Annotated in this window: 95 protein-coding genes and 5 pseudogenes (2 of these 100 running past the window's edge); 38 read left to right on the forward strand and 62 right to left on the reverse strand. The window is 48.8% G+C overall.

The annotated features are described in order from the left end of the window. On the forward strand, positions 1–689 hold the 3' portion of the coding sequence (locus tag AC566Q_RS23190; RefSeq protein WP_499611686.1) for a GGDEF domain-containing protein. It extends 289 nt beyond the left edge of the window; the window shows 689 of its 978 coding nt (coding positions 290–978); its start codon lies beyond the left edge, outside the window; the stop codon is at positions 687–689. Positions 690–767: 78 nt separating this feature from the next. Here AC566Q_RS23190 and AC566Q_RS23195 read toward each other — a convergent pair whose 3' ends face one another. From AC566Q_RS23195 to AC566Q_RS23220, 6 genes are all read right to left on the reverse strand, one after another. Continuing rightward, on the reverse strand, positions 768–2,078 hold the full coding sequence (locus AC566Q_RS23195; RefSeq protein WP_499611688.1) for a sugar MFS transporter: 1,311 nt from the start codon (positions 2,076–2,078) through the stop codon (positions 768–770). Next, entirely contained in the window at positions 2,075–3,205 is a 1,131-nt protein-coding gene (gene nagA, locus AC566Q_RS23200) for an N-acetylglucosamine-6-phosphate deacetylase (protein WP_499611691.1), read from the reverse strand. Before nagA ends, AC566Q_RS23195 begins: the two co-directional genes overlap by 4 nt. Beyond that, positions 3,206–4,204 carry a glucosamine-6-phosphate deaminase NagB-II gene (gene nagB-II, locus AC566Q_RS23205; RefSeq protein WP_499611694.1) on the reverse strand — a complete coding sequence of 333 codons (999 nt, stop codon included), beginning with the start codon at positions 4,202–4,204 and terminating at the stop codon, positions 3,206–3,208. Next, positions 4,201–5,088 carry a glucosamine kinase nucleotide-binding domain-containing protein gene (locus tag AC566Q_RS23210; protein ID WP_499611696.1) on the reverse strand — a complete coding sequence of 296 codons (888 nt, stop codon included), beginning with the start codon at positions 5,086–5,088 and terminating at the stop codon, positions 4,201–4,203. The genes nagB-II and AC566Q_RS23210 overlap by 4 nt, the downstream gene beginning before the upstream one ends. Positions 5,089–5,193: 105 nt before the next feature. After that, a complete protein-coding gene (locus AC566Q_RS23215) occupies positions 5,194–7,683 on the reverse strand; it encodes a family 20 glycosylhydrolase (protein WP_499611698.1) in 2,490 nt (829 codons plus the stop codon). A 93-nt stretch (positions 7,684–7,776) separates the two neighbouring features. Continuing rightward, a complete protein-coding gene (locus AC566Q_RS23220) occupies positions 7,777–10,506 on the reverse strand; it encodes a TonB-dependent receptor (protein ID WP_499611703.1) in 2,730 nt (909 codons plus the stop codon). Between the two features lie 233 nt (positions 10,507–10,739). Between AC566Q_RS23220 and AC566Q_RS23225 the strand changes: the two genes are divergently transcribed. Both AC566Q_RS23225 and AC566Q_RS23230 read left to right on the forward strand, forming a co-directional pair. Continuing rightward, on the forward strand, positions 10,740–11,762 hold the full coding sequence (locus tag AC566Q_RS23225) for a LacI family DNA-binding transcriptional regulator (RefSeq protein WP_499611709.1): 1,023 nt from the start codon (positions 10,740–10,742) through the stop codon (positions 11,760–11,762). 5 nt (positions 11,763–11,767) lie between these two features. Then, on the forward strand, positions 11,768–13,255 hold the full coding sequence (locus AC566Q_RS23230) for a tryptophan halogenase family protein (protein ID WP_499611716.1): 1,488 nt from the start codon (positions 11,768–11,770) through the stop codon (positions 13,253–13,255). A 244-nt stretch (positions 13,256–13,499) separates the two neighbouring features. On the opposite strand, the gene AC566Q_RS23235 is transcribed toward AC566Q_RS23230, so the two are convergent. Then, positions 13,500–14,528, reverse strand: a complete 1,029-nt coding sequence (locus AC566Q_RS23235; protein WP_499611723.1) for an Abi family protein — start codon at positions 14,526–14,528, stop codon at positions 13,500–13,502. Positions 14,529–15,199: 671 nt separating this feature from the next. On the opposite strand from AC566Q_RS23235, the gene AC566Q_RS23240 reads away from it, so the two are divergent. Genes AC566Q_RS23240 through AC566Q_RS23250 form a run of 3 tightly spaced genes read left to right on the forward strand, consistent with a single transcriptional unit; the run spans position 15,200 to position 16,032 of the window. Then, entirely contained in the window at positions 15,200–15,523 is a 324-nt protein-coding gene (locus tag AC566Q_RS23240) for a hypothetical protein (protein ID WP_499611728.1), read from the forward strand. Between the two features lie 10 nt (positions 15,524–15,533). Beyond that, positions 15,534–15,821, forward strand: a complete 288-nt coding sequence (locus AC566Q_RS23245; protein WP_499611731.1) for a hypothetical protein — start codon at positions 15,534–15,536, stop codon at positions 15,819–15,821. 10 nt (positions 15,822–15,831) lie between these two features. After that, positions 15,832–16,032, forward strand: a complete 201-nt coding sequence (locus tag AC566Q_RS23250) for a hypothetical protein (protein ID WP_499611734.1) — start codon at positions 15,832–15,834, stop codon at positions 16,030–16,032. Positions 16,033–16,134: 102 nt separating this feature from the next. Here AC566Q_RS23250 and AC566Q_RS23255 read toward each other — a convergent pair whose 3' ends face one another. The 4 genes from AC566Q_RS23255 to AC566Q_RS23270 form a co-directional block, all read right to left on the reverse strand. Next, positions 16,135–18,513, reverse strand: a complete 2,379-nt coding sequence (locus AC566Q_RS23255) for a TOTE conflict system archaeo-eukaryotic primase domain-containing protein (protein ID WP_499611739.1) — start codon at positions 18,511–18,513, stop codon at positions 16,135–16,137. A gap of 442 nt (positions 18,514–18,955) precedes the next feature. Beyond that, the gene (locus AC566Q_RS23260) at positions 18,956–19,450 is read right to left on the reverse strand and encodes a DUF4411 family protein (RefSeq protein WP_499611742.1); all 495 of its coding nucleotides are present in this window, start codon (positions 19,448–19,450) and stop codon (positions 18,956–18,958) included. After that, the gene (locus tag AC566Q_RS23265; RefSeq protein ID WP_499611745.1) at positions 19,447–20,589 is read right to left on the reverse strand and encodes an XRE family transcriptional regulator; all 1,143 of its coding nucleotides are present in this window, start codon (positions 20,587–20,589) and stop codon (positions 19,447–19,449) included. Before AC566Q_RS23265 ends, AC566Q_RS23260 begins: the two co-directional genes overlap by 4 nt. A 243-nt stretch (positions 20,590–20,832) precedes the next feature. Then, positions 20,833–21,540, reverse strand: coding sequence for an exonuclease/endonuclease/phosphatase family protein (locus AC566Q_RS23270; RefSeq protein ID WP_499611748.1), 708 nt, complete (start codon positions 21,538–21,540; stop codon positions 20,833–20,835). Between the two features lie 13 nt (positions 21,541–21,553). Here AC566Q_RS23270 and AC566Q_RS23275 point away from each other — a divergent pair, with 13 nt between their 5' ends. After that, a complete protein-coding gene (locus AC566Q_RS23275; protein WP_499611751.1) occupies positions 21,554–21,874 on the forward strand; it encodes a hypothetical protein in 321 nt (106 codons plus the stop codon). Positions 21,875–22,165: 291 nt separating this feature from the next. Here the strand turns inward: AC566Q_RS23275 and AC566Q_RS23280 are convergent, their stop codons facing one another. The 6 genes and pseudogenes from AC566Q_RS23280 to AC566Q_RS23305 all read right to left on the reverse strand — a co-directional run. Beyond that, positions 22,166–22,750, reverse strand: coding sequence for a TnsD family Tn7-like transposition protein (locus AC566Q_RS23280; RefSeq protein ID WP_499611754.1), 585 nt, complete (start codon positions 22,748–22,750; stop codon positions 22,166–22,168). A 113-nt stretch (positions 22,751–22,863) separates the two neighbouring features. Next, positions 22,864–23,598 carry an IS21-like element helper ATPase IstB gene (gene istB / locus AC566Q_RS23285; protein ID WP_071979584.1) on the reverse strand — a complete coding sequence of 245 codons (735 nt, stop codon included), beginning with the start codon at positions 23,596–23,598 and terminating at the stop codon, positions 22,864–22,866. A 9-nt stretch (positions 23,599–23,607) separates the two neighbouring features. Further along, the gene (gene istA, locus AC566Q_RS23290; protein ID WP_499611757.1) at positions 23,608–25,131 is read right to left on the reverse strand and encodes an IS21 family transposase; all 1,524 of its coding nucleotides are present in this window, start codon (positions 25,129–25,131) and stop codon (positions 23,608–23,610) included. A 190-nt stretch (positions 25,132–25,321) separates the two neighbouring features. After that, a protein-coding gene (locus tag AC566Q_RS23295; protein ID WP_499607952.1) for an IS3 family transposase occupies positions 25,322–26,853 on the reverse strand; the annotation gives its coding sequence in 2 pieces (ribosomal slippage) (positions 25,322–26,391 and positions 26,391–26,853; 1,533 coding nt in all). Between the two features lie 619 nt (positions 26,854–27,472). Then, the gene (locus AC566Q_RS23300; RefSeq protein ID WP_418092847.1) at positions 27,473–28,516 is read right to left on the reverse strand and encodes a succinylglutamate desuccinylase/aspartoacylase family protein; all 1,044 of its coding nucleotides are present in this window, start codon (positions 28,514–28,516) and stop codon (positions 27,473–27,475) included. Positions 28,517–28,519: 3 nt separating this feature from the next. Then, positions 28,520–28,894 (reverse strand): annotated as a pseudogene (locus AC566Q_RS23305) (ATP-grasp domain-containing protein); the annotation flags it as partial. A 60-nt stretch (positions 28,895–28,954) separates the two neighbouring features. Between AC566Q_RS23305 and AC566Q_RS23310 the strand changes: the two are divergent. Then, a complete protein-coding gene (locus AC566Q_RS23310) occupies positions 28,955–29,911 on the forward strand; it encodes an IS1595 family transposase (protein WP_139336491.1) in 957 nt (318 codons plus the stop codon). Here the strand turns inward: AC566Q_RS23310 and AC566Q_RS23315 are convergent. The 5 genes and pseudogenes from AC566Q_RS23315 to AC566Q_RS23335 form a co-directional block, all read right to left on the reverse strand. Then, positions 29,892–30,455, reverse strand: a pseudogene (locus AC566Q_RS23315) (RimK family alpha-L-glutamate ligase); the annotation flags it as partial. The gene AC566Q_RS23310 and the pseudogene AC566Q_RS23315 overlap by 20 nt on opposite strands. Positions 30,456–30,567: 112 nt before the next feature. Then, a complete protein-coding gene (locus AC566Q_RS23320) occupies positions 30,568–31,692 on the reverse strand; it encodes an OmpA family protein (RefSeq protein ID WP_499611762.1) in 1,125 nt (374 codons plus the stop codon). Positions 31,693–31,785: 93 nt separating this feature from the next. Then, positions 31,786–32,715 (reverse strand): succinylglutamate desuccinylase/aspartoacylase family protein, encoded by a 930-nt coding sequence (locus AC566Q_RS23325; RefSeq protein ID WP_499611765.1) that lies wholly within the window; start codon positions 32,713–32,715, stop codon positions 31,786–31,788. Between the two features lie 143 nt (positions 32,716–32,858). Then, a complete protein-coding gene (locus AC566Q_RS23330) occupies positions 32,859–33,998 on the reverse strand; it encodes a DUF21 domain-containing protein (protein WP_499611768.1) in 1,140 nt (379 codons plus the stop codon). Positions 33,999–34,037: 39 nt separating this feature from the next. Next, positions 34,038–35,378, reverse strand: coding sequence for a magnesium transporter (locus tag AC566Q_RS23335; RefSeq protein ID WP_499611770.1), 1,341 nt, complete (start codon positions 35,376–35,378; stop codon positions 34,038–34,040). A gap of 148 nt (positions 35,379–35,526) precedes the next feature. On the opposite strand from AC566Q_RS23335, the gene AC566Q_RS23340 reads away from it, so the two are divergent. From AC566Q_RS23340 to AC566Q_RS23360, 5 genes are all read left to right on the forward strand, one after another. Then, positions 35,527–37,008: an OmpA family protein gene (locus AC566Q_RS23340; RefSeq protein ID WP_499611773.1), complete on the forward strand. Its 1,482-nt coding sequence runs from the start codon at positions 35,527–35,529 to the stop codon at positions 37,006–37,008. Between the two features lie 52 nt (positions 37,009–37,060). Then, on the forward strand, positions 37,061–37,300 hold the full coding sequence (locus AC566Q_RS23345; RefSeq protein WP_499611776.1) for a hypothetical protein: 240 nt from the start codon (positions 37,061–37,063) through the stop codon (positions 37,298–37,300). Between the two features lie 30 nt (positions 37,301–37,330). Then, positions 37,331–38,191 carry a mechanosensitive ion channel family protein gene (locus AC566Q_RS23350; RefSeq protein WP_499611779.1) on the forward strand — a complete coding sequence of 287 codons (861 nt, stop codon included), beginning with the start codon at positions 37,331–37,333 and terminating at the stop codon, positions 38,189–38,191. Between the two features lie 8 nt (positions 38,192–38,199). After that, a complete protein-coding gene (locus tag AC566Q_RS23355) occupies positions 38,200–38,784 on the forward strand; it encodes a sigma-70 family RNA polymerase sigma factor (RefSeq protein WP_499611782.1) in 585 nt (194 codons plus the stop codon). A gap of 141 nt (positions 38,785–38,925) precedes the next feature. Continuing rightward, the gene (locus tag AC566Q_RS23360; RefSeq protein WP_499611785.1) at positions 38,926–39,747 is read left to right on the forward strand and encodes a glucosaminidase domain-containing protein; all 822 of its coding nucleotides are present in this window, start codon (positions 38,926–38,928) and stop codon (positions 39,745–39,747) included. Positions 39,748–40,158: 411 nt separating this feature from the next. On the opposite strand, the gene AC566Q_RS23365 is transcribed toward AC566Q_RS23360, so the two are convergent. The 8 genes from AC566Q_RS23365 to recG form a co-directional block, all read right to left on the reverse strand. Next, complete coding sequence (locus tag AC566Q_RS23365) at positions 40,159–40,869, reverse strand: hypothetical protein (RefSeq protein ID WP_499611789.1); 711 nt, start codon at positions 40,867–40,869, stop codon at positions 40,159–40,161. A 178-nt stretch (positions 40,870–41,047) separates the two neighbouring features. Next, positions 41,048–42,229 (reverse strand): BaiN/RdsA family NAD(P)/FAD-dependent oxidoreductase, encoded by a 1,182-nt coding sequence (locus tag AC566Q_RS23370; RefSeq protein WP_499611792.1) that lies wholly within the window; start codon positions 42,227–42,229, stop codon positions 41,048–41,050. 70 nt (positions 42,230–42,299) lie between these two features. Then, a complete protein-coding gene (locus tag AC566Q_RS23375; protein ID WP_205664756.1) occupies positions 42,300–43,901 on the reverse strand; it encodes a carboxylesterase/lipase family protein in 1,602 nt (533 codons plus the stop codon). Between the two features lie 105 nt (positions 43,902–44,006). Further along, entirely contained in the window at positions 44,007–44,480 is a 474-nt protein-coding gene (locus tag AC566Q_RS23380) for a peroxiredoxin (RefSeq protein ID WP_105934226.1), read from the reverse strand. A 146-nt stretch (positions 44,481–44,626) separates the two neighbouring features. Continuing rightward, the gene (locus tag AC566Q_RS23385) at positions 44,627–47,113 is read right to left on the reverse strand and encodes a S8 family serine peptidase (protein ID WP_105934225.1); all 2,487 of its coding nucleotides are present in this window, start codon (positions 47,111–47,113) and stop codon (positions 44,627–44,629) included. A 288-nt stretch (positions 47,114–47,401) separates the two neighbouring features. Beyond that, on the reverse strand, positions 47,402–48,070 hold the full coding sequence (locus AC566Q_RS23390) for a response regulator transcription factor (RefSeq protein ID WP_146129528.1): 669 nt from the start codon (positions 48,068–48,070) through the stop codon (positions 47,402–47,404). A 220-nt stretch (positions 48,071–48,290) separates the two neighbouring features. Beyond that, entirely contained in the window at positions 48,291–49,070 is a 780-nt protein-coding gene (locus AC566Q_RS23395) for a class I SAM-dependent methyltransferase (RefSeq protein ID WP_499611797.1), read from the reverse strand. After that, positions 49,063–51,144 carry an ATP-dependent DNA helicase RecG gene (gene recG, locus AC566Q_RS23400; RefSeq protein WP_499611800.1) on the reverse strand — a complete coding sequence of 694 codons (2,082 nt, stop codon included), beginning with the start codon at positions 51,142–51,144 and terminating at the stop codon, positions 49,063–49,065. Before recG ends, AC566Q_RS23395 begins: the two co-directional genes overlap by 8 nt. Positions 51,145–51,321: 177 nt before the next feature. Between recG and AC566Q_RS23405 the strand changes: the two genes are divergently transcribed. Beyond that, the gene (locus AC566Q_RS23405) at positions 51,322–51,888 is read left to right on the forward strand and encodes a hypothetical protein (RefSeq protein ID WP_499611804.1); all 567 of its coding nucleotides are present in this window, start codon (positions 51,322–51,324) and stop codon (positions 51,886–51,888) included. A gap of 42 nt (positions 51,889–51,930) precedes the next feature. Next, positions 51,931–52,545: an FMN-binding negative transcriptional regulator gene (locus AC566Q_RS23410; protein ID WP_499611807.1), complete on the forward strand. Its 615-nt coding sequence runs from the start codon at positions 51,931–51,933 to the stop codon at positions 52,543–52,545. On the opposite strand, the gene AC566Q_RS23415 is transcribed toward AC566Q_RS23410, so the two are convergent. The 5 genes from AC566Q_RS23415 to gmk all read right to left on the reverse strand — a co-directional run bounded on the left by AC566Q_RS23415 (position 52,542) and on the right by gmk (position 56,915). Further along, positions 52,542–53,168: a peroxiredoxin-like family protein gene (locus tag AC566Q_RS23415; protein ID WP_499611811.1), complete on the reverse strand. Its 627-nt coding sequence runs from the start codon at positions 53,166–53,168 to the stop codon at positions 52,542–52,544. The two genes, AC566Q_RS23410 and AC566Q_RS23415, sit on opposite strands and share 4 nt — an antisense overlap. 100 nt (positions 53,169–53,268) lie before the next feature. Then, the gene (locus AC566Q_RS23420) at positions 53,269–53,655 is read right to left on the reverse strand and encodes a RidA family protein (protein WP_105934219.1); all 387 of its coding nucleotides are present in this window, start codon (positions 53,653–53,655) and stop codon (positions 53,269–53,271) included. 16 nt (positions 53,656–53,671) lie between these two features. After that, a complete protein-coding gene (gene spoT / locus AC566Q_RS23425) occupies positions 53,672–55,780 on the reverse strand; it encodes a bifunctional GTP diphosphokinase/guanosine-3',5'-bis pyrophosphate 3'-pyrophosphohydrolase (RefSeq protein ID WP_499611816.1) in 2,109 nt (702 codons plus the stop codon). Between the two features lie 138 nt (positions 55,781–55,918). Continuing rightward, positions 55,919–56,191, reverse strand: coding sequence for a DNA-directed RNA polymerase subunit omega (rpoZ, locus tag AC566Q_RS23430; protein ID WP_123323163.1), 273 nt, complete (start codon positions 56,189–56,191; stop codon positions 55,919–55,921). An 82-nt stretch (positions 56,192–56,273) separates the two neighbouring features. Beyond that, on the reverse strand, positions 56,274–56,915 hold the full coding sequence (gmk, locus tag AC566Q_RS23435; protein WP_499611821.1) for a guanylate kinase: 642 nt from the start codon (positions 56,913–56,915) through the stop codon (positions 56,274–56,276). Positions 56,916–57,093: 178 nt separating this feature from the next. Between gmk and AC566Q_RS23440 the strand changes: the two genes are divergently transcribed. The 18 genes and pseudogenes from AC566Q_RS23440 (at position 57,094) to AC566Q_RS23525 (ending at position 76,167) form a co-directional block, all read left to right on the forward strand. Further along, positions 57,094–57,762 (forward strand): alpha/beta hydrolase, encoded by a 669-nt coding sequence (locus tag AC566Q_RS23440; RefSeq protein ID WP_499611825.1) that lies wholly within the window; start codon positions 57,094–57,096, stop codon positions 57,760–57,762. A 120-nt stretch (positions 57,763–57,882) separates the two neighbouring features. Beyond that, positions 57,883–58,812 carry a hydroxymethylbilane synthase gene (hemC, locus tag AC566Q_RS23445; RefSeq protein ID WP_499617604.1) on the forward strand — a complete coding sequence of 310 codons (930 nt, stop codon included), beginning with the start codon at positions 57,883–57,885 and terminating at the stop codon, positions 58,810–58,812. Positions 58,813–58,818: 6 nt separating this feature from the next. Beyond that, entirely contained in the window at positions 58,819–59,532 is a 714-nt protein-coding gene (locus AC566Q_RS23450) for a uroporphyrinogen-III synthase (RefSeq protein ID WP_499611828.1), read from the forward strand. Between the two features lie 3 nt (positions 59,533–59,535). Beyond that, on the forward strand, positions 59,536–60,720 hold the full coding sequence (locus AC566Q_RS23455) for a uroporphyrinogen-III C-methyltransferase (RefSeq protein ID WP_499611831.1): 1,185 nt from the start codon (positions 59,536–59,538) through the stop codon (positions 60,718–60,720). Then, positions 60,717–61,886 (forward strand): heme biosynthesis HemY N-terminal domain-containing protein, encoded by a 1,170-nt coding sequence (locus AC566Q_RS23460; RefSeq protein ID WP_499611834.1) that lies wholly within the window; start codon positions 60,717–60,719, stop codon positions 61,884–61,886. Before AC566Q_RS23455 ends, AC566Q_RS23460 begins: the two co-directional genes overlap by 4 nt. Before the next feature lie 66 nt (positions 61,887–61,952). Next, on the forward strand, positions 61,953–62,867 hold the full coding sequence (locus AC566Q_RS23465; protein ID WP_499611837.1) for a winged helix-turn-helix domain-containing protein: 915 nt from the start codon (positions 61,953–61,955) through the stop codon (positions 62,865–62,867). 127 nt (positions 62,868–62,994) lie between these two features. Then, positions 62,995–63,396, forward strand: a complete 402-nt coding sequence (locus AC566Q_RS23470) for a hypothetical protein (RefSeq protein WP_499611840.1) — start codon at positions 62,995–62,997, stop codon at positions 63,394–63,396. Positions 63,397–63,407: 11 nt separating this feature from the next. Then, on the forward strand, positions 63,408–63,737 hold the full coding sequence (locus tag AC566Q_RS23475; RefSeq protein ID WP_499611843.1) for a hypothetical protein: 330 nt from the start codon (positions 63,408–63,410) through the stop codon (positions 63,735–63,737). 234 nt (positions 63,738–63,971) lie between these two features. Then, positions 63,972–65,117, forward strand: coding sequence for a tyrosine-type recombinase/integrase (locus AC566Q_RS23480; RefSeq protein WP_499611846.1), 1,146 nt, complete (start codon positions 63,972–63,974; stop codon positions 65,115–65,117). After that, positions 65,114–66,769, forward strand: coding sequence for a site-specific integrase (locus AC566Q_RS23485; protein WP_499611849.1), 1,656 nt, complete (start codon positions 65,114–65,116; stop codon positions 66,767–66,769). The genes AC566Q_RS23480 and AC566Q_RS23485 overlap by 4 nt, the downstream gene beginning before the upstream one ends. Next, positions 66,766–68,640 carry a tyrosine-type recombinase/integrase gene (locus tag AC566Q_RS23490; protein WP_499611853.1) on the forward strand — a complete coding sequence of 625 codons (1,875 nt, stop codon included), beginning with the start codon at positions 66,766–66,768 and terminating at the stop codon, positions 68,638–68,640. The genes AC566Q_RS23485 and AC566Q_RS23490 overlap by 4 nt, the downstream gene beginning before the upstream one ends. Continuing rightward, positions 68,621–69,040: a TetR family transcriptional regulator gene (locus AC566Q_RS23495; protein WP_499611856.1), complete on the forward strand. Its 420-nt coding sequence runs from the start codon at positions 68,621–68,623 to the stop codon at positions 69,038–69,040. The genes AC566Q_RS23490 and AC566Q_RS23495 overlap by 20 nt, the downstream gene beginning before the upstream one ends. A 272-nt stretch (positions 69,041–69,312) precedes the next feature. Then, complete coding sequence (locus AC566Q_RS23500) at positions 69,313–69,861, forward strand: tyrosine-type recombinase/integrase (protein WP_499617606.1); 549 nt, start codon at positions 69,313–69,315, stop codon at positions 69,859–69,861. Next, a pseudogene (locus tag AC566Q_RS23505) lies at positions 69,761–70,351 on the forward strand (acyl-CoA dehydrogenase family protein); the annotation flags it as partial. The gene AC566Q_RS23500 and the pseudogene AC566Q_RS23505, both read left to right, overlap by 101 nt. Positions 70,352–70,413: 62 nt before the next feature. Further along, positions 70,414–71,577: an acyl-CoA dehydrogenase family protein gene (locus AC566Q_RS23510; RefSeq protein WP_499611859.1), complete on the forward strand. Its 1,164-nt coding sequence runs from the start codon at positions 70,414–70,416 to the stop codon at positions 71,575–71,577. Next, entirely contained in the window at positions 71,574–72,791 is a 1,218-nt protein-coding gene (gene pcaF / locus AC566Q_RS23515) for a 3-oxoadipyl-CoA thiolase (RefSeq protein ID WP_499611864.1), read from the forward strand. Before AC566Q_RS23510 ends, pcaF begins: the two co-directional genes overlap by 4 nt. Continuing rightward, positions 72,791–73,993 carry a CaiB/BaiF CoA transferase family protein gene (locus AC566Q_RS23520; protein ID WP_499611866.1) on the forward strand — a complete coding sequence of 401 codons (1,203 nt, stop codon included), beginning with the start codon at positions 72,791–72,793 and terminating at the stop codon, positions 73,991–73,993. The genes pcaF and AC566Q_RS23520 overlap by 1 nt, the downstream gene beginning before the upstream one ends. 77 nt (positions 73,994–74,070) lie before the next feature. Continuing rightward, positions 74,071–76,167, forward strand: a complete 2,097-nt coding sequence (locus AC566Q_RS23525; RefSeq protein WP_499611868.1) for a 3-hydroxyacyl-CoA dehydrogenase NAD-binding domain-containing protein — start codon at positions 74,071–74,073, stop codon at positions 76,165–76,167. 442 nt (positions 76,168–76,609) lie between these two features. Here the strand turns inward: AC566Q_RS23525 and AC566Q_RS23530 are convergent. Beyond that, positions 76,610–77,627 (reverse strand): IS630 family transposase gene (locus tag AC566Q_RS23530; RefSeq protein WP_105932858.1). Its coding sequence is split into 2 segments (ribosomal slippage): positions 76,610–77,182 and positions 77,184–77,627, totalling 1,017 coding nucleotides; the frame shifts between segments, so codons are not numbered across the junction. A gap of 69 nt (positions 77,628–77,696) precedes the next feature. On the opposite strand from AC566Q_RS23530, the gene katG reads away from it, so the two are divergent. After that, positions 77,697–79,811: a catalase/peroxidase HPI gene (katG, locus tag AC566Q_RS23535; RefSeq protein WP_499611870.1), complete on the forward strand. Its 2,115-nt coding sequence runs from the start codon at positions 77,697–77,699 to the stop codon at positions 79,809–79,811. Positions 79,812–80,088: 277 nt separating this feature from the next. On the opposite strand, the gene AC566Q_RS23540 is transcribed toward katG, so the two are convergent. Genes AC566Q_RS23540 through hcaB form a run of 9 tightly spaced genes read right to left on the reverse strand, consistent with a single transcriptional unit; the run spans position 80,089 to position 90,530 of the window. Beyond that, positions 80,089–81,492: an outer membrane lipoprotein-sorting protein gene (locus AC566Q_RS23540; RefSeq protein WP_499611872.1), complete on the reverse strand. Its 1,404-nt coding sequence runs from the start codon at positions 81,490–81,492 to the stop codon at positions 80,089–80,091. 49 nt (positions 81,493–81,541) lie between these two features. Further along, positions 81,542–83,473, reverse strand: a complete 1,932-nt coding sequence (locus AC566Q_RS23545) for a DUF1302 family protein (protein ID WP_499611873.1) — start codon at positions 83,471–83,473, stop codon at positions 81,542–81,544. 40 nt (positions 83,474–83,513) lie between these two features. Further along, on the reverse strand, positions 83,514–85,841 hold the full coding sequence (locus AC566Q_RS23550; protein WP_499611875.1) for an efflux RND transporter permease subunit: 2,328 nt from the start codon (positions 85,839–85,841) through the stop codon (positions 83,514–83,516). Positions 85,842–85,890: 49 nt separating this feature from the next. After that, complete coding sequence (locus AC566Q_RS23555; RefSeq protein ID WP_499611878.1) at positions 85,891–86,988, reverse strand: YCF48-related protein; 1,098 nt, start codon at positions 86,986–86,988, stop codon at positions 85,891–85,893. Further along, positions 86,981–87,196 (reverse strand): hypothetical protein, encoded by a 216-nt coding sequence (locus AC566Q_RS23560; protein WP_499611880.1) that lies wholly within the window; start codon positions 87,194–87,196, stop codon positions 86,981–86,983. The genes AC566Q_RS23555 and AC566Q_RS23560 overlap by 8 nt, the downstream gene beginning before the upstream one ends. A gap of 40 nt (positions 87,197–87,236) precedes the next feature. Next, a complete protein-coding gene (locus AC566Q_RS23565; protein WP_499611882.1) occupies positions 87,237–87,998 on the reverse strand; it encodes an HpcH/HpaI aldolase family protein in 762 nt (253 codons plus the stop codon). Positions 87,999–88,010: 12 nt separating this feature from the next. Next, positions 88,011–88,817 carry a 2-oxo-hept-4-ene-1,7-dioate hydratase gene (hpaH, locus tag AC566Q_RS23570; RefSeq protein ID WP_499611884.1) on the reverse strand — a complete coding sequence of 269 codons (807 nt, stop codon included), beginning with the start codon at positions 88,815–88,817 and terminating at the stop codon, positions 88,011–88,013. Positions 88,818–88,828: 11 nt separating this feature from the next. Beyond that, positions 88,829–89,677, reverse strand: coding sequence for an alpha/beta fold hydrolase (locus AC566Q_RS23575; RefSeq protein WP_499611887.1), 849 nt, complete (start codon positions 89,675–89,677; stop codon positions 88,829–88,831). A 37-nt stretch (positions 89,678–89,714) separates the two neighbouring features. Beyond that, entirely contained in the window at positions 89,715–90,530 is an 816-nt protein-coding gene (gene hcaB / locus AC566Q_RS23580) for a 3-(cis-5,6-dihydroxycyclohexa-1,3-dien-1-yl)propanoate dehydrogenase (RefSeq protein ID WP_499611889.1), read from the reverse strand. Positions 90,531–91,050: 520 nt separating this feature from the next. Between hcaB and bphC the strand changes: the two genes are divergently transcribed. Then, the gene (bphC, locus tag AC566Q_RS23585; RefSeq protein WP_499611891.1) at positions 91,051–91,953 is read left to right on the forward strand and encodes a biphenyl-2,3-diol 1,2-dioxygenase; all 903 of its coding nucleotides are present in this window, start codon (positions 91,051–91,053) and stop codon (positions 91,951–91,953) included. Positions 91,954–92,099: 146 nt separating this feature from the next. Here the strand turns inward: bphC and AC566Q_RS23590 are convergent, their stop codons facing one another. From AC566Q_RS23590 to AC566Q_RS23620, 7 genes and pseudogenes are all read right to left on the reverse strand, one after another. After that, entirely contained in the window at positions 92,100–95,261 is a 3,162-nt protein-coding gene (locus AC566Q_RS23590; protein WP_499611893.1) for an efflux RND transporter permease subunit, read from the reverse strand. Between the two features lie 9 nt (positions 95,262–95,270). After that, positions 95,271–96,368: an efflux RND transporter periplasmic adaptor subunit gene (locus AC566Q_RS23595; protein WP_499611895.1), complete on the reverse strand. Its 1,098-nt coding sequence runs from the start codon at positions 96,366–96,368 to the stop codon at positions 95,271–95,273. Positions 96,369–96,504: 136 nt separating this feature from the next. After that, positions 96,505–97,887 (reverse strand): annotated as a pseudogene (tolC, locus tag AC566Q_RS23600) (outer membrane channel protein TolC). A 439-nt stretch (positions 97,888–98,326) separates the two neighbouring features. After that, a complete protein-coding gene (istB, locus tag AC566Q_RS23605; RefSeq protein WP_499611897.1) occupies positions 98,327–99,082 on the reverse strand; it encodes an IS21-like element helper ATPase IstB in 756 nt (251 codons plus the stop codon). Between the two features lie 14 nt (positions 99,083–99,096). Beyond that, positions 99,097–100,545: pseudogene (gene istA / locus AC566Q_RS23610) on the reverse strand (IS21 family transposase). Between the two features lie 738 nt (positions 100,546–101,283). Continuing rightward, a complete protein-coding gene (locus AC566Q_RS23615; RefSeq protein ID WP_499611899.1) occupies positions 101,284–102,303 on the reverse strand; it encodes an FAD-binding oxidoreductase in 1,020 nt (339 codons plus the stop codon). A 5-nt stretch (positions 102,304–102,308) separates the two neighbouring features. Continuing rightward, positions 102,309–102,515, reverse strand: a complete 207-nt coding sequence (locus tag AC566Q_RS23620) for a Rieske 2Fe-2S domain-containing protein (RefSeq protein WP_499611901.1) — start codon at positions 102,513–102,515, stop codon at positions 102,309–102,311. A 103-nt stretch (positions 102,516–102,618) separates the two neighbouring features. On the opposite strand from AC566Q_RS23620, the gene AC566Q_RS23625 reads away from it, so the two are divergent. Then, a complete protein-coding gene (locus AC566Q_RS23625) occupies positions 102,619–103,719 on the forward strand; it encodes an ISAs1 family transposase (RefSeq protein WP_499611905.1) in 1,101 nt (366 codons plus the stop codon). 421 nt (positions 103,720–104,140) lie between these two features. Here the strand turns inward: AC566Q_RS23625 and AC566Q_RS23630 are convergent, their stop codons facing one another. Both AC566Q_RS23630 and AC566Q_RS23635 read right to left on the reverse strand, forming a co-directional pair. Further along, positions 104,141–105,133 (reverse strand): 2Fe-2S iron-sulfur cluster-binding protein, encoded by a 993-nt coding sequence (locus AC566Q_RS23630; RefSeq protein WP_499611907.1) that lies wholly within the window; start codon positions 105,131–105,133, stop codon positions 104,141–104,143. A gap of 9 nt (positions 105,134–105,142) precedes the next feature. Continuing rightward, complete coding sequence (locus AC566Q_RS23635) at positions 105,143–106,051, reverse strand: LysR family transcriptional regulator (protein WP_499611909.1); 909 nt, start codon at positions 106,049–106,051, stop codon at positions 105,143–105,145. A gap of 314 nt (positions 106,052–106,365) precedes the next feature. Between AC566Q_RS23635 and AC566Q_RS23640 the strand changes: the two genes are divergently transcribed. Next, positions 106,366–107,838: an NAD-dependent succinate-semialdehyde dehydrogenase gene (locus AC566Q_RS23640; protein ID WP_499611911.1), complete on the forward strand. Its 1,473-nt coding sequence runs from the start codon at positions 106,366–106,368 to the stop codon at positions 107,836–107,838. Positions 107,839–107,999: 161 nt separating this feature from the next. Here AC566Q_RS23640 and gstA read toward each other — a convergent pair whose 3' ends face one another. The 7 genes from gstA to AC566Q_RS23675 all read right to left on the reverse strand — a co-directional run bounded on the left by gstA (position 108,000) and on the right by AC566Q_RS23675 (position 114,235). Then, complete coding sequence (gstA, locus tag AC566Q_RS23645) at positions 108,000–108,605, reverse strand: glutathione transferase GstA (protein ID WP_499611913.1); 606 nt, start codon at positions 108,603–108,605, stop codon at positions 108,000–108,002. 46 nt (positions 108,606–108,651) lie between these two features. Continuing rightward, positions 108,652–109,242, reverse strand: a complete 591-nt coding sequence (locus tag AC566Q_RS23650) for a 2-hydroxychromene-2-carboxylate isomerase (protein ID WP_499611915.1) — start codon at positions 109,240–109,242, stop codon at positions 108,652–108,654. Positions 109,243–109,257: 15 nt separating this feature from the next. Then, positions 109,258–110,085 (reverse strand): DODA-type extradiol aromatic ring-opening family dioxygenase, encoded by an 828-nt coding sequence (locus AC566Q_RS23655; RefSeq protein ID WP_499611917.1) that lies wholly within the window; start codon positions 110,083–110,085, stop codon positions 109,258–109,260. Between the two features lie 39 nt (positions 110,086–110,124). Beyond that, positions 110,125–110,391 (reverse strand): hypothetical protein, encoded by a 267-nt coding sequence (locus AC566Q_RS23660; RefSeq protein WP_499611919.1) that lies wholly within the window; start codon positions 110,389–110,391, stop codon positions 110,125–110,127. A gap of 42 nt (positions 110,392–110,433) precedes the next feature. Further along, on the reverse strand, positions 110,434–111,423 hold the full coding sequence (locus tag AC566Q_RS23665) for a dihydrodipicolinate synthase family protein (protein WP_499611922.1): 990 nt from the start codon (positions 111,421–111,423) through the stop codon (positions 110,434–110,436). Between the two features lie 294 nt (positions 111,424–111,717). Next, positions 111,718–112,404, reverse strand: coding sequence for a GntR family transcriptional regulator (locus AC566Q_RS23670; protein WP_499611924.1), 687 nt, complete (start codon positions 112,402–112,404; stop codon positions 111,718–111,720). A 166-nt stretch (positions 112,405–112,570) separates the two neighbouring features. After that, positions 112,571–114,235: a sigma 54-interacting transcriptional regulator gene (locus AC566Q_RS23675; protein WP_499611926.1), complete on the reverse strand. Its 1,665-nt coding sequence runs from the start codon at positions 114,233–114,235 to the stop codon at positions 112,571–112,573. Between the two features lie 271 nt (positions 114,236–114,506). On the opposite strand from AC566Q_RS23675, the gene AC566Q_RS23680 reads away from it, so the two are divergent. Continuing rightward, on the forward strand, positions 114,507–114,665 hold the full coding sequence (locus AC566Q_RS23680; protein ID WP_499617608.1) for a hypothetical protein: 159 nt from the start codon (positions 114,507–114,509) through the stop codon (positions 114,663–114,665). Positions 114,666–114,689: 24 nt separating this feature from the next. On the opposite strand, the gene feoB is transcribed toward AC566Q_RS23680, so the two are convergent. Continuing rightward, positions 114,690–115,343, reverse strand: the 3' portion of a protein-coding gene (gene feoB, locus AC566Q_RS23685; protein WP_499611928.1) for a ferrous iron transporter B. It continues 1,167 nt past the right edge of the window; 654 of the gene's 1,821 nt are visible here — the last part of the coding sequence; its start codon lies off the right edge, out of view; it ends in the stop codon at positions 114,690–114,692.

Below are 115,343 nucleotides of genomic sequence, written 5' to 3' on the forward strand. Positions count from 1 at the left end.
CGGGCGTAATCTCGATCGTTACGGCGGTTTGCTTATGGCGACTAATGCCAACACTGATCAATATTCCCAGTATTGATATGCTAAAGCAGCGCAACACCGAGCTGGAAAACCTCAGAGCTGAGCTCGAAGAATCCAACAAATCACTGGAAGAAAAAGTAAAGCAGCGTACCCTTGAACTTGAACGTCAGGCCAATACCGATACTGTAACCGGTATTGCCAGTCGCTTTGCCATTATGGACCGGCTCAGTCGCTGCTATATGGCATATCAGCGCTATCATCATCCGTTTTCAATACTGATGATCGATGTGGATCATTTTAAAGACATCAATGATAACCACGGTCACCAAACCGGCGATAAAGTATTACATGACCTGGCGCTATGCATCGAAGATAACATCAGAAAAACAGATTCTGTGGGCCGTTACGGTGGCGAAGAGTTTTTAGTCATTTTGCCCGAAACCGCTGCCGAGCAGGCCTGTGAGCTGGCTGACAGGATCCGCATTGCAGTAGAAGCAATGACTCTCACAAATGACATTATTATTACCTGCAGTATAGGTGTTGCTACGATTTCCCGGGGTATTTCCGATGATGGCCTGATCAGTCAAGCCGATAAAGCGCTTTACAAAGCCAAAAACGCTGGCCGAAATCAGGTAGTTTCCTATACCAAAAAAATAGCAAACGAAGCCTAGCCCTGGCAAAAAAGCCCCGCAAACGGGGCAAGAGGTCACACACTGATTCCACTGCATTAACGCAGTTAAAGGCTGCAATTACCAGCTTGCTTTTTTATGGCCAAAGATGGCGTAGTAGCCAATAAACAAATAACACGGGATCATAATCACATAGGCCATTTGCGACGACAGCATATCGGCAAGGCCACCATAGGCCAGTGGTAAAATTGCACCACCGGCAATCCCCATGATCAGAATGGCAGAGCCTTGTGGGGTAAACTTACCCAGCCCGGCCAGAGCCAGTGGCCAGATAGTTGGCCATACCATGGCATTCGCCAAACCAAGCAGCGCAATCATGGCGATGGTATCCGGTAATAGGGGCAGTCCCATCCAGCCCCACAGCAAGGAAGATAGCAATGTCGAATCGTCCGAGCCCAGCAAAATTGCCACCGTCAGTACCAGCCCTAAACCAGCAGAAGCACGCAGTGCCGCAGCCTGAGATATAATCCGTGGGATACAGACCAGACCGAGCGCATAACCCACTACCATGGCAGTCATGGTAAAAGAGGTGAGTGAGGTCGCATTAGCAACCCCCAACGATGAGCCATACAAACCAATAGTGTCGCCGGCTATAACCTCGACACCCACATAGCAAAACAGCGCGACAGCGCCAAGCACCAGGTGGGGAAACTGCATCACTGAGCCGGACACCTCGCTAGCCGTGGTTTCATCGTCAAAACGAATGTCCGGCAGATTCACTTTCATTAACCCCAGCGCTAACACTCCCAGCGCAACGGCCATACCGATATACGGCTGAATCAGCTTAAAAGACATCTCGTTGAGCTGGATATTCCGTTCGGTCTCGCTCATTTGCGCCAGTGATACCTGATTGACATGGCCAAAATCACCCAAAACTAACGCGGTAAAAATTAAAGGGGCTAATACGCCGGCAAATTTATTCAGTAATCCCATAAACGCAATGCGCGCCGCGGCACTTTCTGGCGAGCCCAGATGCACAATAAAAGGATTCGAGGCGGTTTGCAGAATGGTCAGCCCGGAGCCCACTACAAACTGGGCCAGCAAAAAGATAATAAAGGTTTTACTCAACGCTGCCGGCACAAACAACAAGCAGCCACCGGCAATCATTGCCAGCCCCAGCGACATGCCCTTTTTATAGCCGGTACGCTCGAGGATTTTAGCCATCGGCAGGGCCATCACCACGTAGGCAACATAAAAACAAAAGGCAATAAACAGTGCTTCCATTTCACTGAGTTCACATACCATTTGCAAAAAAGGGATCAGTGCGCCATTGAGCCAGGTGACAAAACCAAAGATAAAAAACAGTAAACCAATGGTGAGTATCGGCATTAAACTGCGACTACCCTGCCGGGCAACAGATTGCGTATTCATAGGGTTATCTCTCCGTTTGCAACGGCCTTGCCGCGCAGCCAAATGGTCTCAATGTTCAGCGCTTCGTCGAGCAATAATAAATTGGCCGTCTGCCCGACAGCAATACTGCCAAGTTGTTGCTCTCTGCCAATAAAACGGGCCGGGGTCAGACTGGCCATGGTACTGACTTCGGCTAATGAAAAGCCCAGGTCACGATGGCTGTTCAACACCGCGGTATGCATATCAAGACAAGAACCAGCCAATGTTCCTTCCGGTGTAACCAGCTTATCGCCGTGCCGCTCGATAACGGTACTAAAAAAGGCCAGTTCAGTGATGTCGGTGCCTACGTGGGCCATGGCATCGGTAACCAGCATAATTCGTTGTGCGGTTTTAGTTTTTATCGCCAGCGCAGCGCTTTGGGAATGCACATGGTGATGATCCACTATCAGGCCACAGTAGGCATTACTTTGATTTAACGCCGCGCCAACCATTCCTGGCGCACGGGATTGCAACGCTGACATGGCATTGTAGAGGTGTGTAAAACCGGTTGCGCCTGCAGCCAATGCCGCTACCGCCTGCTCATAGGTGGCATTGCTGTGCCCTAACGCCACTACCACACCAGCAGCCACCAACTCGCGAATAAATCCAACGTCCACAGTATCCGGCGCTACAGTCACCAGTACCTTTCCTAAATCCGGACGAGTTAAGATAGCCAGCTCGCTGTCTTTGGGGTGACGAATAAAGCCTGCTTCATGCACGCCTTTTTTGGCTACGTTAAGAAATGGCCCTTCAAAGTGCACCCCAACGATAGTGGGATGGTCGCTGGCGATGACCTCGGCAATGGCATCCGCCGCTCTGGCCATAGCCGCCTCCCCATCGGTTATCAGGGTGGGTAACATTGACGTAGTACCAAAACGTAAATGCGCACTGGCCAGCTTATTCAGACTCTCAGCATCAGGGTGTTGATTAAACAGTACGCCTCCGCCGCCATTCACCTGGGTATCAAAGTACCCCGGCATTAGCGTGCCTGACTGCACTGGCTTATCGCCCGCCGGCTCAATGGCCACGATAATCCCATCTTCAACAGTGATACTGGTGTTATCCAGCACACCTTCTGGGGTAATCACCCGTTGTACACACATCTTCATTTATACGGTTTCCGTTACTTTGTTGAGCCCCGGCGGCGTATCAGGATCGAGGCCCATTTCCATCGCCACCTGTTCAATATCCAGGTAAAAACGCTGCATTAACAGTAAGGGTACCACTCTTTTGTGCAAGGTCGTGTTGGCACAGTCCATTTTCACCATGTTAGCCCCGCGCTGGCGTACATTGTCTGACATCTTATGATGGAAAGCCTGCGACTCATCGGGAATGTCCAGATCGATAATCAGCAACGGCTTTTCAGCCAGGGTTACCGGCCCGTGAATAAACTCTGCACTGCTGAATGATTCGGCATGGATGCTCAGCACTTCTTTTAGTTTAAGCGCCACTTCCCTGGAGATCGCATAGCCAAAGGCGCGCCCTAACACTATGCAGTTTTGAACGCCCTGCAAATGTTCGGTTTTAAGTTGTGGAGGCTGCTCACACACGGCTTGCATAGCCACAGGCAAATCAACAAGCGATGCTTCCAGCGCTTTGTTCTCGGACCACACCGCACATAACTGCAGCAACGCCGATAAACTGGCCAGATAACTCTTGGTTGCTGCCACCGCCTGCTCTTTGCCCGCGCGTATAGGTAAAACGGCATGACAAATGGATGCCAGCGGTGAAGTCTCATCATTTACCAATGCCACCGAATAAGCACCGCCCTGGCGGGCAAATTTGGCCTGATGCAGAATATCCGGGCTACGTCCTGACTGTGAAATCACAATCACAAGCGCATTTTTCAGGTTCAGTTGCTTATTGAAAATCCCCGATACCGAAGGTGCGGCAGCGCACACCGGGATACCCAGCTCCACTTCATAGAGATATTTGGCGAAGACCCCGGCATGATCAGAAGAGCCACGGGCTATCATCATGATCATGCTCGGCTGCAACGTACGTAAGGTTTCGGCAAGCTTGTCGCATACCGGCTTGTTGTGTTTAAGCTGATCGGCAATTACTGTGGCGGCCTGACGGGCCTCCTGTGCCATAATACTGTGTGTCATTGTCCCTCTCCGGCTGTTACTGCTTGTTTTGCCAATAAGATTGCGCCCTGCTCCGGGCTGTATGCGCAGGGTTGGAGCCGCTGCTGTATCGCTTCACTTAACAATGGCTGGTAAACGGCGGTCAGCCCGCCAATCAAACATAGTTCGAGCTCGCTATTGCCAATAGCTTGTTCAGCAAGGCGCTGCAAATAGTGACGGCCCTCATCAATAAAACCAGCAACTACACTGTTACCGCTTTGGTACAAGGGCACCAGCGCGGTCACAACGGCCGCATAATCGTTAGAATTAAACCCACTGCATTGCTGCACAATGTCTTCGGCCTGTTCACTGTTGAAGTGCGCTGAAACGGTGTCAAATACCGCATCGCGAGGCGCCAGATAGTCGTAGCCAAGCAAGGTATACTGAATGGCCTGTAATCCCAGCCAGGCACCGCTGGCTTTATCACCAATAGGAAAACCGTGGCCACCAAAATCGGTAAAAGTGCGGTTGGCGTAACGGGTAGCCGACGAGCCGGTACCACAAACAATCACCGCACCAGACTCTCCCCGGTGTGCACCGGCGCAGGCGGCGTGCAGGTCGCTCACCAGGTGCACCCGCGCAAAGGGCAACTGCCGTTGCAGAAAGGCCTGGCTGGCCCCGGCAATATTGGCGCCGGCAAGGCCCGCACACAACACTACCTGCTCGAAGGTAATATCCAGCCCGCACTGCTCGATAGCCTGGGCACAGGCCTGGCGAATTGACGCCTCGGCTACATTGGCATTGCGCATGATGTTAGCCGGGCCGCTACTGGCAGTCGCCAGCAACTCGCCGTGCTGGTCCTCAAGGCGAACCCGGCAACGGCTCCCTCCACCATCAACACCAATAAAATACGTGTTACTTTTCATAGTTAATTGTTCTCAACTTGCAGTCGTTGCCCCGGCACCAATGGTCTGAATTACGCTTGTGGGCAGCGATATAAATATAATTATGGTCTGTCGTCAGCATGCTGCTTAGGGCTCCACGGCAATAATTCGGCTGGTGTGAGGGCTGTTAATTAAACGTGCTCGCACAAAATGGATATTGTTTGCCGACACAGCGCCGGTGTAGGTGTGCCAGGTCATGGCATCTGCGCTGTATTCCAGCTTCAGATTTGGCATGGCGGCCCGCAATTCCAATTTATGATGTGCGTCGATGTGGTAACCCGGTGGCGGTATTCGGACATTTATATCCGCTTGTACCAGCCGTGGATAGTGGCGCTTCGCCACCACCTGGGTAAATTCGGTAAAGTCGCGATTGAGCGCTGGCAAAAACTCCGCCTGACTCACCTTGCCCTCCCACGCGGCCTGATGCCAGGCGCGCTCTGCAAATGCCAGTAAACGGGGAAAGAGCATGTATTCCACGCTGCGCTGATCGCGGGTTATTTCGGTCCAGAGCTGGGCCTGCATACCCAGTACATGTGTCGCCTCCTGTGCGGGTTCGTCGGCATAGGGCTGACCCATTCTGTCAGTCCAAAGCTGTGCATGCTGGCCAAGATACTGCGGCATAAAGCCAAAGACCCGCTTTAGCGACACCGACTTCGCGCCCCAGTAATAACCAGGCTCAAGCGGATCGTTCTGATAAGGAAAGTCAAAATAGAGTACATCGGGGAGTGACAGCACCGCCGGCGTATTGCTTGCGGCTAGCTGACTAACCGTTTTACTTGCACCTGCCGGCAGGGTTTGCCAAACATTCACATACACGTTGGCATTCGGCAAGGCCGGTAAGGCTTCCATCATGCCATCACTCCAGCCAGCCATTACCAGCCCCTTGTTATTACCCAGTTTAATGATTTCCTGGATAAAGGTTTTGGCGATGTCGTGGGGGGCAATGCCCGACTCTTGACAAGCGGCCGATTCGGTCCAGGCGCCAGCCGTTTCATCGGCGCCAATGTGGTAGGTGTGGAGTGGCACCCCCGCTTGCTGATGCATCACTTTGAGTTCTGCCAGCAATTTATCGATAAACCGAAACGTTGAAGGTAAGCACGGATTAAGGGTATTGTCGTTGTAGTGCTGAATAGAGGAATAAACCGATTTATCGCTGAATTCAGTGAGCAGATACATTTCAGCCTGCTCCGGTTTGCGCTCGGCCATCAGGCGGTGATAGCGTGCTTCCATTGCTTTTATTGCTGCCCGGGAATGGCCCGGCATATCCAGCGATGGGATCACTTCTATGCCCCACTGGTTAGCCAGCTGCAACAGATTTTGATACTGCTGCACACTCAAATAACCATTCACCCCGGCATCTCGATGTGGCCCGGAGCCTAGCTGTGGCATAAGACAACGCCGCTCGGACTCGTCGTGACAGCGGTAAGCGCCCACCTCGGTAAGCTCGGGCAAGCCCGGGATTTCAAGCCGCCATCCCTCATCATCACTGACATGCAAATGAAGCTTATTGAGTTTTAATATCGCCATCTGCTCCAGCAGCATGGTGATTGAGTCGTAGCCGGTAAAGCTACGGGCAATATCGAAATGCACACCGCGAAAGGCAAAGCGAGGCGCGTCGGCACTAGTCGTTAACGGAACCTGGCCAGTTTGCGGGTCGCGCAACTGAGCCAGCGTGAGTAAGCCATAGCCTGCCGCTTTATCTGATGCCGCTGTCAGGGTGATGGCCTGCTCCTCAATGCGCAATGCATAGTGTTCGAGCCCGCTGAACTGCTGTCTGGCGATAACAATACTGATAGTTTCCTGCTGCTCACCAACTGGCAGGCCCAGTTGCTCAACAAGCGGTAACCAGGGCGCTAAATGCACAGCATCAGAGGGTAATTTAATGCCTGTTAAATGGCGCTTTTGCAGACTGTCCTGGCGCTGTTTTACCTTTGGCACAACGCGGTTTGCAGTCACTAGAGGCCATTGCTCAGGCAAGTCAGCAAATTGTGCCTTGCTGGTCTCCAGCGGCAATACATCATCGGCGTTGCGACGATACTGCTTTGGTTTAGTCCAGCTGCCGGTATGGGCGTTCACCGGTAAACCAGAACCCTGCTCAGCCTGTTGCACAGTGCTATCGATAACTACCGGCGCCAGCGCATCAGCTACCAGGTAGTAATTAGGCATAATGTCAGACCGGGCTGCATGCCAGGCAGGTGCCGCAATGCTTATAGTCTCGGTAGTATGAGCAGGTATTGTGCGGGTAATACGCATCTCATGGTGATCGCCATTGATATGGCTAATGCTAACGGCACGGCTTTGTGCCGCCGCGATAGGAATAATATGACTAAAGTGGATCACCGTTCCTTTGGTTAGCGCAACGTCCTCGGTTTGCAATCGAATTTGGGCGCTGAAACAGCGTCCGGCAATTTGTTCTGACTCACAAGCTGTCTGCTCAGTGTTATCCAATACCTGATATTGCACATCCAGCGTCCGGCCTAACTGATTAAGTTCGTGCTGGGTAACAGCCACCGCGCTGGCACTTAAGCTCGCTACAGTGCAGACCAGGCAATATTTAATTAGGGTATTGATCATCATTGAACATCTTTGTGGTGGGTTAAGGTACAGATAAATAATGTCGTTCAGCCAACACTGCCGCTGACCGGCACGTAACCGGCCAGCGGTGGTTACTTAAAAACTCATGCTCGCACCAACAAACAGGCGTCGGCCATTCGCACTCTGGGTGCCACCGAGACGAGCGCCATCAGACTCCCGCACATAGTAGTTTTCCCAGATTTCATCGGTCAGGTTTAAGGCTTCCGCTTTAAACGTAACGTTGTCATTAAACTGCCAGCTAAACTGTGCATCCAGTTGCGCTTGTTCATCGCGATACTGGGTACCAATTTCGGCCTGAGCAATGAAGTACTCAGAACGATAGTTGTAGTTCAGGCGCGCGCTGTACTGGTCTGTTTCATAATAAACGCCTACGTTAAACGAGTTCTTCGACGTATTGGGGAAGCTCACCGTGCGGCTGGTGAGTGTGGCCCCAATAATATTACCGTCATCATCCAGTACCGGTGCAGCTTCGTCAATTTCAGCATCGTCGAGGTCGGTATAGGTGTAGTTAAAGTACCCGCCAAAGCCGTTCTCAAAGGCGTGCTGAAGTTGGAACTCAAAGCCTTCCAGTGCCGTTTTACCGCCGTTTTCAGGGGTGCTCAGCTGATTAATTTGCTGACCGTTAATTTCTTTAGCCACGGTTTTGGTAAAGATAAAGTCGCTGATGTCTTTTCTGAAGAACGTAATTGACGCCAGTGACGCACTGTCAAAGTACCATTCCACACCGGTTTCAAACTGATTGGCCGTTAACGGATTCAGCGCCGGGTTACCCGCTGAGCCTGAACTGGTTTCCGGGGTAAGATTCACCGCAGGCGCCAGTTGGAAAGGTGCCGGGCGGGTAATCACACGTGCTGCGGCAAAACGTAAGATAACGTCTTCAGACAGGTTGTAAGCAATGTTTGCACTGGGCAGCCACTCTTTATACTCGCTGTCATACGCGACGTCCTGGCCAGAGTTTAAATCAAAGCCATTTGAGGTTGAGTCGGTTTCCACATAGCGAATACCAATGTTACCGCGCAGATCGTCGGTTGAGAATTTTGCCATGGTATATAAGGCGGTAATGCTCTCTTCAATATCAAACGACGCATCTTTGAGGAACACATTGCTATTACGGCACAGACTGCCTGCATTACCTTCATTACACTCCGAAACGTCGTATAACGCTGAGTACATCAGGTCTTTGTCCGGCATAAAATAGCTCGCCGCCACGCCATTGGTTTGTGAATGACTGACATTCACCATGTCGCCGCTCCAGAAATCGCTCGCCGGCCCCAGGCTGCCTTCACCGGTGGGGGCAAGATTGGCCAGATCCGTAAGATAACGTTGCTGTGAGAAGCTACGGTCGCGGAATTTCATACCCGATTTGATTTCGTTAATGGCGCCCCACTCGACAAAGTGGCTGTAGTCAAACTGCAGGTAGTCTTCTTTATCTTCAGTGCTGTTTTCCTGATCGAAGATACCGCCTAACCACATTTCATCGCCAGGGTTAGCCAACCAGGGGCTGGCGCTGACAAAGTCGATATACGGATTAGTGCCACCCGGGTTATAAAAATCAAATGACGCACGCTCATCATCAGGGGTTACCCAGAACTCAGTGAAGAAGTCATTGTTAGTTCCTTCACCACTGGTGGTGCCTAACTGGAAGTGCAGCTCACCATTTTCCATGGTGTAGGTACCCTCTAAATCCAGCACCTCGGTAGACATTTCTGAACCGTCACGGAAGATATTGTCGTAGGCAATATGACGCGCCCAGCCCGGACGATTTGGTACGCCAGTCACCGCCAGTGAATCAACATTACCATTACTTACCGAACCTGGATTAGTATCTGTACCTAAGAACGCCACGCCTCTGAACGGGATACCGATAAGATTGGAGTTAACGTTATCCGCTTCCATTACCGATGACATATAGTGCAAAGACAGGTCGAGATCATCTGTTACCAGCCACTGACCAGTGATATCAAAGCCTTTACGCTTACGGTCCTGCTTAAACAAGGCAGAGCCCATTCCCCATGGAATGGCACCGCGCTCACTGGCCCCCTGTGGCGCTTCGATAAGCGGGTCAATACGCGGAATACTGGGGCCAAACCAGCCAAAATCTTCGTTGGTTTCACGCTGCACCGTACGTTGTTGGAAACTGGCTGAAACCAGTAAACCAAACGTACCGTCATCATTTTTCCAGCTGTATAAGCCAGATAGCGACGGATCGGTAGTTTCTGCGTTATCACTGTACTGACCTTCAATAGACACCTGCGAGGTATTGGCATCAAGGTCCAGCGGTTTGCGGGTACGCAGAATTACCGTACCACCCAGCGCCCCTTCATCTAAATCGGCCTGGGAGGATTTATACACCTCAAGACCGGCAACCATTTCAGAAGCCAGGATCTCAAAGTTAAAGTTACGGGTTGCATCAGACAGCACGAACCATTGTGCGGTACCCACAGCCTGGCCATTCAGTAATGTGAGGTTTTGGTCGGGCTGCACACCACGGATGGTCACGCCCTGGCCTTCACCGAAATCACGGTCGATAGTGATCCCCGGAATACGTGACAACGATTCGGCCACGTTCTTATCCGGGAACTTGCCAATATCCTCGGCGGTAATGGCATCCACCACGCTGTCGGAAAAGCGTTTGGTGTTAATATTTTCTTTTTGGCTTGCCCGAATACCACGGATTTCAATTACTTCGGTATTATCCGCGCCTTCCTGTGCAAAGACAGCCGGCGTTGAAGTTGCCGCTACTGCACCTACTGCCAGTGCCAGACGAAGCCCACGAGTTAATTTAGTTATTCTGTGTTTTTGCATCACTCAAGTCCTTGTTCTCACTATAATGACAACGCTGTCATTTTACTCGTAAATAAAATGACAGTCGCGTTCACTAGCCATAATTTGGCTAATGACAACGCTGTCATTGAGTGTTAAGCTACAACAAGGAATTAACCTTTGCAAACATATTTATTTACTATTCGGCGTGTGAATTACGTAAGCTATTGATAAATATATGCAAAAAATTGTTTAAAAATTATTCTGGAGGCATAATGTCTGCCACAATAAAAAGTGTTGCTCAATACGCCGGTGTTTCCATTAAAACCGTTTCCCGGGTGATTAATAACGAAGGGACCGTAAAACCAGACACCCTGGCAAAAGTGCAGCAGGCCATAGACGCGTTGGATTATCGACCGAACAAAGCGGCGCGCGATCTGGCTGGCCGTGACAACTATGTGCTCGGTTACGTGTACGACAACCCCAATGCCTACTACATTCTGGCTATGCAAAACGGTATTCTTAAGGAGTGTCGGTCTAACGGCTATGAGCTGCTGATCCATCCCTGCGACGCCACCAATCCTGACATCATCGATGAGCTGGTTAACATGGTTAACAGTGCCCGCTTAGCCGGCCTGATCCTGTCTCCCCCGCTATCTGAAATGCCTGATGTCCTTCAAGCCATGGACGAAAAAGGCATTCAGTATGTACGGGTGCTATCGGGCGATAAAGCCCCTGACGACAAGCCTTGCGTACTGGTAGACGATTACCAGGCTGCCCGCCAGATTACCCGTCACCTGCTCGATCAGGGCCATCAGCGCATTGCGTTTATCGCCGGTGAGAAACAGCACCATTCCACCACCGAACGTCAGCGCGGTTTTTATCAGGCGTTGGCAGATCATGGCATTAAAGCAGACCCGGAGCTTGTGATTGATGGCACCTATTCATTCGGTACCGGTGTGCAAAGTATTCAGCAGCTACTGGCATTGCCTGAGCCGCCCACCGCACTATTTGCCTGTAACGATGAAATCGCCGCGGGTGCCCTTTTTGGTGCCCGAATGCAAGGCGTGGATGTGCCTGAAGCGCTGGCCATTGCCGGGTTTGAGAACAGCCCGTTTTCAACCCAGACGTTTCCGCCACTCACTACCGCCTCGCAGCCCACAGCACAAATTGCCCAGCGTGCCACGTCTTCGTTAATACGCTCGTTACAGGCTCGTAAACGTAAGGCTGAGAACCACACGATTCCCGCTGATATCTTTGTGCCTGAACTGATAGTTCGCGAATCCACCAGCCGGTAGCCATTATGACGCATAGCACTCAACAGCCCGAATCTATCGTTATCGTTGGCGGCGGCACCGCCGGTTGGATGTGTGCAGCGTACCTGGCAGCTAAGTGGGGCAAGCGCTATCGCATTACGCTTATCGAATCGGCTCAAATTGGTACGGTGGGCGTAGGCGAAGGCTCCACGCCGTTTTTAAAACAGTTTTTTGCCGAACTGGGCTGGCAGGAATCCGACTGGATGCCCGCCTGTGATGCGACTTACAAAACGGGAATAGAGTTCAGTAACTGGACCGATAGCGAACGGTTTAAGCGCTATTTTCACCCCTTCTTCAGCGCACTTGATTTAGACACCGCCGAACACTTTTTTGCTAATTGTAACCAGCTGCGACGGGGCCAGAACGCAGCTGTTCGGCCGGAGCAATTTTTCTCTGCAGCGACAATGGCAGAAGCGGCAGTCTCACCGGTTAGTACTACTCTGGGCGGCGATATTGATTATGCTTATCACTTTGATGCCAGCAAGCTCGCCAGTTGTTTACGCAACTTTGCCGTACAACAGGGAGTAAATCACCTTACCGGCAATGTGCTGAGTGTGCAGTGCACTAACGGCCACATTAATCAGCTTCAAACCGATTGCAGCGATCCCCTTACGGCTACGCTTTTTATCGATTGCTCAGGCTTTCGCGGACTCCTGATGAAACAAGGACTTGGACAGTCATTGCAAAGCTATCAGGATTGCTTATTCAACGATCGTGCCGTGGCTATTCCTACTCCACCTAGCCAGCCCCAACAGGCTATTACCCCGCAAACCCGATCCGAAGGCTTATCCTGTGGCTGGATGTGGAATATCCCGCTAACCAGCAGAGTCGGTAACGGCTATGTCTACAGCAGCCGGTTTTGCTCACCGGAGGAAGCTGAAGCAGAGTTAAGGCAACGTCTCAGGGTTAGCGATGAAACACCAGCCCGCCACCTTACTATGCCCGTGGGCCGCCTACAGGAACATTGGCACGGCAATTGTGTTGCCATTGGCTTAGCTCAGGGTTTCATCGAGCCGCTGGAGGCTACCGCCCTGATGTTGGTGCAATACGGCATTTACCAGTTGTCGAGCCGGTTAGGTGAGCCGGTAACGACTACCAGCCGCACTCAATACAATACGGAAATGAACAGGATGTTTGACGGTATTCGCGATTATATAGTTGCCCATTATTATCTGAATACCCGCAACGATTCACCATACTGGCAAGCCTGTCGGAATGATATCCGCGTGCCGGAAAATCTCAGGTTACTGGTCAATGCCTGGGACGGAAAAGGTCAGTTTGAAGACGCTTTAGATAGCATCGATGAACAATTGGTGTATTTACGCCCTTCCTGGTACTGCATTCTGGCGGGCATGGGACGATTTAAACCCGAGGCAGTCAACTTCCCTGACCCGGGCGCCGCTGCGGGCATTCAGCAATACTTAACCAGCACTGTTGGTGAGCATTTTAGGGCGCAGTTAATGCCTTCGAGATAGCCTGTCGCCTCAACAGCCTGTTTTACTGTAGCAGTTATCTGTCCACAAACTTCAGATCACTACTGAACCGGCTGAAATGAAACGAAGACAAAGTAGTCTTATATACCTCACAAAAGACCACATTCGATTTCTATAAATATCAAATTAAAACGAAGACGTTCTCGTTTGAATTAATTTTACTGAATCTCGCATGGACTTTGCAAAACCCGTATTTCATCGAGCTGTATTTGATGTCTCGCGATACTTAACTACTGAAAAATTCGTGGTCGAGCCAATCATCTGGAAAGCCCATAGGAAATTTTGGAACTTCGGGATGAAGTGTAACTAGCGCTTTTACTTTATTATGCCATTGACTATCTGGACTAACCTGTCTCATTAGGTGACCTAACATAAGTAACACCATATAAATACGACGCTTAGGCTGAACTTGGCTGGGCTCAAGTCTTTCTGGCAACTGCCAATTATCACCATTTGGAATCTTAGGCTGAACAGACAATTCTCGATTCCAAAGTCGACTATGATGTGCGCAACAATTCCTCACAAAGTTTAGCGTATGCAACCAACTTTCAAGAACCTCTTGAGGCAAGTCAAATCTTCTAGCGATGTCTTTACGGTCATTATCTTTCGCTAGCCCTCGATATAGGTGAGATATACTCCCAAGAGTTAATTCTTCCACCATCGCCCAACCTGGCATTAACTTAGGAGAATCATATGTATGTTGGTAAAAGCGGGCATAATTCTCTCGGACTCTTCTTTCAATCCGCCGATCTTTAACTTCGGCAGAAACGGAAGTTCGCTCAATCTTTTTTACATCTCTCTGAAGATCGTTGGATTCTTTTGATTGCTTGTCTTCGATTTCTTTCAACAGTCGTTTGTGCTGGTATGAGGATTTAAATAATGATTCATTCAAGTACCAGTGGGAGCCACTACATATATCATCAGTTTGATGCTTGTTAGCCATAACGTTATTCAAGGTAGCACGGATTGCAACTTCTACTCTCTCAATAGCGTCCATAATGAGCAGCCGCAATTCTCTATCAAAAGCGTACAAGTCAACTATTTGTTTAAATTCAGTTCCATCTTTGAATTGATGATCTACAACTTGTTCGTTTATATTCTTTTGGAATGGGCGCATATATGCGCTAAGGCGAAAATAGCTTATTACTTCTAAATATCTTTCCGCACGCTCTGGATTTTGAATGGCTAGACCGCGATGCTGAAGAATGCCGATTTGTTCTGTAATACTAACCGCGGGTTTGTTGAATTGATTCATTATGCCTTATCTTCCATGACGTAAAATTCAGGCATAAAAAAGCCCGCACAATTTGAGCATTGTGAAGAGGCTTGGCGGGCGTGTTACTAATAATAGTAGTGATATGCATGCCGCTCGTCAACCACATTCATCGATTCTCTTCAAAGTATTAACTCACAACACAACGAAAATTTCAAACATAACCCCATGTATACTAAAGCAAAACAGTAATCCCTATTCAGCAATAAAAATACTGAATTTAAGCCAGATTTTTTACCCTAAAAAGTCTGTTCCATAGGCCTCTTTAGAAAGATTGCATGAATAGTTCTTGTTTCAATAGTTATTTCTAAAACTTTAAAATCGTTTTCAATTATTCAGGACCAAACATTCATCCTGATACAACGGTCGCACCTGCAAACACAACACCGTCCCGATCACACCATGCTCTTGTGGTTCCACCTTCTCTCTCCTCTTATAACCCGTCAGTCGTGGCCTAAAATGGGCCTATTGACCGGCCGTATATCCGAATCCATGTTAAGTTCTAGCGTAATTACAAGCACATAGCCGCTAACAACGATTCGCACGGAAGTTAGTATCAAAGTGATACTAACTAATTGTTTATAAAAGACTATTGATCTAACTCTCACCTTATACTAGCGTAAAGAAAGATACCACTGACACGATAGTATGACATGCTCACTTACCCCGATGGCTGGCTCCTTTACACCCTAACCGCTGACAACGCCGCTACCCAGGTTTGTCTCGCCACGCTCTACAATGACAATTCGATGAGCGTGGACTGCGCAGCACAAAACGCCGTACCGATCCACATGGAGGAAGGTAACTATCATTGGACCGCCTCAAGTGGAGAAATCTCGGTACTGCATCCCCTCAAAGAGGGCTGCGTGCGCTCATTACAACGGGTGTTATTGGACAGCGAGCTGGCAAAGTGGCGTGCGGCACACGTGACCGTGCAACGTATCCGGCTCAGCGATATTTCCCTCAACCCAGCATAAAGGAGACACCATGACAGTGTATTGCAATTATGTATGGAAAGTGGATGCAGCCACGGAGCCTCGCGATCTGCTGACCCAATTTGCGCAGGAACACTTTCACGCCCATGAGGCTGTGCCCATCGATACCACTCAATATGGCATTGATCATGGCTTGAATGATGTGCGAGCAGTATTCAAACCCGAACAACATTGGATCGCTTTCTGCTGTCGCTATCAGCATGATGTGATTACGACTGAAGGCAAAGTCCTTGCCTTTGCTCAAACGCACGGCCTTACGGTCGAGCGCATGCGAAAGTAAGGACCTATCGATGCCGTCGTCGTTTGCCGCTGAATTGGTCTTTACGGTCATCCCATCGCCGACCACCTGCTTGGCTGCCACCCATGCCGGGGTAGAAGTTCTGCATGTGCCTACCGGTTTAATTGCCCGTTCGGTGGTATTGCCGTCACAGTATCTCAATCAACAAGCGGCACTGGCGATTTTGGCGAGTCGATTAACGACTCATGATTAGGGGTAATGTATCGTAGGTATCAACGAGAAAAGAATTAAAAATACCACGGAGTACACTTCGAATTATGCAGCCAGTTAGATAAACATGGATTAGCATTCTGGGTCAAAGAAGCTTGTCAGTTTTGCCGCTACCGATCCTTTTGACACTATACCCAACGGCTTTATATCCATTAGCACGCTTTTTCCACATTCGTTGTAACATGGGAAAGTCATCAACATAATCGTGCACCGTGACCTCTGTTTTATTTGGGTGGTGACGCTGAATACGGCCAGCATACTGGGCTACAATCCCTTTCCAGGAAATAGGAAGAGCCAAAAACAAGGTATCCAGATAAGGTAAGTCAAAGCCTTCCCCCACGTATTTACCCGTCGCAATGATGACAGTCCTTTCAGGTAATCCCTTCTGGATCAGTTCAATCCGCTGTTTACGGATCTTAGTACTCACACCACCATGCAGCTCAATGGTATTGATGCCTTGTGTATTTAATTGCTCGCTGAGTATTGCAATATGTTCTTTACGTTCACTGAGCACCAGACATTGACGTTTTGCCGCTATTGCCTCGGCGATGCTACGCGTGATGAGCTGATTTCGAGACCCGTTAGCTTGCAGGTATTGATACAGCTGGGTGATTTTTACCGGCTCCGAACCATCCACCCAAGACGGTGGAAAAGCGATTTGGGTATCACAGCCATAGGCCGTTTGACTGAATGTTACCGATGCTGGTTTAGACTCAAATAACACCGCACCAAGTTGAAAATACATGAGCTTTTCCAACCCATCTTGTCTTTTGGGCGTCGCGGTAAAGCCAACCAGGAATTGAGGCGCGACGTTCTTTAACAACGTTTCATAGTTTGAGGCCGGAATGTGATGGCATTCATCGACAATAATTTGCCCGTAGCTATCGACTTTGTCATGAATATCAATGCCATTTCTACTGATCAGGCTTTGATACGTCGCGACGTCGATCCGTCCATTTAATTTATCCTTTCCGCCCAGGAGAGATCCCATCTCTGCGTCTTTGAGGAATATCTTGCATCGCTCAATCCATTGTTCCGCCAGCGCCTTATTGTGCACTAATACCAATGTATTGACGGCGCGTTTGGCGATTAATGCCAGTGCAACAACGGTCTTACCAAACCCCGTATTCGCAATGACCAGTCCATGCTCATTCTCCAGTAAGGCTTTTAGCGCTCTCGCTTGCTGGCTGCGAAGCGTACCCTCAAAACGCAGGGCCGGGAGTCGCTGACCCGCATAGCGTTTATCCTGATACCGGATGGTACAAGCCTGTTGTTCCAATAACGCTTCAACTTGCCCTTTTAGTCCTCGGGGCAGGTGCAGATAGCCCGATTCAATGTGCGCTGCACACAGATAACGAGGTATGCCTATTGTTGAAAATCGCATCGCCTGGCGTTTAAAAAACTCAGGATTGGCAAACACCGCTAACTTCTTTAAGGTCGCAACCAGTTTGTTGGGTAAAACCGCAATAGCAATATACAGCTTGTCAGCCACAACAATGTCGATTGTCGCAGGACAGTCGTCAATTTTGGGCGTATTAAGGGTCGTCGTTTTTTCCCAGGGTTTTAACTCGGCGACTTGCGGCTCCACGTCCACATAATCGGCGAGACGCTCGAGTAGTTGCCGTATAGTGTCAGGTGATAGTTTGCCCGTCGCCGCCAGTGCCTGCCATTGATCTTCGACAACGCCCCCGTCAGCATCAATAAAGCAGGCGTTCCCCGACAAGCGAGGCTGTTTTTGTAACGGTAATGCAATGAGGTTCCCCATCCCGCCGCTGGGTAAGGCGTCTTGGTTGGGAAACATGCGGTCAAAACAGTCAAAGTTAAGGGCCGGGTATGTGTCCATGGTCAGATTGAGCAGCGCTGTGCCCAATTGGCGTGCGGATTTTGCCTCTGTCGCTTTTTCAAAAAAGAGCCACAAATGGCCGCCTTGTCCACTACGGGAACGCTCAACTAAGTAGCCAATAGACAGTGACTCACACACGTTTCGCAGTGCCGATATTGCCTCAAACCAGTCCGTTTTATCGAAGTCAAACGCTAACAGGTAACATTCATTTTGCGCCGTTAACGGGTAGATCCCAATAGTGCGTTGCCCTCGAAGATGGGCATTAATAGCACTGTCATCAAAGCGATGGAAGGCTTGGTGGGCACATTCTGAACATGCCGTTTTGGGTTTGTTGCAGATCCCAGCTTGCCATTCATTGGCACAGGAAGGGCTATATCCGGCTTTCCCTTGCTTAGACTCCCAGCGGAAGGGATAGACATCTTCGCGTCCGCGAAAGTATTGCTTAAACAGGGCAACCTTGGCCTCGGGTGTCTCAGATTGACTGAAGTACTGTGCTTGATGCGCCATGCTTTGTTGCAAAAGCGCACTACGTTCATTGAGCAACGCCGTTTTTTGTTTTTCCAATCGCGCCAGCTCTTCGGCGATTTGCGTCAGCCGCGCCTGGGATCCCGGGATTGTCATGCTACTCAAGCTCCATTATCGTTTGGCATAGGCCCGTTGGGGAAAAGGAGCGCTCCACGGTTTAAGCAAGTGTGATCCCCTCTTTCACTTGAAGCTTATCACGAATGCGCCATCCCAGCGCTGATGCGTCATGAGCGTTTCTTGGGGCTCCCCCTGTGGGTCGTCGGTGACGGTTTGCGAAAAGTGCGAGAAATGGCACGTTCAGGGCGAATATGCACTCAAACGACAAAATGGGCGTAATGGCGCATAAGAAGACATTATGTTCAATGACTCAACCTAGGGGTCAGCGACGGGATTTGTGCTCTCAAATAGGGGAATTTACGCCGTTGGTCAGCACATTGTGACAGCGCGTGTATTTTCGCACGTTTTCGTTGTCGACAACCTGAAGATGCGCGGTCACTACGCTGCACTTCATCCGGGGGTTATCCCCCTCAGCAGCGCCTTAATTGCCCAGCACAAACTGCGCTTGTAACTGCGTGAGCAGTTGGAAGGTGTTCATATAACTGACGTTGAATTGCTGACAAATGTTGGGGACTTTGACTTTTTTACTGGCAGGATCCACCACCTTTTCGTGCGTCACCACCGTCGCCCCGGTCGTGATGGCTTTGGCGATAAGCCACGGATCGGCTTTGCTGAGAAAATTGGCAATATCCACCGGGGATTTGCCTGGCAGCGACACCACATAATTGGCGATGTCAGTAAACGTCGCTTGCGTCGCCGTATCGGCCACCGAGACAAAATGGGCCTTATGTGCCTTGGCCCACTGCGATAAGGTATCGGTCGAGTCGGTGAGCTCAAGGTACACGTTGTCAATACTCATCACCTGCCCCGCATGAAACTGCTTTTCTAACCAGTCCCAGAAGGCGGGGCAAAAGTCCATGTTGTAATACACATTTTTCGCTTGAATATACGTATTTGCATCCATCAAATAATTCAACGCTCGTATCCTTTCGCAAACGTGGCAATTTTGTCCGGCTTCATCCCTAATAGCTGGCCTGCATCGCGTAATAACACATGGCCACTGGCGGTTTCAGACAGCACCGCCCGTGCTAATCGCTCGCTGGTTTGGCTTTTCAGCGTCACATAATAACTCGGCCCACTTCCCGTGCGCTCCCGCTCATCGTATTGCTGTTTCAACCAGGCAATAAAGCGGTGATAGTCGTCGGCGGTAATAAACTTCAAGGTCAGTGCGCGTCGTGCTAAGACCCATTGGCTCACGTGAAAATGGGCTTCTAACGGCCCCAGATTCTCTTTCCAGTCCTCAGCAGGCTGCCACAATGCACGAAACTCCTCACCCGGCACCAGAAACTCCGCTGCCACGGCATTACACAGCACTTCCTCTTGTCGATGGCTCGTATCGGCCCCGTCAGAGACGCCACTTTGCCCAATCCAAATGTGTGCCAATTCATGGATAAGCGTAAATAACCGTGCCACGGGGGCATCCGCGAGGTTAATAAAGATCACCGGTGCAATAGGATCCGCAATCGCAAAGCCGCGAAATTCACTCACAGAGAGCGGTTTGGTGTGATGGCCCAAGTGACCCTGGCGGATCACCAAAACCCCAACGGCTTCAATACGTGCGATCAACGCCTTATGGTAGTCCTCCCAACTTCCCCGCGTCGGGTGCGGCGGCACGCCCAGCACCTGGCGCATGTCATCCACGATGGTGGCAACAGGGGTTGTCGTCGTAAAGCGTCCGACGAAGGGCAAAGGAGAATGGGCCTGCTCCAGGGCGTAATCTTTATACCAGGCTTGCTTCGTCAGTGTGGTTTGTACCACTTTGCGTAGCTCTGCACTGGGCTTTCTTACCGGCTCACTGTCCACCGTCCGCAAGTCCGGAATGGGCAGCGTCTCTTTGGGCTGTTCATGCAAAAATAAAAACCCAAAAGGCACGTAAGTTTTCTCAGCCAGTTCCATGGCTTTGCGCATCGTAATAGGCTTTGCGCCGCTTTCCCACGCATCCACGTTGTCTTCGGTGGTGTGTAACTTTTTCGCAAGCATAGCCAGGGTGAGATCAGCGCGTTCCCGCGCCCACCGAAGCAAGTTTGGATTAACCTGTGCGTATGCCGTTGCCATGCAGAGTCCTTTTCTTTCTCCCTATCGTAGCCAGTGTTGAAACAAGAGAAAAGATGATATTTAAAAAAAATACGTTAGCGTTAAAGCCGCTCGAGGCGGTGCGTAGTATACAAAAATTGTTCAACGTTATCATGCTTAGATAACGGGAACGGGACGCGAGTACCCTGCGGTTTCTCGCGATGGGATGACAATGACACGGGTGAATACAGGCAGGGACGCAGTTGGCGGGCCCCCACACGTGGCTTATATCCCGATGGCACGATCCAGCCTGAGCCTGTCATTGTCCGTTTTTAACTGGATCCAAAGCGGAAAGTGATCGCTCAGTTGGTAGGTCGCCTCGGTATAGGTTAATTCAGGAAACAATTCCGTCTCCATAAACCCGCCTCGTGAAAAATCAATGACCCCACCACGGTCAGAAAAGACCGTGTCATCACAGCGGTGTAAGATTTGATCGTAGTTTTTGACCGCTGAGCTGGCCGCCGTGTCCACCACCCCGGCCAGGCCAACAGGCATTTGCAGTCCGCTTTCTGCGGTCAGTGCCTCGTAAAACGCATCGCCAATGCGCGGGATATTAAAGTCACCCAAGACAATTAGATCTTTGTCAAAAACCCTGTCCTGACTGTCATCCCAGCGTGCTTTTATCCACTCACCAATCCCCTTTAACTCCGCTTTTCGCCCGGCTTTGGTGCCCCATCGGACATGCATAGCCATCATAATAAAATCAAATTCACCGGCACAAAAACTGGCGAGATAGGGCGAGCGCCACCACGACTGGGACGTAAAGTAATCTGCCGCCTGCTTGGTTCGCGCGGGTGCTGCTTCCGCCGCAAGCCCGGTGAACGCCACCATACGAGCATCATAAACAAACGCCACGCGCTCACGATTTCCAGCACGATCGGATTGCCAGTCATTCAGGATGAATTTCCAGTATGGACCAAGACGTTGTAACACTCGCTGTAAATCCTTGAGTGATGAATTTGTTGATTTGTATTGCGCTTCAAATCTAAAACAACGTGTAGCGACATGGCAAGAAGCTGAACGTGAAGAAGACGGAGGGCCAGAACCTGATGGTCGCTGGAGAGAGTACAGCTACGATGAAATCATAGCTCGTGATAAAACGAGCCTCGATATTTCATGGCTTAGAGATGATTCATTAGAAGATACGGAGAATTTGTTATCCCCTTCGGAAATTGCAAACGAAATTGTAGAGTTACTTACAGGGGCACTCAACGAATTTAAGAGTGTTGAAGAAGCGTTAGCCGAAGAAGATGATGAGCTAGTTTAGGTTTAGTTTAGATGATGGAAAAAGAGACAAAGTCAGATTTGTCTCTCTTCGAGAGATAATCACATCTACTTTTGCACCCAAACGTATTAAATGAACTAAACTACTAAAGCTTCGTCTTCGCTCTAATTTCATCTGTCTTCGTTTTAATTACTTCAGATCACTTGAAGATGATCAATAAAGTTTGCCAAGTGACAAATAAAGTATGCCAAGTGCTTTGAAGAAGAGAGAAATTTGATACAGAAGAATAAAGGCTACAAGCAAAGAATCTCGATATGGATTCAGCTTGATAATTTAGCGCAAAAATTGGGCGGGCTGAGCCTTAGGTAATTTAGCCATTAGCCAAGCATAGTCATTTTGGTATAACCAATAGGCAGCAGCGCTATTTTCCGCAAAAACTGTCTTCCTTATCGCATCTGGTCGAGAGGCTAAAAAACGTAAGATTGTTACTCGGTATCTGCGCCTCATTGATTCGAATTTTATTTGACGTCGACGGTCGACGAGGCCGGTAATTGACGATATAACCATTTCAACACTTCCCGTAGAAACACCAAAGTGTTTCGCTATAGCGTTTCTATTCCAGCCTTTAGAAGCCATGTTAGCAATACTATTGCGCACATTAACATTGATACGTTTTGGCGCAAGGCGGGAGGTTTGGCCATATTTGAGCGCAATAGATTTTACGTAAGTCCGACTTTTATCAATAATTTTTGCAGTTTCGTTCAGGCTTGTACCACTGTTAAGCAGCGAGTAGCACTGCTTTTCTTTTTCAGTTTTGCACGAAACAGAAGATGCAGTTCGCGGTTGACTTAGACCATCATTGTTTTCGCAAAAAGATAACCAGTATAAAAATACACACATGCGTTGCGTATTAGGCATTTCCCGATCACTAATTCCGGCCTCTCGATCACCCCAATTCTGATACACCCGATCACTGGTATTATGGCTTGCCCGATCAGTAGTTGTGGCAGACCGCAGTCTGCCACAGGTATTTACCTCATGGTTTGTTGCTTTCTCATTGACTCCCCAGTGAGGGTTATCCGGTGAGCATTGTGGATGAGGCGATCTAGTAGCGCATCGGCAACCGTGCCGTTACTTATCATTGAATGCCATTGCTCTACAGGTAGCTGACTACAGATGATGGTGCTACTTACGCCGTGCCTGTCTTCTACCACCTCCAGTAAGTCTGTTGCCTGTTTGACGGTGAGTTTTTCCAGTCCCCAGTCATCCAGGATCAGTAGCTGTTGTTTCGCTATCGTTGCTAGCTGCTTGGTGTAACTGCCATCAGCGTGGCCGATGTGTAAGTGCTCGTTTAATCGTGGTAATCGCCAGTAACCAACACGTATTCCCTGGCGACACGCTTGTTCACCAAGCGCACAAGCTACATAGGTTTTACCGCCACCTGTGGCTCCGGTAACAATGATATTCTGATGATGACTAAGATATCCGCCATTTAATAAATCGGCCATTCTTGGCTTTTGTAATCCGCGGCCATTGTCGTATGACAGTTCTTCCGGTGTTGCATTTAACCTGAGTCGTGCCTGTTTACGAAGTCGGTTGATGCGGTTTGTCCGTCTTTGGTTCATTTCATGGTCAACCAGCAGGGACAACCGTTCCTCGAAGGCTAATTCACAGTAGGTGTTGGGTTGAGCGCGTTGCTGTTTTAACATATCCGCAATCCCTGTCATGCGCAGTTGCTGTAATTGTTGGATGAGTAGATCGTTCATTTGAGTTCCTTATTTGTAATATTTAGGGCCGCGGATGTTGTGATGAGTGAGATTGGGCGTTTCAACGTCATCCACTTTCGGGGCATTATCAAGGTGGGTGTGCAACAGCGATTTCACGCTGGCTCGACAGGGATTACCTATATCAATAGCCCGGCGACAGGCTTGTTCCAGGCGACTTTCGCCGTATTTCTTTGCAAGGTTAAGTAGCCCAAGGCAGGCCCGATAACCTTGCTCTGGATGTGGTTTGCTTTGCAGAATGGCGTCGGTGACTTCAAGTGTGGAAGGGCCGATCTGCTTTGCCCAGTTCTTGAGTCTTCCGGGTGACCATTTCTGATGCTGATGATTGGCAGGCATATGCTCATCAACACAGGTAAAGCCACCTTTTCGGTCACTACGCATGTGTTGTGCAATGCACTCGCGTTGGTAGTAAATCCGAATAAGCCGCTTAGAAGCCTGTATTTCAACTGACTTGCCGACAAAGAGGTGAGGAACTGAGTAGAAATGGTCTTTGTACAAGATATGGTAATCAATACCGACTCTGGCAATATGGATTTCAGTGTATTCCCATGGTGTTGTGGGTAACGGGGCCAGCTCTGGTTTATCCAGCGATTCAAACAAGGTTTGTCGGTTTCCCGGTAATCGCTGGAATGGTTTCTGATTCAGTTCATGCAGTAACGCCCGAATAGCAACATTAAGGCCTGATAAGGTATGGAAGACCTGATGCCGCAATTTTGCCATTATCCATCGTTCCACAATGAGTACGGCATTTTCTGCTTTCGCTTTATCTTTTGGCTTCAGAGGTCTTGCAGGCATCACGGCGCAGCCATAATGATTCGCTAATGACTGGTAAGCTGTATTCAACTGAGGTTCAAATCGACAGGCTCTGGTGACCGCTGACTTGAGATTGTCCGGTACCAGCAATTGCGGCACGCCGCCGAAGAAGGCAAACATAGCCACATGCGCCTCCAGCCAGCTTTCGAGCTTCTGGTTTTCTGTGGCAATCGCAAAGGTGTAGTTTGACGCGCCCAGTACCGCAACAAAGACCTGGGCATTACGCACTTCTCCGGTGCCGGGATTTACAATCGGTAATGTCGGCCCACAGAAGTCGATAAATAGCTTCTCGCCTGCTTTATGCGTAAATCGCATCGAGCGCTTTTGCTGGGATTTCCATTCACGATAATTGTCGCAAAACTGGCTGTAGCTATAGCAAGCATCAGGGTAATTAGCCTGATATTCCTCCCAGAGCAGCAGTTTAGTTACACCTTTACGCCGCAGTTCAATATCCATCAGGCCATAATCAGGTTTAATACGGCCCGCTTTCCTGTCAGGATAAAGTGACTGATGTAGCCATTGATCGGAGGCATGCTCAGGTAACGGCCAGCCACAATCCAGGGTTCTGAATTTACCGAGAATATCAGATATAGTGGCAGCCCCCACATTCAGTCTCCTGGCGATGTCCCGGTTACTGAGGTTTTCATCAAGCTTAAGATAGAGAACCGCTTTAACGCGTTCTATGTCAGTAGGTTTTGACATACTTGTTTCCTCTTTAAAATTAAAAGAAGTTAACAAGCATAAAAGACTGATCGGGTGGTGAAGAAAAAGTCTGTGATCGAATGACCGGAATAGAGTTGATCGGGCTAGCCAGAATCAGCGATCGAGAACATCAGAATACGCACCCAGAACCCACATCCGGCGTTTTTCAAGGTAGTTGTCGCCTGAGCTGTTAAGCTGCTTCTTTTTTATTCTCCGGATTTAGCTCTACGCTTCCGATCTTATCCCAGTTTCTGGTTTCACCAGACCAACGACTTGGATTTCTCACTTTTGCCTCGGCATATAACTCAGTGCGCTTTGCCAGTATCTGTTGGTCTTCACCTTTGTGTCGCTGCTCTGGGGTAACGAATCTTATGCGGCTATGGCGATGTTCGGTGTTATACCAGCGGACAAAATCTCGCACCCAGGCTCGCGCTTCCTCCAGCGACTTAAAGCCTTCACTCGGCCATCTATGGCAGTATTTGACTGTGCGGAACAGAGATTCTGAGTAAGGGTTGTCATTACTGACACCGGGACGGCTACGTGAGCCGATAACGCCCATTTCAATCATCTTAGCTTGCATGGTCAGGCTCTTCATCGGACTGCCATTATCAGAATGTAAGATTATCTCGTCATTCACGCATTTCTCAGACCATAGCGTGCGTTCCAAGAGGTTAGCGGCATGATCACCAGACTCGCAATCATACACTTCCCATCCCACAACTTTACGGCTAAAAATATCCATTATCATGTACAGATAAAAGAACCGACCAATGACCGTAGAGGGGCAGTACGATATATCCCAGGTCCACACTTCACAGGGACCCGTAGCCGTAAATCCATCAGGTTTTGCCAGTGTACCTTTGGGTTTTGCTTTGCCTCTGTGGCTAAGCTGATTATTGGCTTTCAATATACGGTAAAAGCTGGATTCCGAACCCAGATAAACTCCCTCATCGGCCAACATGGGCACAATCTGACTGGGCGGCAGACTGGCAAACCGCTCTTCATTGCAGATATCCAAAATGGCTTGTTGTTCTATCTCAGTTAGCTTATTTGCAGGCGTCGGCCTGCTCGCCTCCGGGCGCTTATCTGCACAAATTCCATCCGCGTCCCGCCATCGTTGTAACGTGCGCAGGGATAAGCCGATGATGCCACAGGCTTTGTGCTTTCTGGCCCCCGCACTAACGGCTTCATCAATCAGTGAAATATAGTATTGCCTATCTGAGAACGTGGTTAGTTGTCCTCGTCTTCCCCCCAGTAGGCATTTAACTTTTTTCTAAGCACCAGAAGCGCAGCAGTTTCGGCTAACGCTGCGTCTTTGCGTTTTAACTCTCTTTCCAGCTCTTTAATGCGTTTCTTATCCGCTTTACGTTCCTGGGCCTGCTGTTTACGCTTATCCGCCTCGGATTGATTACCGGAGATACAGCTATGTTTCCATTGCTGGATTTGCTCCGGGAAAAGGCCCTTTTTCCGGCAGTATTCACTTACCTCAACTTCCGACATGGCAGCAGTCTCTATCACCGCAGAAAACTTCTGCTCTGCGGTCCAATTCTCTGGCGTATTACTTTTAGTCAAACTGAAATCGGCCTCTGTATACTTGTCCCGCCAACCATACAACGTAGACAGGCTAATACCTTCTCTTTGCGCAAACTGGCGTAATGATAAACCGCTTTCAATCAACTTACTAACCACTGCCTTTTTATGTTCTTCTGGATAATGTCTCACTCATGCCTAACTTCCGCACCCTGTCTAATACTATGAAAAACTGAGGCGACAACTATCCTGACACAGGGGGCATCCCTCATTTGCCCGATTATTCTCCAGCGAGACGTTTCGCTGAATGACTGCTGGAAATGTATACGATGAATATAAATTTCATCGTTACTATTTTCTGCAGGTGAATATCCCGCTCTGTAAGACATTGTTTTTTTGTATGGTTTGATTGCTGGCGCAGGTACACCTCCGGTATTTGACGCAAAAACAGGCCAAACTCCTGTCAGGAGAAACACAACAAGAGAACCGCTCTTGATGAGAAATTTATTCAATTTTTTCATACACGTACCTAATAAAAAAGCGGACTGTGTTGTAGTCCGCTTTTGAGTCATCTCTCTAAAAAAACTACTTAAATATTGACCTGGGTTTCTTGTTGAGTAGCAAACCGACAACTACGCCAATAAGAAAAATCACGGCGATTAAAAGCGCCCTGGGCATACCTACATCCCATATCAGAATGGGCACGGATACGTGTTCAAGATTCTGCAAAATAAATACAAGAAAAAGCGTAACCAGCACGGTGATCACAATTCTATTGATATTCGATTTATTCACGCTTCTTACCCCTGTGTTACTGAATTTCTTCAAATGGAAGCATCTGTTCGGGCATCAAGTTTTCCATCAACTGGTCTAAGTTTTCCGCAACGTCTTCTGGCTCTTCAAAAAGTGCGACATGGAACATGGCATCGCCCTCTTGCACCAACGGAATATTCTGCTTGCCAATAATGATGCCCGAATGCGGCGCAATAACATCATGGACGTAATTACCCGTTGGACTGCAAACGTGCGCCAACACGTCCCCTTTTTTGACATGATCACCAAGATGTTTAACATCCCGCACAATTCCGCTTTCCGGCGCTCGCAGCCAAGAGCTTTTGTTTGCAATAAATGGTTCAATGTTGGGTTTTTTACGCCGTCGTTTTGCGATCATGCCGAGGCTAGCAAGGACGTTATGCACGCCCTTTATTCCTGCGCGAATTGACAGTTCGTCAAACCGCAACGCTTCACCGGCTTCATACAGCAAAATACGCGTACCGGACTCAGACGCCGATTGCCGCAACGAACCATCGCGAAGATTGGCGTTTAACAACACTGGGACCCCAAAGGTTTTTGCTAGCGCAAGTGTTTCTTCGTCTTCGAGATTCGCACGTATCTGAGGCAAATTGCTCCTGTGAATAGCGCCAGTGTGTAAATCGATACCGTAGTCGCATTTACTGACGATTTCGGTCAGAAATAAATTGGCCAGTCGTGCTGTCAGTGAACCTTTGCTTGAGCCAGGAAAACTGCGATTCAGATCGCGCCTGTCAGGCATATACCGGCTTTGTGTCAACATGCCATAGACATTTACCATGGGTACAGCAATCAAAGTGCCACGGACTAGCTTGAACTTATCTGACGAGAGTAATCGCCTCACAATCTCAATACCGTTAAGCTCATCACCGTGGATGGCTGCACTGATAAAAAAAGTGGGCCCTGCGCGTTTTGCGCGGATCACTTCAACAGGGATAGCCATATCCGTATCGGTATAAAGCTTTGCGGAGGTCAATTGAAGCTTGACTCTGCTACCCGGCTTTATTTCCGTGTCACCAATAAAAAGCGAGGGTGAACCTGTCATAGCCTAACCCTGACCTTTTGTTTTGGTGTTATGCGGTTTAGTTTTCGCGCTTTCTATAAACTCAATGATCATATTGGCAACGTCTTTGTTTGTTGCTGCTTCAATCCCTTCTAATCCCGGTGATGAATTCACTTCCATGACCACAGGTCCATGCGATGAGCGCAATAAATCTACGCCACAGACATTCAGCCCCATTGCTTTGGCTGCAGACACTGCTGTTGTTCTTTCAACTGCTGTGAGTCTGATAAGTTCAGCGCTGCCACCACGGTGAAGATTCGAGCGAAATTCGCCTGGCGCTCCCTGACGTTTCATTGCAGCCACCACCTTGCCGCCAACAACGAAACAACGAATATCAGCACCGCCTGCCTCTTTAATAAAGGCTATGTTCTGCTAAATTGTTGCTATACTGTATATGAATACAGTTATTGAGGGTTGATCATGATCCCAGCACAATTTACAAAGCTTATAGCCGAGTTAGAACACTTAACAGATAGTCAAACCCGTTATGTTGAGAAGCTGCTGAAAGGCACTGATAGCGTCTCACAGTTGATAACAGAGCTTGAGGAGCGGATGGTTGAAAACCCTGAATGTCCGCACTGCCATAGCTCACTGATCAATCGGCACGGCAAGGTAAACAAGATGCAGCGTTATCGCTGCAAGAACTGCGGCAAAACCTTTGTAGCGACAACGGCGACACCGCTAGCTCGACTGAGGTACAAAGAGCTTTGGTTAGAATATATTCGCTGTATGCTGGACAGTAAGCCATTGCGTAAATGTGCCGAAGAATGTGGCCTCCACCTTGAAACATCGTTCAGGTGGCGGCACCGATTCTTGGCGCTACCATCAGCACTGAAAGCGAGCAAATTAGAAGGCATTATCGAGGCAGACGAAACACTTTTTCCCTACTCAGAGAAAGGCTCAAAACGGATGACTCGTCAGCCCCGTAAAAGAGGGGTGAAAGCGAAAAAACGAGGACGTTCAAAGGATGATTGGGTGCCAGTTTTAACGGTCAGAGACCGAGCTAAGAGTACGTATGAAGCCGTTGTGCCAAGTGTTACATCGGAAGCTTTGCATCAGGAGCTAGCAGGAAAATTAGAGAAAGACAGTGTGTTGTGTAGTGATGGCTATAAGCCCTACATAGCTCTTTCTGAGAAAAATGATTTAATACACAAGCGCTTAGATGTGGCAGGAGGAATTAAGGTGATAGATAAAGTCTTTCACATTCAAAATGTTAACGCCTATCACAGCCGTCTGAAAGCGTGGATAAAACGGTTTCACGGAGTAGCCACAAAATACTTGGAACACTACCTGGGTTGGTTCAGGTTTATGGATAATCCAGAAAACCTTAACGAAAACAGGCTCTTTTCGATTCAACAACAGTTAATCCGAACATAGCCTTAATAAATTCTTGGACCAGAATGTTAGCTTTTATTCCCATAAACGCTTCAATGATGCTTTCTGCCGCTTTGTTCGTGTCGGCAAGTACTACGCCAATGCCTTGTGTACCCTCTAGCAATTTAATGACCACGGGAGCGCCACCAACGTTGGCGATCAAGTCTTTTACGCTGTCAGGACTGTGCGCAAAGCCAGTACGAGGAAGGCCTATGCCTTTTCTTGAAAGCAACTGCATAGAGCGCAATTTGTCTCTCGAACGACTGATCGCCACTGATTCGTTAACACTAAACGCGCCCATCATTTCGAATTGACGCACAACTGCCGTACCATAAAACGTAATCGACGCGCCAATTCTGGGAATAATGGCGTCATATTTGGGTAATGGCTGTCCCTTAAACCTGACCGAAGGCTTGTTGCTGGTGATGTCCATGTAGCAATGAAGTGTATCGATGATATCGACTTCATGACCACGGGCTTCTGCTGCTTCTTTTAGGCGTTTAGTTGAATACAGTTTTTTGTTTCTAGATAAAATTGCGATTTTCATAGGTTTTCCCTTTCGTTTTTTCCCTAGACGCGACAGATATGGGAAAAGTCACAAAATAATGAAAAATAAATGATAAAGCTGCGAAGAGTTTCGCCGCTTTTATAACGTGGCTTTATTTGAGGACTTTTTCTCGCTTGTTCACTACGAGTTTTGCCTCAATTCGTCGATTAATGCGATGTGCCGTCTCATTGTCTGCTGTATCAAGCAAACGGCTTTCACCATATCCAACCGCAGACAAACGCTGCGCAGATACGCCATATTGATTTATCAATACTTGCACGACTGCATTGGCGCGTTTTTCTGACAACCACTGGTTGTAATCTGCCTCTCCTGGTGCTGAGCTATGGCCTTCAATCATCGCCGTCACATCCGGGTACTTTTTCATAAAGTCTGCAAACCGGCGCAAATCAGACGCGTTTGGATCAATCACCTCACTTGAGTTTTGAGCAAAATTGATCTCAAGCGCAATACTGTCCTGTGTCTCTTTAAACAGGGTGCACCCTTGTGCATCCGTTTTATCAGTACGAGGCGTGTTAGGGCATTTGTCTTTGCTGTCAACGACGCCATCTCTGTCTGAATCTACCGGCATAGCGCAGCCATATGCATCGACACGAACACCTATCGCCGTGTTCGGACAACGATCTCTATTGTCAACTACGCCATCATTGTCTGAATCAGAATTCACGACCTCTGCTGGCTGCGTTGCTTTTACAGGCTTCACTGATGATGTGCCCGACGATCCAAACTGGTAAGCCAATCCAATCTTGGCGCTATAGTCTTTATGTGACTGTCCAAAATCATGATAAGCCGCGACCTCAGTGATCACTTTCCATTTCTCGGACACAGACCAGTGATGGCCGATACCCACGTTACCCAAACCGTAGCCTTTATCGAGCGACTGATGTTTCAAACCTGCAAAGACATAGGTGTTGCTTTGAAAGGGAAAATACATCGCATCAAAACCGAAACGGTAACCGTCAATCGACTCTTGACCCTCATAGGATTCCAAATCAATGCGCGCATACTCAAAGCGACCGGCCCATGATTCGTTGAAGCGTTCACCTATTTCCAATCCCCAGCCCCAGTCGATACGATCTTGAGGTGTGAACTCAAATTTGTCTTTATCCGCATAGTAGTATTCAGCAAAACCACCCATCCAGATGTCTTTTTCTTGTGCGAACGACGCTGAACTCAATAAAGCGGTTGCAATAGATAGCGCTAATGTGTGTTTTTTCATTTTTAATTCTCCTTAAAGCTTAAGTTTCACAACTAGTACTTAATTATTTAGATGCACTAAGGAGATGCTAAGTCACAAAAATCACAGCCTTATTTAAAAAATAAATGGCACTTGTAGTGGAAAGACTTCACCCGATGTTTTTGGATAATAATCTTGGTTTATTCGCGCTATGTTTTGTTGAGGCGTAACAGCTTTTGCAATGGATGCTATATGGAAAAGTGGTGAGTTTACATCAACGGAGCGACTGTTTTGTTTCCCAATGATCATGCCTGACATTGGGGCGACTATTGGGTGTTTTAGACCATTTTCTAAATCTTCAATGGTTGCTAGAGTTTGACCCGCTTCAACGATAGCGTTTAACGCTATTTTCCCGTTTTCATGAATAATGCCAGAGGTCCTAGCGTGCACCCATTGATTGCAGTAGGCCACAAAAGGCTCTGTGTTACCCACGCGAGACAACGCACAGTCAATCATGCCCAAATAAGCCATTACGTTAAGTAACCCTTTGACACCCGCCCATACACTCAAGGCGTTGGTGTGAACAGATTGTCCTAGCTCATAGGCTAACCATTTGGCCTTTGGATTGTGTATCGCTGCCCTCAATCGAGTAGGCGATTGAGTTTGATTAATGAGTACGGGGGCACCGAATTCGTGTGCGATATCTTGCATTTTACTGTCGGCCAGCGTGGTGGTGACTTGAGGTAGGTGGCTAAAGTGAAACGGGGTAGGTTTAAGTTCAATAATGATGTCAAACACACCGTGTTTTTTCTCAAACTCAGCCAGCTCATCCGACGACACGCTGTCGTCAAAGCAATGGCACAAAAGCGTCCCTGAAGCAATCTTAAGCGACTTGATGCCATTGAGACGTCGAATAATTTCCGTACCGTTGAAGGGCTCATCGCTTGTTTGCGCAATAAGAAGAATAGATACGCCAGGCTTTTCACCGCGAAGGCACTTAGTCCAAGAGCCTGGAACGGACTCCGTTGCGTGTATCTGGTTTCCTGTTGCATGTCGCGTGTTCATTATCTCTACTCAAAATTTTGCGATGATATAGAGGAAGACGCGACATACATGGGATAAGTCACAATTAAAATAAAAAAAGGTCAAATTTTCTACAACCCCTTAATCACAAGAACCTTGGCTTGACCCATTTCAATTAAAAGGCATTAGACGGATGCACTTAAATCCTTTGGCGCTTCACGTTTATCCTCATGTTGCTTTTCTGCATCAGCCTGAGCCGCGGTAACATTCGATAGCAGGGTTTCAGGCATGGCAGAGCTTATCCCTTTGAGCAGTCGTCCCAAAATGTCTGCACCGGTGATAATACGCGGGTGCTTGCCCCAGACCAATACGACGTCCACTTCAATCGTGCCATCATGATGTGCATCCAAAGATTCTTGTGCCTTCAAGTGCCAAATCACATCGCCAAGCGTGAGGTTTTCATCGCGCACAATCAGTGGTCTATGGCAGAAATCATAGATATCAAATGGCTTATCAGTATCAAACAAGGCGGCACGCAGTGCACCGTCAGCATCCAAAATCAAACGGGGTTGATTCTCTTCATCCGCCAGCACGACCCAGTTATGCCCGCTGGCATTGATTTTACGGAGAAGTTCATCAGAGCTGTCGCGCACAAAGTCAGGCACAATCGGAAAATCCACTTTGGTTGGAAGCTGAATAATTGATTCAGGTGATATTAACTCACCTTCCTGAGACACCCTGACATCATCAATAGCCAAAAAGTTCAGCGCGCCAATGCCCTCAACGTGATCGACTTCGGCCTCTTCTGCTTCGACGTGTTGTTTCAGCACGCGGCGCAAATCGCGGTCACGCATGTACTCCACACCTTCTTTGCCCAACCAGCCATCCAATATGAGAGCAGATGGCTTGGCGACCGGATACAAAACAAACTGATAGAAACGCAAAACCGGCGATAATATGGACGCCATGCGCATCGCATTTCGTGAAAAGTAAGCCTGTGGCAGGATCTCACCAAAAATAGTGATAAAGCCAGTGGAAAAGATAAACGCACTCGCACCAATCAACACAGAGTCAGATAACAAAGTTAAGAGTACATTGATTCCTACGTTGCCCCATAGAATGGTTGTCAAAAGGAAGTTTGAATCTTGACGCAACTTTAATATCTTTTGCGCAGATTTGTGCCCGTGAGACACTTCCATTTCAAGCTGCAAACGATTTAGTGAAAAGAATGCCAAGTTCAAGCCTGAAAACATGGCCGATTGAGAGATACAAAACAAAATACCCAACCAAATGTATAGTTCCTGTTGGGAGAGCGTAAATTCCATAAAATTTCCTATTACTGCACGATTAAAATTTCAAACAAACTAAAGCAAAAACAAGGTGCCAAGCCCCAAAAAGGCAACAAAACCGACGATGTCGGTGACAGTGGTTAAAATGACAGAGCCAGATAGTGCTGGGTCGATTTTCAACTTATCCAACAATACCGGCACAAAAATACCCGCGGTTGCCGCAGCGATAATGTTGAGCAAAATAGCCAAACCAATCACGACACCTAACATAGGATCGCCAAACCATGCTACCGCCACCGCACCAATCACGATGGCCCATATCACACCATTTAAACCACCCACCTTGAGTTCTTTGCCAAGCAGGGCGCCTACGTTTGCTGGCGTCACCTGATTAAGCGCTAAACCACGTATGATCAAGGTTAGCGTTTGACTTCCCGCAATCCCCCCCATGCTTGCAACAACAGGCATCAACACTGCCAGAGCAACGACTTGTTGCAGCGTGGCTTCAAACATGCCAATAAAGGCACTGGCCAGAAATGCAGTGAGGAGATTAATGCCCAGCCAAATTGCACGATTTTGCGAACTCTTTCTGACAGGCGAGAACAAGTCCTCATCTTCATCCATACCGGCACCGGCCATAAGCTGCCTTTCATACTCCTCAAACGACAACTCGGCGGCGGTAGTGACATCCAAACGCCCAATCAATTTTTGATTTTCATCAACGATGGGAAGTGCACCAAAGCCCGACAGTTGCACCTGTTTTGATGCAATAAGGCAAGACTCTGTGTCCATGATTGTGTTGATATCGTCTAGTGCAATATCAACCAAAGGCACATGCTCCGGCTGAGCATGTAAAAGCGCAATCGGCACCGCCTCTGAGAATTGCCCCGAGCGGTTGGTCAAAAAAATCAAATCGCAGTGCCTTGGCATTTCACGTCTTATTAAACGCAGGCCATCACGTACCTTTGCGTTGATGGGCAAAGATAAAAATTCATGCGTTCCCCAGTGGCCGATTTGCTCTTCAGTATACTCATTGGCCTGTGCAAAATACGCTTGCTGCACCTTGTCCATCGCGGCATAGGCTTGCTCCAAAAGGGCGCTAGGCAATGAATCGGCCAGTTCAAGTAACTCTTCTGCTTCTATGTCAATGAAAAAGGTTTGCCATAAATTAGCGTCGGTATTTTCAATCAGCACTTCACGCGGGTCGCTGCGCATTTCAATCAACACACCCAGCTTGCGTTTGGCAGCAATGGTTTCCCATAACGCCAAGCGCTCATCAATCGGCAATGATTCCAATAAGAGTGCAAGCGCTTTGTCATCCGCTTGTGCTAACGCGGTAGTCACATCATTGCTCAATATATCCTGTGATGATTGTTCAATAATTTCTTCAATAAGATGGGGTAACGGTTCAGACATGTAAATCTCACTTCCCTAATTTCTGCCTGCTAAGACGCATCGGCTAAGCAAAAAGTCACAATCTTCAAAAAAATTGTGACTTTTGTTTGATCGCCCTCGTCTACATTCAAAACTAATTAACAACTTTGTTTTCCAAAGGGGGAGCATCATGAAAAAAGGTTTGAAAAAAAGCATTATCGCTATTTCAGTGGCGGTGTTTCTAGTGTCTGGCTGTGCAACACAGGCAGTTAAAACAGAGACTCAAGTTCTAGAGCAATTTCCAGCGCTAGCCCAAGCTAAGTCGTTATTAGCCACTGCTGAGTCTCAAAATCATGAACTCTTTTCGCCCGACAACGTCGAAGTAGCAATCCGTGACTATGAAAAAGCCCTTTCAGCAGCAAAAACAGGTAAAGCCAATGTGGCACAACTGGCAACCAGTGCCATCCAATCATTTAATGCAGCAAGTGCACAGGTAAAAGAAGCCAACTATGTGTTTGATGACGTGTTCACTGCACGCAAAAAAGCCCTTAATGTGAATGCACATGTGTTAGTCAAAGAGCAGTTTAATGAAGCTGAGGTGCAATTCAGAAAAATGCTTGCTCAGCTTGAAGACGGCGAAGATGACAGGGCCAAGCGCGACTTAAACGATGTAAAGAATCAGTTTTTAGCGGCTGAACTTGCGGCATTGAAAACCAATATGCTGAGCTTTGCCGAGCAGGCGCTTGCAAGTGCAAAAAAACAAGACTTGGACGACAGCGCGCCCGTTCTATTGGCACAAGCTCAAGATGAATACCGCCTTGCCTTGGACACCTTAGAAGCAGATAGAACGAATATCGTTCAAGCAAACGTGCACGCCAACAAAACCATAAGTCTGGTCAATCGCGCCAAGCATCTTACTGATATTCAGCAGTATTTTGAGAACAGTGACTTTAGTGAAGAACAGAAAATTTTATGGTTTCAGGAGCAATTGGCGTATGTGATGTCACCGTTACACAGCGAAATGGCATTTGATACACCGACCAAGGATATTGTTTCTGACAGTAGGCGGTTGATTGCCCAAGAGTTAGAAGAAGCGCAAAGCTTATTACTCACTATCCAGACATTGGAGTCTGAACTCAGTCAAGCCAAGCTCTTAGCGGCCGAAAGTGAGACGCGATTGCAGCGAGATAAAGACCAAGCTGTGCTGCAAGCTCAGATGGAAGTGCAGCGACAGCAGCAGGCCAAGCGCGAGGAAGATGCGCGATTTGCGGGTGTCCAGGCATTGTTTTTAGAGAACGAAGCGACGGTATATCGCCAGTTGGACAATGTGCTTATCCGCGCCCACGGTTTTTCTTTTAGACCGGGAAGCAGCGAAATTGAATCTAACAACTTTGCACTGTTAAACAAGATCACCGAGGCCATTTCGCGTTTTGATAACCCCAGAATTAAGATTTCAGGTCATACTGACTCAACAGGCAGCAGTGAACTCAATTTGAGCCTGTCTGAAGCACGTGCACTGACTGTGGCTGACTTTTTAGTCAAAGTCGGTAAGTTTGATGCACTTCGCATGGAGTCTGAGGGGTTTGGTAAGGAAAAACCCGTTGCGACTAATGAAACTGCAGAAGGTCGCGCGCAGAATCGACGTGTAGAAATTTTAATTATTAATTCATGATAGGTGGGGCTGCGAGTTTACTCGCGGCTCTTAAGTACTGGGAGACAAAAATATGGCGCTTGATGAGGAAAAACTCAAAGCTCTGATGAGTGAGGACCTTAACCACTCTGATGAGCACAAGAGTTTAGAAAAAGTGCTGGCAGATGGCAAAAAAGTCACTGCAGCTAAAGATGTAGCCAGCATGTTTGTTGGTTGGATTTGGGTCGTTTTTTTAGGTTTTGGTGCCTCACTTTATTCAGCAAAACGACAACTTGAAAAACATAAAGAAGCAAAAGAAAGACGCATCATTTAGAACACATAACAATCAAAAAAGAGGAAGACCATGGACATTAACGTATGGGCACAATCATTCAGTAACGCTTTAAATCGATTTTGGACAGAAATTGCGGGTTTTTTACCTAATTTACTCGCCACCATCATTGTGGTGTTTATTGGCTTGTTTATCTCAAAACTCATCACTAAATGGGTGGCGAAACTGATTGAAAAATTGGGATTCAACAAGCTTTGCACCAAACTCGGTGTCGAGAAAATGATTAAAACGCTTGGGTTTAGTACAAAGCCGTCGGATTTGATTGGCAAGCTGCTGCATGTGTTTTTTGTTCTGATCATCTTGGTTGCTGCATCTGAAACCCTCGGTCTGGACAGGTTTTCTGCCATTTTAGATGAGTTTATTTTGTATCTGCCCAAACTGTTTGGCGCACTGATTATTACGCTGATTGGGTTGTTTATTGCCAAAAACGGCAAGTCACAATTAGAAAATTCGTTAGAAAGCATGGGTGTCGAATACGGGGCGGCTGCGGGGCGCGTGCTACAGCTACTGGTTTTGTTCATCACATTTTCACTGGTGATAGGTCAATTAGAGCTAGAGACCGAGCTGCTTAACACCATCTTCACCGTCATTATCGCTAGCTTAGGTGTGGCGCTTGCATTGGCATTGGGCTTAGGCACTCAAACGGTAGCCAATGGCATTGTCTCTGGAATTTACGCAAGAGAGCAACTGATGCCAGGTGATGAAATTGAATTCGAAGGTTTTGTGGGCAATGTGGTAGAGGTGAGTACCGTGAACACCGTGATCGAGAATGCAGACGGTAAACGCTTGAGCGTCCCCAATCAAGATTTACTCTCGAGCAAATTCATCACAACGAAATTGAGTGCACCTAAGCGAACGAATAAAAAAACATGAGGTGAGGCATGAACGATCACGAGAACGAAAGCCTTCGTCTCGCTGATCGGCTGTCAAAACTCAGTGATGACGAATTGGTGCGTATTGCGAAACTTCAGCTTCCCTATGTCACAACAGCATATGAAGCGATTTTTCACCGATACCATCAGAAGCTAACACAAATATGTTACCGCTATTTAAAGTCAGCCGAAGAAGCGGAGGAGACGGTAAGCGACACGCTACTCATCGTGTTCAATAAAATAACGCAGTTTGAAGAACGTTCGAGTCTGAAAACCTGGTTGTACAAAATCGCTCATAACCAGGCATTAACCAGGCTTCGAAGGAAACAAGCGGAATACGTTGAATTTGATGAAACCTTGCCCGAGCTGGAGCAAAGCCAAAGCCTGGGTAATGAAGAGGCATCGCAAGAGCAAGTTGAATTGAGTCGGCTGTTAGATTTACTGACGCTAGAAGAACGCTCAATCGTTGTGTTTCGAATGACGGGCAATTTGGAATTTACAGAAATTGCTCAGGTAGTCGACCAGAAGCTCAGTACCGTCAAAATGCGTTATAAGCGAGCCTTAGAAAAAATGGCCGTCAATGCGCGTAAATAAAAAGTTGAAACACGTTTTGTGTGTGTCAGGCCCAGCGCCAGGTTATCCCCTTTCGTTAGGCGCTGAATACGGTCAATAAATAACAAAAAGAGACGGTTAGGTCTGACACACCATTTTTTGAAAAGAAAGGAAAACAATAAAATGAAGAAGATAAAAATGTCACATGCATTGGTAGGTTTTTTAGCACTCAATATGGTGCTTGCATCTCATTACTTTTTGTCACAATCGACACACAGTAGCGGTCTACCCAAAGCGGAAGTGAAAGCAAAAACCCGTTTGAACAAACTACCGGATTTCACTGTGTATACCGACGTAAAAGAAAAGAAATCGGCGTTTTTTGAGACGCTGTATCCCATTATCGAAGAAGAAAATAGGCATGTACTCAGACTGCGCAAAGTCATTCAAACGCTCAAAGGTGCGCCGGAATTAACTGAGCCACAAACGGAATGGCTCAGCACAATAGCTACGCATTACAAAGTCGACGAGACCTTGCCTACTGACGAGATGTTCACCATGTTGCTAAGAAAAGTAGACTTTGTTCCCCCCTCGTTGGCATTGACCCAAGCCGCCATTGAGTCTGGGTGGGGCTCGTCTCGATTCGCTAGAAAAGGAAACAACCTATTTGGTCAGTGGTGCTTTACTAAAGGCTGCGGCATTGTGCCCTCTTCACGAGATTCAGGCAAAGGTCACGAAGTAGCGAAATTCTCAACTGTTAACGCGGCCGTACGTGCCTACATTAAGAACTTGAATACCAATGCGGCTTATCAGGATCTCAGATCAAAACGTGCGTCTTTGAGAAAATCGGATTCTCCCGTATCTGGCATTGCATTGGCCTCTACGTTGACCCGGTATTCTGAAGAAGGGACTGAATACGTGCAGAAAGTGACGCGCTTTATCCAGCAAAACAATCTGCAACGATTTAACGAGCAATTTAGTCAAGCCTCGCTAATTGCGGCGAGATAAACATCTCTTACTCATTTATATCAACGCGAGTTTGTTAGACCTTGGTGTAATTACTGTGGCATTTACATTTGATGCCACATCGATGCACTGGAATTGATAGAAATCACCCTCGTGTCGACGATAACATGCTTCTTTGAGATTTTTTTCGACTTGAGAATAGCGCTGCCAATTCCTCGGTAGCGCTACAAGCGGAGAGTTGATTAGGCTCAGCCGCCAAGTCGTGCAGAAACACCTTTGCTAGCTATTCTATGTTAAATCATTTTTTGTACAAAGGCATGTACATATGGATAGCACTTCACTGAAAAAACGTTTTATAGACAGGCTAAAACAGTGACTGAACAATCGATGTCGCACTGTTCGTGAATCAGGCAGCAGTAAAAATATCGAGTTTGTTAGACAAAACGGGTCACGTCACCATGAGGATTTACGGGTCTGCGCAAGCTTTAACCTATGCTGTCGAATAAACTCTGCTGTCTTTTCAAGCAACCGTCTGTGTTTTTCTTCTGAAAATGCGGGTTGATAATTTTTTAAGAATAAGTACTGAGCTCTATTCCAGTCATCGATAAATACCTCTGTTGAGAAGTTCCAGTTGTCACTTTGACACTTATTGCAATAGCCTGTGAGTGATGCCTTCAAATTGTCATAGATGTTTGATCGTTTTCCGCAACACTTATGCCATAACTGCGATACGTGGTGCAATCTAGTTTGGTGAATGGAACAGTCAGCGGAACGGAGCCAATCTATTTTGAAGTATGAATATCCAATAGATCTCAATTGCAATTTTACGCATTCAATGCAGTAACGAAGTTGTGTTCTAGATGCTGGCTCGAGATATGATTTATCGGTGTCTTCATTCTGCAGTACTAACTTGGCGAGTTGAGTCCTGGTTTTTAAATCTGCGCCGAGATAGGGTGCATTGCTATCGATAATTTCAGCTAACCGATTGATATCGATATCTTTAAAACATGCACGTTGTTTTTCATTCAAAATTGGAAGCTCATAAACGACGCCCCCAGGGCTAACCACGCCTCCAAGATCTCTAGGTTTATTCAGTGCACCAAAAAGAATCATCCTTCGAAGAATAAAGCTATGAATTGATTCATCTCTATTAATCGGTGCCACTCGTCAATACCTCTTCAAAATTTGATTCGAAAACATGCTTTTATAAACCTTGGCGCCTGTGGCTCTTAAGATCATTGGTTGAACTTTCGTGACCCAAAACCTGAAACTTGGCAAACTTTAAAAAGCAACTTGGCATTCTTTATTGTCACTTGGCAAAGTTTATTGATCATTTTCATCACTACACATACTGCGCGGCAGCCCAACCGCTACTCCAGGCCCACTGGAAGTTGTAGCCGCCCAACCAGCCGGTGACATCCACCACTTCGCCGATAAAGAATAATTGTTCTACTTTCTTACTCATCATCGTTTTTGATGACAACTCGTCAGTGTCTACGCCGCCAAGAGTCACTTCGGCAGTTCGATAGCCCTCGGTACCGTTGGGATGAATCTGCCAGTCTTCAAAAAATCCAGCGATGGCGTCGGCTTCCTTACTGTTTAACTGTTTAACCGGTTTATTGTCCCAGCGGTTCAGTTCGCAAAAAGTTGCCGCGACCCGTTTGGGGAAGTGTTTTGATAACCAGGTTGTTATTAAAGAATCAGGATTCTTTAATTGCGCTTCCGCCAGACTTTCAGCGATATCGAAGGTAGGTGAAGCATTAATATGCAATATGTCGCCTGGCTGCCAGTAGCTTGATATCTGTAGCATAGCCGGGCCGCTCAATCCCCGGTGAGTAAATAAGGTGTTTTCCCGGAACGTCGTATCATTACAGGTGGCATAGGTATCGATAGCCACCCCGCTGAGTTCAGCCAGTATTGTCTTGTCTTTCTCATGCAGGGTAAAGGGCACCAGGCCTGCCCGGGTGGGTAACACGTTAAGGCCAAATTGCTCCGCCAGTTTATAGCCGAAGGGCGTGGCGCCAAGTTTGGGCAGGCTCAGCCCGCCGGTTGCAACCACCAGGGATGCACACTCGTAGTCGCCCATGGAAGTGGATAAAGCAAAGCCCTCATCGGTTTTGCTCACACTGAGGATCTCACAGCGTGTAGTAATCTCGACATTGGCTTTACGGCACTCACTCACCAGTAAGTTTACGATATCGGCGGCGGATTCGTCGCAAAAAAGCTGACCCAAGGTCTTCTCATGATAGGCAATACCGTATTCCGCCACCAGGGAAATGAAGTCCCACTGGGTGTAGCGGCTAAGCGCTGATTTGCAAAAATGAGGGTTACGGCACAGGTAGTTTTCATGGCTGGCATACATGTTGGTAAAGTTGCAGCGGCCACCGCCAGACATGAGGATTTTACGGCCGATTTTCTTTGCATGATCCAGCACTGCCACACTACGGCCGCGCTTGCCGGCTTCGGCCGCACAAAATAATCCGGCTGCACCTGCCCCAATCACCACTACATCAAACTTATTCAAAACAACACGCTCCTCTCCTGACCGGCGTATTATAGGTCAGGAGAAGCGTGGTTAATATGGTTTAGCTGATTTAATTGCCTTGCTCAACCGCAGCTTTAACGACATCCAGCCGGGCCTTCCATGGATCGGTACCGTGCTCCATTTTGCCATTGCGGGTCATATTCAGAATATTGCTTTGTGCCGGGTCGTAAGCCTGCCAGTCTGCTGCTCCAGCACTCACTGGCTGGCCTTTTTTGGCAAAACTCACAATATACTGATGAATGGTTTCAGCAGCCGCTGCATCCTGTTCGGTTAAGGCATCACCATACTTGGCTGCTACCGTATTAAAGAAAAACGGGATATCTGAAGCATGGGGGGCGCCCGGACTATCATTACTCTGGGCAACAGTACCAAACCGGTAATAGAAAGCTCGCTGACCATGTCCGGTCATCTGCTCTGCCACAAACCTTGCCGGTTCCTGCATGCTGCGGTCCTGCCCTACCGAATAGCCCACCGCCTGGAACGGTACATCACCGGTGGGATCGTAAACTTCACGAGCTTCATCGGCGTAAGGGCCGAAAGAAGCGAACAGTCCGTCTTTGTCTTTGAACATATTAAAACCAATGTCGAGACTGGTTGCGCCTACCATCACATCCACCTTCGCCACGTTGCCATCGCGAAGGGCATCTTCGGTAGTTGCCGTAATAATTTCACCATCCTGCATCGGTCCACCCGCCCAGGTTGGCTTGTCTGTAGGTGTGGGGTTAAATAATGCGGCCAGGTTAAATCCATCAACGATATCTTCCGGGCTTAGCTCCCGCAGAGCAGCCAGGGCTTCGGCGTCGGTACCGGTAATGCCGTGTTTTTCGGCATAATTGAGGCCATACTGTTCCCCAGCCAGAGACGCCGGCGTTGGCTCACTGACCTTGCGATTACCAAACAGTGAACGACCACCGCCAGACATGATAATCGCCCGATCAAACAGCCCTCTGACCTGCTTTGCCTGCATCATGGCATGTACCGAGCCACCACCGGCTGATTCGCCCATAATGGTAACGTTATTCACATCGCCACCAAAGGCAGCAATGTTTTCGTTTACCCATTTCAGCGCTGCGATTTGGTCCATGTACGCGTAGTTAGCCAGCATATCGCCAGAGGCTTTGGCTTCTGCCGTAAGCGCCGGATGGGCAAAGAAACCAAAGCGTCCCAGACGGTAGTTAAAGCTCACAAATATCACACCGTTTTTGGCGAATTCGCTGCCATCATAAACCGCTGGAGACGCGCCGCCGTTAACAAAGCCACCACCGTAGATCCACACCAGTACCGGCGTTGAACCATCGGCATCTTTAGGTGCCCAGACATTAGCGTACAGGCAATCTTCTGCCGGTGTTTTACCCAGTGGCGCAGCGTCGCTGGGGAAAGGCAGCTGCATGCAATCGTTACCGTAATCGGTGGTCTCCTTCACTCCGTTCCATGGCGTTACCGGTTGTGGTGGACGCCAGCGCAACTCACCAACAGGCGGCGCGGCAAAAGGAATGCCCTTGTAAGTCACCAGTTGTTCCGTAACGGTGCCTTTTATTTTGCCGCCGGTTACTTCAACTTCCCCGGGAGTATTTGCAGCAGAGCAGGCAAATAACCCCATTAATGAACCCAACACAATCAGGCCATACTTTTGTACTGAACTACGGAACATCTTCGCATCCTGTGAAACCTAAAAATGAGCGGTGCAGATAATCTAATGGTTACCTGTCACCGCCAGCAGAGACCGGCGCGCTGTCAGCACACCGGGGAAACAGCGTTATAAGCTTTTCAGCATCGATTCGGCGTCACTCACTTCAAAGCGACCTGGATCCTCAACATTCAGTTTTACCACTTCACCGTCTTCCACCAGCATGGAATAACGTACCGAGCGGATACCGCCAAAATCACTGGTGTTCATGTCAAGGCCAATGCTTTTAGTAAAAAACGCATTGCCATCGGCAACCATCAGAATTTCATTGGCATTAGCAGATTTGCCCCAGGCATTCATCACGTAGGCGTCGTTCACACTTAAGCAAATAATACTATCCACGCCCTTAGCTTTAATTTTATCTGCCAGAGCAACATAACCAGGTAAATGTGCTTCAGAGCAGGTTGGTGTAAATGCACCCGGTACTGCGAAGAGGACTACGCGTTTACCGCTGAATAGTTCATTAGTATGCGGACTGGTCATTTTGCCGTCTTTCATCAATCCAAACGTCACTTCCGGCAGGGTGCTACCCACATCAATCATGTTGTTCTCCCAGAGAAATTATATAATTAACAGCAAGCTGTCTTAGGTAAATTATCCTTTAACTATAACAGTATCTGTAAATTGTGAAATAAAAAAGCCCCCGAGTTACGGAGGCTTATTATTTTAGACAGACTTATCTGACGAATTTAAAAACTCACCGTCATTTCGTCTGAACAACCACGGTCGTCACAGATCTGATAAGTAAATTCGGTATCGGTAACATTACGGGCAACATCACGATAACGGCCGTTATTGGCTACAGTGGCAACTACCACACCATTGCGAATAATATCCACAGTTGGTGCAGGTGTTGGGCGCCAGGTCAGGAAAGTCACCAGCGTACCATTTGGTCGTAATACTGAGCGACGAATGTCAGCGATAATAAAGGCATCTGCCGGCTCACTTACCGTTACGGAGTCTGAATAGGTGTCAGACTGACCTTCTGAGTCAGTAACCGTTAATGAAACACTGTAAGTACCTTCTGCCGCATAGGTATACACCGGACTCATTGCAGAAGAACTTCCGCCATCACCAAAGCTCCAGTCCCAGCTAACAATGTCATCGTCTGTGTCGGTACTGGTATCAGTAAAGGTGGCGGTTAGCTCATCTGTACTGACCTCAAATCCTGCAACCGGCGGCGCGTTGGTGACTTCACCCAGAGCCTGGAAGCTCAATGACCAGTTGTTCAGCGTCCCTAAATCCTGGCCGGCATTATCAGTAATTGATAATACCCAGTCGCCATTCATCATTTCACCGTTGAAGCTGTCGACTGAATAGGTTGCAACAATATCATCATCACTGCTGCCTGAGCGGTTATGCAGATTAACGGTGGTACCAGACGGCGAAGTCAGATCGACAATCAGATCGCCAATCCAGGTGTGCGTGATATCAACACTCACCTCTGTACCAAACACCGTATAAGGGTCGGCTACGGTGATGGTGGATGTAATACCTGTCGAATCATTATCCGGGATTGAGACGGGTGTGTTATTAGAATAAGTGACGTCAATCAGGCCCGCTGGTAACACGGTTAAGTTAACAGTTTGCGAGCGTTCAATGTCATCACTCACCGCAGTCACCACATACTGATAATCGCCCCATGGAGTATCGTCAGCCGTTGGCGTAAATAGTGTCACTTCGTCACCAGGCATCGCCGTGGTGGAAGAGAAGCTCGCTCCGCCCAGAGGATCTGTTACCGAGAAGGTCACTTCACCCGACCAGTCCGCAATAGAGCTGATAGAAAAAACGAACTCTGCGGTATCGCCCGCCGTGACTTCCATTGTCGAATCATCAACACCTAAGCCAAAGCTAGGTTGAGGGTCTGCACCAAGCAATGCGTTGTACACGTTAAGGCGTTTTCCTGAAACCGTTCTTCCGGTCAGGAAGGTATTATCATCACCGGTTTCCATGAGCAGCGTTTTTACTTCTACCGCAGAAAGCGTAGGATTAACCGACCAAACCAGTGCTGCAGCACCTGCAACGTGAGGTGTGGCCATAGAAGTGCCAGAAGCGTAAACGTAGCCATCATCTACATAGGTTGAGCCGATATCTGTGCCCGGTGCCCCCATGTCGACCGACACCAGGCCATAGGAATACCCTGAATCACCATCGTTATGGTTGGTACTGGCAACCGCTAATACGTTATCTACCTCATAGCTGGATGGATAGTGCGGGCTGTTATCGTTATTCACTCCATCGTTACCGGCTGCTGCCACAAACAGAATGTCAGCATCAGCGGCAGCCTGAATGGAGGCCTCAAGCGCACCACTAAACGAGCCACCACCCCAACTATTGTTGAGGGCTTTAATGTTAACGCCATCTTCTTTCAGTGCCACCATGTAATCAATACAGGCAATGGCCCCTTCCGTAGAACCAAAGCCATCTGCAGCAAGGAATTTACAGCCAACGATAGAGACATCGTGGTTCACCCCAACAACGCCGATACTGTTATTCCCCTCTGCACCAATAGTACCCGAAACATGAGTACCATGGCCCTGATCATCGTAGGGGTCGGAGTCGCCGTTTACGGTATCAATACCGTAAATATCATCAACGTAACCGTTACCGTCGTCATCAATGCCATTACCCGCGATTTCGCCGGGGTTCATCCACATATTGTTAACCAAATCAGGGTGGTCATACTGCACACCGGTGTCGATCACACCCACGACTACGTCGCTGCTACCGGTTGAAATATCCCATGCTTCTGCAGCGTCGATATCGGCATCAGGTGTACCACCTGTCTGACCGGTATTATTCATGGCATAGAGCAACTCATAAAATTCGTCGTTAGGGGTTGCGTCAATAGACCAGATAAAGTTTGGCTCAGCAATGGCAATGGCTGGGTTAGCTTGCAGTTTATTAATGGCATCTTTAACCGACATGCCTTGCAGCTGAAATTTAGCAATTCGACCCTTCAGTAAATGACTGAACTTGTCGTCTCTCCCATCTGCATTCATGTCAGCGATGCTGGCGCCAACCAGGGCGCGTGCCGACAGCTTGTCGGCAGAGGTAGCGGATTCTTTATAAACAACAATAATAGAATCGTCCTTGAACTTTACAGTTTCTGCAGCAGCACTAAAGCCCAACGCAGGCAGCATAGCCAGCGTTAATGCGGTAAGTTTTGTTTTCATAATTATGCTTCCAACAATAAAAAAACGCTTACTGGGTAAGCGTGATAGGTTCCTTCGAATCGATTGTGAAACTGCGACAATCCACCTTCATTTTTGGCACAAGCCATAGGGGATTGCTAGCGAGGAAGAGTAATTTACAAAAAATGTACTAGTTATCTGCGCTGCTTATTTTTTAACTAGTACCTTTATACTAGAGCCGCCATCAAACAGGCGTCAGGGAGTCAGCTTTGCAACCCCATGGAAGAAGTAACACTCGGAGAAAAAGCCAGATTAAATTGGGAAGTGGGATTAGCCGAAAACACTGCTCGACCAGGCAACAAGCTCAACCCGGTTACGCGAGTTGGTTTTACGAAAGATGCTGTAAATGTGAGTTTTAACCGTATTCACACTAATGTGCAGGGTATCGGCAATCTCCTGATTCTGTGCCCCTTTGGAAACGAGCAGCAGGATATTCTTTTCCCGTTTGGTTAAACCCGCCTGCTGAACCATTTGCTGTACTTCCATATTCTGAATGGCGGCAGCCGGATCGCTCTTATCACGCAGCTGGCGGAAGGCGCGATTAATGGTATCGCGCTTAAACCAGACATCGAACTTATTTAAACGATGGATGCCTTTCAGCAAAAGCTCTGGCTTGTCGGTGGTGTAAAAAACCCCTTCGGCACCAGCCATTAACAGCGTGAGCTCATCAACGGAGCCCGGCGAAACATTGAAAAACACCCAACGGCCGCTGCGGGTACAGCAGCTTAAAAGCTCACATAAATTAGCCGTTAACCGAATATCAATAAAAATCAATTGTGCTGGTTCGGCGTTAGCAGGCAGGCTCTCAACACCTTCCACACAGGCAGTAACATAGCCGCAGGCTTCCACTAGCTGCTTTAATAAGCAGTTAGGAGCCGCTATAGCACTACAATTGTCGGGTACCACAAAGCACACCGAATTCGTATTCGTTACAGTCAATGCAATTCTCCAGAAATCCTTTGGCTTTTGCAGATAACGAGGTTGAGAGTTGTGAATTTGCTCAGGCCTGCCGAGTTACTTCCTTTCGACATTTGAGCAAATCGTATACTTACTATACCGGTTAACAGCTAAATGTACATCCTTTGTACAGCAAAAATTACAATACCAATATAGCTATTTCGGTATACAAATCAACATTTTGAATATTATCAGGACGGCTTTATACGTTTTTGATGTACACATCGAAGCGATGTTTCTTACTGGCGATTGCCATAGAAGGTTTATGATTGGCCAGCAGTGGTGCACTGTTAGGGCGCTTTACCACCACCCTCTTTGCGGCTGCATGAAGCGCTGCAGGTAAAAGCAAATCGGCATCTTCATCGGGGCCGAGCATCAGCTGGAACAGGCGCATTTCCTTTTTTACCAATGCCGACTTTTTGCGGTGGGGGAACATGGGGTCAAGATACACTGCATCCACGCTACCCGCTGCCAGTTGCTGCATGTAATCGCAGCTGTTGGCATGGTATAGCACAAATTGTTTGGCCAGCTCTGGTTCCTGCACGGCGAGACGACGCAGGCCATCTGCTAACAACAAATAAGCCACCGGTGAGCGCTCAATCATAATTACATTGGCCCCCAGTGCGGCCAGAACAAATGCATCCCGCCCCAGCCCCGGCGTAGCATCCAGAACGGTAAGTGGTTGGTTGGCTTTTATGCCCACGGCTTTAGCCACCGGCTCTTTACTGCCACCACCGTGCTGGCGCCGATACTGACTTTGGCCTGACAGAAAATCCACATTCACGCCGTTACTGTTGGCCACCGTCAAATCCATTAACTGCAGGGTCTCGTCAACGATCTCCAAAACCAGCGACTGCTCGCCTGAATCCTCACTCTCGGGTTTGACACCCACCGAACTGGTCAGCGAGATTAATTGTAGCTCAACCTCGGAAGGCGCGGCCAATTGCTGCGCTGAAAGCCTCAGATACGGTAACTCAGGCATGCCCATAATGCTCCTTCTGTCCTATCCAGCGGTTAATAATGGCCTGCGCCCGGGTCGGGTATTCTGCCCACAGGCGGTTGGCAATCTCCTGCACCTGTGGAATAAGCGGCGCGTCGCGTACAATATCAGCAATCTTTAACTCTGCGATGCCGGTTTGACGGGTGCCCATAAGCTCGCCCGGGCCTCTGATTTCAAGGTCTTGCTGGGCGATATAAAATCCGTCATTCGACTCGCGCAATACCGCCAGGCGCTTGGTGGCCGTTTTCGATAACGGGCTTTGGTACATGAGTACACAGTGACTTTCCACCGCCCCCCGGCCAACCCGGCCCCGTAACTGATGAAGCTGGGCCAGACCCAGCCGTTCCGGGTTTTCAATAATCATTAAACTGGCATTGGGCACATCCACACCCACTTCAATCACCGTGGTAGCCACCAGTAAATCCAACTCTCCAGATTTGAAGGCCCCCATGATTTGTTGTTTTTCCGCAGCTTTTAACCGACCGTGTACCAGGCCTATTTTCAGGTCGGGCAGGGCGGTTTGTAAAATAACGGCCGTATCTTCAGCCGCCTGACACTGCAACACTTCAGACTCATCAATAAGCGTACACACCCAGTAAGCCTGACGCCCATGCTGCTGACAAGCCTCGCGCACCCGCGCAATCACATCCGCGCGGCGGGAGTCAGGCAAAGCCACGGTTTTTACTGGTGTACGCCCGGGCGGTAGTTCGTCAATAATTGAGGTATCCAGGTCTGCATAAGCCGTCATGGCCAGCGTGCGGGGAATAGGGGTGGCGGTCATAATTAACTGATGGGGAAAACGCCCCTGCAGCTCGCCTTTTTCACGCAGCGCCAACCGCTGATGTACGCCAAAACGGTGCTGCTCATCAACAATCACCAGCGCCAGCTGATCATAGGTTACCTGCTCCTGAAAAATAGCATGGGTGCCCACCAGCATTTGCACCTCACCACTTGCCAGACGCCCCAGCACTTCAGCGCGCTGCTTGCCTTTTAATTTACCGGCCAGCCAGCCCACTTCAATGCCTAGCGGTGCCAGCCAGTCCCGGAAGTTATTGGCATGTTGTTCTGCTAACAGTTCGGTGGGCGCCATGAGCGCGACCTGATAACCGCCGCCAATGGCCGATAGCGCTGCCAGTGCGGCAACCAGGGTTTTACCAGAACCTACGTCGCCCTGTACCAGCCGCATCATGGGTCGGCTGCGCGCCATGTCTTGCTGAATATCCGCGGTTACCCGCTGCTGGGCCCCTGTGGGGGTAAATGGCAGGGCGGCGAGTAATTTATCTACCAGTGCATGATCAACGTTTATCGCAATACCCGGCTGTGCATCGCTTTGCTGACGTACTTTTAGCACACTTAAATGCTGAGCCAGCAGTTCTTCCAGGATAAGGCGCATCTGCGCCGGGTGCTCACCGTTTTCGAGTTCCTGTAGCGCAACGTCTGGTGGCGGACGATGCACCAGCGTAAGCGCTTCTTTCAGGCTGACCTGTTGCTGATACATGCCGTCGGGTAATAAGTCGGTCAGGCCGCCCTTGTTGAGAATTTCCAGTGCCTGCTCGGTAAGGTTGCGTAAGGTAAGCTGTTTTACGCCCTCGGTAGTTGGATATACCGGAGTGAGGGTTTCTTCCATGGGCGCGGCATCTTCTTCAATCAGCATAAACTCAGGGTGCATCATTTCGAGCCCCCACTTGCCGGTACGCACTTCACCAAAGGCGCGGATCTGATTGCCGGGCGACATCATGGTGCGCTGCAAGGCGCCAAAATGAAAAAATCGCAGCGTAATGGTGCCGGTACCATCGGAGAGTTTCACTACCAGCATGCGCTTTTTACCGTACTGGATATCGGCCGATTTAACTTCACCAAGAATACTGACGTGCGTGAAAGGCAAGCAATCGCCAATGGGATAGATACGGGTGCGGTCTTCATAGCGTGCAGGCAGATGAAAGAGCACATCCTGCACAGTTACCAGATTGATTTTTGCCAGTTTCTCCGCCACCTTGGCCCCCACCCCTTTTAATTGGGTAATGGGCATGGTAGCAAGAGGCTGTTCAGACCGCATATGAGTGTCATTCCTTACTTTTAGGGGCATATTAAATCAAGCGCTTAGCCATTGCGAGCATCAATCATCCTGTGCTCGGTTTCGGGACGGGCTACTACTTTAATTAGCCTAAAGTACTCTTTCGCCAGAACCCCCTCAGTCTATAGTTAATAAACCATCAACTTTTCGGATGCCGCCATGAACCTTCTCTCTCTTACCACACTGCTATTAGCTCTGACAGGCTTTAGCCACTCAGTCGCTGTAGCGCAGGCCAATGACCCGCTCTCAGGTGAGAAGCGTATTATATTAAAAGGCAACAAGGGCGAGCAACTGGACATCGGCAGAGTCAACTTCACCCCCGGAGCTAAAGGGATTCACTACACCCTCACTATCGACCACGACCATTTTACCGATTATTTTTTGTCGATGAAGGAAATGAAATGCCTGGAAGGCCCCGAGCTGTGGTGTCATCTGCCTTACCCTTACGACCAGCCGCGCACGGTGACTACGGATGATTTTAGCTGGCTGGCGCACGATCTGCTATTTATGTACAAGAAAAAAGGCGAGTTTGGCGCTAACTTCTGGAATGGTATTTACTACAAGATGAGCCTTCAGGACGATCGGATCACCGGCATGGCACAGGCGGTGGACTTAAATCAGCTCGCGGCGCCCCCGGATGATCTCACTACACCACCTTTTGGCGAATTTGAACGCACTGACATTGAACCTCAGCCGCGCTTTTTACCCTTTGTGGAAATTCGCTGATCACGTATTATCAAAGGCCAATCCTGATGTTCGAGAGTCTTTATGTTTGTCCCGTCGGCGTTTTCTTTTACCGATACCGTAGCCCAGTTAGCTTTTATTAAAGCCCACTCTTTCGCGCTGATAACCACGCCCGATCTGCAGACAACCCATATGCCGCTGCTGGTAAGACAAGAAGGTGACAGCCTCTTTATGATAGGCCATATGGCGCGTGCCAACCGGCACTGGCAGGCGTTGGATAATACTCCGGTAGTTGCCGTGTTTAGCGGCCCTCACGCCTACATCTCACCTAAGTGGTACGCCAGCGAACCCAATGTGCCTACCTGGAATTATGTGGCGGTTCATGCCAAAGGCAGGGTAAGTGTTATGAATGATGAGGCATTACCCGCAGCGCTCAACGAGCTTATGCAGGCTTTTGAGCCTGATTACAATCCTGAAACGCTCGATACAGCACTCATCGACTACCAGCAAAAACTGATCCGCGGTATTGTCGGTATTGAGATTAAAGTAGACTGCTTGCAGGGTGTACGCAAACTCGGTCAGCACAAAAACGCCGCTGATATGGCCGGGGTTTGTGAGGGACTAAAAACCAGCGGCGACCATGAATCACTGGCGCTGCTCGACTACATGCAGCGCCACGGTATTGGCTACGCAGATTAACGCTCGCTGGCCAGTGCTTCAGCCACCGACAAAATTAGTGTAGCCGATGGGCGCACTTTAAAGTCAGGGTTTACATAAGTGAACTCGATAAGCCCCTGTTGATTTACGATGAATATGCCTGGTGCTGGCAGTACTGGGGTACCGGTTTCATCTTTGGTCAGGGGAATATTATAGCCGGCATATTTTTGTGCAGTGGCATCATCTACATAAAAGCCAATGCCAAATTCACGCAAGGCATCCAGTTTAACGTCTGACAACTGCTGAACTTTGATTTCGGTTTCGAGTTCCTGAGATTGCAGCGCTGCCGGCGTTTGCGGTGAAATCGCGAGGATTTGGTAGCCTAATTCCAGCAATTGGTCTTCAATTGTCTGTAGCTCGCCAAACTGACGATTACAGTAAGGGCACCAGCCACCACGATAAAACAGAATGATGGCGGGTTTATTCATGGTCAGCGCATTCAGGCTTACCGGACTACCATCCGGAAATTGCAGGGTTACAGCCGGCACTTTCATACCATTTAGCAGCGGGGTAACGGAGTTAGCCTCAGGTGCTAACTGTTTGGCAGAAACACCCAGTGGCAGCAATATACACAGCAGGATAAAGAAAAACTTTTGTCGCATCATTGTTCTCGTTAAATAAGCATTAGAAACCAAAAAGACCCGCAAGCGGGTCTTTTTCTTTCAGTACCATTTTATCTAAGCTATCAATGGCTGCTGACAGCTATCACTCCGGCAGTTCCATCACGCCGTCGATTTCTATTTGAGCGCCTTTAGGTAACTCTTTAATACCAATTGCTGCGCGTGCAGGATAAGGCTTGGCAAAGTACTTAGACATAATTTCGTTTACCGTGGCGAAATGGCCAAGGTCAAGTAAGTAAATGTTTACTTTCACCAGATCATTAGTGGTACCGCCAGCAGCTTCACACACGGCTTTGATATTCTCGAACACCTGAGTGGCCTGCTCGGCAAAATCCTGGGATACCAGTTCCATCGTGGCTGGTACTAATGGGATCTGACCAGACAAGTACACAGTAGTGCCGGCTTTGACCGCCTGACTGTATGTACCAATTGCAGCTGGCGCGTTATCAGTTTGAATAATCGACTTTGCCATGATGAGTCCTTCTCAATTAATGATGTCGCGACTGGCTGTGTCGCGACACCCGTTGTACTTCCGGCATGATACGAATTTTACGCATGACGTTGGCCAGATGTACGCGGTTATAAGTGGTTAATTCAAGATCTACAAAGTAGATATTGCTTTCTTTTTCCTCGGTTTGCAGCCCAATAATGTTTGAGTCGCACGAGGCAATGTTATTGGTCAGTGTAGCCAGTGTACCCTGATGATTAAACAGCTCAATACGTAATGACGCTTTAAACTCACCCTGAGGCTCTTCATCCCAGGTCATTTGCAGTACCCGCTGCGGCTCTTCTTTTGCCAGCTTACGGATATTCGGACAACCATTCTGGTGAATAGTCATGCCTTTACCCGGGCTTAGCACCGAGACGATTTCGTCATCCGGAATGGGGTGGCAGCATCGTGCATAAGTCACCAGCAGGCCTTCCGTACCACGAATAGCCACATTGCCTTTCTTATCCGGAATATCTTCGTTCTCGCCTAACAGACGACGAGCCACAATAGCGCTTAACTCATTACCCAGGCCAATATCCACCAGCATGTCCTCAAAGGATTCATGCTTGGTTTCTGCTACCACGCGGTCGACCGACTCCTGACTGATATCGTCCAGTTTAACCGCGCCCAGCGCGTGGCGTAACAAGCGGTTACCCATTGTCAGGGCTTCCTGTGAACGCTGTTTGCGCAGGTATTGGCGGATGCGCGTGCGCGCTCTGGCACTGACCACAAAATTCAGCCAGTTAGCATTTGGTTTAGCTCGTGGTGAGGTAATGATTTCTACCGTCTGACCATTTTGTAACGGCTTGCTTAAACTATAATTGCGCCGCTCTACCCGCACGCCTACACAAGTATTACCAATATCAGAATGCACTGCATAGGCAAAATCCACTGCCGTGGCGCCAGCCGGTAATTCAATAATCCGCCCGTCCGGGGTAAACACGTAAATCTCATCCGGGAACAGGTCGGTTTTAACGCTTTCAATAAACTCAAAAGACGAACTGGCACTTTGCTGCAGCTCCAATAGCGACTGCATCCATTTACGGGCCCGTAGCTGGGCAGTGGTACCATCGCTGGATTCTTTGTACATCCAGTGGGCAGCAACCCCTTTATCAGCCATTTGATCCATGGCCTGGGTGCGGATCTGTACTTCCACAGGAATACCGTGAGGCCCCACCAAAGAGGTATGCAACGACTGATAACCATTGGTCCGCGGAATCGCAATATAGTCTTTAAAGCGTGTTTCAATGGGCTTGTACAGCCCGTGCATAGCACCTAGCGAGCGGTAGCAGTCGTCCACCGAATTTACCACAATGCGGAAGGCATAGATGTCCATGACTTCATTGAACATCTTCTCTTTGTTCTTCATTTTGCGGTAAATAGAATAGAGGTGTTTTTCACGGCCGACTACGGTGGCTTCAATATTGTAGCCCTCCAGGCGGGTGCCTAGCTCCTGACGAATATTCTCGATGATCTCTTTACGATTACCCCGCGCTTGTTTCACCGCTGATTTCAGAGCACGGTGACGCATGGGATACATGGCCTGGAAGCCAAGATCTTCCAGTTCATTTTTAATATCGTGAATACCCAGGCGATGGGCAATAGGCGAATAGATTTCCAGGGTTTCCAGCGCGATACGACGACGCTTATCCGGACGTAGCGAGCCCAGTGTACGCATGTTGTGCGTGCGGTCGGCCAGCTTGATCAGGATAACGCGGATATCCTGCACCATGGCCATCATCATTTTACGAAAGTTTTCGGCCTGGGCTTCCTGCTTACTGCTAAAGGCAATCTTATCGAGTTTACTGACGCCTTCTACCAAATCAGCCACGGTGTCGCCAAAGGCTTCGGCCAGATCTTCCTGACTGTAGTGGGTATCTTCAATAACGTCGTGCAGAAGTGCCGCCATGAGGGTTTCATGGTCGAGGTGCATGTCGGCCAGAATGCTGGTAACCGCAACCGGGTGGGTGATGTACGGATCACCACTTGATCGCATCTGACCATCATGGGCTTCATGTGCCAATACAAAAGCATCCTGAACGAGCTGAACCCGTTCTGGTGGCAGGTATTCGGCGATCTTTTGTTTTAACCCTTCAAACAGATACACGTGTGTAGCGTATTTCCAATAATATCAAGCGTTTTTCAAGAATACGGTGAAACGCGTCGGTTTCCAACGAAAAACGCCAGTGTTTCTTATAAAAGACACACTGGCGCTGTCAATTTGTGCTTCCGAGGGCTAGCCGATTTACTGATCAGACAGGATATTTGCAACTGATGCAAACTCAGCGTGTTCCTGATCCTGCTGGTCACGCAGCTCATCTTGCTCAAGGGTTTCAGAAGTCACTAATCCTTTTTCGATTTCGCGCAGCGCGATAACCGTAGGCTTATCGTTACTTACATCAACCATTGGATCTTTGCCTTCAGTGGCGATTTGGCGGGCACGACGTGCAGCAACCAATACCAGATCAAAACGGTTACCTACTTTTTCTACTGCATCTTCGACTGTTACGCGAGCCATGAAAATCTCCGATTCGAACAAAAATATTAAAAAAATGGCCGCGTAGTATACAACAAGCCATACTTAATTGGGTAGCAATAAATCACTCAGCGCTTAATAAACTCTCTATTAACGCCTGGTGACGGACTTTTTGCTTAGCCGTACGTAAGCGCTGGGCTTCAACAATGCTGCTTAACTCCTGCAAAGTTTCGGAAAACTCATCGTTAACCAGCACAAAGTCAAATTCATCGTAATGCGACATCTCTGACACCGCTTCTGCCATGCGCTTATCAATCACACTCTGTTCATCCTGACCGCGGTTAACCAGCCTTTCGCGCAGTGCTTCGGTAGACGGTGGCAGAATAAATATACTGCAGGTATCAGGCATCAGGGCTTTCACCTGACGGGCGCCCTGCCAGTCGATATCCAAAAATACATCAATGCCCTGGCTCAGAGTATTTTCGATGGTAATGCGGGACGTCCCGTAGTAATTGCCGAAGACTTCGGCATATTCGAAGAATGCCTGCTGGGCAATCAGCGCTTCAAACTGCTCACGGGTGACAAAATGATAATGCTCACCATCCACTTCGCCGGGGCGGGGTGCCCGGGTAGTGTGCGACACAGACACCTGCTTCGGATTAAAGTTAACATCCGGCGCTTTAGACAATAGCGCTTTTATCAAACTGGATTTACCGGCACCGGACGGGGCCGCTAAAATAAACAGATTGCCGAGTTGTGTGGTCATAATGGTGTTCTATGCTTCATTTTTATGATGAGGTTATACCGCGAAAGTGTAGCACACTCGGCGTCGACATAAACGCCGCATCCACAATATTCATCAATACCGGTAAGACCATTGTACCTGTGGTCGGTGAGTGTTAATTTTAATCTGTAATAACAACAGCAAAAGGAACTATGGGTCAATGAGCAGTGCACTACCTTACATCGAAACCAATCCGGTCTCAGAGATTAAAGCCACCGTTATCTGGTTACATGGGCTGGGCGATTCCGGCCATGGTTTTGCGCCTATAGTTCCCGAGTTAAGGTTACCCGATGCCCTGGGTGTACGTTTTGTGTTCCCTCATGCACCGGAACGCCCGGTCACCATTAACGGTGGCATGCGAATGCGCGCCTGGTACGACATTAAGTCCATGGATTTTGATAAACGCGCCGATCTCACCGGGGTCAGAGAGTCTGCCGAACAGGTAGAGCAGCTAATCGAAGCAGAGATCAGTAATGGCGTTCCGCCAGAAAAAATCATCCTCGCTGGTTTTTCTCAGGGTGGCGTCATTGCGCTGCATCTTGGCCCGCGCTTCAGCAAATCACTGGGCGGGATTATGGGACTTTCAACCTACATGTGTCAGCCAGAGTTACTGGCCGATGAAGCCCATCCGGCCAATCAACAAACCCCGGTTTTTATGGCCCATGGCGAAATGGACGACGTGGTCCCTATTGCGATGGGCAAAGCCGCCCACGATACGCTCACGGCAAATCAGTACAACGTAAGCTGGCAGAGCTATCGCATGCAGCATAATGTCAACATGGATGAGATAAACGCCATCAGTCAGTGGCTGCAAGCGCGTTTGGGGTAGATCAAATACAGGCGGTATAACATCGCCTGTATCGGCAAAATCGTTTACACTTTGCGCTTTAGCGTCGCTGCAACAAAGCTGGCGCTGTGATTGAATTCAAAATTAAAGGCGAATATTGCAGTGAAGTCTTCCCGCACTATCCGAATTGCCACTCGTAAAAGTGCCCTGGCCATGTGGCAGGCCGAGTATGTTCAGGCACAGTTATTAAAGCATCACCCACAATGCAAGGTAGAGCTGGTGCCCATGTCAACCCAGGGCGACCGAATTCTCGATACGCCACTGGCGAAGATTGGCGGTAAAGGCCTGTTTATCAAAGAACTCGAAGTTGCCATGCTGGAAGGGCGCGCCGATATTGCTGTGCATTCCATGAAAGACGTGCCGGTAGAGTTTCCGGCGGAATTCGGCCTGCATGCTATCTGCCCGCGGGAAAACCCGTTCGATGCCTTCGTATCCAATACTTATAACAATATTGATGAATTACCAGCCGGCGCAGTCGTTGGTACCAGTAGCTTGCGTCGTCAGTGTCAGTTAAAACACCTGCGCCCGGATTTAGTCATCAAAGACCTGCGCGGCAACGTGAACACCCGACTGGCCAAACTGGATGCCGGCGACTACGACGCCATCATTCTCGCCTGTGCCGGTCTTATCCGTCTGGGTATGGAAAACCGCATTACTCAGCCTATTCCCCTGGAGCAGTCTTTACCTGCCGTGGGGCAGGGCGCTGTTGGCATTGAATGCCGCAACGACGACGCCGAGCTTATAGCATTACTGGCGGCTCTTAACGATGCCGACACCGCTTCACGGGTAATTGCAGAACGCGCCATGAATGAGCGACTTGAGGGCGGTTGTCAGGTACCCATTGGCAGTTTTGCCACGTTAGACGGCGATACGCTGTCACTGACTGGTTTAGTTGGCTCGGCAGACGGCGCGACCATTCTATATGCCACTACCCGAGGTCACCGCGATAACGCCGTTGAACTCGGTCAAGAGGTCGCAGAATCTCTGTTAGAGCAGGGCGCTGGTGAAATCTTAAAGGCTTTGCACCAGTAAACCGCTATGTATCTAATCACCCGGCCGCTGGCAAAATTAGCCACCACTGACTCGGCTTTTGCCGAGGCCGGGTTGTCGGCCAGTGTGATTGCCTTGCAGCAAACCAAAGCGCTCCCTGCAGGTATTGCCCGCTTACAGGCTTTGCTGAAAACTCATCCGGATGCCGTTGTAATCGTTACCAGTACGGCGGCTGCCGCACCGCTGGCGGCGCATCTGGCTGGTGATATCGTTAGTCAGCCGTTGATTGCAGTCGGTCAGAGTACCGCTAACATTCTTACCCACGCCGGTTTAAACCCGATCGTCCCTGATAACGAAAATTCAGAGGGTGTACTCGCTTTACCTTTGCTCAATGATTGCGCCAACAGGCACATTTTGTTATTAAAGGGTAAAGGCGGGCGCACTACAATCCCGGAACAATTGACCCTACGCGGTGCCAGGCTAAACGAGGTAGTTCTTTATGAAAGAGAGCCATTAATCCCCCCCGTATTTAGCCGGACCTGTCACTGGACACAACTGGCGGGCATTATTGTCACCAGTAGCGAACAGGCCCAGGCACTATTAAAACAATTTAATACCCAGCCGCTAACCGGTGTAAAATGGTTAACGGTCAGTGAGCGCATAGCGCAACAGCTTCATCAACAAGGCATCCGGCAAACTGATGTTTGTCCTAAAGCCAGCAACGAAGCGCTCATTACATGGATTCAGCAGAATTGGGAGTGATATATGGCTGATCAGCAGCAACCAAACCAAGAGCAACCCAAGCAGTTGCCCGACACAGCCAGCGCCAAACAATCTTCGGCCAAAGCCGCTGCGCCCAAAAGCTCACCAGACAACCCGAAACCTGCTCTGTCTGCACCGGCCAAAAACGGTCTGCTATGGCTGGTCACCCTGCTAAACCTGCTGTTAATTGGTGGCGCGGCCTATGGTGGATACTGGTACTTCAATCAGCATAGCGTTACCCAAACCAAACTCGACACTCTGCGCAGCGAGCTAAATAACGAGCTTGGCCAGAAACACAGCCAGATGACTAACCGCGCCGCAACGCTGGAACAACAAATCAGTGCCCAGGCAGCCGCCACCCGGGATGTACTGGACGGCGAAGCCGCTCAGCAGGCCACTGTGGAGCAACTGGAAAATCAACTGCAGGGCGCACTGGCGCAAATTCAGGAATTAGATGGCCGCCGGCCCACCGACTGGCTAATAGCCGAAGCCGATTATCTGGTGCGCATGGCCGGGCGTAAAATGTGGCTCGAAAAAGATCTGCGAACTGCCATTATGCTGCTCGGTAATGCCGACCAGCGCTTGAAGTCATTAGCCGATCCGTCGGTTCTGCCGGTAAGAGCTTTAATCGCCCAGGACATTCAGGCCCTTCAACAGGTCAACCCGGTATCAGAAGTGTCGGTCGCGCTGGCCCTCGACGGCCTGGTTAAACAGGTTGATAAACTGGCCATTATCACGCCAAAAGAAGCAAACGAATTTACCAGTGACGAAGTCAGTGACTCCACCAGCGACTGGAAGCAAAACCTGCTAAATGTGTGGCGCTCACTGGTGGATGATTTTATTCGGGTTGAATATCGCGACGAACCCGTTGAACCCATGATGACTGCGCAACAGGAATGGCTGTCACGCGAGCAAATAAAGCTGGCCCTGCAACAGGCACAGGCTGCCGCTCTGGCCGGTGAGCAGGCGCTGTATCAGGCCTCTGTTGAACGCGCTCAGGCGATAATCAGCGAAGACTACATTCAGACAAACAGTGATGTTTCAGGATTTCAGAGAGCCCTTAGCCAGTTAAAAAATACCGATATCAGCAAAGCCATCCCCACTGAACTGAGTTCACAGGCTGCCCTTGAATCGCTGCTCGATAGCCGGGTAAAACGTGTGTTCGGTGAAGGAGCCAGCGCACTATGAAAAAGCTAATTTATATTTTAGTCATCGTGGCGATATGCCTGGTCGCGATGATTGCCGCGCCGTCATTAGTGGGCGACAAAGGCTACGTGATGATTCAGATGGGCAACCTCGTGGTAGAAACCAGTGTTGTTGCCCTGGGTATCATGATATTTATTGGCCTGGTAGGCTGGATCATAATCTCCACCTTATTCAGCCGCACCTGGCGACTAACCAAACTGTCTGGCAGTTGGTTTGGCAACCGTTCACGGCGCAAAACACAAAAAGCCTTTTATCGCAGTATTCAGGCTCTCGCAGAGGGTGACTGGGATGGGGCCACCAAAGCAGCGGATCAGGCCGAGAATGGCGAGTTTGACGGGGTAAATTACCTGGTTTCAGCGCAGGCTGCCGTGGCCAGAGGCCGCAAAGACACCGCCGCGCGTAAGCTTAACGAAGCCGCTGATTACGAGAGTTCCGCGCTGGCAGCCAGAGTAACGCTGGCGCGTATGGCATTGGCGGAAGGTCAGCCTGGCGACGCCTTAAAAGAGCTGGCTAAGCTCAGTGACAAACAGCAAGCCACTGCACCGGCCATTAAGTTAAAGGTCCAGGCACTGGCCGAGAGTAATCAATGGGCACAACTGGAAGAAGAGCTGGGCAGCTATAAAAAAGTGCTCGGTGATGACTACGCCCAATGGTCTAAACAAATTGCGAAAGGCCGGCTGGCCGAAGTGGCCAGTAAACAAGGGGCTATTGCCCTCAAATCGTTCTGGGACAACCTGCCGCGCAAACAACGCAATGATATTGGCTACCAGGCCGCCTACGCCGAGCAATTGCTTGCTCAGGGCATGCACCAGGAAGCGCAAACCGTATTACTTGACTGGCAAAAGCGCGGGCCTCAGCCACAGCTGTTACCGCTGCTGAAAGGCTTACAATTACCTAATCCTGCGCCTACCATTAAGGCGCTGGAAAAATGGATCAAGGCTGACGACGAGAATCACGAACTGTATATGGTACTGGGTCATGTAGCCTATAACGCCGGAGACAGTATGCTGGCCGACAAAGCACTGCAAAAAGCCATGAAGCTTAATCCTACCCAGGAAGGTTTACTGTTACTGGCCGAAATAAACGAAAAGGCCAACAACCGCGAATCGGCGATGGCCTTTTACAAGCAAAGTCTTAACCTTAAATAGTAGTTTGGGATCGCAATAAAACACGCGCCCGATACCAGCCTGATTTTGGGGTTTTTGAGTAGGCTTATGAGTCGATTTATTCTCGTTTTAGCACTCTTTGTGGCGATGTTGGAAATCGCACCACAACTTGCCCTGGCATCCCCAAACAACACCGAAGTAAATGAATACCTGCAAAGTGAGTTGCAGCATATAGCAACATTAAATGAGCGCAGTGATGTAGCAGGCACCAGACTGTATATTTCTGCCTCGCCAGTCATCAACAGTGCGATAATTTGGCAAGCCGATGGTGAACAACGCTATCCGGCTACCGCACAAGTACTCCATGTATTGGATCAGCCTGTTATCGCCGCCGAAAAGCGATTAAAAGCACTCGCAGAACTCGCCCGTCCCTGGCGGGCAGAAAAGTCAGATGCTTCGGGCGCCGAATTATTTTATTGCTATCGAACCCAGCAGATCATCTGCGCATTGCTAAGTGTCGAGCAACTGGCCACTTTATTTTCTGTCTCGCCTGATGAGATCAATCAGCAACTCGCACCTGCCGATACTGAAGTGTCAAATCATAATTGGGTCACCTGGGGCGTAGCCGCTTTGGCGATACTGGGAATATCAGCAGGCAGCGTTCTTTTCTCGCGCCGTCAGCAACCAGCAAAGGCAACCCAAACACGACATCAGGAAGCCGGTTTCAGGTTAGGCGATCTGACAATCTACCCGAAACAACTGCGTGCCCTGCGGCAAGACTTAGCCATCGACCTCACAGACAGGGACGTAAAGTTGCTGCAGCATTTTGCCAATCACCCTTGTGAAGTGATCACCAAACAAGCATTGTATGATGCCGTATGGGGCCGTGAATTTATGCCAAATAGCCGGGCGCTGGAACAACACATCATCACCCTACGTAAAAAACTCGATCCCGAAAAGAAGCTGCCAACGGTCATTGAAACCGTACACGGTCAGGGATACCGATTTAGCCCTCCCGCATAAGTCTCTATCACCATTTTCAATACAATCTTGCAAATTTCTTGCGAATTACTTTGCGTTTTCTGGCATATCCGATTGCCGTTTAGTGTGCAATGAGCTGGTCGATTAACTAGCAACAAAAGGTATTACTATGTCCTGGATTGGAATTTGGTCAGAACACGCACAAACCTACCTGTTGGTAATAACACTCATCACGTTTTTTGCTTTCAGCCTGCCACTTTTTTTTAAGCCTTGCCTGTGGGCAAAGCTTTTACTAGGGAAGATCCCTGATGACACGCACCTGACCATATACTTCGGAAGGTGTCTGGGTGCCTTTGCCATTGTCACCAATATTATGTTTATGCAGGCGGCTCTTTATAATCTTGGGACGCCTTTTATTCTGCAGTTTTTTATATTGTTTTGTGGCTTGATGGTGATTGTACACATTTGGGGCGCGGTGCTGCGTATTCAGCCTGTTACAGAAACTCTTGAAACCGGGTTTTGGGCGGTATTACTGATCCTCAATCTCCTGTTTTATCCTGTTCCGCAATAGGGGGCGCCATTATGAAAATCGTAAATTATGTGATGGCGCTGATGATTTTCCTGTCTCTGCAGAGTAGAGCTCAATTTATGGATGGCGAGCTCGATGAATATGGTGGCGCGTTAAATCCTACTGATTTTTCGTGGCATTACTATCAGGAACAAATGGACCGCTTCCCAGAGCGAATAGGCACGATCTGCTATAACGCCTACTTGCTCGACAAGGGAGGTCTACACAGTGACAGTGAAAAATTTTTAATCCAGTGCGCGCAGCGAGGTTCGACTTCGGCAATGATCTATTTAGCACTGCTTTATGAAATATCCCCGTCAATATGCAACAAGCATATTGACTAATAGCCCTCCTCGTTCATACTGAATATATGTACAGTAATGTTATGTTTGTTATTGTTGTTGGGTTGTGTGTTTGTGGAGAATTAGTGTGTGTCTGTTTTGGTAGAAGTTGTGGGTAACTGCCTAAGCAGTTATCCATCAGCTTATACGAAACAGTCCACACAGTGAGCGAAGCGAAAATTCCCACAATCCACAACACTTGTTTTGTTTTTTTGGTTCTTTTTCTTTGGGTTAATAATGGATCTCGTCACTAGCACAGAAGACTTCAAAATACAGGGAATAAGCTACCCTGATTTTCCCATTTTAGTCGACAAGGATGGCGAGATAGTCATGCATGCGGTGGAGTTTCTGGTCTATCACTGCTTGAAACGCGGCAGCGTGCAAAGCGTGCATAGCTGGAAGACATACGGACAGGACTTATATGATTTCTTTGGGTTCTGTGAAGGGAATAATATTGACTGGCGAGAGGTCCGCTGTCGCCAAGATGAAACCATACTGGCTGTTTATCGTGACGCATCAATGAAGTATTTTGGAGTGGCGGCGAGCACCATTAACCGACGTTTACGCTTTCTCATTAAGTTTTATCATTACGCTTATAACCGTGGATGGGTGGATACGCTTCCTTATGAGCTTGAAGCGGTCTTGGTGAGAAAGCCCAAAGGGTTCTTAGCCCATACCGACACATCGGGTGGTGTTAAAGCGCGTCCTGATATCATGCTTAAGCAAACGAGAACAAAACTTAAAGTCCTCAATGGTGAACAGGCGACTCAATTACTAAGCGCTATTAAGAATAAGACGCTAAGGCTCATGGTGAGGCTAGGTTTGCTTACCGGACTGCGTAAAGCCGAAATTCTTACCTTCCCATTGTCTTATGTGATTAATCCACAAAACCTGACTAATCGAAGCCACATCAAGGTGTCGCTTAACCCTCAAGAGATGAAAATAAAGGGCAGCAACCCACGCAATATTATGGTGCCTGTGGGCCTCATGTTCGATTTGTGGGATTACGTCCTTCACGAGCGCCATCAATTACTTGACGGTCAGGATAAACCAACTGACAGGCTGTTTGTGACGCGTGACGGGCAGGCATGGAGTCTGAAATCTAAATCATTTAACAACCAGCTTGATGCGCTTAAATTTCCTTTTCCCGCTCACCCACACATTTTGAGGCACACATTCGCCACCAACACCTTAAGATGCTTGGAGGCACGTAAAAGCGAAGGGACATTCGGTGGTAATCCACTGATGACAGTGCAGTCACTGCTTGGTCATGCCAGCATTAATACCACCATGCAATACCTGCACTTCCTGCATGAGCTGGAAGATGATTTATCCACCGAATACCAACGTGAAATCGAAGCGTTATGCGAGGCCGTTACATGAGTAAAAAGCAGTTTAAGGTCATTACTGATAATCAGAATGACGATGCTAAACGCCTCTTTGAATCAACGGGCATTAACACCGACAAGCATAGTGCAAGCACCGGTGTCGTCTCGATAACGCCAACCACCATGACCGTTCACTTTCCAGAAAATCCCTCTACTGTCAGAAGCTTCTACTTTGCGCCTTATTATGGACAAGGCTTTGATGCGATTACCACGATATGCCAGGCGACTATCGAGAAACTCATCCAGCAAAGTATCGATACCCAACAGGCCGTCATCGCCATCACAACGATAGTGAGCTATTGTCAATCCGGCCTTAAAACCTTCTTCGGGTTCTTAACAATATGGCGTGCTGCTGCGAAACGTGATTTGCAGCCTGTCGATATCACACCTGAATTGATTGAAGAGTTCATCCATCATCTGAAAGCGTCGGAAATCGGATATACAAGCCAGAAAGCTTATTACGCATACGCCAAGGCTGTACTGACTGCGTCGCACACACAGGGCTATTTACCGCACGCAGATATTAAGCACTTCTTCCCGAAAAACCCCTTCCCCAATTCAAACCGTCAAACCAAAGGCCAAAGGCCCCTTACACAAGCAGAATCTAAGCAATTGGTCTCGGCCCTGAAAATGGAGATGTCACGCATTCTGGCAGGCAACGCGCCGCTGGATAGCTTTGATTTAACGGTCTGTGTACTGGGTATCGGTATGGTCACAGGGATGAATCCCATACCTGTATTATCGTTGCCGACAGACTGCATCCAGCCACACCCACTGAAACAAAATTTGCGATTGCTCGTGGCCTTCAAACGCCGAGGCAATGCCACGCAAGTGGTGTCACTTCGCCAGTCGCAGGACATCGCATTACTTCGCAGCGTTAAGCTCAATGCTGCCAATACCATTGAGATGATTATTGAGCGCAACGCTGTCCTTCGTCAGCAATACCAAGACCCAATGCAGTTGTTGGTGCATCAGTCTAAAAGGAGCGCAAACAAAGGCGCTATCACGCCGTTGACCAAAAATAATTTGATGCGCAATATCAACACCCTGATTGACAAACATCAATTGACCGATGACGACGGGAAACCGATGCGCCTCAACATGATGCGGCTGCGCAAAACCTTCGTAAATCGTATCTGGGAGTTATCAGGGCAGGACCCGCTCATTGCAGCACGCTATGGCAAGCACACCCCTGAAACCAGTCAGCGCGATTACATGGTTGCTCCACCCGAGGCGGAAACGAACATGCGCTTTATCGGTGAGGCACGCATTGAAGAGTTGCGTGTCAGCTATGGCCCCAAAGAGAATACCCCGATATCTGGCTGCAAAGACAGTAAATACGGGCATCGCGCCCCCAAAGACGGTTCAGTGTGCACAGAAACGTTGGATTGCTTTCGCTGCAAGAGCTTTGTGGTCACCGAAGAGGATTTATACCGCCTGTTCAGCTTTTACTGGGCGGCAGTCAGGGAGCGTGACAGCTTCGGTATCAAGAACTGGAACAAATACCTTCGCCATATCATTCGCATCATTGACGAGGATATCGCCCCACAGTTTGATGGCGAAAAAGTGACGGCGGCGCGGGAAAAAGCCAAAACAACACCCCATCGCTTCTGGCGCGATTTAACGATGGTGAGGATGGCACGATGAGCAATCAAGAGTATCCCAATCAGGTCAACCAAGAGGTTATCTTTGCTGATAAAAACCGCCTCAGAGATGACCTACGCACCCGTAATGGATTGCATGGCGTTATCACCTATTTAAAGCTTGATAATGGTCAGCACCATGTACTCTCGCGGTATGAGCAGGATGAGTGGACACTGCCAGGGCATTGGTTCCCAACTGCGGTACGTGAAGGCCAAAAAACACTTAACTTCGGACGCATCAACATCCCTGCCTTGCGTGATGCAGCCAAAGTCGTGATGGCGCGGCTATTATGGGGCGATGACGCGAAAAGCGGCAAGCGTCGAGGGAAGACACTTAAGGATCAATTCGATAGTATTACCCTATGGCTTAACTTTCTACCAGCACTCGGCGTCACTGAGCTATCTGCGGTTACGCCACTTGTTGCCATGCAGTATGTCACGCATGTGAAGTCCTTGATATCCAGTCGCGGTAAACGCAAAGGTAAGCCTCTTGCGCTTACCACAATATGTTCTCGATTCTTGGCAGTGGAGGCGTGCTACCAACAGCTTCGTGAAACCCAATACGGTTTTGCGCATCCGTGGCCGGAATCCAGCGCTGTCGCGTTATCGGGATATAAGGGATACGGCAAAGCCAAAACCGAGATTATTCCCGATGAGGTATTGGCACCGCTGTTTCAATACGGCGAATCGATGTTAAACCGTGCACCAGAATTATTGCGTTTACAGGGGCTGCTGTCAGATTTTGTGCCGACCAACAAGTATCAGCGCACCCAATACCTTAAACAGCACGGCTGGGCGTCAGGCGCGAAAGCGTTCAACCAAAACATAACCGCACTGCGAGATAGCTGTCTGTTTATCATCCTGATGACCACAGGTATTCGTGTGCATGAGCTGTGCAATCTTACGCGGGGCAACTGGTACTCTGAGGTCAGAGACGGTGAGCGGTTTTACTTTTTAGGCTCTAGGTCAGAAAAAACCGATGCAGGCAACACCCATTGGTTATGCCCTGAAATCACCATTGAGGCATTTAGAGTGTTAAGCGACCTGATGTTGCCGATGCAGCAACTGCTTGAACAGCAGCTTGATGCGGCGCAACAGGCAGGTGATGCACAGGAAGTGGCCAGGTTAACACGCTGCTCTGGCTCTGTCGTGCTTGGGAAAACCAAGCACCAAAATAACAAAGTCGATGTGTTAAGTGGTACATCCATCAATGTCGTTTTACAGAAACTTGCGGATTCGCTTGGGCTTGATATTAAGCTTGCCTCGCACCGATTCAGACGGACCTTTGCCAGTTACGTGGTGCATCATAAGCTAGGGGATTTACGCTATCTGCGTGACCACTTTAAGCACTGGAGCCTCGAAATGACGGTATTGTATGCCATGAATGAAATGCAGGACTTGGAGTTGTACGACGAGATATATGCGGCCTTCGATGATGAACGTCAAGGTATCATCGGGCACTGGCTAGAGCCGGATACGCCGCTGACGGGTGGGCTTGCCAATCAGATACGCAACCTGCGGGATAAAGCCACGCCAACCCGCACCCACAAAACACGCGCAGACATGATAAAGCATATCTCAGAGCAGGTTTACCTTCGCTCTACTGGGTTGGCATGGTGCACAAACGATGATGGCTCCTGCGTAGGCGGGTACTGTGAAGAATGCGAGCACGGTGTTATTGACGACAAGAAGCAAGCCTTCTGGCGCGGTGTGTATGCTCAGCAAATCGAGCTACGATTAATTGATGATTTAGGTGATGCTGGTCGACGAACCGTTGATAAAGCCATCGTTCGCTGCGAGAAAGTGCTGACGGACTTGGGGGCTGATATCAAGGCTATTAAAAAAGAGGTGGAAGATGCCTACTGCAACGCCTAGAAACCGCAAAAAGACCCACGACAAAATACGTATGGCGATTGTCAGGCTTGAGCAGGGGCGACCTAACGTTGTTAAGCCAGAGCGCAAGATGTCAGTTGCAGCCGTCGCAGAAGAGGCGGGTGTCAGTCGCACGCTTCTTATGAATCAATATCCCGATTTGCTTGAGCGTATTCGTGGCGGTGCTAACAAACATATCCAAAAGCAACGTGACGAGAAGCATGAAGCGCTTAGAAAAGAGCGTGAGAAGAATCGAGAGCTTAGAAGTACGCTTGCTGATGTGATGCAAAAATACCAAGTGATGGTATCTAGAAACGCAACGCTTGAACTGGAAAATCGACGGTTAACGGGTATTGTGGAAAACGAAAATGTGACAGTGTTTAGAGGTAAAATTAACAACTGAAGATCAGTCAATGCATACCTATAGCTGTTCTATCGACTGATTTTGATTAAATGCTTTGTGCCATTTGTAGATCATCATTAACCAGCCCTTGAACGATCACTTTGTACGTAAGGACTAAACCGCTCCGCGGTAGTAGTGCCGCCCCCACCTCATTAATTATATTCTGATCTCGTTCTCCGCTTCTAAGCTGAAGGAAGGGCAATGTCGCCCTGAATTCACTCAGGAGTGAAACCATGAGTTACTTTGAAGGATCCAACCCCATACGCCAACGCATGATTGAAGATATGACCATGCGTAGGCTCAGTCCTAAAACGCAAATAGGCTACATCAGAGGCGTGAAGAAACTCGCTACCTTTTTGAAACGCTCGCCAGAGGATGCCACGGCTGAAGAATTGCGCCAATTCCAACTCACAATGGCCGAGCAAGGTACATCTAACATCACCATCAATGCCACGTTATCGGGTTTAACGTTCTTATTCCATAAGTCCTTGAATCGACCTGATGTGATGCTCAAAGTCAGCACCGTGCCGGTGCCAAGGAAGTTGCCGACGGTCTTGAGTAAAGAGGAAGTCAAGCAACTGATTGATGCCACACATAGCATCAAATACAAAGCTGCCTTCTCGGTCGCTTATGGGGCGGGGTTGCGGATTGGCGAAGTGGCGATGTTGAAGGTGACGGATATCGACAGTTCTCGCATGCTATTGCGCGTTGAGCAAGGTAAAGGGAATGAAAGGGTTATCAGCCCCGGCTATCCACGGCAAGGTCGGCCTGCGCGCCAGTGTGACAGGCGAGATTGTCATGGATGGGGTGTTTTGTCCTGAAGAGAATGCCTTCCCGGATATACGCGGCCTGAAAGGCCCGTTCACGTGCCTGAACAGTGCCCGCTACGGTATCGCCTGGGGTGCCCTGGGGGCTGCTGAAGATTGCATGGATCGAGCCCGTACTTACACCCTGGAAAGAACACAGTTTGGTCGCCCGCTGGCAGCCAACCAGTTGATCCAGTTAAAACTGGCTAACATGCTCACCGAAATCGCTTTGGGTCTGCAAAGTGTATTACGGCTGGGCCGCATGAAAGATGAAGGTACCGCCTGCGTGGAACTAACATCTATCGTTAAACGTAATTCCTGTGGTAAGGCACTTGATATTGCCCGGCTTGCGCGCGACATGTTAGGCGGCAACGGGATCAGTGATGAGTTTGGCGTTGCCCGCCATCTGGTCAATCTGGAAGTCGTGAATACCTATGAGGGTACGCATGATATTCACGCGCTGATCCTCGGCAGAGCAATTACAGGACTGGCAGCATTTAACTAATTGCTGCCCTGCGCGAGCTTCTCGCGCTTACACCGATAAAACAAGAACGAGTATTAATCAATATGGCTATTGATCACGAATCATTTGAACTCATGTCAGACGCTATCCAGCGCTTTGTACGCGATCGTCTGATCCCCGCAGAGAACGCACTGGAAGAACACGACGAAGTCGCACCGGATATTGTTGAGGACATGAAAGAAACCGGTCTTTTCGGGCTTTCGATCCCGGAAGAATATGGCGGCATTGGATTGTCCATGTCGCAGGAATGTAAAATTGCCTATGAGATTGGGCAAACCTCATTGGCCTTTCGGTCAGTATTTGGCACCAATGTCGGCATTGGCTCACAAGGCATCTTAATGGATGGTACCAACGCACAAAAAGAAGCGTATCTGCCCAAGGTAGCAAGCGGTGAGCTGATCATGTCCTTTGCCCTGACCGAGCCTGACTCTGGCTCAGACTCTGCTGCACTTAAAACGACCGGCGTTAAAGACGGCGATGATTACATTTTAAACGGTACTAAACGCTATATTACCAATGCCCCGCGTGCCGGTGCATTTACCCTGATGGCCCGTACTGATGGTCCGGGTGCAAAAGGGATATCCGCCTTTATCGTGCCCGCCGACACGCCGGGGCTGAAACTCGGCCCGGCAGACAAGAAAATGGGGCAACGCGGCACAAAAACCTGTGATGTGATCCTGGAAAATGCACGTGTGCCTGCCGCCAATATCATCGGTGGTGTGCCTGGCCAAGGGTTTAAAACCGCCATGAAGGTGCTTGACCGTGGTCGCCTGCATATCTCGGCCGTGGCGTGTGGTATGGCAAAACGTATCCTTGATGAGTCGGTCGCCTATGCACAAGAGCGCAAGCAGTTTGGCAAACGCATTGGCGATTTCCAACTGGTAACGGCCATGCTGGCCGACAGCTATACCGAACTCTACGCAGGCTGGTCGATGGTGCAGGACTGCGCACTCAAATACGATCAAAAGGCACCGGGCGTCGCTGATCCCGATGTCAGCATGCACGCCTCATGCACCAAGCTGTTTTGTACTGAGATGGTGGGCCGCGTGGCTGATCGTGGCGTGCAGGTACACGGCGGTGCGGGTTACATTAACGAATACAAGGTTGAGCGTTTTTACCGCGACGTGCGCCTGCTGAGACTGTACGAAGGTACCAGCCAGATCCAGCAGCTCATCATTGGTAAAGCATTGATGGGGCGTCCGGAATGAGCAAAAATGGTTTACAAGAGGCATTCATCTGCGATGCCCAACGCACCCCGTTCGGACGCTATGGCGGCAGCTTGTCCAGTGTGCGTACCGATGATCTGGCGGCGGCGCCCATCCGCTCACTGATACAGCGAAATCCCGGTGTAAACTGGGAACAGCTTGAAGAAGTAATGCTCGGCTGCGCCAATCAGGCTGGTGAAGACAATCGCAACGTAGCACGTATGGCCAGCTTGCTGGCCGGATTGCCGGTCAGCGCTGCCGCAGTGACCCTGAATCGCCTTTGTGGTTCAGGGCTGGATGCTATTGGCTCAGCAGCGCGGGCAATTAAGCTCGGCGAAAGTGCCCTGACCATTGCTGGCGGGGTAGAGAGCATGAGTAGAGCGCCGTTTGTGATGCCCAAAGCGGCCAGCGCATTTTCCCGAGATAACGCCGTGTATGACACCACTATAGGCTGGCGTTTCGTCAATCCGTTGTTAGCCGAGCAATATGGCACCCATTCCATGCCTGAAACGGCAGAGAACGTCGCTGAGCGCTATGCCATTTCACGTGAAGATCAGGATAACATGGCGCTCGCCTCCCAACGCAAGGCCCTGGCGGCGCAGCAATCCGGCTTTTTCAGTCACGAAATTGTGCCCATTGAAATTCCACGACGCCGCGCCGAGCCACTGATTGTTGAGCACGACGAACATCCCCGCGACACCAGCCTTGAATCGCTTGCTAAACTTCGCCCCATTGTACGCCCCGGCGGCACGATTACCGCGGGTAATGCGTCCGGTGTCAACGATGGCGCATGTGCGGTATTGATGGCCAGTGAATCGATGGCTGTCAGCAACAATTTAACACCGCGCGCCCGCATTGTCGGCATGTCGACGGCGGGCGTGGAACCCAGCGTGATGGGGATCGGTCCTGTGCCAGCGGTACAAAGGCTGCTGTCACGCCTGAAATTCACTACTGATGATCTTGACGTCATTGAACTTAATGAAGCCTTTGCGGCACAAGGGTTAGCGGTATTGCGGGAACTGGGTATTGACGATAACGATCCGCGAGTCAACCCTAACGGCGGTGCCATTGCGCTGGGGCATCCGCTGGGAGCCAGCGGTGCCAGACTGGTCACCACCGCGATTAATCAATTGCACCAGGCAGGCGGTCGCTACGCCTTGTGCACCATGTGTGTTGGCGTCGGTCAGGGTATCGCCCTGATCCTGGAGAAAATGTAATGAACGAGCAGACACTTCCCTTATCAGGCGTTCGAGTACTCGATCTCTCCCGCGTGTTGGCAGGCCCGCAATGTGCCATGGTACTTGGCGATCTGGGAGCAGAAGTGATTAAAGTGGAACATCCGCAGCGTGGCGATGATACCCGTGACTGGGGGATCAAGGTCGGCGAGACGCAAACCACTTATTTCAATAGCGTCAATCGCAACAAACGCTCGGTAACAGTTAATCTGCAAAGCGACGCGGGGCGTCAAGTGGTGCTGGATCTGGCTAAACAATCCGACGTTATCATTCAAAATTTTAAATTTGGTGGGGCGGAAAAACTGGGTATTGGTTACCAGCAAATACGTGAGGTCAAACCCGACATCATCTATTGCTCTATCGCCGGCTACGGCACCAATGGCCCTGAAGCGACCCGACCAGGTTATGATCTGGTGGTACAGGGCGAGTCCGGCTTGATGAGTATTAACGGCGAAAGCAGCCAGCCACCGTTAAAATTTGGTGTAGCCGTGGTGGATATGTTCACGGGTATGTACTCGGCACAAGCCGTACTAGCCGCCCTTTACTCGCGACAACGCACCGGCGAAGGCCGACATATTCAGATGGCGCTCTACGACTGTGGCGTGATGATAAGCAGTTATTACGGACTCGAGTCCTTACTGATGAAAAAAGATCCGCCTCGCTTTGGCAACGCCCACCCATCCATTGTGCCTTATGGCGTGTTTGATGCGCTGGATGGCAGACTGGTCATTACGGTTGGTAATAACAGTCAGTTTCAACGCTTCTGTTGCGACGTGATTGACCGTCAGGATTTGGCCAACGACCCGCGCTTTGCCACCAATCTTGAGCGCACCAAACATCGCACAGAATTACTGGCCGAAATCAATGCAGAGGTAGCAAAACGGCCTCGCCAGCAATTGCTGGAAACACTAACTGCCGCGGGTATTCCCAACGGCGAAGTATTAGGCATCTATGATGCACTAAGCTCAGAGCGTAGCGCTCAGGCCGGATTGCTGCATCAGTACTCTGATCCACAGGCAGGCGACGTTAAAGTGCTGGCCCCGCCGTATCGATTTGACAGTCACCGTTTGCCCGTGCGTCGTCCGCCGCCATCGCTCGGTGAAGGCACCAACGACGTGCTGCAAGACTTGCTGGGTATGGACGATCATCAAATCTCTGCATTACGCAGTGACGGTGTCATTTGAGCAGGGTTTGATGCCATCCAGATAATTTAGACATGTTCAGAGCGCCTGAGCAACACATTGAGAGAAATGGTCCATATATGTCAAAAGTAGAATACAGAGTGCATGATGGCGTTGCCATCCTGACGATTAATAATCCGCCGGTCAACGGACTTGGCCAACCTATTCGGGCTGGTCTTGTTGAGGCTATTGAACAAGCACAACAGGATCCTGCCGCCACAGCTGTGATCATCACCAGTGAGGGCCGCTTGTTCTGTGCTGGTGCCGATATTCGCGAGCACGGAGCCACCCCGCAGGAACCCCTGCTACCTGCCGTGCTACTGCGTATCGAACAAGCTGTTAAACCGGTCATTGCCGCGATATTTGGCGTTGCAGCCGGTGGTGGTTTGGAAGTCGCATTGGCCTGCCATGGGCGAGTTGCGGCATCAGGCACACGGGTTGGCCTGCCGGAAGTCACCTTGGGTATCGTGCCGGGAGCCGGCGGTACGCAACGTTTACCTCGCCTGATCGGTGCCGAAAAAGCCCTTGAGATGATCACCCAGGGTAAATTAATGCCGGTTGAAACCCAATCCGGCAATAGTTTAATCGACAAGATTGTGCCTTATGAAGAATTACTCGACACCGCCATTTCCTTTGCGAAAGCGCAAGCCGCACTACCCCATGCGCCACGCAGAACCAGCGACCTGCCAGTCACCGGCGATAAACAAGCGTTACTGGCGTATCAGGATCGCATGAAAGGCCGCTGGCGAGGGCTGGAAGCGCCCTTTATTGCCGTAGAGCTGGTGATTGACAGCCTGGATAGGCCCTTTGATGAAGGCGCAAAGAATGAGCGTAACGCCTTTTTGCAACTGCAAGTTTCAGATCAGGCTAAAGCCTTGCGACATGCTTTTTTCGCAGAGCACGATGCGGCAAAAACGCCCACTGACATTCCCAAAACCGCGCCATTGCCGATTAAACACGCCGGTGTTATCGGCGCTGGTACCATGGGCGGCGGCATAGCAATGAATTTTCTGAATATCGGCACACCCGTGGTGCTCATCGATAATAATCGCGAAGCACTGGACCGTGGTATGGCGGTGATCCGTAAAAATTACCAACGCACTGTTGATAAAGGACGCCTATCCAGCGCCGATATGGAAAAACGCCTGGCCCTGTTGCAAGGCAGTATCAGTTATGATGCCTTGGCCGATGTTGATATTGTGATTGAAGCCATTGTCGAAAACATGGCAATAAAAAAACAGGTATTTAGCCAACTTGATCAGATCTGCAAACCCTCAGCGATACTGGCTACCAACACCTCTACACTTGATATCAATGATATTGCGGCGGCGACAAACCGCCCGGAAAACGTGGTGGGTACCCACTTTTTCTCGCCCGCCAACGTCATGAAGCTGATGGAAAACGTGCGTGGCGAAAACACCTCGCCGCAGACCATTGCCACAGTGATGCAACTGGGCAAGGATCTCGCAAAAGTGCCAGTTATGGTGGGGGTCTGTTTTGGATTTGTCGGCAACCGTATGCTCTATGCCTACACCCGCCAGGCCAACTTTCTGATTGAAGAAGGGGCCACACCGCAACAGGTCGACCGGGTGATTTATGAGTTTGGTTTTCCGATGGGCCCTTTTCAAATGGCCGACCTTGCCGGTATCGATATTGGCTATAACAACCGTCAGGCCAACCGCGATATCATCGCGCCCGAGGGGATGCGCGGCTTTACCGTTGCTGACCGCCTGGCCGAACTGGGTCGTTATGGTCAAAAAAGTGGCATCGGCTGGTATATCTACGATGAGCAACGGCGGCGCGGCGCGCTTAATCCTGAAGCTGAAACCATTATACAGGAAGTCATGGCCAGGCAGGGCTTCGCTCCCCGCACGTTCACTGACCAGGAAATTCTTGAACGCTGTCTGTTTCCATTGATCAATGAAGGTGCCAAAATACTGCAGGAAGGCATCGCCCGCCGGGCCTCAGATATTGATGTCATCTGGACTCAAGGCTACGGGTTCCCGCGCTACCGAGGCGGTCCGATGTTCTGGGCCGATCAGATTGGCCTCAACCATGTTCTCGCTGGTATGCGCAAACTCCATGACGAGGTGGGCCAATGGTGTCGCCCTGCACCACTGCTTGAAACCCTGGTCAAGGAAAACCGCACCTTTGCCCAATGGTCAAACAAAGCCTGACTCGTTTGTATATAGAGATTACTCCCAAGATGCGGCCATTGCTGGCCGCATTGCTATCCCTGACTGCAACAATATCCCCATCGCATTGATCCAAATTAAGCGGTCTAACGTGTAATTGATTGCACGAGTGTATATTCTGGAGAATAATGTACCAATCGTTACTAAATTGCAGTTTCCTGCCATATTCTCATAAAACCCCAGCGATAGCCATCCTGGCATGGAGGAATGAATTCCCTCGTACCAAGGCTTACGTTGACTGAAAATAATGAATGGCACAATCTGTTTTTATCACAATGTAAATTAACGATTTTCAACTAAGATTTACTACTGCGATAGGTATAAACAAAGGAAAAATCATGACAAACGAAAGCAATCAGGTGTCAAAATGCCCGGTATTGCACGGCGCAATGACCGCAACCGGTAAGAGTAATACCATTCCATCTTAATATTTGGTCAGTAATGCCCAGTCTCTCGAACACATATTCATGATTCGCTTAGTGTCATCGACGAAATCGTTCCAAGCTGTGGTACATGCATCAACGATATCTTCGTATCCCTGGAAGCATCTGTTCGCTAAATGATGTTGCCGTATCCAACTCCACACCTGCTCTATGGGATTCAGTTCAGGAGAATAGGGTGGCAGTTTCATAATTGTCAGGTTTTCAAAGTCATCGGCTATATCATCGGTATGCCAACCAGCACCATCCATCACCACCACGGCATGGCGCCCCGGTTTTGTTTTCTGTGAGATTTGCATCAGGTGTTGACGCATGATGTCTTTGCTCACATAGGGCGAAATGAACGCTTCGGTGTCGCCAGTAGCTGGACATACCGCGCCAAACAAATGTGCATATTCAAATTGCTGTTGCTTCACAACTCGTGGGCGACTTCCCGTTGGGGCCCAAATGCGCGTTGTCGTGTTTTGCTGGCCAAAACGAGCTTCGTCCTGGAACCAAACATCTATGCGATCCAAGGCGAGATGCCCCGGAGTGTTAAGGATCGTTTCCAGTAGGAAGTTTTTTATATGCATCCTGGACGCCTGTTTGTTGTTTAGGATGTCGAGAACGACTCGTTATCCAACTAAACCCCAACGATTTTAACAGCTTATAGATTGCATTATGATGGTAGGTAACGCCAAATGTTTGCTCAATATAGGCTAAAATACTTTCCCCGGTAAGCCTACCTCCTTCATGTTTATCCTGGCTATGCTCTTCGATGTATGAACAGAGCGTTTGCTTTTGCCGTTCTGTGAGGTAGCAAGTTCGACCTTTTGCCTTTTTGGATTCCAGACCTTCAAGGCCATTGGTAAGGTAATTGGATACCCACAGATTCACACTTGTCCTACTGACTTTGAGTATTTCAGCGATATAAGTGCGGCTCTTGCCGTCAAGAAAATGAGAAAGGGCTAAGAAGCGTATACGCTTCCGACTATCTTTTTCAGATTTTGAAAGGGCGAGCAATTGCTCTGATGTATATTTCAAACTAAATGGACTCAGGAATGTAATGTGGCAATTAGATCACAAATCTAGATGGAATGGTATAATACCGACTGGTGGCCGGAATCCATTAACCTGGATATTTTGCATCAGCATGACAGCAAAACCAATCCGATGGATGCCAACTTTAATTATCGTGAAGCGGCGAACTCTCTGGATTTTGCGGCTCTCAAAAAAGACATGCACGCGTTGATGACTGACTCGCAGCAGTGGTGGCCAGCTGACTGGGGTCACTATGGCGGGCTGATGATCCGCATGGCATGGCACTCAGCAGGCTCCTATCGTATTGCTGATGGCCGGGGAGGTGCAGCAACCGGTAACCAACGTTTTGCGCCACTTAACTCCTGGCCGGATAATGTTAACCTGGATAAAGCACGCCGACTACTATGGCCGATTAAGAAAAAATATGGCAATAAAATTAGCTGGGCGGATCTGATCATTCTGGCTGGCACGATTGCTTATGAAAATATGGGCCTGAAGACCTATGGCTTTGCCTTTGGACGCGAAGACATCTGGCATCCAGAAAAAGACACCTACTGGGGCGCTGAAAAAGAATGGCTGGCGCCAAGCGATAGTCGCTATGGTGATATGAGTAATCCGGCGACCATGGAAAACCCGCTGGCGGCGGTGCAGATGGGGTTAATTTACGTCAACCCGGAGGGCGTTAACGGTACGCCTGATCCGCTTAAAACCGCTAAGCAGGTTCGTGAAACCTTCGCCAGGATGGCAATGAACGACGAAGAAACTGTCGCCTTAACGGCTGGCGGCCACACCGTAGGAAAAACTCACGGTAATGGTAAAGCAGAAAATTTAGGACCGGATCCGGAAGCTGCCGATGTGCAGGAACAGGGCCTTGGCTGGATCAACCATACTAGTCGAGGAATCGGCAGAGATACCGTCACCAGTGGAATTGAAGGCGCGTGGACCACACACCCAACCCAGTGGGACAATGGTTATTTTTACCTGTTATTTACCTACGATTGGGAGCTGACCAAGTCACCGGCTGGCGCATGGCAATGGGAGCCAGTCAATATAAAAGAAGAAGATAAGCCAGTGGATGTGGAAGATCCCGGCATACGCCTCAACCCTATCATGACCGATGCTGACATGGCCATGATCAAAGATCCGGTATATCGCGAAATTTCTGAGCGTTTTTATAATGATCCGCAGTATTTCTCCGAAGTATTTGCCAGAGCCTGGTTTAAACTTACCCACCGGGACATGGGCCCCAAAGTACGTTATATCGGTCCCGATGCGCCAGTGGACGACTTGATCTGGCAAGATCCTATTCCAGCAGGGGCCACTAGCTATAACATCGAAAGTCTGAAAAACAGTATTGCCGCGTCAGGGTTGTCGGTGGGTGAACTGGTAACAACCGCCTGGGACAGTGCCCGCACCTTCAGACAGTCTGATTTACGCGGTGGCGCTAATGGTGCGCGTATTCGCCTTGTGCCACAAAAAGACTGGGTAGGAAATGAACCTGAACGTTTAAACAAGGTGCTCGGCATATTAACGCCGCTGGCACAACAAGCAGGTGCCAGCCTGGCTGACACCATCGTACTAGCCGGTAATGTGGGCCTGGAAAAAGCCATTGAGGCGGCGGGTTACTCGATACCAGTGCCCTTCTCACCTGGTCGCGGAGATGCCACGGATGAGATGACAGATGCGGAATCATTTGAACCGCTTGAGCCAGTCGCCGACGGTTTCAGAAACTGGTTGAAGCAAGACTATATCGTAAAAGCAGAAGAGTTATTGCTTGATCGCGCTCAACTGATGGGCCTTACCGCAGCGCAAATGGTTGTGCTCATTGGCGGTATGCGGGTGCTCGACACCAACTATGGTAACCAGACACTTGGTCAGTTTACCGATAACCTGGGCGCGCTGACTAACGATTTCTTTGTTCATCTTACGGATATGCGATATTCCTGGAAGCCGCAGGCTGATGGTACCTACGCCATAGTTGAACGCCGCTCTGGCGAGCAAAAGTGGTCTGCCAGTCGGGTGGATTTGGTGTTTGGTTCCAACTCTATTTTACGCTCTTACGCCGAAGTTTACGCTCAGGATGACAATCAGGAAAAGTTTATCAGCGACTTTGTAAACGCCTGGACCAAAGTCATGGAGGCTGATCGCTTTGATCTGCAAGACTAGACGTTGGGCGTCGTGAAACTCACACTTACACGGTATATTAGCCTGGCTGCAACTGCGCCAGGCTATACTCAAAAATAACAAAGCCCTCGCCGTTGCAGACTGTGAATACGATTGACGGCCATTAGCTGCTTTGGAATGATGGGCTTTTATCAATTCCATCAGTTGAGACCACGCATAAGATCCTATTCAAAGGGGCGAACAAGTGGCAGTCTACTGAACTGCCACTTTCCTCAACATACACAAAAAATAATTATTCACTGTTCTGTTCAATGCGAATTTATCGTCGGTCGCGAAGTTTATCCACGTCAAACAATGCTGCGTTATTTCTGGCTGCGGCATCCCAGTTTGATGAAATCGATAACATCGAATGACGTTTGGAAATCAGGTTAGGAATAATCACCGTGCGCCATTGAGCCCGCCCAGTATCAGGCTGCCACCAACGCGAATCTTCAAATATACGCCACAGGTTGCCTCGGCGATCATACATTTCCAGTGACTGCGAATAATACAGCTCTTTGTCAACAAAAATACGCTTTTTAGAATATTGATAGGTATTGGTTTTATCAATCACATCATAGACCCAGACAGGGCGCAGTTCGAGATCTACGATGCCGCTAAATGCACACCGGTCGTCATCCATGCGGAAAGGATCATACGCCGCACCCACCTCAGGGGCTGCCAGTACAAAGCCTTCTTTAACCATGTTGTATTCAAATTGGCGTTTGTCGGTTTTGGTCCAGTGGCTGCGCCACTCATCCCAGGTCAACTCCAAAGACGGGGCAATAGGATCCTGACCATTGGTACCGGTTAATGTACGTGTACGGCGCAGGGTAGGGATAAACAGTTTAAAATCATCCGCCTTGTCTGCATCGGCATAACGAAGACGCACCGCCGCCAGACCCCGCACATCTCGAGGCGATGACAGAAATAACGAGCCGGCTTCTGACACCCCTTCAAATCCAGGCACATTGCCAAGTGGCTCAGCCCCAACCCGACCAGCCATTTTACGCCACCAGAGGTTGCCTTTGTAGGCACGTTCCACTTCGTTATCGGAGTTACAACCGGTCATTTCGATGGGATCGAAAGCCAGATCCTCGGTACCAACACCATGCGCATTAAACAACCAGTTCAACTGATCACCGTTTTTCGGATCAATAAACGGCAGACCCGACGATGTCAGCACACCATTTTGACCATTTTTGTCGATTAGCTCACCCTTTTCATTAATGGTAAACGGATCGGCCCCCAGCGCTTTGGTCGCCTCAAGCATCGGCCCTTGCATGTAATAATGGGTGGTGGGAACAATGCGTATCCCTTCAACCCCCATCCATTCGCTGCTGAGTCTATCAATCCAGAACTTCGGCAAGTAATCCGCCAGCCAGGGAAACGACGCCATGTTATCTTTGGTAATGATCAAGCCGGGCGTCAGTTCAGCCGGTAAATCAGCCCCTTCAATTAATGATGTTGCAGTGTAGCCTCTAAAATCCGCCCACCGCTGCTCAAGTGCTCGTGTTTCATCATTGTCGAGTATCTCTGCCCACGCTTTGTGTCCGGGCAACCCGGTGTCGGCGGCAAATTGTTTCCAGCGCTCAATATAATCACTTTCTGCGTTGGCAAAATTGGCTACCGCTAACAAGCCGATAGCCCCCGTAATCGCTTTCTTTAAATAGGTAAATTTCATTATTTTCTCCTGCAATGGAATTCAGGGTTTTTGGCGTATTGGTGTACCACTAAAACTGATATGTGAGGGACAGCTCAACATAATCTGACTTGCGGTACAGACCCAATAAACCTTGTTCTGGATCACTGCTAAAGTACCCTAACTCTAAGCGTGCCAATAACTGATTGGCGAACATCGAATAATCGATACGCTGACGGTAAGCCACTCCACCTTTACTCAGATCCAGCAGAAGCAAACCATCAAGGATCAACTTGTCATTGAATAATCCTATTGTATAAGTTTGCGACATGTACTGTTGATTCATTTCCACCTCGGTCAGTGCGTAAGGTGCCTGAAAGAGCAATCCATCCGCATCCTCGGTGTGAATATTGAAAAACTGGGTGGTCATAAAAATAGAGCTACGCTGGCTTTCCCATCCAGGGATCCAGACATTGTAATCAAGGCCAACCATCAACGAGATCTGGTCGCGCTCGCCAACCGTATCTTCCTGGGTGGTAATAAGTGCTGGTGTGCCCACCGACACGTCACCAGGCACAAACGGATTGGCAATCGTCCCTTTGTTAAAGGCCTTATCGAACTCATACGAAGCTTCTACACGCATTACCGGTGAGACATTTTTCGGACCGAATCTCCATTTAGCCATATCTCTGGTAAACGAGAATCCGAGGGTTTTTTGCCTGTACGTGTAATCGAGGTCAAAATCTGCGGTGATCGAACACGCTGCACCACCACCGGCAGGATTAAGCAGATCCATACAACCAAATGGCAGTAACGGGAAATCACCTGGTGCAGCTGTGCCGCCAGCAAGCGCCTGAATAAAGTCGACATACTGACCCGGCGCATGCACAGCACCAATAGTCGTGGCTAAATCAAGCGGCACATTCACTACATTCTCTGCATTCGGATCATTTAAAAATGTTCCTATATGCAATGTTGAACCGGTGTTGACAACGATCGGCAAATCCTGAAAGCCATAAAAGCCATTAATGGTACCCTGACCGCCCAATACATCAAATTTCAATCGAAAACCAAACTCAGAGTCTTCCCAATCTTTGGTTTCACGCTCCGATAAGCGAGCCCCCAGCAACGGCAAACCAAAACCTGATTCACCATCAATCAGAGCAGGAAACGGCAAACCAAATGGTCCACCCGACGCACTGCGGCTAGGCGTAGGGTTATTAACAATAAATTCTGAATGCCTGACAAAAGGCGTGTAAATTAGCTCCAGGGAGGATTTTTCTAGCCCTATGGCGTCAAACATCCCCCCCATATTCAAGGCATCGAGATCCAGTGACAGTGCAGCGCTCCATTGCGTAATACGCAACTCTTCCGGATCGGTAAAAAAGGTGCGCAGACGCAGATCCTGAGGATTGACAATATCCAACAGTCGCAAGCCATCAGATTGCCCCCAACCACGTTGAAATTTGCCGAGTTTAAACGATATATTACCAGCGTCATCGGTGAAACTTACTGACAGTTCACGAATGACATCTTTTTCAAAATCATCGAGTAGTACATTATCACTGCCATCATTACCAAAAGGCTCAGGCAACATGAGTGAGCCATTTTCGGTTAACAGAAAATCAAATCGGTCGAGAAACGGTGGAGCCTTGGTAAAATCCTGTAAACCAGGGCCGATATGCTCGCCGTCGTCCAATTGATAAAACCAGTCGCCGCGCAGCCAAAAATCAGAAATCACGGTGACATTTCTGGAGGGCGTCCATTCCATTTGCAACTCAGCAATGAATTGCGACGGCCCCCAACCACTGTCATCACCATAGGTATCGTAATAAACGCCTGTGCCCTGTTTAAGGCGACCGCCTATCCATACCTCATCCGGTAAGTCCAAAAACTCGGTCAAGGTTTCAGCCTCAGCAGGCAAGCTAACCGCGCCTCCACCTAACGCTGCCGCTGTCACGGCGACAGCGAGGAAATTGCCCTGATCCCTGATTGCACTTGTCAACTTATTCAGCTTTCTCATTATAGTTTCATCCTCAATCATGTTTATGATTCGCCCCACCTCAGCATGGAGTTAGCACTTTACGCTTATCTTCTTTTTGGAATGAAAAGCCACGTGGCTTTAAAAAGCCAATTGCTGTTGGCACGACTGTCAAAGCACCGATCATGTTAAACATCAATATGATCGCTAATAAAACGCCCATCTCAGCCTGGAACCGGATCGGTGACAGGAAGTACCAGGGCAAGAGTGGCAACACCATTGTCATTGCCGTTACTATCACAGCGACGCCAGATGTATTAAAGGCGCGCATAGCCGCTTCTTTAAATACAACGCCATGATTCATCTCATCACGGATGCGATCCGCCATGTAGATACTGTAATCAACGCCCCTGCCCAGGCCGAGTGCGGCAAGCGGAAGCGTATTCAAATTCATCCCCACGTCCATAATGGTCATGACACTCATGGTGATAAAATGCGAGGTCGTCAGAACAAAAATAATCACCACGGCAATGGCCGGGGAGCGATAGAGCAACAACAAATTAACGGCAATAACAATAATGATAGCGATTAACAGTTGGTTCTCTTTTTCGGCGATTTCATCGTTACTGGCCTTAATAAGACCAATTTGTCCACCTGCGAACTGAACCTTTGGCTCGTCATCATCAAACACATATTGAGCAAGAAAATCGTTACCGGCATCGTTCAACGCATTGACCGTTTCCGCACTATGCTCACGGGCAAAAATAGACAACTTGCCGATACTCCATTCAGGGTTGGTGTAGGCCGCAAAATCACCGGGCTCACCACCGGAACGGAACATGTAAATATTGAAACCAATTTCGTCGGTCGTATCCGGGATGATCTGATACGACGGATCGCCCTCCCACAGCACCATATTGATATTCTTTACAATCGGCACCAGGCTCTGTGCGCGGGTTGCCGATAACACCCGTTCATAGATGTGACGGTCAAATGCCTCAATCTGATGATACACACGGGGGTCAAGCATGGTTTCGCCGTCGCCTGAAAAATAGGCCTGCATGACATCCGTCCCCACCCGATTAAAGTTGGAATTAATGGTGTTAACATCCACGTTATAGCGCGAGTCCTGCCACAGGATCGGACTACCGACGGCATCACCGATTTTGAGGTCCTTAGACACCACGTAGCCACCAACCAGCGCAACCACGAACAGGGGAGCAAACACGTACCGGGAAGATTTCAACCCAAAAATCATGCCCAGAAACGACTGCGCAGGCAGATGGGTACGGTAATTGGTCGGGCGTGGTAACAACGCCATCAGGGCCGCGGCAACAATGAGCCCAGGCGTCAGTGAGAGCAACCAAAACGTACAGATCACGGCCAGTGACTGAATGCTGGGTATGGTCACCAGCGCAAGTACCGTGAACCCAGCCGCATCAGTGATAACTGCAGCCGTGCTAGGATAAAGCAGTCTTTCCAGACCTATTTTTACTGCTTCAGGCATACTCACGTTATCTGATAATTCATCAAACACGCGGGACACAAATTGCACCGAATGAGATAACACCGTTGCAAATACAAAAAAGGGGAGCAGCAGTAGCAGTGGATCAAGGTTGTACTTTACAAAGCCGATAACACCAAAGCCCCAGATGGTAACGGTGAAGGCAACCACCATGGGGATAGCCACCCCGACCCAACTGCGAAAATACAGATACAACACCACGCCAATCGCCAGCACAGATGCCGCAAACACCAGTAACATCTGCGGCAGATTTTTCTTCACCATGCCTAACAGAATTGGGCGGCCAACTATCGCCAAATCAATATTTTCAACGTCGTAACGGTCGCGAATTTCATCCACAAAATCAATGAGTTGCCGAGTGTCGACGGCATGTTCAAACTCGGCTGACAACAACATTGAGCGCTCATCCAGCGAGACTAATGAACCCAGAAACTGGCTTTGCACCAAGGCCTGAAATTTAACCAGATCGGCTTCCGTTTTAGGCACTTCTGGCCACATTAACGGATTGACCACTATCTGCCCTTCTCCGCCTGACACTGCGCGAGTTTTACGCAGGTTAGCGGCTTCGAACAAGGGCTGAACATTCGACTCATGAAAGAAAAACTCATCAGATATGGCCCGATAATTTTCAAGAAACTCAGTGTTATAAATCGTCCCCTCACGATTCGTAACTTTAACCAGTACCGTGTTCACACCGCCAAACTGACCACTAAATTCCTTGTAAAGCTCAACATTGTGGTGTTTGGAAGGCAGCATATCCTCCATCACAACACGCAAAGACAATCCGGTCACACCGAAATACCCGGCTATGGCAGTCGTTAACCCCGCAACCAGTAAAATAAACCGCGGGTAGGACACCACCATTTTTGCTATAGATTTGATCATACAACCTTTCCAATAACCTTCTTTTTGTAACTGACGGGTTAAAATAAACCTACCATCTGACAAGTGAATTTGACGTGCCGGAAGTAACATTCAAGCCGACAACAGAACCATTTGCCCCGACAATCACCCATTCATCCGAACTTGGGCGAGCAACCGCGCCGCCATACCAAATGTAGTCTGGTGTACTTTCGGGTAGCGACATCAAAGACATGTCGCCTTGCGGATCTATTTTGTATAAGACGCCCTGACCTGCGGCCACAACAGCACCCTTAGCGTCACTATTAACAGTAAACAAATGTGCAGAGATAACTGACGGGAGAAGTGAAATACGCGCCGGTGCCGCCTGTTCGCGATTAACGGCGCCATCAGCAACAGGGTCAACTGGTGGTGAAATCCTGACAACATTGCCTCCCAGGCCCACGGCCCAACCAACGCCTTGCGCAACGGTGACATCAACAAAGGTAACATTCAGTTGCCCTGGAGAAAGGATAGTCCATTGATCGCCGCCATTAACTGTCTCTGCAATCACACCAAACTCACCAACCACATACAGATGCCCTGCGCTCGACGATGCAATACCATTCAGGCGAGGCAGATCTCGTCCGGTAAAATTCGACAAGGTTTGTTTGGTCCACAACTGCCCACCATTGACGGTATGCAGAATAGTCGCCTCATGACCAATAACCCAGCCTTCTTGCTTACTAACAAAATGCACATCCCGCAGATAGATCCCCGGTTCCTCATGCATCACGCGCCACGAAGCTCCACCATCTTGCGTTTTGAGAATACGTCCCCGACTGCTCACCGCCCAGCCGGTCTGTTCATCAAGAAAGTCGATCCTGCGAATGAGATCGTTAACCGGCAGAGCATGATGCGTCCAGGTCTGTCCGCCGTTATCGGTGTGCAGCAAGGTGCCGTAATAGCCTGCTACCCAACCAACCTGATCAGAAACAAAGTCCACCGCAAACAGATTGTCAGGTACCAGCCGCGCAACACCGCTGGACAGGCTATGGATATTAGCGGCACCTGTAGGTGGATTATCGGTATCCTTGGCAACAGCACTCGCTCCCAAACAGGTAAATAGAACAACCGTGCTTAAAACAAAATAGATGACACCGATAACCATGAATTTGCTATGCTTATACATACTGGTATCCATTATAGGTGGTTAAAAAGTCACCCGGCTTGGGTAATTGCGATTCATGCGCCACAAATATCCAGCAACGCGCAAATATCTGGCGCAGCTCCGCTTCGTAAATATCTTGATCCCAGTAAACTCTGCGCGACAACCAGCCTTGATCAATATCCATCAGCTCGTCATAGTCACGTTTTCGGGTTAAATCGATTAAATTCATTGTTTAATTCCTCGTAGAATAAATAGTCGCAACAGAAACCCTAGGGGTTAACCTTGAAAGTGGTTGCGAGCAAACGCGTTTGCGCCGCAAGCATCTGTGCATCTAAACCAACACCAACCATCACGGCACCTTGTTCCAGACAGCGGCGAGCCAGTGCCTCGTCCCGTGTCTGAATGCCCGCCGCTTTTCCGGCTAACTGTATCCGCTTGATCGCATCCATGATTGCGTTCTGTACCTCTTCGTGAGCGGGATTACCCAAATGACCAAGCGACGAGGATAAGTCCGCCGGGCCGACAAGTAGTCCGTCGATCCCCTCGACAGCTGCAATTGCTTCAAGATTAACCAGGGATAACTTCGTTTCGAGCTGAACGATGATGGCGATTTCATCGTTAGCAACGTTGAGATAATCACTTCTGCCACCCCACAAGTGGGCTCGCGCTCCGCCAATTCCGCGAGTTCCCATCGGGGGATAGCGACAAGCCTGAACAATGGCCTGAGCCTGGTGCGCGGTCTCGACCATGGGCACCAGAATGCTTTTAACCCCCAAATCGAGATACTGTTTTATAACGGTCTGATCGGCACACGGCACCCTGGCAATAGCATGTGTGGCAGGATGACAACCGATAGCCCGCAATTGCCCCAAGATACTGTGCGGCGTTTGCGGCGTGTGCTCGCCGTCAATTAACAACCAGTCAAAACCTGCACAGGCGCAAATTTCGGCGGTTGTGGTGTCACCAATAGATAACCAGAAGCCGATTTGCGGAATGCCTTGTTGAATGGCTTGTTTAAAACTATTCGTCATAACCTTATTCGCTTAATCAAAATGGATATTTACGCAACCAAGCGGACCATAATCGGCACAAAACTGATCACCCGAGGCGGCTTCGACAATCCGTGTAAACGAACCGGCCAGCACGATCTCACCCGCCGCCAGATGTTCATCCCAGGCACTGAGTTTATGCGCCAGCCAGGCAATACCATTGGCGGGATGATTCAGCACACCAGCACCCAGCCCGGTCTCTTCTACCACCCCGTTTTTGTACAGAATTGCCCCCAACCACCGCAGATCAAATGCCTCCGGGCGGAAAGGCTTAGACCCCAGCACGATACCGCCGTTGGCGGCGTTATCGGCTATGGTGTCCAGTACCCGGCGTTGCGCATTGGTTTGTGGGTCGAGCCGTTGAATGCGGGCATCGATAATTTCAAACGCCGGCACAATCCAGTCGGTAGCGTTGAGCACATCGAAAATCGTGACATGTGGTCCCTTTAGTGGCGCTTTTAAAATAAAAGCCAGTTCAACCTCTACCCAGGGTTTAATAAAACGCCCCTCGGGAATACGCGCACCATCGCTAAACTGCATATCGTCGAGCAAAACACCGTGATCAGGCTCGCTGATATTGGCAATTTTTTGCATCGCACGAGACGTCAACCCGATCTTGCGCCCAATCACTCGTCGCCCTTCAGCTAACTTGAGTTGCATCCAGGCACGCTGAATTTCATAACTGTCGGCAAATTCAATTTCGGGGTAACGCTGAGAAAACTGGCGGATCTGAACCCCGCTTTTCTCCGCCTCCTGCAGCTCTGCTGCAAGTGCGCGAATGACGTCTGGTGCTAATGCCATAACCGTGTTCGTCAGCCTCTAAGAAAATGCGAACGCATCAGTGGCAGCATGGCATCCCAGCGTTGGATCTGGGCCCAGTGACCGCAGCGATCCAGCACATGCAGATCAGCCCGCTGTAAATGTTCCAGCAGGTACATACTGGCTTCCAGTGGTACGATCCGGTCAAATCGGCCATGCACCAGCGCAAATTCGTGGGGCATACGTGACAGCGCTGTCGGTGGCACAACCAGCGCATCCATGCCGGTTTTCATCGACTCAAACATAACTTCCTGGACGCGTCTGACTTCTGGATCGGTCGCCACTTTGAAGCGTTGCTCAATGATTTCATCCAAGTTTTTGAGTGCCGACGGATCGTATACAAAGCTGGTGATCAACTCTCTGTAGCGCGGTAATCGAGGATCGGCATAAAACGCAAGAAGCCTTGCCATTTCGGGGGTTCTGCTCATTTTAGCCCCGGCCGGTCCCATCATCATGATCCGTTTAAAGCGTTCAGGGGCCTCAATCAACAGGTGCAATACAACCGCGCCGCCCATGGAATTGCCCACAATATCGGCACTTTCAATACCCAGCGTATCCATTAGGCCCAGTACCTGCAGTACTCGCATACCCATCCACGTCACACTATGGGGCGGTATTGGATCAGGAATTTCACTCTGGCCAAAACCAATCATGTCAGGCGCGATGATATAAAAATCTTTGGCCAGATCCTCAAGGCAGTGTCGCCAGTTAGAAGAAGCAGATGCGCCAGGACCGGCACCATGCATAAGAATAAGCGGCGGATTTTCTGGATTACCAGCTAATAAAACATGACTTTCGTACTGGCCTGAAGGCACTTTTTTCTCAATAATTTCAACAGCCATTCTCTGTCTCATGGTTTATAACAATAGGTTTATCGTTTTAAAGATTTTCACCGCCACGGACGTTGGCGATGCCACGCACCCCCAAACCACCATCCGTATTGATAATCACACCGGTGGTAACTGAAGAATTCTCTTTAGATGCCAATAGCACGTATGGCCCGCAATAATCTTCAGGTTGGGGAGAAACTTGCAAGGGAGTGATATCGGTGAGTAATTCATCCAGCGTGTCGATCTGATTTAGCGACTGGCCATCGGTACCGGTAGCGGATAACCCTCGCAAACCGGTTTTCATACCGCCTGGCGCAACGCCATTAACCCGTACTTTTGGCGCTAATTCGTAAGCAAGCTGGCGAACAATGCCAACCAGCGCGTGCTTAGATGCGGTATAAAGCGGCCCACCGCCACCGGGGTAAAAGCCCGCATTGGAAATGGTAAAAATAATGTTACCTTGAGTTTTTATTAACTCAGGGAGCGCGGCACGGGCACCTAGCACTCCTCCCTTGGCATTAACCGACATCAATTCGTCAAAGGCTTCGGCAAGTTTTGCGCCTTCGTAAGCCGCTAGCGGTTCAAAGAAATCCCAGATACCGGCATTTGCAACAAAGACGTCCAAACGACCAAACGTATCAACCGTTTGTTTAACGGCCCGCTCATTGTCATCATAGCGAGTGACATCGCCAACGATTACGCAGACCTGGTCTTGCAACGTTTCCCGCAATTGTTCGGCGCGTTGTTCATCGGCTTCAAGTACCGCCACTTTGGCACCCTCGGCAAGATAACGTTTTACCAATGACAGACCAAGTCCGGAGCCACCGCCAGTAATTAAAGCAACCGATTCTTTAAGCCATCCCATCGATTTCCCCCTCGCTTATTTTTGTTTAATGTTTGTTTAACTTGTTTATTTATTGTTATTTATTATGTTGATTCGGTTAGCAGTAGGGAACACCCAATCACGCATATGGCATATCACGGCGCTGAATAATAGGTGTTCTTCCATGGGGCTGGCTGCCTTTCTGGTACAAATTTCATACAGTCCAAGCACATAATTGATCAAGGCGCAATGAATGTGGCGTTGCACCAACGCTGAATAGATAGCAACTAACGCCAGGCAGAACGCGTGTAGCGCCTACTCGCAAAACATCCTTTGTTTGCAACTTATATCTTATTCTGTCAGCTACTTATGTAAGATCAGGAGATAAAAATGAACAGCGTGACGATATGCTTTATCACAGATGATAATTATCGATAACGGCGGGGCTTATGGGATTGAGTATAGATCCAAGTTAACATTTACTTTTAAGTAAAACTTATCACCAAAAATACACATTTATTTTACATGTAGTTGTTATTCATCCACAACAAGAGGAATAAAGATGGCTGAAGTAAAAGTCACCGAGCTTGGATATCTCGGTCTCACAGTGAGCGACCCACACGCATGGAAAGATTATGCTGCGAATATTGTCGGTATGGAAATTGTTGATCATGGCGAACCGGATCGTTTTTATTTAAGAATGGATCCTTGGCACCACCGTATTACTTGCCATATTTCAGACCAGGATGATTTGGCTTATGTTGGCTGGAGAGTCGCTGGACGAGAAGAATTTGATGCGATGGCCAGTAAACTGGAGAAGGCTGGCGTGTCTTTTAAAATTGCATCCAAGCAAGAAGCAGCGGAGCGTCATGTACTTGGCCTGATGAAACTGGTCGATCCCGGTGGCAATCCTACCGAGATATTCTGGGGGCCTCATGTAGAAACTTCTCGTCCATTTCATCCTGGTCGCCCATTATTTGGTCGCTTTCTCACTGGCTCAGAGGGCATCGGACATTGCATACTCAAGCAGACAGACGGCGAGGCAGCCTACCGGTTTTACACCTTGTTAGGACTCTCTGGCTCCGTTGAGTATCAACTTGAGATCCCTAATGTAGGCGAAGTTGAACTCACCTTTATGCATTGCAATGAACGCCAACATTCCATTGCCTTTGGCACTGGTCCCATGGAAAAGCGGATAAATCACCTCATGATAGAATACACTGAGCTTGATGATTTAGGCCAGGCCCACGATATTGTGAGAAATGCTGGCATTGATGTTGCGATGCAAATGGGTAAACACTCTAACGACAAGGCCCTTACATTCTATCATGCAAATCCGTCAGGATGGCTTTGGGAACTTGGTTGGGGCGCAGCGAAAACGCCAGCTCAACAGGAGTATTATAAGGGCGATATCTTTGGACACGGAGTAGAAGCCAGCGGTTACGGCCTTGATGTCAAACTCTAACAGAGTGCTTAGAGTGTGCTGATCTTTGCTGTTTACATTTGCACCTTTCGGCCCTCTGAACTCTTTTATACGATAGAAGGCAATACCAGAATAACCCGGCCCATAGACTGTCTTCGACTAGGGCCGGTCGTTCAGTCTTTTGCAATTTAAAAACTATTCGATACTTTAGATATTTCCTTCATTGTTGGGTTACCAAAAAAGAATCGAGTCACCAAAACGAAAAATACGGGCACGAAAAAGATCGCCAAGACAGTGCCTGTAACCGTGCCGAAGAACGTTGCATATCCGATCGCTAGGCGCGCACCCGACCCCGCTCCGCTTGATAGGATCAGCGGGACTACGCCGAGTCCAAAAGCCAAAGAGGTCATCAAAATCGGTCGCAGGCGCAACTCGGCCGATTTGCGTGCCGCCTCCAAGGCACTCTCCCCGAGCGTGTCCATGCGTTCTCGGGCAAACTCAACAATCATGATCCCATTCTTTCCGGTTAAGCCAACCACGGTGAGCAGACCAACCTGAAAATACACCCCATTCGTCTGGCCACCAATCCAGGCTCCAAGCAATGCACCGAGAATGCCAACCGGCATCGCCAAAAGTACCGCAACAGGAATAGTCCAGCTTTCATAGAGTGCTGCAAGACACAGGAATACCGTGGCTAACGCCAGTACATAAAGCACCATGGCACCGGAGCCGGCTTCTTTCTCTTCAAGCGACATACCCGTCCATTGCAGCGAGAAACCCGGTGGCAATTTTGCGCTAAGTTCCTCCATTGCAAGAATGGCTTCACCCGACGAATAGCCATCAGCGGGAGAGCCTTCTATCTTCATTGACGGCATAGCATTGTAACGCGTGACTTGCTGAGGACCGAACACCCATTCCTGTTGAGAAAAGGCAGAGAAATCCACAAAATCGCCGCTGGTATTTTGCACTCGCCATTGAGCAAGATCTTCAGGCGCGGTTCGAGCCGATGGCTCGCCCTGCACATAGACACGTTTTACACGCCCATCATAAAGAAAGTCATTAACATAGGCACTGGACCAGACAGCCTGTAAAAATTCTCCCACGGTTGCCGCCGATACGCCAACAGCCCCGGCCTTACTCCAGTCGATGTTAAGCCGAAACTGCGCGGCATCCTCAACGCCACCGGGACGAACCGAGGTAAGTCGGGAGTCCTGCCCAGCCATGCCAAGCAGTTGATTACGCGTTTGTAACAACTCCTCATGAGTCTGTCCACTCGTTGCCTGAAGATATGCGGTAAAGCCGTTTGAGTTACCCAGTTCCTGCACCGCTGGCGGAACAATAGGAATAACTAATGCCTCACGGATCCCGCCCATCAGCGGGCCAAAGGCACGCCCGGCGATCGCCATAGCAGAATCCTCTGGATTGCTTCGCTCTGACCAATCCCTGAGCTTGACAAAGAGGAGCCCCATGTTTTGTCCCTGTCCGGTAAAGGAAAACCCACGAACAGCGAACACAGAGACGACATTTTCGGCTTCCGCCGAGACGAAGTATTCACGGACCTGTCCCAGCACGCTCTCGGTTTGTTCCGCCGTCGCCCCGGAAGGTAACTGTACCAGAGTCATCAACACACCCTGATCCTCATCAGGCAGGAAGGATGTCGGTGTACGCGCATAGAGCGTCGCCATACCTACCAGGATCAGCCCAAAAACGATCAGCATACGAAACGGACCATCAGTAGCACGGCGAACTCCCCGGGTGTACGCACGTGTCAGACCGCTGAAATTGCGCTCAAACCAGTTGCCGAAACCGGATGCTAACCGCCCAAATTTGCTCTTAGGTGGAGTGTTGGAATGCGGTTTGAGCAAGGTAGCGCATAGTGCTGGTGTGAAGATCAATGCGACCATTACCGAAAGTCCCATGGCAGAGGCGATGGTAATAGCAAACTGCTTGTACATCTGGCCAGTGGAGCCGCCGAAAACGGCCATGGGGACAAACACCGCCGATACAACAATCCCGATGCCAACCAGCGCACCGGAAATCTCGTCCATAGATTTGCGGGTTGCCTCAAGCGGACTAAGCCCTTCGTCATGCATGATTCGCTCAACATTTTCGACGACTACAATGGCATCATCAACCACGAGGCCGATAGCCAGAACCATCGCCAACATGGTTAGCGTGTTTATACTAAAACCAAGCGCAGCAAGGATACCAAATGTCCCCAACAGAATAACCGGTACCGCCAGCGTAGGGATCAGTGTTGCTCGCAAGTTGTGCAGAAACAGCAACATTACCAGAAATACCAGTGCGATAGCCTCAAACAGCGTAGCCACCACCGCCTCGATAGAAAGCAAAACGAAAGGCGTGGTGTCGTAAGGGATAGTATAGCTAACGCCCGCCGGAAACTGACTCGCGAGCTCTGCTACCTTGGCCTTAACCAGATCGGCGGTTTCCAGCGCATTGGCGCCCGAAGCCAGCTGTACCGCCATACCGGTCGAGGGTTGGCCATTAAAAAAGCTGGTGATCTCATAGTTTTCAGTGCCAAGTTCGGCGCGGGCGACATCGCGCAGTAGGACCATCCCGCCGTCGGTATCGGTACGCAGTACGATACGTTCAAAATCCTCAGGGGTTCGTAGTAGCGTTTGCGCCGTGATCGTGGCATTAAGTAACTGACCTTTGGGCGCTGGCATGGCCCCAAAACTACCGGCTGAAATCTGCGCATTCTGCGACCGAATAGCCGCTGTTACCGTCTGTGGTGACAAATTGTAATATTTGAGCTTTTGAGGGTCCAGCCAGATCCTCATCGCGTATTCCGAACCGAAGACCTGAACTTTGCCAACCCCCTTCAGCCTGGACACCGGCTCAACAACGTAGGAATTTAGGTAGTCGGCAAGATCAATCGCACTCCTGGCTCCGTCATCAGAGATCAGTGCGAGCACCATTAAAAATCCGGTAGCCGACTTTTCCACTGTGACCCCTTGACGAGCCACAGCTTCGGGAAGCCCAGCCTCGGCCTGCGCTAATTTGTTCTGTACCTGTACTTGCGCAATATCCGGATCAGTTCCGATAGTGAAGGTTAGCGTGATACTGGCGCTACCCGTCGATGTAGTGGAGGATTCAATGTAGCGCAGTCCATCCAGACCGGTCATCTCTTTCTCGATCACCTGTACTACGGTATCGGCGACCGTTTCAGCTGATGCCCCAGGATAGGTCGCACCAATTACCACCGAAGGGCCGGATATACTGGGATATTGTGATATGGGGAGGCGTAGAATGGACAAGATCCCTAAGCCCATAACGATAATTGCCAGAACCCAGGCAAATATAGGTCTGTTGATAAAAAAACGTGACATAGTGTAGTTCTATCCTTTGCTGGGAGTAGCGATTTCGACCTTTACTCCAGGAGCAACTTTCTGAAAGCCCGAAGTGACAACAAGATCGCCGGCGTTTATACCGCTGGTGATAACCCACTTGTTTCCTGCTCCGGTCAGCATTGTAACAGTGCGTTCAACCACAACACCATCATCAACAATCCAGACGCTGGCTGTGCCAGAGCTGTTCCGCATCACCACATTTTTCGGCAACAGGATGGCGTTTTCGGCTTGCTGTCGAGGAAGCTCGACTTCAACATACAGACCCGGTATCAAACGATAGTCTGGGTTTGGGAACGCAATGCGCAGTGTAATCATGCCTGTTGTTGGTTCAACTCTGGGTTCAGCGGCACGCAGTTCCCCTGCTTGAGCATAAACTTCTCCGGTGGGCAGTATCAAAGTCACATTTCCGGCCATACGTTCCTTATACTGTTTCGGTTGTTGATACCAGGCCAGCAGATCATTAACCGATTGTGTCACATCCACGTAAACAGAGTCGATTGACCGGATCGTTGCAAGTGCATTGGCTTGTTGTGCACTAACCAAGGACCCAGGTGTACTTTGCGACAAACCAATAATGCCAGAAACTGGGGCGCGAATCGTGCAACGGTTAAAGTCAATTTCTGCACTTTTCAATTGCGCCCGCGCCATTTCAAGTGCGGCCTCCGCAGATTTCCTTTCAGCTTCGGTATTATCGTAGTTCTGTTTCGACCCCGTATTGGTCGAAAGCATCTTCTTGGCTCGGGCCGTTTCAGAGATGGCTAAATCAAGTCTCGCCTCGGCCTGAGAAACTGCCGCTTGCGCACTGGACACGATAGCGGCGTAGGTATCGTCTTCCACCTGATATAGCGGCTGGTTCATTTCAACCGATGCCCCCTCAACAAACAAGCGTTCGCTAATTATTCCGGTAACCTGAGGACGAACTTCCGCTGTTGTTGTGGCTTTTATTCGGCCTGGCAGGCGTACCTTAGCAGTAAAATCTTCGGTTTTGGCGGTCATCACTGTGACACTGGGCAAGCTCTGTGCTTTTAAATGCCCTGAAAACAGGGCTATTAGAGCCAACACCACTACTGGAGAGAAAACTTTCATATGCTGCCTTTTAAAATATATTATTAGAAATAAAGTAACCTACATTTACATTAGAGGTAAATTAAATTTAAATATTGTTATGTACTTACAATACAAAAATCGCTGTCAGAGCGAACAATATATGTTGAAAAGTTAATTACTCGTTATCCCTTGGCGCTTCTTTCAAGCCCTGGCTTACTAACTCAAGGTCATTGACGGTCAAGTTCCCAGCAGCTTCTTTAAGCGTTACCATTGACTGAATAAAGTCATAACGCGCGCCCGACAGATTAGCGCGTGCGTCGAACAGGTTACGGGTGCTGTTAAGTACGTCAACAATGGTACGCGTACCCACATCAAAACCCGCTTCTGTCGCTTTCAACGCGCTCTCTGCAGATAACACTGCCTGTTCCAGTGCGCGGATGGTAGAGATAGAGGCTTTTACATCATTGTATGAACTGCGAACCGACTGGATGGCCTGACGGTGGGCGAGTTCTAAATCTTCACCGGCACTGATAAATAATGCGCGGGCGCGATCCGTTTGCGCCGATACCTGACCGCCCTGATAAATAGGCACAGAAACATTTACACCGATGCTCTGACTATCCTGAAACGGCGTTTCGTTGGTGAAGAACGGTGATGAAACTTCGGTTTTCGAGCTACCATAAGATGCTGACAAACCCAGCGTTGGGTAGTGACCAGCTGTAGCAATGTCGATTTCCATCTTCGCTACGTCCATGGCCAGACGCTGAGCCAGCAGGGTCAGGTTAGACTCTTCGGCGATGTCCAGCCATTCTGTAACGGCCTGTGGCGATGGTGATGAGGCGGCAAAGCGTTTGGTATCGAGCACGTCCAGACGGTCGTGATACTTACCGGTAATCACGCGCAGCGCTTCACGGGCCAGCTCGATGCGATTTTCGGCCACAATTTCCTGAGCAACAGTATTGTCGTAATTGGCCTGAGCTTCGTGGACATCCGTGATGGCGGTTAAGCCCACTTCAAAACGCTGTTTGGTTTGTTCTAACTGGCGTTCGATGGCACGTTTCTCTGCCTGCACAAAGTCCAGGTTGTCCTGGGCGCGCAGTACGTCGAGATAAGCAGTGACCGTGCGTACAATTAGTTGTTGTACCGCGGCGGCGTAGGTAGCGTCGCTTTGCTCGGCAGATAATTCAGTCTGGTCCAGACCTAACCAGCGAGAGTGGTCGTATAACGACATATTGAGGTCAATGCCCCAGCTGGTAGAGTCACGGTCAACTTCTACATCGACAATTTCGAAGGTCGGGTTGCCGTTTTCATCTTCACGTTGAATGTTCTGGGTAGATTCACTGGTAGATGTGGAATATCCCAGGGAACCTGAAATTTGTGGCAACAGCGCCGCGCGGCTAATGGGAATCGCCTAATAAGCGACATCGCGCTGTGCTTTTGCACGATTTACAACTGGATCGTTGGCCATGGCTTGTTGATAAACGTCTAATAAGCTATCAGCGAATACCGGTATGGTTATTGCCACACTAAACATAAGCGATAGAAATTTTTTTTTCATATTTGTGCCTTCAGCCTCGGCTTTGGTTAAAAACTAAAAAATGGATATGGTTAGCAATATTACACGAGCATGGTGAGTGGGCATGCGGTTGTGCTAACCAAGTTTATTAAAGACGCTCTGAAATCAAATCCATTGGCGTAAAAAACACATAATAATAGATACTACAAAGTCGTAACGGGGCCTGCGTCAGTATATCTGTGCATGTTTCAGGATTTGCCTACTCTTAAATGTGTAAATTTACATACAATCATGAATCTAAAAACTTGATTGTGGATATTAACTGATCTAACCAGAAAAAGAGAGGAAAATATAGCCGAAGTTTAAACGTTAGGATGTCAAAATCGCGTAAATTGCGCCTTTGCGTATTCTGCTGAACGTGAACACTAATTCTGGCGCATCGCGAACACCTAAGATCTCCCGCATTGGGCGAAGCCCATCCTTACACTAAGTGTTCACCATCAGTCAACTCTGAGCGTGTTTTTCGCATTGATTCCCCTTTTAGATTTATCCGGTGCGCGTTGTGTATCAGGCGGTCGAGTATGGCATCAGCCAGCGTGTTATCACCGCTGGATTGATACCATTGATCGTTGGGTAACTGACTGATGATAATGGTTGAGCTGTGGTTATTTCTGTCATCCATGATTTCCATCAGGTCGTTGCGTTGGGCTGCCTTTAGCGGCTCCAAGCCCCAGTCATCAAGGATGAGGATGTCTATTTTCGCCAGTTGTTGCAGCATTTTGCTGTAAGTACCATCGGCTTTTGCCAGACTTAGCTCGAGCATCAGTCTGGATAACCGGTAGTACTTTACGCCGTAGCCTTTCATGCAGGCAGTATGAGCCACGGCGCAGGCCAGATACGTTTTCCCGCAACCACAAGGCCCGGTGAGTAGTAGGTTCTGGTGTTTATGCACCCACTCACATTGCAGAAGGCTGGCCATGTGCGCCTGCTTTAAACTGCGTGGATGCGTATAATCAATGTCCCTGGCGGTAGCGTGTAATTTGAGTTTTGCGGCCTTTAGCAGCCGCTGTTGTTTTCGCTGGCCGCGTTCGAGATGTTCTGCATCGACCAGTAATTGCAGTCGCTCTTCGAAGCTTAAGTTGTCGTAGTTATTCGGCTGTGACTGTTGCATGGTCGGGGCATCAGCCATGCCGGTGAGTTTTAATTGTCTGAGCAGCATTAAGGTGGTGTTAGTCATTGTCTATTCCTGAGTTAGTGGAAGCTTTGTGGGCCGCGGATATTCTCGTGGACTTGAGGTAGGTGGTTTTGCGACTTGTGCTGATACAGCTTGTCCTGATTCGAGGTCAGGATGGCTTTCACCTGTTTAAGCCGGTACAGATGCTGATGATTGGCGATAGTGCAGGCTTTGTTAAGCCGTTGTGACGGGTATTGGCGTGAGAGATTGAGCAGGCCCAGACACACGCGGTATGCCTGGCGCCCAGCTTTGATGCTTCTGATGGCGTGTAGGCATATGCGCCGGAACGGTACTCATTCCATGACGATATTGCCTGGCATGACTGGCGACGACCTTGTTGCGGAAGTACAGTGTGATTAAGGCGCTGCTGGCATGCACATCTATTCGCTCGCCAACCAGATGATGCGGCACGGAATACAGGTTCGCATCATCTGGATATGGTAGTCGATATTGACCTTGACCGTTTTGATGTCGGTATATTGATAAGCCAGCTTAGGTAACGGTGCGAGTGCCGGCTTATCGATACTATCGAACCACGATTGTCTGCTGCCATTGAGTTGCTTGCAGGGACGGTTATTCACGTCTTTAAGGAGAGCGGCAATACACGTATTCAGCTCCGCCAGTGAGAAGAAGGTGTAATGACGTAACCGGGCTAATATCCAGCGCTCAATCACTTGCACACCGACTTCGGCTTTGGCTTTATCCTTCGGTTTATAGGGTCTGGTGGGGACAATCGCACAGCCATAGTGAGCCGCTAACTGCTGATAGGCTGGCGTGACATCCGGGTCGTAGCGGCAAGCTTTACTCACCCCACTTTTTAAATTATCCGGTATCACCAACTGCGGCACACCACCGAAGAAGCTAAACGCTCTGGTGTGGCTACCCAGCCAGTCCGGCAGACTCTGTGTCCAGGTGCCTTCCGCGAAGGTGTGGTTGGATGCCCCCATCACCGCAACAAAGACCTGCGCCTGGCGAACTTCACCGGTACTGGCACTGATTATCGGTACTGTTTGTCCCGCATAATCCACAAACAGCTTTTCACCGGCCTTGTGAGTCTGCCGCATTGAGCGGCGCTGTAACGTTTGCCAGACCTGATAATGATTGCAATATTGCGGATAACTGTAACTGCGGTTGGGGTATTGCTCCGTGTACTCCTCCCATAACAGGTGTTTGGTTACGCCTTTATGCGTAAGTTCCTGATGCACATCCCGCCAGTCCGGCATCTCATACTGCCCGGACTGACGTGTATCCGCTTCTGGATAGAAGCGACTTGCCAGTTATACATCATCAAGCTGGTTAACGTCAGGCCAGCTCAGGTTCATCTCATTCGCTTTGCTAAGCACCTTGGAAACGGCACCAACACTCACTCGTAAACTACGGTGGATTTGCCGGATACTGAGATCTGCCTGCAATTTCAGGCGAAGAATTTCTCGAAGTTGTCGCATTGATAATCTCTTGGTTGGCATCCCTGTTTCCTAAAGCAAAAGGCAACAGGTTAGCAGTCAAAAATATCAATGCGGGAAATCTATTCTGGTTCGTGAACAGTGATTCTGGCGTCAAGGCAAAACTGTTCACCATCAGACCAGAATGGGTGTTCACCATCGGCCAGAATTGGTGTTCACGATCGGCCAGAATATGCACCACTGCCATATCATCGAAACCAGTAATGACAGCGACCGTTTTAAACAATCAGCACAACAAACCAAGGGGAAGAATAACTAGCAATCAAAGCCAAAAAGTGGCATTAATCTAACGAACATGGTGGATCACAATTCAGTGCAAACCGTGGATTAGATTTAGCTGCAAATCAACACCGCTTGGTGCCGCGCTAATTGAGCGCCAGCCTAATCTACAATGCCCACCGGATAACTCTCGCAGACAAGTGTGTACTACCCCAAACTCTTTGAGCAACCCTCGAAGCTCATTACTATTGGCCTTTCTATTCCACTCACACCTCTTACAGATTATATGTAAGGCCTGAATATCCTGTTGGGTTTGCGTTTTCGACAACGCACATCCCATCTTTGTTCATACGACTGGTTCGGTTATGGCTAAAGCATCATAAATATGTTTTATTACCTCGCACATACGTGTTTTACTGTGCAATATTCATTTTGGTCTCCTCAACTTGATAACTTTAATGTTCAGTTCCAAGTTTGGCACATTGCGATGCCGTTTGAGGGAGGAGACTATTCCATCGTTGACTATACAAACCGATCAAAATGGAGTTGTTCAGCGGGCAGCGAATGATTCAACAATAACAGGTTTTCCACCGCATCGGTCATCAATGGTGGCCCGCAGAGGTAATATTCAAATGACTGGGCACTTTCAACCTCTCCCAACCAACGACTTACCGCTTCATGAACGTAACTGATAGACCCCGGCCACTGCGCATCCAAAGGTGCTTCCGACAGCACCGGCACGAACTGTATTCGATCATCCAGTGGCAGCCCCGTTGAACGCAGGTAATTCTGACAAAGGCCCTCGATAGTGCGAGCACCAAAGAAAAAATAAATTTTTCGTTGACTGGCGAGCGGATCACTCACAGCCGAGCGCAAGATAGAGAGAATAGGTGACAGTCCCGAACCGCCGGCAATGCAGACTATATCTCGCGGTGAATCGTTACGATAATGCGCCACACCAAAGGGGCCATCCAACTCGATAACGTCCCCCTCTTGTAACTCGTTAGCCAAATAATTCGATACCAAACCATTCGGGACTTGCTTAATCACGAAAGACCAAATGCCTTCCTGGTTAGGCAGGTTTGCCATGGAATACGCACGCTCGGCACCGATACCAGGTGCCTTCAGCATGGCGTACTGACCGGGTATAAATTCTGCCGGCCCATCAGACTGAAAAAGGTACTCAGCCATGTCGCTGCCAATGTCATGTTTGCCAGCAAAACTCACCTTGACACGCGCTGGAGCATAACGGGGTTGAAACGCCGGTTTTAGTCTAACCTTGATAGTACAATCACTACTCATTTCTGACTGACATGCCAAATGCCTTCCAGATGCACGTGCTTTCTCCGATATGCCGGGAGCCTGCGCCCACCGCTCATTAATTTCACCCTCAAGCAACTGAAAATGGCAACCGCCACAGCCACCAGAATTACATTCATAGGGAAATCCCAGCCCTGCCCGCAGCGCGGCACGAAGCACCGTATCACGCTCTTCCACCTCGATTTTGGTGTCCGCACCAATCGTTAGTATGTGCTTTGACATATCAGTTACTCCACAACGGCCATTACATTGCCATCTTCAACCGACACTGCGTATGTTTTAAGATCAATTTCACAGGGAAAATCAACCGCCTCTCCAGTACGTACATTAAAGGTCCCCCCATGAACCGGGCACTCTACCAGGTCGTCTTCCAAGTATCCATTCGTCAAAAAAGCGGTGGCGTGCGTGCAAATATTACTGGTTGCACAGGGCAAGATCGTACTTTTGTTAAATTACTCTGATATCTGATCGATTTAATTCGTTATATTTATCATCATTAGTGTGATCAAATAGTTTTTTTGATGACACGAGTTAATTATGAGTTTTCTAAGCCATTTTTCAGAAGTTACCGATCCCCGCACGCAAATTAATGTTCAACATGACTTTATTGATGTGATATTTCTGACTGTGAGTGCAGTCCTTTCTGGAGCAGAGGGTTGGAGCGATATAGAAGTGTTTGGTCGAGATAAACTTGATTGGTTGCGCCAATACCGTCCCTTTGAAAACGGCATTCCTGTTGACGATACCATTGCCCGAATTGTCCGAGTAATATGCCCTGAACAATTAAATAAAGCCTTTATGAATTGGGTGAATGAAGTGCGTGTTGAAACGGGTAAGCCTCAAATTGCCATCGACGGTAAGACACTTCGTCATTCCTACGATGGCGATAAGCAAACGGCATTACATAGCATTACCGCCTGGAGCAAAGATGCAGGTTTAGTGCTTGCGCAACTGAAGTCATCGGGCAAGAAAAATGAGAATGCTTCGGTATTGGACCTACTCGACACGCTTAATATTAAAGGCGCTCTTATCAGTGCAGATGCCATGAACTCTCAGAAAAAGATAGTCGAGAAAATCAGCTCGGAGAACGCAGATTATGTGCTCTGCATCAAAAATAACCACAAACAACTACGCGATGAAATTGCCGCCTATTTCCATAAGGTAGAGAGGGATAATCCCGATTGGATTGCCTGTAATGAACAGACTGATTCTGGCCATGGACGAATTGAAGTACGCCGGTGCCAGCAACTAAGAGTCAGTGAGTGGATAAGTGAAGCACAGCACTGGAAAGGTATACGCAGTGTTATCAAAATAGAACGAGAGCGCCACCTTAAAGACAAAGAGGTGAGCACTGAAACGCAATATTACATCAATTCACTGGATATTGACCCCGTTGCGGTCAACCAGGCTATCCGAGCACACTGGGAAGTCGAAAATAAAGTCCACTGGGTGTTAGACGTGACGTTCAAAGAAGATGATAGCCGAATACGCAAAGAGGACGGAGCGGAAAATGTCGGAGTGATTAGGCGGTTTTGTTTGAATATGGCTCGTTTACACCCCAAGAAAGCCAGCATGAGAAGCAAACTCAAAATGGCTGGCTGGGCCGATGAATTCAGAGCAGAGCTTATTTTTGGGTAAAAGTATGCGGTTGCCCTGACTGGTTGCATAGATCTCACCATCAATATTATAAACGGCAATAGGAGGGACACCATCAATATCCACTCTTAACATATCACCAACATCGACATCTGATACTTTGCATAATTGAATTTTTTCGGCCATTTATAGCGCCTCCATTAATCTGGAATAGTGCAACATCGCGTAATAATGCGCGAATAATCAAGCGTGAACAACATAGGTAAACATAAGTTAACCATCACCGATCTGAATAAAGCGACGAGCATTATTGCGTTTCTATCTTAACGTCATTCAATATCTATTCTAGTTGCCCAAAAATGGTATTGATGCCTATACCCGCGCCGCCTCAAGTTGCCGGATTTCAGCCAGAAAAAAGCATAACGCGGCGCGGTTATGATATGAGTTATAAAAATTCTGGGTTTTAGTAATGAGAGTAGAGAAAAGACTGGGAATGTAGTCTATCCGGTAAAACACCGGCCTGTTTCAAGCTCCATGAAACGGTTTCGATTGCATGCGGCGAACCAAACGAATAAACTCGGCATTCTTTTAACCTGGCTAACTCAAGATGAATTGCATCGGTAAGAAGTCCGGTCAGATAACCGCGTTTCCGTTCCTTAAGGCCACTGGCAACAACAACGCGTAATTTCGTTACCCCCCGTAAACCGGAAATGACATCTTTCAATTCCTCAATGCCATACATATCCTCTCGCAAAGAAAAACCAGCATAGATATACACCGTGTTTAGCAATCCCGCATCAGCGATTGACCTGAGGAGCGTCACCATCGCTCCCAAACCGGTATTATGCGATATACAAAGGATAGGCCTGGTACAGTGTTCACGTAAATAAACGCTACCGAGAGGGCCTTTCACGGTAACGGTATTACCGACCAACTTGTTGTTTGCAGCGAACTGCGAGAATCGACCAAATGGATGCCGCTGAACGTGAAAACGCAGTTCGTTTTCTCCCGGCATGCTAGCCGCAGACAGGGGACGAATGATGGTAGGGTGCCACGTCACGTCAAAATGTTGTCCAGCGCGAAATTGCGCAGGCGTTTTAGTACGAAGTACGAATTCGTCAACCGTGGATGATAAAGAGCGGACCGCAAAGACTTCTGCTCCAATAATCTGCGCCTCGACAATACACAGATCCTCCACACTGGGTATAGAAACCAAACAATCCGTTTTGGTGCGAGTTTGGCAAGCAAGTACTGACTGCGCACTCTCATCATTCAAGCTCACCGGCAGCTCACCGGACCCTCTCTCCAGCAAAGAAATAGAGCATCGACAAAGCCCACAGCGACCATCCTGACAGCTATATGAAATAGGTTCATCATTTTTTAGTAAGGTTTGTAATAACGTTTCACCGGGCTCCACGGCCAAAATTCTTCCGCTAGGTATTACTGTCATCAACATCGCGTAAACTCACAAACGGTGAAAGAGATCAAACATCAGGCCACGCAACCAGAGATTGGCGGGATCTCGGTGGACCCGGCGATGCCAGCAAACATCCACATCCACCGTTGGGATTGATATTGGAAGCGGCACAGTTGTTAAATTAAATGGGTTCTCAAGCATTCTCGCAGCATCTACTGGCAGGGTTGAGATCATATCAGTTGTTGCCAGTGTAGGCCCCAAAGTCATAAAATGAGGTACGGTTAATTTAATATCTCTTACCATTCCCTTTTTCGCCAAAATGGTGTCAACATCACCATGCCCCGTTTCTTTTGCGACAACCACCATATGCGACTGCCGTAAGTAATCTTCTGGGGTCCAAAGCCTTTTTCTTGCCATAGGATGCTGCTTACGCAGACAAATCACGTATTCTTCGTTCAATAATCGACGGTGGAGGATATCGCCTTTGAGTTGAGGCAAGATATCGACTGCAAGATCAATATTTCCGTTCTCCATTTCAGCCTGCAAGGAGTCGCTACCCTGTCGTACAGTATTAAACCTGATATTGGGGGCGGATTCCATCGTATGGGCTAGTAAACGGGGGAGCAAATAAGTTTCACCAATATCGGTCAGGCCGAGGTTAAATGTTCTGTTATCCGTGATGGGGTCAAAGTGAACAGGCTGACTAAAAGTGCTATCAATCACTGCTAGGGCGTACCCCACGGGTTCAGCAATTTGGATCGCAAATGTGGTGGGTTGCATGCCGCCACTGGTACGAATAAACAAGTCGTCCTTCGTAATGTCACGTAACCGCTTTAAGGCATTACTAACGGCAGGCTGCGTTAATCCAAGTGCCTCTGCTGCCGTTGAGACTTTTCGTTCCATCATTACACGGTGAAAAACCCGCAATAACGTCATATCGAGCTTATCGAGATCCATTTGTTAAATTCTATATTGTTTTAATTATTGATGCACAAAGCGGCTAAAATTAAAGCTACCGCCATATGAATTAAGCGTCAAAGACTAACAGAACACAAAAGCATGTATCAAGCATGTTACTAAAATGATAATGAATCAGGAGTAAAATAACAATAAGATATTGTCACGGGGATATATTCAATAGCAGGGCAGCGCATGTTCTACAGCTTTATTCACAGTAGTGATGTAGATGTTATGCCTACTAGAATTGCATCTGTTATCAACCTGTCGCACGCTACTTTGAAAGTCGATATATTAGTTGAACGAGTAACGTCATGAAAACCAAAAACACTGATCAACGCGACAAACTGCCTTACCCTGATACCCAACTACTGATCAACGGCGAGTGGAGCAACGCCGCTGATGGACGGTCACTACCGGTTACCAACCCGGCCAATGGTGAGGTCATTGGCCATGTTGCACACGCCAGTATAGCGGACATGGAACGGGCCATTGACGCGGCGCAACAAGGCTTTGAAATATGGCGCGAAATGACGGCGGCAGCGCGCAGCAATATTATGCGTAAAGCCGCCGCACTGTTGCGCGAGCGCGCCCCAGGCATCGCCCAGACGTTAACCCTGGAACAGGGAAAACCGTTACATGAAGCCACGGGTGAGACCACGGCTGCTGCCGATATTATCGAGTGGTTTGCTGATGAAGGTCTGCGTATTTACGGTCGTCTTGTGCCGTCCCGCAAGAGTTTGTCTATTCGACAAATGGTCATCAAAGATCCCGTTGGTCCAGTCGCGGCCTTTACACCATGGAACTTTCCTATTAACCAACTGGTTCGCAAGCTCGGGGCGGCGCTAACGGCAGGCTGTTCAATAGTGGTCAAAGCCGCCGAAGAAACACCCGGCGCGCCTGCCGCGCTCATCCGTGCGTTTCATGATGCCGGACTGCCACCGGGTGTTGTCAATCTGATATACGGCGACCCCGCTGAAATTTCAGATTATTTAATTCCCCACCCGGTAATCAAGAAAATCAGTTTTACCGGTTCAACCGGCATTGGCAAGCAACTTGCCGCCATGGCCGGGCAACACATGAAACGAGTAACCATGGAACTTGGCGGACATGCCCCGGTCGTTATCTGCGATGATGCTGATGTAGAACTCGCAGTTAAAACACTTGGCGCCCTTAAGTTTTATAATGCAGGTCAGGTGTGTATCTCGCCAACGCGCTTTCTGGTGCATGAGTCGATTCGTGAGACATTTGCCAGCGCCCTGGCGCAGCACGCCAGACAAATCACTGTCGGCGATGGATTGAGCGAGGGAACACAAATGGGCCCTCTGGCCAACGCCCGGCGTCTGGATGCCATGGACAGCATTATTAGTGATGCGCTGGACAAGGGAGCCCAACTATTATGTGGCGGGGCGCGAATTGGTGAAAGCGGTAATTTCTGGCAACCCACGGTACTTGATAATGTCCCTTTAAATGCCAAGCTACTTAATGACGAGCCATTCGGGCCGGTTGCCGCAATAAGAACATTTACCCATATTGAGGAGGCGATTACCGAATCAAATCGACTGTCGTTTGGGCTAGCGGGCTACGCATTCACCCGTTCACTCAAGAATGCGGATCTCCTGACACGCCATATGGAAGTCGGAATGCTGTGGATTAATATGCCACCGGCCACGTCTGCCGAGTTACCATTTGGCGGGATTAAGGATTCTGGATATGGTACAGAAGGAGGCCCGGAAGCAATTGAAGCTTATTTAAACACGCGGGCCGTTGCTATTATGAATGAATAAAAACGTATGCCAGTGGTACTTACTGCTACAGCTTACAGCTGATGCAAAACGCAAAGCTTCACAATGTTCCAAAGTTACACAATGCGTTTTGCTTGTTCTCATTCATAACAAAACAGACAGGTGCGTGAACCGCAGCTGTCTGTTTTACGTTTAACGCCTGACTAAACCAGACTTTCTGCTTTAAGTACAGCACCCACTGCCGGACGGCCTGCTACAGAGTGGTAATAACGCGCTAGATTCTCCCATTGCTGCATGTCAATGTGAAGATGGGGCAACCAACTCAATACTGTAAATAAGTAGGCATCCGCCACCGAATAGTGCTCGCCTAACAAATAATCATTACCCGCCAGGTAAGTATCCACATAACTGAGCCGTTTGTTAATCATGGCCGTTGCACTTGCACGCCAGTCATCTTGGGCGGCCGGATTGAAAAACACACCACAAGACTTGTGTAGTTCAGTACCAATGAAAGTGAGCCACGATTGAAGCTGATAATGCGCCATTGAGCCCGGTTCGAGCACTAACTTTGCGTCGGGGTGTAAATCTGCCAAATACTGCACAATAGCTGGTCCTTCAGTGAGCACTTCGCCATCATCAAGCTGTAAAGCAGGCACATAGCCCTTGGGGTTAATCTTCGTAAAATCTTCCCCAGACTCAGTCAACTTGGTGGCTAAGTCGACTTTTTCAGTTTGATAGTCAATACCAAGCTCTTCAAGCACAATATGCGGTGATAACGAACACGCACCGGGATACATATACAATTTCATCTTTATTCCTTCTTCGCCAGAGGCTGTAAAAGTAAACAGCCGTTAATCAACTGATATGTTCGAGATATTCTTCGACGAAATCGAGCCTGTCATTCCCCCACCACATATGACCATCGACGATCACCGTCGGCACCCCAAACACGCCTTTTTTAATCGCGTCGTCGGTATATTGTCCATAGCGCTGCGTCGCTGCAGCAGAATAAATAAACCCTTGAAAGTCATCGTTTTTCCACCCCATCTGTGACGCAACACGACCAAGCAGCTCAATATCATCGGGTGCGCCGCCCTCTCCCCAGGTATGGCGAAAAGCAGTCGCCACATACTGAGCAGACTGATCACGATCAATGGCATACAATAATCCCACATTCAGCAGGTGAGAATTATGGTTCTTTACCGGCGTCAGTGCGATATCGTAGCGCTTGGCCCAGCGTTGCAGATCGGTCATCAAGTAATGCAGCTTGACCGGCAAGCTGCGGTTACTCGGACCATCATTACCAATGGCGAGTTTGGCTTTGCTCAAATCGATGGCTTTGTAGGCAACAGAGACATCATACTTCTGTGCAATCTTAGCCAACCGATGAGACGCCAAATACGCAAACGGACTCATCAAATCGAAAAAGAATTCAATTTTGGTCATGGTTTTCGATTCACCTCAGGCAGCGCTCATTTCCATAAAGCCGCAACCGCAAACCCACTCAGGCACCGACTGATAGGCGATGATCTCCCCTTTCCAGCCTTCGAGTATGCCCATTGCACAGATCCAGTTTTTGATTTCAAGACCACCGTTGCCAGCCTGCTCAAGGATCTCTTCGTCTGACATCGCTACCAGTGCTTGTACATTACCCTGCTTAACATACGTCATCACCTGCTCATCCCAGGCTGAATTGACTTCGCCCATGCGGGCCATACCAGGCCAGTGACTGAGACCACCGGTACCGAATACGGCGATACGTTCATTACCTTCCCAGCAAGCGATAGCTTGCGCAATAGATTGGCCAATCTGGTACGCACGGGCGCTGTGAATGAACGGCTCTACTCCGGAATTAAGATAAATCGGGATACTGCGTAGTCCATCTACCGGTTTGATCGTGTATTGGATCGGGATCATTGCCGAGTGATCAATCAATAACGCCTTGGACACCGACCAATCTACACCATTGGCATGACCATAGTTCATGATATGAGTAGCCAGGGGTTCGTTATTGGCAATTTGCTCCCTGGGTATATTTAACCAATGTTCCCAAGGTCCTTCAATGTCACCAATACCGATTAAACAGGATGGAATGCAAGCCGGTTTGTGAATGGTATAGTGATCATCGCCAATCACAATAACGGTGTCAACGTCTAACGATTTTAGTCTATTGGCAATATCCTGAAACGCATCCATACACGCTTTTTTCTTTTCTTCTGGCGGCGCATCCGGCATCGCAGCGATAAGTGGATCATGAGGTAACATGAATCCAGCAACAACTTGAGCCATTTTAATTCTCCTAATCAAAGTACCTGTTAGCGCATAAACCTATTCAGCAGGCGTATTCATTCGTCGCATATATTCAGGAATGGATGCAGCACCCCCCTGAATGGCTTGCCAAGAGTTAAACAGTAACATCTGGCTAACCCCCTGATCGGCCATGACGCGCACGTTTAACGATGCAATTAACTGCTGTTCTTCTTCGCTAAGCGGATAATTACTCAGAAACGACGCAGCATCATCATGGAAGCTTTTCACCATATCCGGATGCGCGTGTAGATCCCATAAAGCCCGTTCTATTGTGTTATTGCTCATGATTACACCTCTCATATAAAATCAAGATTTCGATTCAAACGTTTAGCAACTGCGTAGCTTTTCATTGAGAGCCTTAAGTGCCAAGCCGGATTGTTGGGCACCTTTCAAATATTCCTTGGGAATGATATGGTAGGGCGAACGACACGGTCCGGCATTTACCCACCCAGCAGCGTTCATCCGGCCCTTCTCAAGGCCAACGTTGTATTTAGAGAATTCAGAAAATTCACCTTTGGGAAAGAATCCGCGATCACACGCACTGATTTGCATCGCTATATCCTTTGCTTTGCTCCAATCTCCGGTTTGCTTCGCTTCAGCTACTCTATCTCGTAAGGTTAAGGCTGGTAACGGCCCGCATAGCGCACCACTCGACCAAAATGCCGTCATTCTATCCGGATCGATACGAGCGGCCGCGTAATAATCGTTTTCATTTGGTAAAAAACGTATATTAGGAGCAAGTTCAAGATCTGCGGCGAGCATGCCGATGCCTAAGTATTTACACGTCACAACTTGTGGCAGCTTACTCATTGCCGCCCAAAACGGACGAGGAAATTCAAATTTGAATGCTTCGCTATTGGCATATACTGCAATTGCAGTATCAGGGCATGCCTCAGTCACATCGTAAAAAAAATTAACCGCCGTAGGCAAATCATTTTTAACCCACATAGGCACTCCTAGCATCGTGCCACTGACACCTATATCATGCATAACTCGGGTCTGCTCAACAACTTCACGTGTGTTCAAGGCGGTTGTGCCTGCAAAGAAAGGCACACGACCACGAATAGTATCTACCACACAACTAACAAATGCCTTTTTTTCCTCCCACAACAGGCTGTGCGCCTCACCATAGGTGCCTAAACTGAGAATACCATCTACACCAGAATCGATAAGCGCCTCAACAATGCGAACAGTTTCATCCAGGTCAACCGTATCACGGGCTCGCCAATCTGATGCGTTGCTTTTAGCAGGGGTAGGTAAAATTGGCCAAGCACCGTTAATACCACTGGCGTCAATTCTTAGTTTTGGTTGAGACATTATAGATTATGCTCCAAATGTTAATGAAACTTTAAAATTTCAACTAAAATTCTAGTATATCAATGAAGAGGGCGTTGTCAACGAAATTACGCGCCACTAGTGGTAATTCACAAGAGCGTAGAATTCGATATCCGTAAGGAAGTACAAGAAGTCTTATAAGTTGCGTAAAAACATAGAGAATTGCTGGGTCGATGAACACGAAAAATACAACAATGTGCTATTTTGCTAATTCAGTTCGCTATTCTGATAGAGATATAGTAAACGGTCGGGATAACAACCAAAGAAATACATTTATTAACGGTTTGTGCTCTCTTCAGGAAGAATACCCACTCTGGATGGTTTGGAAAACACATGATTGAACATAAGTTCTTCTGATCGCTTGGCGTCTCTTTCCCTTATCGCTTGCATGATTTGGTCACGTTGCTTATTAGCGATTTCGATTTGAGTTTTACCTAACAATGGTGCCGTTTGCCAAAGCAAAAAGTCGGCCATATTCCAGAAACTTGAAATTCGCCAATCCAGTGAAGGCGAGTGAGCCATTTGTCGCACGGTATGATGCCAGATCCTAACGAGTTTCGCGTAATCTTTAGCCAACCCCTTTTGCGGCATAGGGCAATCTATTAACTGTTCAAATACCTGCTCTAATACTGTAAGCTGTGAGATGTCAAAGCGCTCTGCAGCGAGCGAAGCTGTCACGCCTTCCATTCGTGCAAACATCAGAAAAAAATCACTGATTTCAGCAACTGAAGGTGAAACCACTCTACACCCCACTTGTGGGGTAATAATAATAAACCCTTGAGCCCTCAATTGGCCTAATGCAGCTCGCATTGGCTGCAAGCTTACATTAAACTCCTCGGCTAATTCGGCTTGAGACAGCCTCTCCCCAAATTTGTAGTAACCTTTAGCAAAACGGCTTTCTAGTTCTGCGAATACTGCACCTGATTTACCAGACAATAAATTGGGCATATGAGAGATATTCATATTTAAAATAACTTTGCGCTCGTTTATTTATTATTTATCATCATGATAAATCAAAAAATCTAGTTAACAACCAAACCGTGGCTGAAAATATTTATAATATTGCCTCACGCACTAAACTTAGTCAACGCTAACAAATCTTTATGATAATTCGTTAATCAAGTTAAGCTTAGTCACTTTTTCTTAGTGATTTTTTCTTTAATCTATAACGTAATTGAGGGCTAGTCATGCCTAAATTTCTCGCCGCCAATGCATAGACACCATCAGCTTCGTCTACCGCTTGTTGCAAAATCATGTTTTCTAATTGCTCAAAAGTAAGGCCAGTGTTAACCAATTGTTCGATCAAAAGCTGGTTTTTATCCTTATTCTCGACTTTGCCGGTATTGCTGACTTCCAGTTCATCAACCATACTCGTATTTTCGATCATCAGAAAAGCGTGTTCGATCATTTTGTTTTCAGGAGTTAGTACCATTGAGCGTTCAATAACGTTCTCTAGCTCGCGAATATTCCCGGGCCAGTCATGCTTTAATAACGCCTGCATGCTGCGCTCGGAAATTCCGGTAATATTGCGCTTATGACGACGATTGATTTTGCTTATTATTGCATTCACCAATAGCGGAATGTCACTGGCGCGTTGCCGTAATGCAGGCACATTAACAGGAAACACGCACAACCTGAAATAGAGGTCAGCACGGAATAACCCCTTTTGTACCGCCGCTTTCAGATCCACATTGGTCGCCGCAATCACGCGAATATCAACCTTTCTGACACTATCGTCACCTAAGCGTTCGACTTCCCCTTCTTGCAACACCCTGAGTAATTTGACCTGCGCCGATAATGGCAGATCACCTATTTCGTCAAGGAAGATCGTACCGCCGTGGGCGCGTTCAAATTTGCCGGCCCGGGACGCCGTCGCACCGGTGTAGGCACCCCGCTCAGCGCCAAACAACTCTGACTCCAGCAGGTCGTGGGGAATCGCGGCACAATTAACCGGTACAAAAGGACCCAGTTTTCGATTGCTCATTTGATGTATGGCATCGGCTAAAATCCCTTTGCCGACCCCGGTTTCTCCTAATAACAACACGGTAACATCAGTATTCGCGGCCTGACGAGCCAGAGTATAAGCATCTGTAAAGGCAAGAGATTGGCCAATCAAATCAGGATTAAATGCACGATCCTGTTGTTGCAGGGCAGAACGTTTGGTGTTCTCCGCTATCGCGAGTCGTTGCTGTTGGGTGGTTCTAAATTGCTCAACCGGATTTTCATCTGACCATTCCTCAGCGGGCTTACCCACCAATATACAAGTCTTGCTACCGCAGGCAGCACAACTGGTTTCATGAAAGACAATCGAACGGCCCATAAATGTTGACGTAAACCCGGAAGCATAACCGGTTTGCATCCAGCAAACCGGTGTATCGCTGTGACCATGTTCACGTAAGTGGGTATCAGCCTCCCAAATATGTTCAGCGGAGAACTCACCATAGAAATGACCAGTCCTCGGATCAATTTCCAGGTGTAACGGCGTGACTCGCGCACTGCCTTCCAACATAACGAGTTGCGGCCCCGCCGCAAACATCTCAATAGCACTTCGGCTACCACGTAATCGACTCGCTACCTCGGCATCCCGGATCCCTGCTTCAAAACCTATCTGTGTCATAAAGGACTGAAACGATTTTTCATCAAGCACTGCCATTAAACGCTTTCGAATACTGGCCAGCGACGCAGCATGCATCAACATTACCCGGTTTTCGCCCAGCCATATCTGGCCTGATTCCGCCGAAAAACGCAATAGCTTTAGCAGATCATCGAGTTTTGGATACGAGAAGTTATTCACTATTTAGTCCTTTAACACCAATTAAATATTACCGCGGGGCCCATCACAGGCCACTCACAAGTTGCAACCATATCATCACAATTTAAAAGCATGAGATGATATAGTCGCAATCATGCTAACACAAATTCATAAGCTGTTAACATATAAACCTATAAAATGTAACGAAATTTCTCCTTTTTGAGATCTGTGGCATGAACAAGGCACTATCAGGGAGCCACAACCAGCATTATCAACCCGGTGGCTGGCTGAAGCCGCCAATGCCGGTAACCCGATTGCTCAGTATCATTATGGCATGGCGCTGATTAATGGCGTCGGTATAACCAAACAGCCGCAATCGGGCATACAATGGATAGCCGAGGCAGCTAAACAGGGAGAAGTGTTAGCCATAAAGCATTTAGCACAAACCCGCTGCCTTAACGCGCATTGCTAGTAATCCTATTAATTAAGCGGTCTGTTAAAGCAGACCGCCTATCTGGTTAACCGCCACCGCAATCGCGTAAGCCAGTAATCCGTATGCCACATATAAGCCCCAGGACAGTTTACTGCTGCCACTTTCGCCTTTCAGCATGGCCACCGTTGCTACACACTGCAAAGCCACCACATAAAACAGCATCAGACCGAGACCGGCTTCAGTTGTCATGCCATCAGCCTGTACCCGCTCGGCAAGACCGGCTACATCTTCATCTGCGCCTTCCAGGCCAAACAGAGTCCCCAGCGCGCCTACAAAGACTTCACGGGCCAGGAATGACATCAGTATGGCTACACCGTAACGCCAGTCGAGTCCCATCGGCGTAAAGATAGGTTCAATAAAGTGCCCGATCTGACCCAGCCAGGAGTTTTGTAGCGTTGAATTCAGAGGGAAATAACCTAAAATCCAGATCCCCACCGACACCATAAAAATAATCGGACCGGCGCGCTTGATAAACATAATGCCGCTGTTTAACACGCGTTGGAACAGTGGTTTCCAGTGCGGCAAGCGGTATGTTGGCAGTTCCAGAATAAACGGCATATCGGTTTTTTCCAGATCCCGGGGTAAAAAACGATTAAGGATCTGACTGACCACCAGAGCCATAAAAATACCAAAGAAATACAAACCAAAGAACGCCGC

The sequence above is a fragment of the Alteromonas sp. H02 genome (assembly GCF_059682525.1).

Excerpts from the sequence above, each read along its gene's own strand:
- AC566Q_RS23230 (WP_499611716.1), top strand. The coding sequence starts at position 11,768 with ATGACGCATAGCACTCAACAGCCCGAATCTATCGTTATCGTTGGCGGC.
- AC566Q_RS23210 (WP_499611696.1), bottom strand. The coding sequence starts at position 5,088 with ATGAAAAGTAACACGTATTTTATTGGTGTTGATGGTGGAGGGAGCCGT.
- AC566Q_RS23470 (WP_499611840.1), top strand. The coding sequence starts at position 62,995 with ATGTCCTGGATTGGAATTTGGTCAGAACACGCACAAACCTACCTGTTG.
- katG (WP_499611870.1), top strand. The coding sequence starts at position 77,697 with ATGGAATGGTATAATACCGACTGGTGGCCGGAATCCATTAACCTGGAT.
- AC566Q_RS23380 (WP_105934226.1), bottom strand. The coding sequence starts at position 44,480 with ATGATTGATGTGGGTAGCACCCTGCCGGAAGTGACGTTTGGATTGATG.
- AC566Q_RS23520 (WP_499611866.1), top strand. The coding sequence starts at position 72,791 with ATGAACGAGCAGACACTTCCCTTATCAGGCGTTCGAGTACTCGATCTC.
- AC566Q_RS23500 (WP_499617606.1), top strand. The coding sequence starts at position 69,313 with ATGATTGAAGATATGACCATGCGTAGGCTCAGTCCTAAAACGCAAATA.
- AC566Q_RS23310 (WP_139336491.1), top strand. The coding sequence starts at position 28,955 with ATGATCCCAGCACAATTTACAAAGCTTATAGCCGAGTTAGAACACTTA.
- AC566Q_RS23560 (WP_499611880.1), bottom strand. The coding sequence starts at position 87,196 with ATGAATTTAATCGATTTAACCCGAAAACGTGACTATGACGAGCTGATG.
- AC566Q_RS23405 (WP_499611804.1), top strand. The coding sequence starts at position 51,322 with ATGAACCTTCTCTCTCTTACCACACTGCTATTAGCTCTGACAGGCTTT.
- AC566Q_RS23490 (WP_499611853.1), top strand. The coding sequence starts at position 66,766 with ATGAGCAATCAAGAGTATCCCAATCAGGTCAACCAAGAGGTTATCTTT.
- AC566Q_RS23255 (WP_499611739.1), bottom strand. The coding sequence starts at position 18,513 with ATGACAATCCCGGGATCCCAGGCGCGGCTGACGCAAATCGCCGAAGAG.
- AC566Q_RS23595 (WP_499611895.1), bottom strand. The coding sequence starts at position 96,368 with ATGAAAGTTTTCTCTCCAGTAGTGGTGTTGGCTCTAATAGCCCTGTTT.
- AC566Q_RS23415 (WP_499611811.1), bottom strand. The coding sequence starts at position 53,168 with ATGATGCGACAAAAGTTTTTCTTTATCCTGCTGTGTATATTGCTGCCA.
- AC566Q_RS23375 (WP_205664756.1), bottom strand. The coding sequence starts at position 43,901 with ATGTTCCGTAGTTCAGTACAAAAGTATGGCCTGATTGTGTTGGGTTCA.
- istB (WP_499611897.1), bottom strand. The coding sequence starts at position 99,082 with ATGACTAACACCACCTTAATGCTGCTCAGACAATTAAAACTCACCGGC.
- gstA (WP_499611913.1), bottom strand. The coding sequence starts at position 108,605 with ATGAAATTGTATATGTATCCCGGTGCGTGTTCGTTATCACCGCATATT.
- AC566Q_RS23420 (WP_105934219.1), bottom strand. The coding sequence starts at position 53,655 with ATGGCAAAGTCGATTATTCAAACTGATAACGCGCCAGCTGCAATTGGT.
- AC566Q_RS23235 (WP_499611723.1), bottom strand. The coding sequence starts at position 14,528 with ATGAATCAATTCAACAAACCCGCGGTTAGTATTACAGAACAAATCGGC.
- istB (WP_071979584.1), bottom strand. The coding sequence starts at position 23,598 with ATGAACGATCTACTCATCCAACAATTACAGCAACTGCGCATGACAGGG.
- AC566Q_RS23350 (WP_499611779.1), top strand. The coding sequence starts at position 37,331 with ATGGACATTAACGTATGGGCACAATCATTCAGTAACGCTTTAAATCGA.
- AC566Q_RS23495 (WP_499611856.1), top strand. The coding sequence starts at position 68,621 with ATGCCTACTGCAACGCCTAGAAACCGCAAAAAGACCCACGACAAAATA.
- nagB-II (WP_499611694.1), bottom strand. The coding sequence starts at position 4,204 with ATGACACACAGTATTATGGCACAGGAGGCCCGTCAGGCCGCCACAGTA.
- AC566Q_RS23670 (WP_499611924.1), bottom strand. The coding sequence starts at position 112,404 with ATGAATATCTCTCATATGCCCAATTTATTGTCTGGTAAATCAGGTGCA.
- AC566Q_RS23485 (WP_499611849.1), top strand. The coding sequence starts at position 65,114 with ATGAGTAAAAAGCAGTTTAAGGTCATTACTGATAATCAGAATGACGAT.
- AC566Q_RS23240 (WP_499611728.1), top strand. The coding sequence starts at position 15,200 with ATGCTCACTTACCCCGATGGCTGGCTCCTTTACACCCTAACCGCTGAC.
- hcaB (WP_499611889.1), bottom strand. The coding sequence starts at position 90,530 with ATGGGATGGCTTAAAGAATCGGTTGCTTTAATTACTGGCGGTGGCTCC.
- AC566Q_RS23540 (WP_499611872.1), bottom strand. The coding sequence starts at position 81,492 with ATGAAATTTACCTATTTAAAGAAAGCGATTACGGGGGCTATCGGCTTG.
- AC566Q_RS23250 (WP_499611734.1), top strand. The coding sequence starts at position 15,832 with ATGCCGTCGTCGTTTGCCGCTGAATTGGTCTTTACGGTCATCCCATCG.
- AC566Q_RS23325 (WP_499611765.1), bottom strand. The coding sequence starts at position 32,715 with ATGAACACGCGACATGCAACAGGAAACCAGATACACGCAACGGAGTCC.
- AC566Q_RS23450 (WP_499611828.1), top strand. The coding sequence starts at position 58,819 with ATGTATCTAATCACCCGGCCGCTGGCAAAATTAGCCACCACTGACTCG.
- gmk (WP_499611821.1), bottom strand. The coding sequence starts at position 56,915 with ATGACCACACAACTCGGCAATCTGTTTATTTTAGCGGCCCCGTCCGGT.
- AC566Q_RS23625 (WP_499611905.1), top strand. The coding sequence starts at position 102,619 with ATGAGTTTTCTAAGCCATTTTTCAGAAGTTACCGATCCCCGCACGCAA.
- AC566Q_RS23410 (WP_499611807.1), top strand. The coding sequence starts at position 51,931 with ATGTTTGTCCCGTCGGCGTTTTCTTTTACCGATACCGTAGCCCAGTTA.
- AC566Q_RS23550 (WP_499611875.1), bottom strand. The coding sequence starts at position 85,841 with ATGATCAAATCTATAGCAAAAATGGTGGTGTCCTACCCGCGGTTTATT.
- AC566Q_RS23195 (WP_499611688.1), bottom strand. The coding sequence starts at position 2,078 with ATGAATACGCAATCTGTTGCCCGGCAGGGTAGTCGCAGTTTAATGCCG.
- hpaH (WP_499611884.1), bottom strand. The coding sequence starts at position 88,817 with ATGGCATTAGCACCAGACGTCATTCGCGCACTTGCAGCAGAGCTGCAG.
- AC566Q_RS23665 (WP_499611922.1), bottom strand. The coding sequence starts at position 111,423 with ATGTCTCAACCAAAACTAAGAATTGACGCCAGTGGTATTAACGGTGCT.
- AC566Q_RS23655 (WP_499611917.1), bottom strand. The coding sequence starts at position 110,085 with ATGGCTCAAGTTGTTGCTGGATTCATGTTACCTCATGATCCACTTATC.
- AC566Q_RS23640 (WP_499611911.1), top strand. The coding sequence starts at position 106,366 with ATGAAAACCAAAAACACTGATCAACGCGACAAACTGCCTTACCCTGAT.
- pcaF (WP_499611864.1), top strand. The coding sequence starts at position 71,574 with ATGAGCAAAAATGGTTTACAAGAGGCATTCATCTGCGATGCCCAACGC.
- AC566Q_RS23225 (WP_499611709.1), top strand. The coding sequence starts at position 10,740 with ATGTCTGCCACAATAAAAAGTGTTGCTCAATACGCCGGTGTTTCCATT.
- istA (WP_499611757.1), bottom strand. The coding sequence starts at position 25,131 with ATGTCAAAACCTACTGACATAGAACGCGTTAAAGCGGTTCTCTATCTT.
- AC566Q_RS23475 (WP_499611843.1), top strand. The coding sequence starts at position 63,408 with ATGAAAATCGTAAATTATGTGATGGCGCTGATGATTTTCCTGTCTCTG.
- AC566Q_RS23215 (WP_499611698.1), bottom strand. The coding sequence starts at position 7,683 with ATGATGATCAATACCCTAATTAAATATTGCCTGGTCTGCACTGTAGCG.
- AC566Q_RS23340 (WP_499611773.1), top strand. The coding sequence starts at position 35,527 with ATGAAAAAAGGTTTGAAAAAAAGCATTATCGCTATTTCAGTGGCGGTG.
- AC566Q_RS23555 (WP_499611878.1), bottom strand. The coding sequence starts at position 86,988 with ATGTATAAGCATAGCAAATTCATGGTTATCGGTGTCATCTATTTTGTT.
- AC566Q_RS23345 (WP_499611776.1), top strand. The coding sequence starts at position 37,061 with ATGGCGCTTGATGAGGAAAAACTCAAAGCTCTGATGAGTGAGGACCTT.
- AC566Q_RS23455 (WP_499611831.1), top strand. The coding sequence starts at position 59,536 with ATGGCTGATCAGCAGCAACCAAACCAAGAGCAACCCAAGCAGTTGCCC.
- AC566Q_RS23355 (WP_499611782.1), top strand. The coding sequence starts at position 38,200 with ATGAACGATCACGAGAACGAAAGCCTTCGTCTCGCTGATCGGCTGTCA.
- bphC (WP_499611891.1), top strand. The coding sequence starts at position 91,051 with ATGGCTGAAGTAAAAGTCACCGAGCTTGGATATCTCGGTCTCACAGTG.
- AC566Q_RS23360 (WP_499611785.1), top strand. The coding sequence starts at position 38,926 with ATGAAGAAGATAAAAATGTCACATGCATTGGTAGGTTTTTTAGCACTC.
- AC566Q_RS23635 (WP_499611909.1), bottom strand. The coding sequence starts at position 106,051 with ATGGATCTCGATAAGCTCGATATGACGTTATTGCGGGTTTTTCACCGT.
- AC566Q_RS23650 (WP_499611915.1), bottom strand. The coding sequence starts at position 109,242 with ATGACCAAAATTGAATTCTTTTTCGATTTGATGAGTCCGTTTGCGTAT.
- AC566Q_RS23480 (WP_499611846.1), top strand. The coding sequence starts at position 63,972 with ATGGATCTCGTCACTAGCACAGAAGACTTCAAAATACAGGGAATAAGC.
- rpoZ (WP_123323163.1), bottom strand. The coding sequence starts at position 56,191 with ATGGCTCGCGTAACAGTCGAAGATGCAGTAGAAAAAGTAGGTAACCGT.
- AC566Q_RS23335 (WP_499611770.1), bottom strand. The coding sequence starts at position 35,378 with ATGTCTGAACCGTTACCCCATCTTATTGAAGAAATTATTGAACAATCA.
- AC566Q_RS23545 (WP_499611873.1), bottom strand. The coding sequence starts at position 83,473 with ATGAGAAAGCTGAATAAGTTGACAAGTGCAATCAGGGATCAGGGCAAT.
- AC566Q_RS23265 (WP_499611745.1), bottom strand. The coding sequence starts at position 20,589 with ATGGCAACGGCATACGCACAGGTTAATCCAAACTTGCTTCGGTGGGCG.
- AC566Q_RS23220 (WP_499611703.1), bottom strand. The coding sequence starts at position 10,506 with ATGCAAAAACACAGAATAACTAAATTAACTCGTGGGCTTCGTCTGGCA.
- AC566Q_RS23590 (WP_499611893.1), bottom strand. The coding sequence starts at position 95,261 with ATGTCACGTTTTTTTATCAACAGACCTATATTTGCCTGGGTTCTGGCA.
- AC566Q_RS23440 (WP_499611825.1), top strand. The coding sequence starts at position 57,094 with ATGAGCAGTGCACTACCTTACATCGAAACCAATCCGGTCTCAGAGATT.
- AC566Q_RS23245 (WP_499611731.1), top strand. The coding sequence starts at position 15,534 with ATGACAGTGTATTGCAATTATGTATGGAAAGTGGATGCAGCCACGGAG.
- AC566Q_RS23330 (WP_499611768.1), bottom strand. The coding sequence starts at position 33,998 with ATGGAATTTACGCTCTCCCAACAGGAACTATACATTTGGTTGGGTATT.
- AC566Q_RS23385 (WP_105934225.1), bottom strand. The coding sequence starts at position 47,113 with ATGAAAACAAAACTTACCGCATTAACGCTGGCTATGCTGCCTGCGTTG.
- nagA (WP_499611691.1), bottom strand. The coding sequence starts at position 3,205 with ATGAAGATGTGTGTACAACGGGTGATTACCCCAGAAGGTGTGCTGGAT.
- AC566Q_RS23300 (WP_418092847.1), bottom strand. The coding sequence starts at position 28,516 with ATGACAGGTTCACCCTCGCTTTTTATTGGTGACACGGAAATAAAGCCG.
- AC566Q_RS23525 (WP_499611868.1), top strand. The coding sequence starts at position 74,071 with ATGTCAAAAGTAGAATACAGAGTGCATGATGGCGTTGCCATCCTGACG.
- AC566Q_RS23395 (WP_499611797.1), bottom strand. The coding sequence starts at position 49,070 with ATGCCTGAGTTACCGTATCTGAGGCTTTCAGCGCAGCAATTGGCCGCG.
- recG (WP_499611800.1), bottom strand. The coding sequence starts at position 51,144 with ATGCGGTCTGAACAGCCTCTTGCTACCATGCCCATTACCCAATTAAAA.
- AC566Q_RS23575 (WP_499611887.1), bottom strand. The coding sequence starts at position 89,677 with ATGGCTGTTGAAATTATTGAGAAAAAAGTGCCTTCAGGCCAGTACGAA.
- AC566Q_RS23460 (WP_499611834.1), top strand. The coding sequence starts at position 60,717 with ATGAAAAAGCTAATTTATATTTTAGTCATCGTGGCGATATGCCTGGTC.
- AC566Q_RS23510 (WP_499611859.1), top strand. The coding sequence starts at position 70,414 with ATGGCTATTGATCACGAATCATTTGAACTCATGTCAGACGCTATCCAG.
- AC566Q_RS23630 (WP_499611907.1), bottom strand. The coding sequence starts at position 105,133 with ATGTTGATGACAGTAATACCTAGCGGAAGAATTTTGGCCGTGGAGCCC.
- AC566Q_RS23320 (WP_499611762.1), bottom strand. The coding sequence starts at position 31,692 with ATGAAAAAACACACATTAGCGCTATCTATTGCAACCGCTTTATTGAGT.
- AC566Q_RS23465 (WP_499611837.1), top strand. The coding sequence starts at position 61,953 with ATGAGTCGATTTATTCTCGTTTTAGCACTCTTTGTGGCGATGTTGGAA.
- AC566Q_RS23660 (WP_499611919.1), bottom strand. The coding sequence starts at position 110,391 with ATGAGCAATAACACAATAGAACGGGCTTTATGGGATCTACACGCGCAT.
- AC566Q_RS23565 (WP_499611882.1), bottom strand. The coding sequence starts at position 87,998 with ATGACGAATAGTTTTAAACAAGCCATTCAACAAGGCATTCCGCAAATC.
- AC566Q_RS23280 (WP_499611754.1), bottom strand. The coding sequence starts at position 22,750 with ATGCCTAATACGCAACGCATGTGTGTATTTTTATACTGGTTATCTTTT.
- AC566Q_RS23615 (WP_499611899.1), bottom strand. The coding sequence starts at position 102,303 with ATGTCAAAGCACATACTAACGATTGGTGCGGACACCAAAATCGAGGTG.